We start from the raw sequence: 87,478 nt of genomic DNA, 5'->3' as shown, positions 1-87,478 counted from the left end.
TCCCCGAGCCGCCACCCCAACAATCGATGGATCCGGGCTCAACCAGCTCATCGGTGACGATCAACCGTCCGACTGCACGTCGAAGACGAAGCGCTCGGGGTCGAAGCGGAGGCGGCCTCGGTCGAAGGCGGCGGAGACCGCGCCGGACGCTGCGACCTCGAGCGGGCTTCCCGTGGTGAGGGCTCCGTCGGGCGACAGCAGCCAGATCGCGTCCGACAGCCGCATCGCGAGCTCCAGCTCGTGCGACGACACCAGGACGGTGAGTGCGTTCTCGCGGGCAAGCGTGCTCAGCAGGTCGAGGAACTCGACCCGCGACGGCGCGTCCAGGTGCGACGTCGGTTCGTCCAGGACCAGCAGCTCCGGCTCCTGGGTCAGGGCGCGCGCCGCGAGGACGCGCTGCGCCTCGCCGTCGGAGAGGTCGTGGAACGGCCGGTCGGCCAGCGACTGCGCGCGGACGGCTTCCAGCGCCCAGTCGGCCCGCGCGCGATCGTCCGCACTCAGTCGTCCGGTCGCGCCGAGATAGGGCGTCCGGCCCAGCTCGGCGACTTCGCGGGCAGTGAGCCGACCGGGATCGATGATCTGGGTGCCGACCGTCGCGATCCGACGTGCGAGCCGCGCCGGCCGCATCCGGGTGGTGTCCGAGCAGTCAGCCAGGCGAACAGCACCGGAGAGCGGCTTCTGCAGTCCGCAGACCGTCCGCAGCAGCGTCGACTTGCCCGCGCCGTTCGGTCCGATCAGCGTGGTCAGCCTGCCGACCTGGGCGACCGCGTGCAGCCCGGACGCGATGGTGGTCGGCCGCCGTCCCCGGTATCCGATGGTGAGTTCGTCGAGAGTCAGTCCCGCGGTCATACGGCACCTCCGTTGCCTCGCCCGCGCAGCAGTACGGTGATGACCACGGGTGCGCCGATCAGCGCGGTGACGGCGTTGAGGGGGAGCGCGGTGTCCCGGCCCGGCAGTTCGGCGACGATTCCGCACCAGACGGCGAGGAGGGCGCCGACCACGACGCAGGCGGGCAGCAGGATCCGGTGATTCGAGGTTCGGAAGACCCCGCGCGCCAGATGTGGGATCACCAGACCGAGGAAGCCGATCGGACCGCAGTACGCGGTGACGACGCCGGTCAGGACGGCGGCGGACATCAGAATGACCGTCCTCGCCAGCCGGAGGTCCACGCCCATCGACCGCGCGTAGTCCTCACCGAGCAGCAGCGCATTCAACGACCGCACCGAGGCCAGCGACAGCAGGATGGCGCCCAGGATCACCGGTCCGGCGACGGCGAGGTCCGACCACGACGTCGCCGAGAACGTCCCGAGGCCCCAGATCATGTACTTCTGCACCGAGTTCGGGTCGGCGTACACGATGAGCACGGCCACCAGCGATCCGGTGACCGCGCCGATCATCACGCCGATCAGCAGCAGCGTGACCGCGTTGCGCACCCAGACCGCGAACAGCAGGATCAGCCCGAGGACGGCGGCGGCGCCGAGCGCGGCGGCGACCACGCTGCCCGCCCGCCCCCAGCCCGCGAGGCCGCCGGCGAAGGTCGCCGCGCCCGCCGTTCCGCCACCGAGCGCCACCAGCGCGACGCCCAGGCTGGCACCCGAATTCGCGCCGAGCACGTACGGATCGGCGAGCGGATTGCGGAACAGCGTCTGCATCTGCAGGCCGGCCACGCCGAGTGCGGCGCCGACGAGCGCCGCGGTCGCGATCCGGGGGAGCCGGACCTCGCGGAGGATGAAGTCGCTGCCCGCGTCGAGCGCGTGACCGCCGGTGAGGACGCGAAGAGTCTCGCCGGGCGGGATCGGCACCGATCCGACCGCCGCGGCGATCAGCAGCGAGGCCAGCCCGGCGACGATCAGCGTCACCCACGTCAGCGTCCTCGTCATTGCGGCGGCAGGTGGAGATAGAACTCGAAGGAGTGATCGGGGAACAGATCGGGATGCAGGATCGCCGCCAGGTCTGACAGCACGAGGTCGGGACGCAGGACGCCCTTCTCCCAGTAGTCGTTGCCGCCCGCGGCGTTGACGGCCTTCGTGCTGTTCCAGGCCTGCTGGGCGGGCGTCGTGAAGGCGCGGTAGCGCGGGTCCTGCTTGTACAGATCGGCGACGGTGCTCACCGTCGGATCGCTGAGCAGCCACGCCGAGGCGTTCCGCGATCGGGCGATCACCGCCTCGATCGACAGTTGCAGGCTGCCCGCGGCCGGATCGTCGATCCACGGGTAGGTGCCGCCGGCGTCGGCGACGAGCCGTCCGAAGTAGCTGCCGCCGGAGGCCATCGTCCACGAACCGTTCGAGATCTCGCCGAGCAGGACGTCGGTCTTCGGCACGTCGACCAGCTTGTCGGCGACCGCACGGTACTGCTTCTGGACCTGCCCGAAGACGGTCGCCGCCTTCTTCTCTGTTCCGGTGAGGGCGGCGAAGAACTTGATCCACTCGGCCCGGCCGAGGGGATTCTCCTCGAGCCAGTCCGCATTCGCGATCACCGGGACGCCCGCGGCGGTGATCTTGCCGAACGCGGGGCTGTCGTTGCCGTCGGTCACCAGGACGTCCGGGTGGCCGGCGATCACCTTCTCGGCGTTCACCTCACCCGCGTCGGTGAACTCGCGGACCTTGCCTTCGTCGATCCGCTTGACGATCTCCGGGGTGGAGACGAACCCGGCGGTCGCGACGCCGGTGACGGCGTCGCTCTCCCCGAGGGCGGCGAGCGCGGGCAGGTGCGTGGTGGAACCGGCGTAGATGCTCCGGACCGGCACCTGGACCTGCGGTGCGGACGCGAGGTCGCCGGTGAGCTTCGGCGCGGGTGCGCCGCAGCGGACCAGGACGTACGACGCCGGGGGTGCTCCCTGCGCCGGGTGCTCGACCGTCACCACCTGGTACGAGTTGTGGTACTCGATCCTCAGTCCGGTCGCGTCCTCGATCGTCGACTTGTCAGGGAAGTAGTCCTTGGCCGGATCGAAGTCGGTGATGCACTCGCGGCTCGCACCGGCGTCGTCGGACTGCGGGGTCGAGCATCCGGCCGCGACGAGAGGGACGATAACCGCGGCCCCTGCGAGCAGTGCGCTGATGCGGGGTGATCGCATGATGGTGGAACCTCCCTCGGGGAGCTCCGCCCCGGGATCGCGAGTCCGCGATGGACGAGTGTCTGGCTGCTGCCCGCGGAGGTGCGCTCCGGGGACAGTTCACAGTGGCGGTACCGCGCCGGAATCGGACCGGGCTTCCTCGTCTGTCATCGCATCGGCTGACTGCGGAGATATTACCCCGGGCATTTCACCTTCCCACTGGTGCACGGTTCACCGCGGACCTACCGTTAGACGGTGAACAGCAGTCAGAGCCGGTGGCGGCGCGGTTTCGCCGTCGTGGTGGCGTGGATCCGCAGTGCTCCGGTCACCTATTCGTGGCTGGTGGTCCTGCTCGCGACCACCATCGTTCAGCACAATGTGTCGGCGGATCGGCTCGATCAGATCCTCGGCAAGCGATCGACCAACATCGACAACCTGCTGCACGATCCGCTGCGCGCCTTCTTCGGCAGTCTGTTCTGGCTCGACGGCGCGTACTGGGTGCCGTACTTCATCGGGTTCACCATCTTCCTGGCGACGGCAGAGCGCTGGATCGGCAGCCGGCGGTACGTGGTCGTCGGCCTGACCGGGCACGTCCTGGCCACACTGATCAGTCAGGGCCTGGTCGGCGCGGCGATCGCCCACGGGGACGCCGACTCGTCGCTCACCTATGCGACGGACGTCGGGGTCAGCTATTTCATGGCGTCGGTGATCGCTGTGCTCGCCTATTACCTGCCGAGGCCGTGGCGCTGGGTGTACATCGTCGGTGCCATGGGCTTCTTCTACTTGCCGTTGGTTCTGGAGCCGGTCACGTTCACCGCCGTCGGGCACGCGAGCGCGCTGACGATCGGCTTCGCCTTCTATCCGATGACCCGGGGCCGGCCGATGCTCGACGTCGACCGGATTCTGCGCAGTGCCCGTCAGTGGCTGCGTTCCGCGACTCCGACTGTGCGCCACAGGAATTCGTAGGCCAACGCGGATTTGAAGGCGGCCTGCCGGTTGTCGGCGGCTCCGCCGTGCCCGCCTTCGATGTTCTCGTAGTACCGCACCGAGCGGCCCTGTTCCTCCATCCGGGCGACGAACTTCCGGGCGTGCCCGGGGTGGACGCGGTCGTCGCGGGTGGAGGTCGTCACGAGCATCTCCGGCACGGGTGTCTCGGGGTGCAGCCGCTGATAGGGGGAGTACTTCGAGATGAACTCCCACTCCGCCGGATCGTCGGGATCGCCGTACTCGGCCATCCACGACGCGCCGGCCAGCAGCAGGTGGTATCTGCGCATGTCGAGCAGCGGCACCTGGCAGACCAGTGCGCCGAACAGCTCGGGGTAGGTCGTCGCCATCACGCCCATCAGCAGTCCGCCGTTGGATCCGCCCTGCGCGGCGAGTTGGGCAGGAGTGGTGAGGCCTCGGTCCACCAGGTCGCGGGCGACGGCGGCGAAGTCCTCGTGGACGAGGTGCCTGCCGGCCTTCTGCGCCTGCGTGTGCCAGGAGGGTCCGTACTCGCCGCCGCCTCGGATGTTCGCGATCACGTAGGTTCCGCCGCGGGAGATCCAGCTCCGACCCGCGACGCCCAGGTATCCGGGCGTCTGGGAGTTCTCGAAGCCGCCGTACCCGTAGAGCAGAGTCGGCCCGGACTCGACGTCGTCGCGTCTGACGACGAAGTACGGAACGGCGGTGCCGTCGTCGGAGGTCGCGAAGAACTGCTGCGCCGAGACCTGCGAGGCGTCGAAGAACTCGGGGGAGGACTTGATGACCGCGACACCGTCGGTGGTCGTGCCCTGCAGCAGGCTGGGCGCGCGGGTGAAGCTGCTCGCCGACAGCCAGATCTCGTCGGAGTGGTCCGGGTCGGTGTCCAGGACGCCGACGGTGGCCAACTCGGGGAGCCCGGTCACCGGATCCGGCTCCCAGGTGCCCAGGCGCCGGAACTCGACGCGGGTGGCGACGTCGTGAAGGGTCACCAGGACCAGATGCGATCGCGTGTAGGTGTAGTCCTGCAGGCTGGTGTGCTCGTCGGGGGCGAACAGCACGTGGTGCGTCCGGTCGCCGTCGAGGTACGCCGGGTAGTCGAACACCAGCAGGGTTCCGGCCGGGTAGTCGCGGCCGTCGACGGACCACGGCGACCGCGCGAGCACGGTGAGCCAGTCGTGACGGACGGTGAAGTGCGCGTCCGTCGGCACGTCGATCCGGATTAGCTCACCGTCGGGGCGGAGTTCGTAGTCGAGGGCGTTGAAGAAATCCGTCGACCGCGAGACGAAGTGCCGCACGTAGCCCGGTGTGCTGTCGCAGACCGCGCCGGCGGCGACGTCGGCGACCTCGCCCGCGAACACCGTCGGGGCGTCGGCCAGATCGGTTCCGCGCGACCAGCGGCGCACGGTCCGCGGATAGCCCGACGAGGTCATGGCGGGCAGGCCGTCGGGGGTGTCGGCGAAGTCGGTGCCGACGTAGACGGTGTCGCGATCGATCCAGCCGACCGAAGACTTGGCTTCCGGCAGGGTGAAGCCGTCGGCCGCCCAACTGCGCGATTCGACGTCGAACTCGCGAACCACCGCGGCGTCGGCGCCGCCGCGGGACAGCGAGATGAGCGCGCGGTCGTAGGCGGGGCGATTCATGGTGGCCCCGGCCCACACCCAGTTCTCGCCCTCCTCCGCGGCGAGGGCGTCGACGTCGATCAGGACGTCCCACTCGGGTGCGGGCCCGCGATAGCTCTCGAGCGCGGTCCGGCGCCACAACCCCTTCGGATGCGCGGCGTCACGCCAGAAGTTGTAGAGGAACTCGCCCCGTCGTCGGACGTAGGGGATGCGCTCGTCGGTGTCGAGGACCTCCAGCGCGCCGGTCTCGAGGTCGGCGAACCGCTCCGATCCGGTGAGCTCGTCGACCGTCGGCGCGTTGTGCGCGCGCACCCAGTCCAGAGCGTCGTCGCCGGTCACGTTCTCGAGCCACAGGTACGGGTCGTCGTTGGTCACGACGTCCAAGGTACCGACCCGTCAGTTCCGCACGGTGGTGGACGAGAAGTCCACGTCCTCCTCCGGAATCTCGGTTCCGGGGGTCTTGGTGCCTGCGATCGAGACGCCCGCGGTCTCGCGCAGGAAGCTCAGCGCGATGCCGCCGATGACGCACGCGGCCATCATGTAGACGGCGGGGAACAGAGTCCAGCCGGTCTTGTCGACCACGGCGTCGTTGACGAGCGGGGCGGTGCCGCCGAAGGCGGCGGTCGAGAGGTTGTACGAGATCGCGAAACCCGCGTAGCGGACGTGCGTCGGGAACATCGCCGGGAACGTGGCGGAGATGGTCGCCAGCTGCGGGATGTAGAGCACGCCGAGGACCACGAAGCCGACGATCGCCCAGGCGAAACCCTGCCCCATCAGCCAGTACATCGGCAACGCGAAGACGAAAACAGCCCCCCCGGGGAGCCCCGCCACATCGGCTTGCGACCGGTCCGATCCGACCACATGCCGAAGATCGGGATCAGGAGCATCATCACCACCTGCCCGATCAGGACCACGACCGAGCCGGCGTCCTCGCTGAGACCGATCGTGCCCTTGAGGTACTGGGGCTGATAGGCGAGCAGCGTGTAATTGGCGACGTTCAGCGCGACGACCATGCCGAACATGATGAGGATCGGTTTCCAGTAGTGCACCAGGGTCTGACGCAGCTGTCCGGTGATGCCGCCGGGGTCGGCGACTTTCTTCTCGACCTCGGTGAACAGCGGCGGATCGTCGAGCTGGGAGCGCATGTACAGACCGGCGATGCCGAGCGGCAGGGCGACCAGGAACGGGATGCGCCAGCCCCACTCCTGCATCTGGGTCTCCGACAGCCCGAGGTTCATGAACAGCACGATCGCCGTGCCGGAGGCGAACCCGGCCATGGTGCCGAACTCGAGGAAACTGCCGAAGCGCCCGCGCTTCCGGTCCGGCGCGTACTCGGCCATGAAGGTGGCCGCGCCACCGTACTCGCCGCCGGTGGAGAAGCCCTGGATCACCCGGAGGGCGATCAGCAGGATCGGCGCCCACACGCCGATCGACGCGTGCGTCGGCAGAACGCCGATCAGCGCGGTGGCCAGGGAGATCAGCAGGATCGTCAGGGCGAGGACGTGCTTGCGGCCGAGGCGGTCGCCGATCGGTCCCCAGACGAATCCGCCGAGCGGCCGCAGCACGAAGGAGACGGCGAAGCCGAGCATGGTGCCGATGGTGCCGAGATCTCCGGGGAAGAAGGCCTGGGTGAGATACGTGGTGGTGGCGGCGTAGACGCCGTAGTCGTACCACTCCGTCGCGTTGCCGATCGCCGAGGCGGCGATGGCCTTCCGGAGGGTGGTCGACGAGGGAGCGGCGGGGGAGACTGTGGAGTCAGTCATCGGACCTCCGAGGTGTCGATAGGCGTTTCGCGGTCGGGTGAGGTGGTTGTCCAACGACGACGGCGATCGCTCGCCGCCGGTCTGAGTACCACTTCCCCTGGCCGAATCGGCCTATCGACAATCGGAGGAGGAGTCCCCCGAACTGACTACACCTTGCTATCACGTTCGGGGGACGGAGGCGAAACCGCTCTATCCGGCGACCGCCAGCGGATCGGGCACCTCACCGGTGCGGATCGGGCACCGCGTCTTCGAGTAGATCGTCGGCATGCAGAGGTTGCAGTGGACGCACTTGCTCTCGGTCGACGGGTCGTTCTGGATCAGCAGCGGCAGGTCCGGCTCGCGGAGCAGTGCGCGGCCCATCGCGACGAAGTCGAAGCCCTCGTCCATCGCGAGCTGCATCGAGGCGCGGTCGGTGATGCCGCCGAGCAGGATCAGCGGCAGTGAGACCGACTTCCGCAGCTCGCGGGCCAGCGGAAGGAGATAGGCATCGGTGTACGGGTAGTGCTTGAGGAACATCTTCCCGCCCATCTTCATGCCGGTCTTCATCGCGCCGACCATCGCATCGGCGAACGACTCCAGCGGGGGCTCGCCGTGGAAGAGGTACATCGGGTTGAGCAGTGAGCTGCCCGCGGTCGGCTCGATGGCGTCGATGTGACCGTCGCCCTCGAAGAGCTCGGCGTACTTGATGGCGTCGTCGAGATTGGTTCCGCTCCAAGCCTTTCCGCCACGGCCGCGGCCCGGCTTGCCGACGCCGTCGAACATGTTGAGCTTGGCCCAGACGGCGGCTTCGTCACCGACCTCGTTCCGCACCGCCTCGAGGACCTCGCGGGCGAAACGCGCGCGATTGACGGCATTGCCGCCGTACGCGTCGCGCCGGTGGTTCAGCATCGGCGACATGAACGAGCTGAGCAGGTAGTTGTGTCCGAGGTGGATCTCCAGCCCGTTGAATCCGCTGTCGACGGCGAGCCGTGCGGCGGTGGCGAACTTCCGGACCAGGACGGGGATGTCCTCGAGCTGCACCTTGTCGGTGAGGGACATGCCCATCGGGGCGGGAATGCGGCCCGGGCCGAGCGCGGGCAGCCCGTTGGAGACGGAGTTGGCGACGGGGCCGGCGTGGCCGAGCTGGGCGGCGGCGAGGGCGCCCTCGGCGTGGATCGCCGACGTCAGTTCCGTCAGCCCGGGCACGGCCTCGGGTCGCATCCAGATCTGGTGCCGGTCGGTGCGACCTTCGGGGGCGATGGCGCAGTAGGCCACCGTCGACATCGCGGCACCGCCCGCGGCGACCTCGCGATGGAAGTCGATCAGATCGTCGGTCACCAGAGCGTCCGGGGTCATGCCCTCGAACGTGGCGCACTTGATGATGCGGTTGCGCAGTGTGAGCGGACCCAGTTTCGCGGGAGCGAACGGATCCACCGGGGACGTGTCGGAATCGGTCATCGGATGCCTTTCGGTAGGCCGGCGAGGCCGGCGATCAGGAAGTCGGACAGGGCTGAGAGGTTGTCCGGCGAGATCTCTTGGGGCGCGGCGAGTTCGGTCATGAGCACCACGAATGCGAAGCGCCACCGTCGTCGTGCGACGTCGGGATCGAGACCCGGCACGGTCGAAGTGAGCAGGTCCGTCCAGACGTCGAGCTGGAACCAGCGGCTGTTCCACTCGGCTTCCGGATGCGCGAGGACGAACTGGGCCAGGACCCGGATGGTCGGCGCGGTGTGCGGTGCCGCCTGTAGGGCGATGAGCGGTTCGAGGATCGCGTCGATGATGTCGGAGATGGTGCGGGGGCCGGACTCCAGCCGATCGAGCTGGTCGGACCACTCGGGCTCCAGCCGGTCTTGGAGGAGGGCCGCGACGAGGGATTCCTTGGAGCCGAAGTGGTAGTGCACCGCAGCGGGATTCGCGCCCGCCTCGGCGCAGACGGCGCGGACCGACAGATCGTCGTACGGCACCGTGGCGAGCAGTCGTTCCGCCGCGTCGAGGAGTCGTGCCCGCGTTGTGTTCGTACTCTCGCTAGTCTCCATTCGTCGATCAGATCACACTTCCAACGGCGATTCAATCGCTGATTGAAATGTGACGAACGACTGAGCGGGACGGGACACCTGCGTGGCGCACACGCGGGAAGTACCCTGAACGACGTGGCTGAACATTTTCAAACAGTTGTCCTGGGAGCCGGTCCCGGTGGGTACGTGGCCGCGATCCGGTCCGCCCAGCTGGGCATGAAGACCGCCGTCATCGAAGAGAAGTGGTGGGGAGGCGTCTGCCTCAACGTCGGGTGCATCCCGTCGAAGGCGTTGCTGCGCAACGCCGAACTCGCCCACGTCTTCAATCACGAGGCCAAGACCTTCGGCATGAGCGGTGAGGTGAGCTTCGACTTCGGAGCGGCCTTCGACCGCAGCCGCAAGGTCTCCGACGGCATCGTGAAGGGCGTTCACTTCTTGATGAAGAAGAACGGCATCACCGAGATCGACGGGTACGGCGTCTTCCGTGACGCGAAGACGATCGTCGTCGGGGATCGGGAGATCACCTTCGACAACGTCATCGTCGACACCGGTTCCACCGTCCGGCTGCTGCCGGGCGTCGCGTTGAGCGAGAACGTGGTGACCTACGAGACCCAGATCCTCACCCGCGATCTGCCGGGCTCGATCGTCATCGTCGGCGCGGGCGCCATCGGCATGGAGTTCGGCTACGTGCTCGCCAACTACGGCGTCGACGTCACCATCGTCGAGTTCATGCCGCGCGTGCTGCCGAACGAGGACGCCGACGTCTCCAAGGAGATCGCCAAGGCCTACAAGAAGCTGGGCGTCAAGATCCTCACCGGCACCGCCGTCCAGACGGTCGACGACAACGGCGACAGCGTCGTCGTCACCTACAAGGACGCCAAGGGCGCCGAGGCCAGCCTCACCGTCGACAAGGTGCTCATGTCGGTCGGCTTCGCTCCGCGGGTGGAGGGCTTCGGCCTGGAGAACACCGGTGTCGCGCTCACCGACCGCGGTGCCATCGCCATCGACGATCACATGCGCACCAACGTGCCCGGCATCTACGCCATCGGCGACGTGACCGCGAAGCTGCAGCTGGCGCACGTGGCCGAAGCTCAGGGCGTCGTCGCCGCCGAGACCATGGCCGGTGCCGAGACCATGACGCTGGGCGACTACCGGATGATGCCGCGCGCGACGTTCTGTCAGCCGCAGGTCGCGTCGTTCGGTCTCACCGAGGAGCAGGCGAAGGCCGAGGGCTACGAGATCACCGTCTCCAAGTTCCCGTTCAGCGCCAACGGCAAGGCACAGGGCCTGGCCGCCCCGGCCGGCTTCGTCAAGCTGATCACCAACGCCGAGACCGAGGAACTCCTCGGCGGTCACCTCGTCGGTGACAACGTCTCGGAGATGCTGCCCGAGCTGACGCTGGCGCAGAAGTGGGATCTGACCGCCCGTGAGCTGGCGCGCAACGTCCACACCCATCCGACGATGAGCGAGGCGCTGCAGGAGACCTTCCACGGCGCGATCGGTCACATGATCAACTTGTAGCGGACTCGCTGCTCACCACTGCGGCCCGGACTCTCGGATGAGAGTCCGGGCCGCAGTCGGTCGGTGCCTCGGAGAACTACGCGTGCGCCTCGGCGGCGATGAACTCGGTGAGCTTCGCCTCGGCGCGCTTCTGGATCTCCTGAGCCCGGACCTCCGCCGCGCGCACACCGTGCAGCGACTTTCCGGCCTCGGCCACGAGTTCCCCGATGACCTCGGCCTGCTCGATCGAGGCGAAGTGCAGCTTGTGATGCTTCTTGAAGTGCTTGTGCACCTCACCGGCGATGCCGCCTTCCAGCGCCAGATCGCTGAGGAGATCCAGTTTGGCGTCGCCGGAGCCCTCGGAGAAGTCCAGATTCCGCAGATCGACCCAGACCAGATTCGGTTGGGTGGTCGACTCGAACGCGTACCGCAGATTCGTCAGATCGATGACGACCTGCCACAGCGTCTGCGAGGCATCGGGCTTTCCGGGCTCGGCCTGCCGGAAGGGCTGCGCGCAGTTCCGGATGATGCTGAGCATCGCAGCCATCGCCTGCAACTGTGAAGTCGGTGTCTGCTGGCTCTGCACGTAGTACAGGGCCCGGGCGAAGCGATCGGACGCGCGGCAGGTGCCCGGCAGCGGATCGTCGCCCCCGAGGCCCTGGTACTGCTTGACCAGCTCGAGCTGCTTGTCGTAGGTCGGCGAGTTCGTCATCACCAGGTAGTCGCGGCTGTGGAAGATCTTCAGTTCACCGTCGATGTACTCGAAGATCACCGAGTCGCCGCCGGCGTCTTCGAGAGCCAGGTGGATGGCGGGCCGGCTGCCGCCGGTCGGATCCACCATCGGAACGACCTGGGGATCGTTCTTCTCCGACCACGCGACTGCCTCGCCGACCGTCGCGAAGTTGTCCAGGTAGAACTGCAGCCACACCGACATCGCGAGCTGCGGACGGGAACTGTCGGCGTCGCCGTACTCCGACTCGGCGAGCCACAGGACGTGGCCTGCCAGCCCCCGCTCGTTGACTCCGTCGGTGGAGAGGAGGTCGTACACGCCCGCGACCACACTGCCGTACTTCGACGTCCAGGTGAGCTCGCCGTGCACACGGTCGTCGCGTTCGACGCCGCGCGGCAGCTTCCAGAGATTCGTGTGCAGGTCCTGGTGGAAGTCCATGTTGCGGCCGACGATCACCGATCCGTCGGCGTCGGGCCACATAACGCGAGTGCACATGTCTTTCGCCTTTCTTGTCAGAGGGCGTAGCCGCCGCGGTTGCCGACCGTCCTGCCCTCCTTGAGGACCAGCAGGATGTTCTCGTGGTCGGCGAGCGAGTCGATGTCGGCGAGGGGGTCGCCCTTGACGACCACCACGTCGGCCAGCTTGCCCGACTCCAGGGTGCCCAGCTTGTCGTCGACCTCGCACAACTCGGCAGACGTGCGGGTGCCTGCGACGATGGCCTGCATCGGAGTCATCCCGCCGAATTTCACCAGGCAGCCCAACTCGCCCAGGGTGTCGCCGTGGTCGGGGACCAGACCGGCGTCGGTGCCGACCGCGATCTTGATGCCGGACTCGACCGACGCCTGGATGGACTCGTGAGCCAGCGCGTGCCACTTGGTGCTCTTGGCGACGGCCTGCGGGGTCGCGGTGTCGGGCTTCAGAGTCTCGATGAGCGTCGGGACCAGGAACTGGCCGCGCTGAACCATCTCGGTGCGCAACTCGTCGGTGAGCGCGTAGCCGTGCTCGATGCTGTGGGCGCCGCCCTGGATGGCGGCCTGAATGCCGAGGAAGCCGATCGCGTGCGCGGCGACCTTGCGGCCGCCGTAATTGTGGGCCTCCTCGACCAACGCGGCCACGATGTCGGTTCGGGCGCCGAGCCAGTCGGGATCGTCGCTCACCGACGTGACGCCGCCGCTGGAGGCGACCTTCAGGACGTCGACGCCTTCGCGCAGCAGCTTGCGTGCCTCGACTCGGGCCTCGTCGACGGTGTCGATCAGGGTGCCGCCGACCAGCCCGGTGCCGTCGAGCCCCGACGGGATGTGGAAGTCGGCGTGACCGCCGGTCTGGCTGAACATCTTGTCGGCCACAAGCATCCGCGGTCCCTCGATCAGCCCGTGGGCGACCGCGTCGCGCACGCCCACGTCGACGCCCATCAGGTCGCGCACCGTGGTGACGCCCGCCTCGACGGTGGTCTTGAGGCGGTCGAGCAGCTGAAAGTAGCGGTACGACGGCGGCACCATCGCGGACATGATCGGCGAGCCCTTGGTGCCGGGCAGCGACAGGTGGACGTGGCAGTCGAAGAAACCGGGGGTGACGGTGTTCCCACCGACATCGACGCGGGTGGCCGAGTCGTCGATCTGCGGCGCGGCGGAAGCGGGACCGGCGTAGGTGATCTTGCCGTCGTCGATCACCACGACGGCGTCGGTGACCGGGTCGGCGCCCGTGCCGTCGATGAGACGGGCGTTCTGCAGAGTGATTGTCGCCATGAGGTCTGCCTACCTGCCCGGGTTCCGGTTGGGGAGGTTCGACACCGACTTGGCCGCGATATGTCCGAGTGCGGCACAAGTCGGAGCGGCGGAGGTCTGCGCGGGGAGTCAGCGCAGCGGATCGAATCCGCGCAATTCGGCGGGTACCGATCCGGTGACGACGGCTCGTGCGAGGAGCCTGCCGGTGGCCGGCCCGAGGGTCATACCCTCCATCGCGTGCCCGCCCGCGACGAACACCCGCGGCGACTCGGTAGCGCCGACGAGCGGAAGTCCGTCCTCGGTGCACGGTCGGGACCCGACCCACTCGTCGTGACGGTCGTCGAGGTCGACGCCCTGCAGCAGTGGCCGGACCGACTTCACGATCGCCTCGATCCGCCGCTCGTCCAGCGGTGCATCGTGCGGCCGGAACTCCATCATCCCGGCGATGCGCATGCGATCGGCCAGCGGTGTGCACACCACGGACGACCCCGGGAAGTAGACCGGCCCCAGCGGCATCTGATCGACGTCGACCGCGAAGCTGTAGCCGCGTCCAGCCCGCATCCGCGTGCGGACCCCGAACGGAGCGGCGAGCTCCGTGAGGGTGACGCCGCTGGCGATGACGACGGCGTCGAAGCGTTCGTCGACCCCGGGTCCGCGGACCCGGACCCGGTTGCCTCGGTCCTCGACCCGCGCGACCTCCGCCTTCATGAGGGCGCCGGCTCGGGACATCACCGACTCGGCGAGGGCGGCGACGAAGGCCGGCGGATCGATGAAGCGCTGACCGTGGAGTCTCAGCGCGCCGCGGATGTCGTCGGACAGTATCGGGGCGCCGGCCCGGGCCTCCTCGACGGAGATGACCTCCAGGTCCACCGGCTGACCGAGCGACGAGATCCGCCGCCCCTCCTCGACCATGGCTTGCGGGCCCGCCGGGTCGGTGTAGCCGAAGACGAATTCGTCGGCGTCGCTGATCGGACCGTCGACGCCGCCGCGGGCGAGGTCGTCGAAGGCGTCGAGTGCCTGGCGATTCAGCGCGGCCAGTTTGCGAACTCCCGACCGCCACCGTCGCGGAGTGCTGTTGCGGGCCATGCGTGCGAGGAAGCCGTACAGCGGGAGGTCGCGGGTCGGGGGGACGTACAGCGGCGACGTCGGCTTGGTCAGCTGCCGCAGGCCGTAGGTCAGCATCGACGGATCCGTCAGCGGAGTGCTGAGTGTCGGCGTGATCCATCCGGCGTTCCCCCACGAAGCGCCGGCGGCCGGGCCGACTGCGTCGATCACGGTCACCTCGGCGCCGCGCTCCTGCAGGAACCACGCGGTCGACAGGCCGACCATTCCCGCGCCGATCACGCCGATGGACTGCGGTGCGGTCACGGCGCCTCCACGCCGGTGAGTGCGCGGGCCGCGCGCGGGCCGATGACCCAGTGGTATGCGGCGTAGCAGACGGGCACGCACGCGAGGCCGAGGAGCAGCGAGAGGCGCTGTGTGGAGTCGAACGCCATCGCGACGAATACGGCGAGGTTCAGCACGATCACGGCGATCGGCGTGAACGGATACATCGGTGCCTTGTACGGGAGGTCGGCGAGATCGCCGCCGTTCGCGACGTACTGCTTGCGGAACCGGTACTGGGAGAAGGCGATGGTCATCCAGCACAGGGCGCCGCCGACGCCGCTGACGGAGATCAGGAAGACGAACAGGGTGTCGGCGGCGACGACGCTGGTCAGCAGCGACAGCAGACCGAACGCCAGAGTGAAGATCAGTGCGGCGAGCGGGATGCCCCGCTTGGTGGTGCGACCGAACGCCTTCGGCGCCGCGTGCTCCTGGGCCAGCGACCACAGGATGCGGGTGCACATGTACAGACCGGTGTTGCCCACGGAGAGGATGGCTACCAGGATGACGAAGTTCATGATGCCCGCGGCGTACGGGATGCCGATCGCGTCGAGCACGGTGACGAACGGACTCTGATCCAGGCCCAGCTGATCCCAGGGAATCAGTGCGATGAGGATGAGGATCGCGCCGAGGTAGAGGAACACGAGTCGGAAGACGATGGTGCGGACCGCGCGGGGGATCGCCTTCTGCGGATTCTCCGTCTCGCCGGCCGCGACGCCCATCACCTCCGAGCCCATGAACGTGTAGACGACGGTCATCATGGCGGCGAACACCGCGCCGAGTCCGACCGGGAAGAAGCCGCCGTGCGACGTGAAGTTCGACAGCCCGGGTGCCGGCTGCCCGTCCATGTGGACGACGCCGAAGACGGCGAGCAGTCCGAGACCGATGAACAGTCCGACGGCCAGCACCTTGACAGCGGCGAGGGCGTACTCGGTCTCCGCGAACGAGCGCACGGTGAAGCAGTTGATCGCGAACAGCACGACGATGAAGAAGGCCGACCAGAACCAGGTCGGGGTGTCGGGGAACCAGTACTTCATCACGATTCCGGCCGAGAGGAACTCGAGGCCGATGAACGAGGCCCAACTGATCCAGTAGACCCAGCCGATGGTGAAGCCGGTGCCCGGCCCGATGAACTTCGTCGCGTGGGCCTGGAAGGACCCGCTGACGGGCATCACCGCGGACATCTCGCCGAGGCAGACCATCGTCAGGTACAGCAGCACGCCGCCGACCAGGTAGGCGAGGATGGTGCCGCCCGGGCCCGCCTGACTGATGACGTCGCCGGTGCCGAGGAAGAGTCCGGTACCGATGACGCCGGCGAGAGTGATCATGAAGAGATGCCTGCTCTTCATACCGCGCTTCAGGCTGACGCGCGGCTGGTCGCTCTGGTCCGGGACCGAAGCCTGTGGAATGTCCATCGTCGACGGGTTCGTGGTTGAGGCGGTGTCCGGGTCGCTGGACCCGGCGGTCGGAACTGACACGTTCGATGCTCCTCGTGTGCGGGCCGGCGGAGCGGTGCATTCCCCAGATGCGACCGAAGCCGCCGGCAAGACTGACTATGTACTCAGTCAGCACATCTAGAATGCGGCGTCCATCACAGTGATGTCAAGAGCGTGTCTGTGATCACTCCGATTGTCTGATTCGATCGGGGAAGTAGCATGACGGTCGTGACCCGCAATACGAAGGACGCCGCAGGTCGGCGCGAGGCGATCCTCAACGCCACTCTCGAGATCATCGAGAAGAGCGGCATCGATCGGGTCCGCGGCGCGGATGTGGCGAAGCGGGTCGGGGTCAGCGTCGGCCTGATCTTCTATCACTTCGACAACCTGGAGACGCTCATCGCGTCCGCCGTCGAGTACGCCGCGAATCGGGACGTCAAGGGTCGCGATGAGATGCTCGCGCGGCAGAACTCCGATCCGCAGGCGAGGCTGCGTGAGGTCCTGCGGGAGTACGGGCCGACCGGATCCGCGTTCGGCTGGCGGCTGTGGGTGGAGTCGTGGTCGGCGAGCCTGCGCGACGACCAGCTGCGCAAGCTGGTCGCCGCGCTCGATTCGGGCTGGCGAGAGGCGATCATCTCGATCATCGAAGACGGCGTCGACCGGGGCGTGTTCGACTGTCCCGACCCCGCGGGGGCGGCGTGGCGCCTGACCTCGATGCTCGATGGTCTCGCGGTGCAGCACGTGGTCTTCGACGGTGCCGTCTCGATCGAGCAGATCGACGACTGGATCGGCCTCGCGGCTTCTCGCGAACTGGGACTCTGACGGAGTCCGCTGAACTCAACGGCACAAGTGCTCCCCGGTTGCTTTGCCGTGTGATCGGTGCCATACTGACTAAGTACTCAGTCAAGCTTTCAATCAATCATTGCCTCGACCCTTCCGGTCGGGCCGTGTTCCTGTGAGGAGCTTCCCATGTCTTTGACCCTTCCCAACGCGATCGACGCCGCCGCAGACAGCCGCGACGACAACGCCTTCTTCGAGGTCGTCTGGCGCGACACCGAGAGCGATGCGACCGGCTACGTCGTGATCGACCGGTTGGTTCGCGGCGTCTCGTCGGGCGGTCTGCGAATGCGCGCGGGCTGCACCATCGACGAAGTGCGCGGTCTGGCCCGCGGCATGACTCTGAAGGAGGGCGTCCACTACGAGCCGGGCGCCGCGTACGTGCCGCTCGGTGGAGCGAAGGGCGGCATCGACTTCGATCCGTACCATCCCGACGCCGACGGCGTCCTCCGCCGCTTCCTGCAGGCGACCGCCCCGATCATCGCCACGCGCTGGACCATGGGTGAGGATTTCGGCGTGCAGCAGACCACGATCGACGGTCTGCTTCCCGAGGTCGGACTGACCAGCTCCATCCAGGCCGCCGAGCAGGTCGTCGACGATCCGGCCGCGGCGCAGAAGAGGATGGCCGCCGCCTTCGCGAGCGTCGTCGACGGCGTCAGCCTCGACGAGCTCGTCGGCGGTTTCGGCGTCGCGAAGGCGGCGCTCGCGGCGATGGCCCGCCGCAATATGGCACGGGCCGCGACCACCGCCGTGATCCAGGGCTTCGGCTCCATGGGCGGTGCGACCGCGCGCTACCTCGCCGAGGCAGGCGTGCGCGTGGTCGGCATCGTCGACGTCGAGGGCGTCGTCTACAACCCCGCCGGCCTGGACGTCGAGGCGCTGCTGCTCAGCCGCAGCGCGAAGGGCAATGTCGACCGCAGCCGGCTGCGTCCGGAAGATCAGCAGCTCGACTCGGCGGACTGGCTCTCGATCGAGGCCGACGTGCTGGTCCCGGCGGCGATCTCGTACTGCATCAACGACGGAAACCAGGCGCAGGTGCGGGCCCGACTCATCGTCGAGGCGGCGAACATGCCCGTGACGCCCGAAGCCGAGCAGCTGATGGCGGCGCGCGGCATCGAGGTCTCGCCCGACTTCGTGGCGAACTCGGCCACCAATGCCTGGTGGTGGTGGGTGTTCTTCGGCGACGTCGACGGCACGCCCGAGCAGTCGTTCCGCAAGATCGAGGACCGGATGACCGCACTGTCCGACGAGATGTTCGATATCGCGGAGGCGGACGGCATCTCACTGCGCGCCGCGGCATTCGAGATGGCATCGCGGCGCCTGGCCGTCATCTCCGCCGACCTCCCGATCTACTGAGCCGCACCCTCGAGCGTCAAGAAAGACCAGATTCCCATGTCAGCTGTCCTCAGCACCGGTGGTCGTGCCGTCGTCGACGCCCTCGTCGCACACGGCGTCGACACCGTCTTCGGTATCCCCGGCACCCACAACCTCGCGATCTACGCCGCGATGCAGGCGTCGCCGATCAACCACGTCACGCCCCGCCACGAGCAGGGCGCCGGGTACGCGGCCGACGGCTACGCACGGCTGTCCGGACGCCCCGGCGTCGTCGTGACCACGACCGGACCGGCGATTCTCAATGCCGCGGCGTCAGCCGCGCAGGCGTACTCCGACTCGGTGCCGGTGCTGTTCATCGCGCCGGGCATGCCGTCGGATCACCCGAGCGGCTACAACGGTCTGCTGCACGAGGTGCGCAGTCAGATCGACGCGATGTCGGCTGTCGTCGCTCATGCGCAACGGGTCACCAGCGTCGCGGAGATCCCGCACGCGGTGGCGCAGTGCTTCGCGGCGATGACCACCGGCCGGCCCCGACCGGCCTACCTGGAGATCCCACTCGATCTCCTGGAGGCAGAGGCATCCGTGGTGCCCGAAGCTCCCGTCGTGGCCCCGTCGATCGTGCCCGCCGAGTCGGTGGTCGCCGCGGCCGCCGAGCTGATCGGCACCGCGCAGCGGCCGCTGATCGTCGCGGGTGGTGGCGCCAGCCGCGCATCGGCCGAGGTGCTGGCGTTCGCCGAGAAGATCGACGCGCCGGTCGTCACCACTGCGAACGGCAAGGCCGTGGTGCGTGAGGATCATCCGCTGGCACTGGGCGCGGGTGTCCAGCTGTCGTCGACCCTCGACCTGGTCCGCGACTGCGACGTGGTGGTCGCGGTCGGCACCGAGCTCGCGCCCGCCGACTGGTGGTGGGGTCCGATGCCGGAGACTCGCCTCGTCCGGATCGACATCGACCCGCTGGCCGTCGCGACGAATGCGATCCCGGAGGTCGCGGTGGTCGGAGACGCGGCGTCGGTGCTCGCCGACCTCACCGCCCGGATCGCCGCTGCGGCGGGTCGCGCCGAGTCCGGCGCCGACCGCGCCGCTGCTTGGCGGGCGACGCTGACCGCCGACGCCCGGCGACTCGGCGCGGCGTACGTGGGACTCGCAGAATCGCTCGCGGAGGTCCTCGACGACGAGGCGGTGATCGTCGCCGACCAGTCGATGTCCTGCTACTACGGTCTGATGGGCAATCTGCCCCGCTATGCGCCGCGGTCGTTCATGTACCCGGCGGGCCTCGGCACGCTCGGCTACTCGCTGCCCGCCGGAATCGGCGCCATGCTGGCCGAGCCCGGACGGCAGGTCGTCGCGGTGCTCGGCGACGGCGGCGTGATGTTCTCGCTCGCCGAGCTCGCGACCGCCGCTCATGCCGGCGTCGCGCTGCCGGTCGTCGTGGTCGACAACGGCGGCTACGGCGAGATCCGCAACGAGATGCTCGAGCGCGACGAGACGCCGCTGTCGGTGGATCTGCCGACCCCCGACTTCGTCGGCGTGGCCCGTGCTCTCGGCTGCGAGGGCGTCGACGCCGCGTCGTACGCCGAGGTCGGTCCCGCCGTCCGCAAGGCGTTCTCTGCGGACCGTCCCACTCTGATCTACGTCCGCGAACCCGCGGTCTGATCCAGTCAGGCAGATAAGAAGCCTTCTGCGTGAGCCGAGCTCGCCAGATTCATTTGTGCCGTTGATCGTGACCACCAGGTGGTCACGATCAACGGCACAGGCGCTCCACGGTGTCCGCGCGGCCAGACCTCAAGTCGTCAGGTTCGTCGAGGCGCATCGAGACACCCGACGCAAGAGTCTCGACCCACTCCTGCGCTTACTCGACAGCTCGTAAATGAATCCCCTCAGCGCCGAAGTCTTGGCCGGATCGGCCGAGAACGACGAAATCGGGGATTCAAATACGGTGAGGGCTATGCCGCGGAGATCGAGTCGAGGTAGCCGTCCACGCGGGCGTGCATCGTCTCGAGCGGCATCGCGGGCGAGTTCATCAGGTGCTGGATGCTCATGCCGTCGATCAGAGCGACCGCCACATCGGCGAAGCCGCCGGCGTCGCCGTCGATGATCGTTCCGGCATGTTGACCCGCGACGATGAGGTCGCGGACCAGGTTGCGCCACTGTCCGTAGAGCCGGGCGTTGAGCTCCTGCAGACCGTCGTCGCGCATGCCCTCCGACCACAGCTCGGCCCAGACCCGCCAGGCCCGGGTGGCGGCCTCGCCGACGGGGAGGTAGCTGCTGACGAGGGTGCGCAGCGTGGTCCGGGGATCGGTCTGCGACGACGCGAGCATGTCATGACGGCTCTGCAACGACCGCTCGTAGTTGAGCTGGAACGCCGCATTGACCACGTCGCGCTTGGTGTCGAAATAGTAGTGGATGGTGCCGGACGAGACGCCCGCGCGCTGCGCGACGTCCGACAGTCGCAGCGACTGCAGTCCCCGATCGCCGATCACCTCGCAGGCTGCCGTCAGAATCTGTTCGCGGCGGCGTTCCGCCGCGTCTGCGCGTGACATGTCATTGCTCCTTCGGGGGATACGCGTAGACGAGCGACCCCGCGACGCGGTGTGGCATCGCGGGGTCGCTCGAGGGGGTGGTTCGGTCCGGCTCAGTCCAGGTTGCGGGAGATGACGAGCTTCATGATGTCGGACGTGCCCTCCTCGATCTCCTCGAGCTTCACGTCGCGCATCCACTGCTCGACGGGGAACTCGCGCGAGTAGCCCCAGCCGCCGAGCGTCTGGACGGCAGCGTGGGTCACGAACATCGCGGTCTCAGACGCCTGCAGCTTGCACATGGCCGCGATTCCGGTGGCGCGCTGGCCGCTGTCGATGACGCGGGCGGCGTGGTGGACCAGCAGCCGAGCCGACTCGATGCGGGTCGCCATCTCGGCGAGGCGGAAGGCGACCGCCTGGTGTTCGATGATCGGCACGCCGAACTGCTTGCGTTCGCGGGCGTAGTTCAGGGCGTACTCGTACGCGGCGCGGGCGGCGCCGACGGCGGCTGCGCCGAGCACCACTCGGGAGATGTCGAACGTGCCCATCAGGCCGTAGAAGCCCTGGCCCTCCTCGCCGAGGCGGTCCTCGTCCGGCACGAACATGTCGTCGAAGAAGACCTCGCGGCAGACGATGGCGCGCTGGCCCATCTTCTTCATGGGCTCACCGAAGCTGACACCGGGGGTGTCCTTGGTGAACATGAACGCGGTGACACCGCCCGAGCGCTTCGTCTTGTCGGTCTTGGCGAAGACGACGTACTGCTGGGCCGCACCGGCGTTCGAGATCCAGGCCTTCTGGCCGTTGATCCGGTAGCCGCCGTCGACCTTGGTGGCGCTGGTGATGATCGACGCCGCGTCCGAGCCGGAGCCGGGCTCGGTGGTCGCGAGCGCGGTCATCACCGCGTCCTTGCCGGTGGTCGGCGGCAGCCACTTGCGCTTCTGCTCCTCGGTGCCGAGCACCAGCAGGGGATCGGAGAAGAAGCCGTTGGAGCAGACCAGGTTGCCGATGCCGGGGTCGCCCCAGCAGAGCTCCTCCTGCACCAGGCACTGGGTGAACACGTCGGTCATGCCGCCGCCGCCGTACTCGGTGGGGATCATGAAGTCGGCGATCCCGACCTCGGCGGCCTTGCGGAAGATGTCGACCGGGGTGACCGTGTCGGCCTCGTCGACCTCACGGCCGCGAGGACGGATCTCCTTCTCGGCGAAGTCGTGGCAGAGCTCGATGATCTGCTTCTGCTCATCGGTCAGTGGGAACGCGGGGATGTTGACGGTGCTCATGGTGATTGCCTTTCGAGTGTTGCTGAAGTCGTTTTGGGGAGGGGCGGGTCTACAACTGGATACTGGTGATCTCGGTGAACTCCTCGAGTCCGACGGGGCCGAGTTCACGACCGAGACCCGAGGCCTTCCAGCCGCCGAACGGGGCGCGCGGATTGAACGCGGCGCCGTTGACGTCCATCTGACCGGTGTCGATGCGGGACGCGACGTCGACCGCTCGGTCGACGTCGGCCGACCACACCGCGCCGGCGAGGCCGTACTCGCTGTGATTGGCGAGCTCGATCGCGTGCTCGTCGCCGTCGTGAGGAAGGACGACGATGACGGGGCCGAAGATCTCGTCGAGCACGGCGGGATCGTCGGCGGGCAGATCCGCGAGGATCGTCGGCGCCACGAAGTGTCCTCGCGACAGCCCCGGCGGTGTCTCCGGACCGCCGCGCACGACGCGGGCGCCACGCTCGATCGCACCTTCGATCATCGAGATGATCGACGACTTCTGGTCGGCCGAGATCACCGGTCCGAGGTCGGTGGCCGCCTCGCGCGGATCTCCGACGGTCATCGCGTCGACTGCATCGGCGGCCAGTCGCAGCGACTCCTTGTACTTCGCCTGGGGCACCAGGAGTCGTGACCACGCGCTGCAGGTCTGGCCGGAGTTCAGCAGACCAGCGGCGACGCTCGCCGGGATCGCCTCGCTGAGATCGGCGTCGTCGAGCACGATGCTCGCCGATTTGCCGCCGAGCTCCAGACAGGCCCGCTTGATGTTCTCCGCGGCGGCGACGGCGATCGTCCTGCCGACGCCGGTCGACCCGGTGAAGGAGACGACGTCGACTCCCGGATGCGAGGCCAGCGCGGCGCCGACGACCCGCCCGCGACCGGGGACCAGCGAGAACACGCCCGCGGGAAGTCCCGCGGCGATGGTGGCGTCGGCGAACAGGTACGTCGACAGCGGGGTCAGCTCGGCCGGTTTCACGACGATCGGGCAGCCCGCGGCCAGCGCCGCGCCGACCTTCGCGACCAGCTGATAGAACGGGTAGTTCCACGGCGTGATGGCCCCGACGACGCCTGCCGCGCGCCGGATGAGCACCGAGTTCCCGATACGGGACTGCCACTCGTACGTCCGCGCCAGATCCGCGAAGTCGGACAGGATGGTGATGCCGAGGTCGATGTGCGCCTCCGAGGCCACCCTGATCGGTGCCCCGACCTCCGCGACAGTGGCGGCGACCAGCTCGTCTCGCCGGAGGCGCACCTGCTCGACGAGAGCGTCGAGCAGCGCGGCGCGGCCCTCGGACGACGTCCGGCTCCAGCGAGGCAGTGCGGCGCGTGCGCCCGCCACTGCGGCGTCGACGTCTGCGGCGGCGGCTGAAGCCGCAGTGCCGATCGGCTGCTCGGTGGCCGGGTCGTGCACGGTCGACAGTTCGGTGCAGCGCTGCCAGCGGCCGGCGATGAGCGCGGAGTCGCGCTGCCAGGTCGCGACGGTGTCTATCACTGCGGTCATGTCAGCCCACCGTGTAGATCGACTTGCCGAGCCACTGGCCGCCGTCGGTGACGAGCAGATCGCCGGTGACGTAGCCGGAGCGGTCCGACATCAGGAACGCGGCCGACTCGGCGACCTCGTCGGGCGTGGTGAACCGGGCCATCGGGACCGACGCCATCACCCGCGCGCGGGCCTCGTCGGTGGGCCACAGGGCGGCGCCCGCACCCTCGGTCTCGGTGGGGCCGGGAACGATGCAGTTGATGCGGATGCCGCGCTCGGCCCACTCGACGGCCAGGGTGCGGGTCATCGCCACGATGCCGCCCTTGGCCGCCGCGCTGTGGACGGTGCCGGGGTGGCCGTGCCAGGCGTAGCCGGCGATGACGTTCACGATGTTGCCGCGCTCGGCGGGCAGCATGTGGCGCGCGGCGGCGCGGGTGCAGTGGAAGGTGCCGTTGAGGACGATGTCGATGACGGCCTTCCAGCCGTTCGGCGACATGTTCTCGGCCGGTGCCACGAAGTTGCCCGCCGCATTGTTGACGAGTGCGTCGATGCGGCCGAAGCGCTCGGCGACGCCGTCGATCGCTTCGTCGACGGCAGCCGCGTCGCGGACGTCGCACGACACGGCGATGGCTTTGCCGCCCGCGGCCTCGGCCAGGGCGACGGTCTCGGCGAGCGGTTCCGGCCTGCGGCCCATGACGGCGACGGTGCCGCCGGCCTGCGCCCATCGGACGGCGACGGACCGGCCGATGCCGGAGCCGCCGCCGGTCACCACGGCGACACGGTCGGTGAACTCGGTGTTCAGATCGAGGAGGGGAAGGGACATCGGAGTGCCTTTCGTTGGTGGTGACGGTCAGAGCCGGGTGACGATGAGGGCGTCGAGTGCGACGACGCCGTCGGGGGCCACCCGGACGGGATTCAGTTCGATCTCGGCGATATCGGGGTTCTCCGCGGCGAGCCGGGCGACGGCGGAGACGGTCTCGGCGAGTGCGCGGACGTCGGTGGCGGGCTTGCCACGCCAGCCGGCGAGGAGCTTGTGCGCCTTCAGGCGGGAGATCATCGCGGCGGCGGTGTCGACGTCGACGGGCGCGGACTCCATGACGACGTCGGCGTACACCTCGGTGGCCACCCCGCCGGTGCCGACGGTCACGGTGACGCCCAGATCGGGGTGACGCTGGCAGCCGATGAGCATTTCGACGCCGTCGGGCCGGACGTCCATCTCTTCGAGGACGTAGTCGCCGTCGCCGAGGCGACCGTGCATCTCATCGAACGCCGCTCCGACCGTGTCGCTGCCGACCAGTCCGACGACCACACCGCCGTGTTCGCTCTTGTGCTCGAGCCACGCGGCCTTGAGCACGAGCGGTCCGGTCAGTGCGTCGGCGGCGGCGACGGCCTGATCGCGGTCGGTGACCACGGCCCCGTCGGGGAAGACCACGCCGGCCGCCGACAGCGTGGTGCGTGCGCTCCAGTAGCCGGTACCGGTGAACTGTGCCGAGATCTCCGCGGCGGTCAGGTCGCGGGACGGTGCGGCGAACACTGAGGCGCCGGACAGCGCGCGGAGCAGCGGCTCCACGGTGCCGAAGGTGGGTACGCCCGAGGCCCACAGCTGGTCGGCGACCGGCCCGGTCGCGACCATCGAGTGGACGTAGAGCGGCTTGCCCGCCGCGTCGGCGGCGGCGGCCAGTCGGTGGGCGAGTCCGAGTTCGGTGTCCATCAGCTCGGGGTTGTCGGCGCCGTAGCAGCCGAAGTAGCCGGTGAGAACGGCGGCGTCGACGCCGGGATCGGCGATCGCCGAGGCGACGGCGCGGACGTAGTTGTCGAGATCGGCTTCGCCGGCTCCGGCCAGGTCGACGGGATTGCTGATCGCCGCACCGGCGGGCAGGAGGGCCTCGAGGTCCTTCGACGCCGCTGCGCTCAGGGCGGGGACCGCGAGCCCGTAGTCCCCGGCGCGGTCGGCGGCGATGCCGCATTGGCCGCCGCTGTCGCCCACGACCACCACGTTCCGCCCGGCCGGGATCGCGCCGGCGATGACCGTGCGGGCCACATCGATGACCTCGGCGGGAGAATGCGCACGCAGTACGCCCGTCGCACGGCAGACCGCGTCGACGACGTCGACCGGTGCGGTGAGCGAGCCGGTGTGCGACCGCGCGAGGCGGCTGCCTGCGGCGCTGGAGCCGACGGTCAGCAGGATGGTCTGCTTGCCCGCCTCGCGGAGCGCCCGCAGCGCATCGAACACGGCCTCGCCGCCGTCGAAGGACTCGAGATACAACGCGACCACCCGCGTGTCGTCGTGTCCGGCCAGATCGAGGAGCAGTTCGGCTGCGGTCACATCGTTCTGGTTGCCGATCGAGACGAAGCGGGAGACGCCGATGCCGTTCTGCTCGCCGAGCCGCGCGAGTTCGCTGCCGAGCTGTCCGCTCTGCGAGACGATCGCCATGGAGCCCGGCGTGAAGGTGCCCCAGCTGAGATCGAGCTCGCCTGCGGCGTCGAAGATTCCGAGACTGTTGCCGCCGACCAGGCGGGCTCCCGCCGCGCGGATCCGGGCCGCGATCGCCGGCTCGTCCTCGATCCCGGCGGTGATGCCGAGGAAGCCTTTGACGCCCAGTGCCAGGGCCTCGTCGACCACGGCGCCGACCATCGGGCCCGGGACGCAGAGCGCGACGAGCTCGGGTGCCTCGTCGATCGCGGTGAGTGAGGTGACGCAGGCGTGTCCCAGGATGTCGCCGCCGCGGGCGTTCACCAGGTGGACGTCCCGGCGGTGGGCGCCGGCGAGTGCGCCCGCTGCCAGCCAGTAGCCCCACTTGGCGCGGTTGGCGGAGGCGCCGATGACGGCGACCGAGCGGGGATCGCTGAACACGGACAGCCCGGTTCGGGCGGGGGAGAGGACTGGGCTGTTCACTGTTCACCTTCCAACTGACTGATTGCTCAGTTAAGAATGCCGAGAGATCCGTGGTGTGTCAAGTCACACTCGGCGGGAGATATCGGATCAGGTCACCGGGTGCTGCATGCGGCGCCGAGCGCGCGGGCAGGATGGAGGAGTGATGCAGCAGCGCCGATGGATGCCGACCTCCCCGGTCTCGGTTCGAACGGTGCTCTCGGTCCATCAGCGGGGAGGACGGGATCCTGCGTTCCGGCTGGCGCCGGACGGGTCGATGTGGCGTGCGGTGCATACGCCCGACGGGCCGGGAACGCTGGCCGTCGCGCAGAGCGGTGCGGGTGAGGTCTGGGTTCGCGCCTGGGGCGCCGGGGCCGGGTGGCTGATCGACTCGGCGCCCGCACTCGTCGGTGCGGACGACGACCGCGAGGCGCTGGTGCCGCGCGACGATGTGGTGGCGCGGCTCGTGCGGCGGTCGCCGGGCCTCGCGATCGGACGGTCCGGCCGGGTGTGGGAGGCGCTCGTGGCGTCGGTGATGGAGCAGAAGGTGGTCGGATCGGAGGCCTACCGCGCGTGGCGGTACCTGCTGACGAGATACGGAGACCGCGCGCCGGGGCCGGTTCCGGCCGACATGCGTGTTCCGCCGCCGCGATCGCGCTGGCGGGAGATCACCGAGGCGGACTGGCACCGCAGCGGTTTGGAGCCGGTGCGGGCGCGGACGATCCGGGCGGCCGCGGCGGTCGACGTCGAATCGAAATGCGACCGCCTCACCGCGCTCCGGGGGATCGGGCCGTGGACTGCGGCGCACACCAGGATTCGTGCGCTCGGCGACCCCGACGCGGTGCCGGTCGGCGACTACCACACGCCCTCGGTGGTCGGCACCGCGCTGATCGGTGAGCGCGTCGACGACGAGCGCATGCTGGAACTGCTGGAACCGTATGCGGGCCAGCGGTATCGCGTGATCAGGCTGTGCGAGGTGGGAGCGGGAATGCCAGAACGCCGGGGACCGCGAATGTCGATTCGCGACTACCGGTCGTTCTGACGTTCCCGCCGGTGATCAGCCCGCGAGGTCGACCTCGGTCTCGGCGGCGGCATTCACGTCGGCATCGGTCTGGCGGTCGGTCTCGCCGACGCGTCGGATGATCTCGGGCCGGCGGGCTTTCAGGTAGGCGTAGCCGCCCACGATCGCGACGATCGACACGAAGAAGATGATCGCCACCCAGAACTTCGCGCCCTGCGGGAACGGGTTGAACGAGTTCCAGTAGATGACTGCCGAACCGAAGGCGGCGAGCACGGTGGCCGCGGCGATGCCGAGCCCGATCGTGCGGGTCTTCATCGCGTACCAACCGGCCGCCAGCACGGTGGCGCCGTATGTCGCCACGAGCATGTAGCCCGCGAACGTGCCGAGCAGACCGTAGGTGGTGGTGGCGCGGGCCAGCAGTGCACCGAGAACGGCGACGACCACGTACAGGGCGCCGATGCCCAGGACCGCGTTGCGCGGAGTCTTGTGCACCGGGTCGACGCCGGAGAGCACCTTGGGAAGCATGCCATCGCGCGACATCGTGTACACGGTGCGGCTGGTGCCCGCCATGATGCCGAGCGTGGAGCCGAAGAAGCTGATCGCGACGCCGGGGTCGATGAGATGGGCGAGCCACCCGACGCCGTAGTGGTCGGCGAGGGCGTCCAGCGGAGCGTTGAGCGCTTCATCGAGCGGCATGTCGCGGAAGCCGAGGACGATCACGTACGTCCCGACGAGGTAGAGCAGACCGCATGCCGAGACCGAGCCGATCACCGCCAGGCTGATCGCCTTCTTGGGATTGCGAGCTTCGCGCCCGAGTGTGACGGCGTGGTCGAAGCCGGCCATGGAGAACACCGAGAAGCCCGCGACGGCGAGGACTGCGGTGATCGAGAAGCCGCTGAAGTCGAACTGCCTGCTGTCGATCGGACCGCCGGGGACGCGGAACAGGATGACGATCATCAGGGCGACGATCACCAGCACGGTGCAGAACTCGATGAGCAGCAGGAGTTTGGCCGACAGCTTCACCTCGCGGAGCGAGAGAGCGGTCACGGCGACGGCGATCGCCGCGGAGCAGCCGGCGAGGATCCACGGGTTGTAGGGCACGCCGAGCTTCCGGAGCCACGCGTCGAGATAGATCGCGGCGCCGAGGACGCACGCGGGGCCAGACACCAATGACGACGCGAGATGGGCGAACATCACGAAGAAGCCGGGTCCGCGGCCGGCGGCCCGCGTGGTCAGGCCGTAGACGCCGCCGGTCGTGGTGAATCGCTTCGCTAGCCAGGAGATGCCGCCGGCGAAGCCCAGCACGAGGACCGAGGTGACCGCCCAGGTGACCCAGCTCAGTGCGCCGACCTGCGCCATGATGACGCCGATCGCGAGGGCCAGAGTGGAGGCGGGCGCGAGGATGCCGAGCGATACGCCGAAGACCGCCCACAGTGGCAGGACGCCCTGCGGCAGGGATCGGTCGTCGCTGTTGGCGTCGGGCGCGGTGTCCGGAAGCGGTGTCGTCCCGGTCGCGTCGAGAGATTGGACCATCGAGGCTCCTTCAATGCTGAGTGAGTGTTCAGTCAGTATTGAATGGTGAGCCGTGCCACTGTGAATGTCAATACATGCCGTGAATCACATCGGCATGGGGCCGCCCAACCGCTGATTGAGCCGAACCGAGGCGCTAGCCGAGGTCGTGTCGAAATCACCGTGAGATCCGCTGGTAGTCAAGAACTTCCAGCCCGAGTGACGGGGGTTTCGACACGCCACTCGCTACGCTCGCGTCGGCTCAACCGACGGGTGACGACGGCCCCGGATCAGCCCCCGTGCACGACGATCAGGGTCACCGCTCCGTCGGTGACGGCACGGAGGGCGTGAGGCACACGAGCGTCGACACGGATCGCGCTGCCTGGTTCGAGGCGGAAGGTCTCGCCCTGGACGGTGAAGTCGATCGCTCCCGCCTGGCCGAGCACGACGATCGGGTGGGCGGCCAGATGCTCGGCCATCTCCTGACCTGCGCGGAACGACAGTCGGACCACGGTCTCGGAGTCGCTCTTGTGAATGCGCTTGATCGCCGGCTTCGCGCCCTCGCCGTCGGGGTTCGGCGCATCGAGGTCCGTCAGAAGGGCGTATGCGGGCGCGTGCTCCGGCTCAGACATCGGTCCTCTCCTCGTGCGGTCGTCGGGCGTGCACGTACTGCCCCACCCCGGTGATCGTCTGCTCGACATGCTCCATGCCCAGTGCCTCGAGTCGTGCGACGATCTCGCGGCGGCCGAAGATGCGCAGGCCGGACAACCCGACGACGGACTCGGCTCCGGGGAGCGCGGCGATCGACGCCTTCACCGAGGTGAAGACGATCAGCTCGCCGCCCGGTTTCACCACGCGCGCCATCTCGTCGAGGACCGGCAGCGGATCGGGGATCAGATAGAGGGCCGCGAGGCAGAGGACGGTGTCGACGGTCGAGTCGGGCACCGGCAGTCGATGGGCGTCGCCGCGCACATAGGCGATGCGCGGCAGACGATGGGCGCGCTGCGCTTCGGCGAGCATGCTGGCCGAGAAGTCCAGGCCGACGTAGCGGCCGTCGCCGGTGAGGCCGCGCGCGGCATCCTCGCTGTAATTGCCCGGGCCGCAGGCGATGTCGAGAACGAGACGATCGCCCGGCCGAGCCAGGTAGGCGCGCAGGGCGCGGTCGTAATCCGCGGTCTCCGAGCCGCCGAGACTGAAGCCCCGGGTGAACGCGGGTCGCCACAGCCGCTCGTAGATCTGTGAGAACGCCGGGTTGCCCATCAGACGCTGCGCGATGGAGGACATGGCGGTCGACTCAGAACTCGTCGCGCTGAACGCGCAGCGCGGTGATCGTGGTGGCGAGGCTGTCGTACTGTCCGACGAGCAGGGTGAACGCGATCGCCTTCCGTTCGGTGAGATGCCGCCGCAGCGCGTCCCACGTGAGGTCGGACAGATCCCGCGTCGCTACCAGCTCGTCGACCGCGAGCAGCAGACTGCGCTCGCGGTCGCCCCAGCCCGCGTCCGGTCCGTCGAGGATCTGCTGGAACGACTCGGCGTCGATGCCCGCCCGCGCTCCGAGGCGCCGGTGATGGTCGAGCTCGTAGTCGCAGCCGCGAAGGTGGGCGACGCGGATGATGATCATCTCGGTCTCGCGCCGCGACAGTTCGCCGAGCGGCATCATGCGCGACGAGAAGTGCAACCAGCCGCGGAACAGGCCGCGGCTGCGCCCGAGCGTGGCGAAGATGTGCGGGTCGTCGGTGCCCGTGGCGAGTCCCATGGCCTTGACCACGAGCCAGTTGACCGGCCCCAGATCGCCGAACGTTCCGGGGGAGACGCGAGGAGTGCCCATGTGGCCCAAGGTAGTCGACCGTTCGATCAGCCCGGCATGTACGGGGAAACGGTGCTGCGATGCTCGTCGATGGCGAGGTTCGCGCCGAGCTGTGGAAAGGCGCGCTGGGGGCAGTTGAGCCGGTCGCAGACCCGGCAGCCCGCACCGATCGGCGTCACCTTGGCCGTCGGTCCGATCTCGGTGCCGTCGGAGTAGATCACCCGGTCGGCGTGCCGCAGTTCGCAGCCCATCCCGATGGCGAACGACTTGCCGGGCTGGCCGTACCGGGCGGCCCGGCGCTCCACGGTGCGCGACACCCAGAAGTACTCGCGCCCGTCGGGCATCTCGGTGATCTGCGTCAGGATCTTGCCCGGCGAGACGAACGCCTCGTAGACGTTCCACAGCGGGCAGGTGCCGCCGCTGGAGGAGAAGTTGAATCCGGTCGCCGACTGCCGCTTCGACATGTTGCCGGCGCGGTCGACGCGGACGAAGGTCCACGGAACTCCGCGGAGGCTCGGCCGCTGCAGGGTGGAGAGCCGATGGCAGATCGTCTCGTACGACACCGCGTAGAACGCCGAGAGCCGCTCGATGTCGTAGCGGAAGTCCTCGGCGGCGCCGTGGAACTGGCTGTAGGGGAGCACCGCGGCCGCGGCGAAGTAATTGGCCAGGCCCTGGCGACCCAGGGCCGCCGCGTCGTCGGTGGTGAAGCCGCCTTCGTCGACCAGGCCGTCGATGAGGTCGCCGAACTCGAGATAGGCGAGCTCGGCGGCGATCTTGAAGGTTCGCTGTCCGGCTGACAGGGCGGCGGAGAACTCCAGCTGCCTGCGTTCGGGGTCGAATCGATGCAGCACGTCGTCGCCCAGATCGACGCGTCGCACGATCCGCACTCCGTGACGGTCTTCGAGCCGGGCGGCCAGCCCGGTGCGGACGTCGGCCGAGTGCATGCGCATCCGGGTCGTGAGGTCCTCGGCGGCCTCGTCCAACTCGTGGATGTAGTTGCGCCGCTGATAGAAGAAGTTGCGTACCTCTTCGTGCGGTGCGCTGATGGTGCCCCGGGTGCTCGCATCGCCGCGCCCGGCGGTCGCCGCCGCGAGTTGCTCGGACACCACTCGGTACCGCTGATACATGCCGACCAGGGCCTCGGCGATCGCCCGGTGACTGCCGACCATCGAGGCGACCTCGCCTGCGTCGCTCGCCGCGGGGTCGAAGTCGAGGTCCTCGTCGAGCAGCGCCTCGCGCAGTTCGGCGACCAGCCGGACGTCGTCCTGCGGATCGAAGAAGTCGATGTCGAGGCCGAACATCTCGGTGATCTTCGCCAGCACCGGGCCGGTCAGCGGACGGTTGTCGTGTTCGATCTGGTTGAGGTACGACGCCGAGATGCCGAGCATGGCGGCCAGCGCCTGTTGCGACAGCGCGCGATCGGCCCGCAGACCGCGGATCCGGCCGCCGACGAACATCTTCTGCGCGCCGTTCTGACTGGTGCTCACCTCGTGCGCTTCCTCTCCGGCAGGTACCGTGCCCGTGTGCTGCGCTCCATTCTGTCCCGTTTCGCCCGCCGACGTGCCAGGGTGTCCCGCGCCGTCCTGGTCGCGGCCGTCGGAGCGACGGTGCTCGGTGCCGCGGCATGCGGTGGGTCCGACGACCCGGAGCCGTCGCTGCCGAGTGCGCTCTTGACTGCGGACCGGCTCCCCGCCGATTTCACCGTGGTTCCGATGATGGTCAACGACCTGATCGTGTCGAATCGGAACACGCTGGAGCAGTCCAAGACCGTCGCGTTCACCCCCGCGGAGTGCGCACCGACGGCCGACGCCGAGTTCAATCCGCAGCTGACCGAGGACAACTCGGCGCTGCTGGTGGCGCAGTCCGACAACGGAACGTTCAGCGAACTGTTGTCGTCGGTGCGTCGCGACGTGGACGCCGACCGACGTTCGACCACCGGGCCGTGCGCCGTGGTGACCGCGGTTCCGAGCAGGGGGACGCTCGCCGGCGCCCGGATCGTCACGACCACCGTCGAACTGCCTGCGCTGCGCGACCCCGCCGTCGAACAGGCGTTTCTGATCCGGAACGATTCCGTGACCACGCTCTCCGGGGGCGAGGTGCGGGCGCGCACCGGGCTGATGGCGAACGTGCTGGTCCGTCGCGCCGACGGTGAGGTGGTGACGCTGCAGGTCGGCCTGTCGACCGCCGAGCGTCCGGTCACCGAGGAGGAGCGCGCGGCGGTCGTGCCCGGCTCGCCGCTGGTGGCTGCGCCGGTGTCCGACGACGACTTCGTTCGGCTCGTCCGCGACGCGGTCGCGCGCGTCGCCGACTGACCGGAGGTCCCCGTCGACGGCCCTTCTCTGTGAGGTGCCGCACTTTCCGGGTCGAGGTCGCCCGATCCGTTCTGTCCGGGGCCGGGTCGACGGGCTCCGGGCGCCGTTCGGAGTTTTCCCAGTACGCGCGTACTTTTTAGTCGACTGTCCCGCTGAGTGCGCACATCGATCTTTGCAAGATTTACACAACTCGTCAGTAACGTGCCCGTTATTAACACCTGTCGTGGTCTGGACCTGCACGTTTGTCTTATGGCAACCTGGTGTCAGGCATCGCCTCAAGGTGCCAACCGGTTCGCAAGAATCGAGTGGGGCCTTAAACCCTCAAAGCACTGCGATCGAGCAGTACTAACGAAAGCGAAGGCTATGAGCAACGTCGGAAAGCCGCGTACCGCCGCCGAGATCCAGCAGGATTGGGACACCAACCCCCGCTGGAAGGGCATCAAGCGCGATTACACCGCAGAGCAGGTCGCAGAGCTCCAGGGCAGCGTCGTCGAGGAGAACACCCTCGCCCGCCGCGGTGCCGAGATCCTGTGGGACGGCGTCACCAAGGGTGACGGCAGCTACATCAACGCCCTGGGCGCACTGACCGGCAACATGGCCGTTCAGCAGGTCCGCGCGGGCCTCAAGGCCATCTACCTGTCCGGTTGGCAGGTCGCCGGTGACGCGAACCTCTCGGGTCACACCTACCCGGACCAGTCGCTGTACCCGGCCAACTCGGTCCCGTCCGTCGTCCGCCGCATCAACAACGCGATGCTCCGCGCCGACGAGATCGCCCGCGTCGAGGGTGACGACGCCGTCGACAACTGGGTCGTGCCGATCGTCGCCGACGGTGAGGCCGGCTTCGGTGGCGCCCTCAACGTGTACGAGCTGCAGAAGGCCATGATCACCGCGGGTGCCGCAGGCACCCACTGGGAGGATCAGCTGGCTTCGGAGAAGAAGTGCGGCCACCTCGGTGGCAAGGTGCTGATCCCGACGCAGCAGCACATCCGCACCCTGACCTCGGCTCGCCTGGCCGCCGACGTCGCAAACACCCCGACGGTCGTCATCGCCCGCACCGACGCCGAGGCCGCTACGCTGCTGACCTCGGACGTCGACGAGCGCGACCGCCCGTTCCTCGACGGCACCCGCACCTCCGAGGGCTTCTACGGCATCAAGAACGGTGTCGAGCCCTGCATCGCCCGCGCCAAGGCATACGCCCCGTACGCGGACCTGATCTGGATGGAGACGGGCAAGCCCGACCTGGAGCTGGCCAAGAAGTTCGCCGAGTCGGTCAAGGCTGAGTTCCCGGACCAGCTCCTGGCCTACAACTGCTCGCCGTCCTTCAACTGGAAGCAGCACCTGGACGACGACACCATCGCCAAGTTCCAGAACGAGCTGGGCGCCATGGGCTTCACCTTCCAGTTCATCACCCTGGCCGGCTTCCACGCCCTCAACCACTCGATGTTCGATCTGGCCTACGGCTACGCCCGTGAGCAGATGACCGCATACGTCGAGCTGCAGGAGCGCGAGTTCGCGTCGGAGGCTCGTGGCTACACCGCCACCAAGCACCAGCGCGAGGTCGGTGCGGGCTACTTCGACCGCATCGCCACCACGGTCGACCCGAACACCTCGACCGCAGCTCTGAAGGGCTCGACCGAAGAGGGTCAGTTCCACTAGGAACCGACGCGACCTTCGTTCGAGAGGTTGACGATCTCGTGATGATCCCGGGGCCGGTGGGGGTTTGACCCTCACCTGTCCCGGGATCATTGCTAAACAGGTACCACTCCGCCGCCACGCCGGCGCGACACGTCATACGAGCATTCCGGGAGCCTTCACATGGCAAGTGAGAAGATTTCGCGCGTCGGTATCATCGGCGCAGGTCAGATGGGCGCAGGCATCGCCGAGGTGTGTGCTCGCGCAGGCTCCGACGTGCTCGTCTACGAGTCGACCCGGGAACTGACCGCGGCCGGTCGTGCTCGCATCCTCCGGTCGCTCGACCGCGGCGTCAGCAGCGGCAAGCTCACCGAGCGCGAGCGCGAGCAGGCGACGTGGCGGCTGCGCTTCACCTCCGATCTCGGCGACTTCGCCGACCGCCAGTTGGTGGTCGAGGCGATCATCGAGGATGAAGCCGTCAAGACGGAGATCTTCGCCGAACTCGATCGGGTGGTCACCGATCCGAACGCGGTCCTGGCGTCGAACACCTCGTCGATCCCGATCATGAAGCTCGGCATGGCGACCGAGAAGGCCGAACGCGTGATCGGCATGCACTTCTTCAATCCGGTTCCGGTGCTCCCGCTCGTCGAACTGGTCACCACTCTGATGACCTCGACCGAGGTCAGCGAGCGCGCCGAGGCCTTCGCGCACGACGTGCTCGGCAAGCAGGTGGTCCGCTCGGCGGATCGCTCGGGATTCGTGGTGAACGCACTGCTGGTGCCGTACCTCCTGTCCGCGGTCCGGATGGTCGAGAGCGGTTTCGCGACGGTCGAGGACATCGACAAGGCCATGGTGCTCGGCTGCGCGCACCCGATGGGTCCGCTCAAGCTGACCGATCTCGTCGGCCTCGACACCGTGAAAGCCATCGCCGACAGCATGTACGAGGAGTTCAAGGAGCCGCTCTACTCGCCGCCGCCGCTGCTGCTGCGGATGGTCGAGGCGGGCAGGCTCGGCAAGAAGTCGGGACGCGGCTTCTACCAGTACGGCGACGTCGCCGCCAGGTAGATCTGCGCCATGACTTCCGCGGACGGCATCGAGTACGGCTCCTCGATCCTCGGGTACCCCCGGATCGGGGCGCGCCGCGAACTGAAGTTCGCGCTGGAGGAGTACTGGCACGGGTCGATGACCCGCGACGAGCTCCTCGAGACCGGCCGTGACCTCGCTGAGTCGACGTGGCGGGAACTCGCCGCGACCGGCCTCGAGCAGGTGCCGGGCAACACCTTCTCCTTCTACGACCATGTGCTCGACAACGCGCTGATGTTCGGGGCGATCCCGCGTCGTTTCGCTTCGCTCGCCGCCGATCTGGAGCCGATCGACCTGTACTTCGCGATGGCGCGCGGCAGGCCGGACGTCGCGCCACTGGAACTCGTCAAATACTTCGACACCAACTATTACTACCGCCGGCCCGAGATCGATCCGGACACTCCGTTCTCCCTCGACGCGGCCGCGTGGCTCAGCGAGAACGTGCTCGTCGAGCACGCGCGGGCCGCGGCGGCGGGCATCGAGCTGCGGCCGATCATGCTCGGCCCGGTCAGCCTGCTGTTGATGAGTGGACCTGCGATCGACGCTCCCGACGGCTTCGTCCCGCTCGACCGCCTCGACGACCTCGTCGAGAAGTACATCGAGCTGTTCGAGCGAATGGCCAAGCAGAACACGAAGTGCGTGCAGCTCGACGAGCCGGCGTTCACCTCCGACCGGACCGAAGCCGAACTGGCCGCCCTGGAACGCGCATACGACCGTCTCGGTCGAGCGGGTCTCCGCCCGGGAATCCTGGTCACCGGCGAGTACGGCGACCTCGGACCGGCCCTGCCGATCCTCGCGGCGAGCGAGGTGGACGCCATCGGCCTCGACCTCGTGACCGCCCCGATGACGCCGAGCCGGCTCATGGAGGTGGCAGGCCTGCGCCGCAAGCGGCTGTACGCGGGGGTGATCGACGGACGCAACGTCTGGAAGGCGGCCAAGGGCGCCAAGCTCGACTACCTGCGGGACCTGCGGAAGGTGGTCCCCGACATCGTGGTCTCCACCTCGTGCACGCTGATGCACGTGCCGGTCGACAAGCTGATCGAGCCCGACATCCCCGGGGACGTCGCGGACCGGCTGTCGTTCGCCAAGCAGAAGGTCGCGGAGGTGATCGCGCTCGCGAAGGCGATGACCGAGGGCGCTCCGGAGCACTGGTACACCCGCCCGACGACCGTTCAGTTCAAACTCAAGCACGACGTCCGGCAGCGCGTCGCCGGCATCCGGCCAGAGGATCGCGAGCGGGCCTCGTACGCGGAGCGGCGGAAGGCACAGGCGAAGGTGCTCGACCTGCCGCCGGTCCCGACGTGCACTCTGGGCTCCTTCCCGCAGACCGCTGAGATCCGGCGGGCCCGGTACTACTTCGGCCAGGGACGGCTGAGCTGGGACGAGTACGCCGAACGGCTCCGCGACGAGATCAAGCGCGTGATCGAGCTCCAGGAGGACATCGGCCTCGACGTCCTCGTCCACGGCGAGGCCGAGCGCAATGACATGGTCCAGTACTTCGCGGAGCTGCTGGACGGCTATGCGTTCACCCACATGGGCTGGGTCCAGTCGTACGGTTCCCGCTACGTCCGGCCGCCGATTCTGTACGGCGACGTGAAGCGTCGCCATCCGATGACGGTCGAGTGGATCACCTACGCACAGTCGTTGACGGACAAGCCGGTCAAGGGCATCCTCACCGGACCCGTCACGATGCTGGCCCGCTCGTTCGTGCGGCAGGACCAGCCGCTGTACGAGACCGCCGAACAGCTCGCGCTGGCCGTTCGCGACGAGGTCGCCGATCTGGAGAAGGCTGGAATCAAGATCATCCAGGTCGACGAGCCGTCGATCCGGGAACTCCTGCCGCTGCGGGAGCGGGGGCGGGAGGGCTACCTCGACTGGGCCGTCGGTGCCTTCAAGCTCGCGGTCGGCGGAGCGAAGCCGCAGACCCAGATCCACACACATCTGGGCTACTCGTCGATCGCGAGGGTGGTCGAGGCGTTCAATGCGCTGGATGCCGACGTCACGTCGATCGTCGCGACCCGCTCGATCGACTGGGTGCTCTCCGAATTGACCGAGCACGGCACATCGATCGAGCGCGGCGTCGGGCCGGGTCTGTATGAGAGCCGCAGCGCCGTGATCCCCGACATCGACACGATCGACGATCGGCTCCGACGTGCGGCCGAGGCGATCGATCCGTCCCGACTGTGGGCGAATCCGGACGGCGGATTGAAGACCCGGCACTTCTGGCAGCTCGAACCGGCACTGCGCAATATGGTTGCTGCAGCACGCAGACAGCGACGTCGAATGGCCGCCGGCGCGGACGGCACAAGCTAGTTTTGCTAGCAGTGAGCTAATCCATTGCGGGTGGACTCGGATGCGTGGACCAGGGAAAGTCCAGGTTAACCTTACGTTCCTTGCATTTGGAAGTACCTCTTGTCAAGTGACTTCGACCACTTATGCGAACTTTTCGCTAGCTTTTGCTAGCACTGTGCAGCACACTGGTAGTGCAAGTTAAAGCAAGCAAGGAGTTGCCATGAGCACCGCCGAACGTACTTTCCCCACCCCGGTCTACGCCGTCGTCGGCGCCGGCGACGTCGCCGTCCAGGAAGTCAAGGACGCCCTCGCCGAGCTGAAGACTCGCGCACAGGCTTCCCGTGAGCGTACCCAGACCCGTCTGGACGAGACCCGCGCTCGCCTGACTGAGCTGCCCACCGAGTTCCCCTCGGTCGAGGAGCTGCGCGCCAAGCTGACCGCTGACGAACTGCGCAAGGTCGCCGAGCCGTACATCGAGGCCACCACCGGCCTGTACAACTCGCTCGCCGAGCGTGGCGAGGGCGCCGTGGAGCGTCTCCGCCAGACCCCGTATGTCGAGGAGAACCTCGCCCGCGTGGAGAAGGCGTACAACGACGCCGTCGATCTGACCGAGGACGCACTGGGCGCAGTGTCGACCCAGACCCGCGCCGTCGGCGAGCGCGCCGCCGCACTCGCGGGCCGTGCTGCCGACCGCGTCGAGGATGCGGCTGTCGCCGCCGACGAGGTCTCGGAGAAGCTGCAGGACAAGGCCGCCGACATCGAGAAGGCCGGCGCCAAGGCCAAGGCCGACGCCGACGCCGCCGCTGCGAAGGTGAGCACCGCCGCCGCTCGCAAGCCCGCTGCCGCTGCCAAGAAGGCCGCTCCGGCTAAGAAGGCTGCACCCGCCAAGAAGGCTGCGCCGACCCAGAAGTAGTTCTGGGTCGCCGATTCGGCCCCGACACTCGCGAGAGTGCCGGGGCCGTTCTGCGTTCTGTGCACCCATGGCTGTCGAATATCGAGACGGCGTGCGGGGTCTCGATACGCTCGTCACTCCGTTCCTCGCTACTCGACCAGCTTGGGGGCGCGACCTCAGGTTGGTCGAGTAAGTCGAGGAGCGGAGCGACGAGACGCATCGAGACCCCCGACCGCCGGAAGTGGAACAGGCCCGGCCGACGAGGGGACGTCGTCGACCGGGCCTGGGTCTGGGGTTCGCTCAGCGGGGGAGCGAGGCCAGGCGGGCATGCGCCTGGGTCATGATCGTCTGGATCAGCTCGTCGCACGAGGGCAGGCTGTCGATCATGCCGACCACCTGGCCGGACGCCAGGACGCCGGCTTCGGTGTTGCCGTCGACCAGACCGGCCTTGAGCAGCATGGGGGTGTTGCCCGCCATGATGATCTGCTGCCAAGTGCGTTCGCCGGACTTCTTCATCGACGCGCCGTCGCGGAGCATGGTGGTCCACTTCATGCCGGTGAGCTGCTTGAACTCATTGGCGTTGCGGGCCGCGGCGATGAGTGCCTTGGCGCGCGAACCGCTCTCCAGTGCGTTGACGAGCTCGGTGCGGAGAACACGGTGAGGCATGCCGTCGACCTTCAGCGAGACCACGGTGTCGGCCAGACCACGCTTGAGGTACTCCTGCTTGACGCTGTCGGGCACCGCGGAGTCCGACGTGAGCAGGAACCGCGTGCCCATCGCGACGCCGTCGGCGCCGTAGGCGAGCGCGGCGACCAGGCCGCGGCCGTCGAAGAAGCCGCCCGCCGCGATCACGGGGATCGAGGTCGGACCGTCGTTGCCGCCGAGCGCGTCGACGACCGACGGCAGCAGCAGCGTGGTGGCCACGCCACCGGTGTGACCGCCGCCCTCGCCGCCCTGCACGATGACGGCGTCGGCGCCCCACGAGGCGACCTTGACCGCGTGCTTGGCCGCACCGATCGACGGGACCACCACGAGACCGTGGTCCTTGAGCTTGTCGATCAGCTCCTTCTTCGGGGCCAGCGCGAACGAGGCGACCTTGACGCCCTCGCGGATCATCAGGTCCACGCGCTCGTTCGCGTCGGTCGCGTCGGCTCGCAGGTTGACGCCGAACGGCTTGTCCGTGAGCGACTTGGTCTTCTTGATCGCGAACTCGAGCTCGTCGTAGGTCATCGTCGCCGAGGCGAGGATGCCCAGGCCGCCGGCATTCGCGGTCGCGGCCGTCAGCGACGGACCGGACACCCAGCCCATACCGGTCTGCACGATCGGGTACTTGATCCCGACCATCTCGGTGAAGCGGGTGGCGATCGTCGCGGCGGACGACGACTCCGCGGCGCCGGTCACGATCGGACCTCGCGGTCGCGCAGGCTCTTGGGGTCGAGGACCTCGCGGATGATCTGCAATTGCTCCGCGGTCGGGGCCGCGGTCTCCGGGGCCGACTCGAGATCGGCGACGGGGAAACCGGTGTTCTCGGCGACCTGCTCGGCGGTCACGCCCGGATGCAGAGAGAGCGCGCGCATGGTGTGGCCGGGACCGCTGAAGTCGAACACGCCGAGATTGGTGACCACGCGGTGGATGTTCAGGTCGTCGAATGCCGGGTTGCGCTCATCGACCTTGTCGAATCCGACGCCCGAGACGATGTCCACCTGCGTCGGGAAGACGCGTGCCGTGTGGTTGCCGACCCAGTAACTGGTCGGGTGATTGATGGTGTTGCCGGGAGCGCCCCGGACACCGAACATCTGGCGGGTCGGCTGCTGCAGCGGGCCGAACGCGGACAGGTTCTGGTTGCCGTATCGGTCGATCTGGTTGGCGCCCATCACCACGTGGCGGCGGCCCGACGCGACGACATCGAAGACCCTGCGGAACGGCATCCAGCCCTCGACCGGGCCGGACTTGCCGACGGCCGGCGTGTCGGCCAGGATCAGTGCCTCACCGTCGGTGATCAGCAGGTCGGGCTCGGTCGTGAGCCGGGCCAGACGCGCGCCGATCAGCGGCGTGGTCGCCATCGGCGACGCCATGATCTCGCCCGCCCCGGTGAAGATGTCGGCGCATGCGGTGACGCAGTACTCGGCGCGAGTGATGTCGGCGCTGGTGGTTTCTGCGGTGCTCACTTGGCTTCCTCCTGCTCGGCCTGCCACTTGCTGACTTCGGTCTGGTAGGTCGCCTCGTCGACGTCGAGGAACCGGGTGCGGAACGCCGACCAGGAGGCGTCGTCGGCCGCGGAGGCCGCGTAGTGCTTCATGAATGCGCCGTCGCGGCCGTAGCCGCCCGCGAAGGTGAAGTGCGCGCCGTTCGGGGTGTGCACCACGCGGTCGACGTTCATGCGGTTGATCAGCAGTCGTTCGCGCGCAACGGAGTTCACGAGTTCCTCGGTGGAGACCACCTGGTCGGCCTCGAGGTAGCGACGGTCTGCGGCGGCCAGGAAGAGGTCGTCGAAGTACGGGTCGACGCCGGTGTAGGCGGCGTTGCCGTGTGCGTCGGCGATGTCCAAGTGGACGAACGCGGCGTCGAGCTTCAGTGCGGGCATCGCGATCAGCGTCTGCGTGCGGCCGTCGGCATCGGCGTACGGCGACTCGACGGTCTTGAGTTCGCCCTCCCAGAAGTCGAGCACGGCCGAGCCGAGTCCGGCGCGGATCGGGAGGAACGGCAGGCGGGCCGCAGCGGCCTCCAGGCCGCACTTGACCATGCCCTCGTCCATCTCGCGCGCCTCGATGGCGCCGGAGGTGCGGGCCTTGGCGAACCAGGGGTCGTAGAACGGTGCCGCGTCCAGGGACACGAAGCCGTAGTACGCGCGCTTGACCTTGCCCGCCGCGCACAGCAGGCCGATGTCGGCGCCGCCGTAGGCGACGACGGTGAGATCCTTGACGTTCGAGCGGGCGATCGCGCGGACGAGGGCCATCGGCTTGCGCCGGGTGCCCCAGCCGCCGATGCCGATCGTCATGCCGTCGCGGAGTTCGGCGACGACGTCGTCGAGGCTCGACGTCTTGTCAGTCTTGGTGGCCATGCGGTGTCAGTTCCCCTTCAGTGTCTTGCCGGTCTCGACGAAGGCATCGCGATGCTCGTCGGCCACGCCGGCCAGGTTGAGTTCGTAGGTGTAGCGCTGCTCGAGCAGGTAGCTGGTCTTCACGTCGACCGGGTCGATGCCGTTGATCGCGGCCTTGGCGGCCCGGATCACCCGGGTGTCCTTGGCGTCGATCATGCGCGCGACCTCGAGTGCGGTCTCGAGCAGTTCCTCGCGCGGGACGGCCTTGTAGACCGACCCGAAGTGGACGAGCTGCTCGGCGGTCACGTTCTGTGCCGTGTAGTACAGCGTGCGCATCATGTGCTGCGGGACGAGCCGGGCGAGATGGGTGGCCGCGCCGAGGGCGCCGCGGTCGACCTCGGGGAGGCCGAACACGGCGTCGTCGGAGGCGACGATGACGTCGGCGTTGCCGACCAGGCCGATGCCGCCGCCGACGCAGAAGCCGTTGACGGCGACGATCACCGGGACTGCGCAGTCGTAGACCGCGGAGAACGCGGCGGCGCATCCCTTGTTGGCGTCGACGAGGGCGGTGAAGCCGGTGGTGTTCTGCATCTCCTTGATGTCGACGCCCGCGTTGAATCCGCGGCCCTCGGCTCGAAGGATCACCACGGAGGTCTCCGGGTCGGCGCCTGCGGCGAGAATCGCCTCGGCGAGTTCGAACCAGGCGGCGCTGGGAAGCGCGTTGACCGGGGGAAAGTCGACCGTGACGGTGACGATGCCCGCCTCGGCGCGGGCGGTGGTGATCGGCACACCGACTCCTTTGTCATAGGGCTGGGTGGGGCTCCGGGGAGCTACCCAAGCAAATGCTTGGTTGTTTGTTACAGTAGCACCATGACCGAAGCAGTGCACAGCCCGGTGAATCTGGGGCTGACTGGGAGAACGATCCTGATCACCGGCGGCGTCCGCGGTGTCGGCGCAGGCATCGCGCAGGTGCTCGAAGATCTGGGAGCCACTCCGGTGGTCTGCGCGCGCCGCCCCGGAGACGACGGCCGGGAGTTCTATCCGTGCGATGTCCGCGACAGCGACGCGGTGGCCGAGATGATCGCGGCGATCGTCGCGAAGCACGGACGGCTCGACGGCGTCGTCAACAACGCGGGCGGCTCGCCGTTCGCCCTCGCGGCCGAGGCCTCCGACAACTTCGCGCGCAAGATCATCGAGCTGAACCTGGTGGCGCCGTTGATCGTCGCGCGCGCCGCGCACAAGGTGATGACGGAGCAGGACGGCGGCGGCGCGATCGTCAACATCTCGAGCGTCAGCGGACACCGCCCGTCGCCCGGCACCTCCGCGTACGGCGCGGCCAAGGCCGGCCTCGACAACTTCACCGCGTCACTCGCCGTCGAGTGGGCACCCGACGTCCGAATGAACTCCGTGATCTGCGGTCCGATCGAGACCGAGCTGTCGCACCTGCACTACGGCGACGACGACGGCGTCGCGGCCGTCGGCGCGACCATCCCGATGGGCCGCTTGGCGCAGCCCGCCGACATCGGCAACGCGGTGGCGTTCCTGCTGTCGCCGCTGTCCCAGTTCATCACCGGCTCGACCCTCACCGTCCACGGCGGCGGCGAGAAGCCTGCCTTCCTGGCCGCGGCCAACGCGGGCAACTAGGCGAGAAGCGCATCACCTCATCAGAGAAAGTGAAAACCATTGAGTAACAAGCTGAACGACGGCCGCGTCGTCATCATCACCGGTGCCGGTCAGGGAATCGGTCGTGCCCACGCCCACGCTTTCGCCGCCGACGGCGCGAAGGTGGTCGTCAACGACTACGCAGCGGACTCGGCCGCGAAGGTCGTCGAGGAGATCAAGGCCGCGGGTGGCGAGGCCGTGGTCGCCGCGGGCGACGTCGCCGACTGGGACACCGGCGCGGCGATCGTCCAGACCGCGATCGACGCCTTCGGCCGTCTCGACGTGCTGGTCAACAACGCGGGCTTCCTGCGCGACCGGATGCTGCTCTCGTTGAGCGAGGAGGAGTGGGACTCGGTGACCCGTGTCCATCTGAAGGGACACTTCGTGATGCTGCGTCACGCAGGCGCCCACTGGCGGGCTCAGGCCAAGGCGGGCGAGCAGGTGCAGGCGCGAATCATCAACACCAGCTCCGGCGCAGGCATCTTCGGATCGGTGGGCCAGGGCAACTACGCCGCGGCCAAGGCGGCGATCGCCGAGCTGACGATCCAGGCCGCCGCCGAGCTGGGCGGCTACGGCGTCACCGTGAACGGCATCGCCCCGGCGGCGCGCACGCAGATGACCATGGGTGCGGGCGACGCGATGGCCGCACAGATGGCCGCTCCGGCCGACGGTTCGTTCGACGCGATGGACCCCGCGAACATCTCGCCGCTGGTTGTCTGGCTGGGTTCGCCCGAGTCGGGCGACGTGACCGGGCGCCTCTTCGAGGTCGAGGGCGGCACCGTCACGGTGCTCGACGGCTGGCAGCGCGCGGCGTCGATCGACAAGGGCGCCCGCTGGGAGGTCGCCGAGCTGACGCCTGTCGTCGCCGAGCTCATCGAGGCCTCGCCGAAGCCGGTCAAGGCCTACGGCGCGCGCTGAGTCGCCGGTCCGCCCCAGCCACTCCCCGGGGGTGGTCGAGTAGCCCCGGCGCGCAAGCGCCGCGGCGTCATCGCCACCCGCGTTCGGCGAGTCTGCGGCGGACCGTCGCATACGCTCGTCGAGCGCAACTCGATCACACCGGAGAAGGAGCCCGATCGCATGTCTGAGAGCACCGCATCACCCGTCCTCTACGAGGTCCGCGACGGCGTCGCCGTCGTCACCCTGAACCGCCCGGAGGCGATGAACGCGGTGAACGCCGCGCTCGCGACCGGACTCGGGGAGGCGATCGAACGGGCGTCAGCCGATCGAGACGTCCGCGTGGTGGTCCTCACCGGAACCGGCCGGGCGTTCTGCGCGGGCGCCGATCTGAAGGCGATCGCGCGCGGCGAATCGATCTTCGACGACGCCCATCCGGACTGGGGCTTCGCGGGTCTGGTCCAGCACTGGACGGATAAGCCGGTGATCGCCGCGGTCAACGGCTTCGCGATGGGCGGCGGCACCGAGCTGACCCTGGCCTGCGACCTCGTCGTCGCCGCCGACACTGCCGTGTTCGGGCTGCCCGAGGTCAAGCGCGGCCTCATCGCGGGCGGCGGCGGGGTGGTCCGGCTGGCGCAGCAGGTGCCGGTGAAGCGAGCTCTCGAGATGGTGCTGACCGGGGACGGCATCGAGGCATCGCTCGCCCTCGAGTGGGGCCTCGTCAACCGCGTCGTGCCCGCCGACGAGGTGCTCACGACGGCGTTGGAGCTCGCGCGGAAGATCGCCGCCAACGCGCCGCTGTCGGTCCAGTACAGCAAGCGTGCGCTGTACCGGACGCGGCAGGCGGCGTCGGACTGGAACCCGGAGTGGGTCGCCGAGGATCCGTGGGCGGTCAACGGCGAGCTCATGGTCGCCGTGATGACCTCCGCCGACGCGATGGAGGGGCCGCGCGCCTTCGCCGAGAAGCGCGAGCCGAACTGGCGCGGCGAGTAGCAGTCAGTGCTGCACCGGGCAGCCTGCGGTTGCGAAGGTGCCCATCGACTCCACGTCGAAGCCGTTCGGGTAGGTCTTGATCCGCGGCATGGAGTGGACGTGCTGGGGGCGGGTCCGCGGCGGCAGCAGTGATACGACCTTGCCGCGCAGCACCAGCCCGGCCCTCGACGCGAATCGCAAGAGGCCGGCGGGACGCCGGTATCCGAAGGCGTCGAGCAGCGCGTCGTCCATCACAGATCGGCTGAAGACGCCGATCGCCGGACGCAGCGGTCGCGGATAGAACGTCTTCATCAGCTCGACCGTCGCGTCTCCGGTCCGCCGGACGCCCGGGGTGCCGCCGGGACGGTAGTGCGCCGTTTCGTAGTCGTCCATCAGGGTCGCGAAGTCGTCGTAGGTCTCGGGGATGTCCTTGATCGCCATGTGCCTGCCGAGTCGCCGGTAGTAGAGGACGGTCGCGCGGATCTCGTCGGCGGTGAGGTCGCGCCAGCCGTAGTCGGCGATCCAGCGGACCGGGACGACGACGAACGTCGCGAGGACGTAGCGCATGTCGTCATTGCTGATGTCGTACATCTTGTGCATCTGGTTGATGCGGCGCATCGCGCTCTTGCCGTCCTTGCTGTCGAAGCCCTTGAGGAGCGGGACCTCGAGGAGGATGGCGGTGTCGTCGTAACGCTTCTGTGCGCGATCGCGGAACTCCCCGGTCTCGTCCAGGAGGTCGCCGATGCTCGGGACCGCGTAGGTGCGGAACAGCGCGAAGCTGAGTGCCTGATTGATGTCCCACGGGAATTCGTAGGTCGCGAGCGTCCGGTACATCTCGTGGAAGTGCGTCTCCGGATCCATGCCCGCGGTCAGTGACGTGGTGTTGACCAGTGCCTTCTTCATCGTCGTGCTCCCTGCGTGTCGATGCAGTGAACTGTAAGTCTAGTTATAGTTTTGTGCAAGGGGTCACCCTGGGCGATGTGGAAAGCTGGTCGAATGGTGAAGAAGCTGTCGGCGCCGTCCGAGCGCGCGCGTCGGCGGTTCCTCGACGCGGGTCTCGCCGTGCTCGGCGAGCGCGGGCACGCCGGACTGAAGCTCGCCCAGGTGTGCAAGGCCGCCGGCGCGACCACCGGCAGTTTCTATCACGCGTTCGGGAGCTGGGCGGAGTTCAAGGTCGACCTGATCGCGTACTGGCGGGACGAGCGAAGTCGCCGGCTCATCCGCGAGGCCCTGGCGGTCGAGGACCCGCGTGCACGATTGGACGTGCTGGTCGGCATCGGTCTGGCCCTCGACCGCGACTCCGAGGCGGCGATCCGCGTGTGGTCGACGCACGACCGCGAGGTGCTGGTCCATCTGACCGAGGTCGACCGCGAGCGGACCGAGGTCATCCGTGACACCTCACTGCAGGTCACCGGGGACGCCGACGCCGCAGAGCGGTTCGCACAGGTCGCGATGTACCTGTTGATCGGCTACCAGATGGGCACGATCGAGTCGCTCGACGCACTGCGCTTCGGATTCGATGCGATGCTGGCGCGGGCGCTGGGGGAGTGAAGACGACGAAGGTGCATCGAGGCGGACCTCGATGCACCTTCGTCGTGCACGTGGTTCAGGCGCTGGGCGCGCGGACCACCATCGGGACGCCGGGGAACAGTGCGGCCATCTCCGACCGCGACTTCCGAAGTGCGGCAGTGCCGTAGCCCTGCTTGCGGGCGGTCGGGCGGATCCAGATCCGGACGTCCACTTCGCCGCCGGTGAGCTCGCCGAAGACGATGCCGATCTTCTGGTCGCCCTCGAGGGCGACCAGCCAGACCGCGTCCTCAGCATCGACCCGGTCGACGCCCTTGGCGATCTCGCTGGCGACGTCGCCTGCGGGTGCGCCGGAGCCGTCGCCGGCGACGCCCTGCTCGGCGGTGCGCTCGGCGAACAGGTCGGCGTCCTGGTCCGCGGAGAACGGGCGGAGATCGAGTGTGTCGCCCGAGCTCGCGGGGCGCTCGGCGAGGGTGAACGTGATCGCTTCGTTGAGGTTGTCGAGTTCGGCCTGGTTGTTCCGGCGCTCGGCCTTGGTGAGCTGGTAGAACGACATGTTCAGGATGGTCTCGGCGCCGAGCTTCGACTTGCCCAGCAGGTCGGCGATCGCGTTCGCCGCAGCATCGCGGTCCTCGGCGTCGACGATCGCGTCGAGGACCTCGTGCCGTCGTTCCATCGCGGTCAACAGCGCATCGGTGATGTCTCGTCGGGTTGCCGTCTGATCCAGATCCGTCATACCTCGATAGTAGGTCCGATCCGATCTCGACGCCGGAACATTCTCCCGGCGATCGGGATCTTCACACACTGTCAACACGGCTGTATCGTGCCGCTCGCTCGCTGAATCATCGTGGCGCACAGATGGATTCGAGCGGATCCTTTCGAAATACTAGAACACGTTCTAGTATTTGCGGATATGGGATCCGATATGACTGCGGCCGATGCGCTGCGCAACCCCGTCCACCTCGGCGATCTGATGGTCGCGGCACTTCACCGACATCGGGACGCGCCGGTCCTGCGGCTGGGGGAGGCGCAGCTGACCGGCGGGCAGATGTCCGAGCAGATCAGCCGATACATCCAGGCTTTCGAAGCGGCGGGCGCGGGCACCGGAACGGCCGTCGGCCTGCTGGCCCTCAATCGCCCCGAGGTCCTGTTCGTCATCGGTGCGGGCCAGACGCAGGGCTGGCGTCGGACCGCGCTGCATCCGCTCGGCTCGCTCGACGACCACGCGTACGTCCTCGCGGACGCCGGGGTCTCGACACTCGTGATCGATCCGAACCCGATGTTCGTCGAGCGCGCGGTGGCACTGGTCGACCGCGTCGACAGCCTGACCCAGGTGCTGACGCTGGGGCCGGTGCCGCCGGAACTGTCCGAGGTGGGCACCGACATCATCGCTGCGGCAGCGGGATTCGGCGCTCGGGAGCTCGAAGCGGCGATCCTCGATCCGGAGCACGTCGTCTCGATCACCTACACGGGCGGAACCACCGGAAAGCCCAAGGGAGTCATCGGCACGGCGCGCGCGATGGCGACGATGACCCAGATCCAGCTCGCGGAGTGGGAGTGGCCGGAGCGACCCAAGTTCCTGATGTGCACTCCGCTCTCGCATGCGGGCGCAGCCTTCTTCGTGCCGACGCTGATCAAGGGCGGCACGATGCTGGTGCTGGCCAAGTTCGACCCGGCGGAGGTGCTGGCGACGATCGAACGCGAGCGGATCACCGCCACCATGCTGGTGCCGTCGATGCTCTACGCACTCATGGACCATCCGGATTCGCGCACCCGTGACCTCTCATCCCTCGAGACCGTGTACTACGGGGCCTCGCCGATGAACCCGGTGCGACTGGCCGAGGCCATCGAACGGTTCGGCCCGATCTTCGCGCAGTACTACGGGCAGTCGGAGGCGCCGATGGTCATCAGCTACCTGCGCAAGGACGAGCACGACAAGGCCCGGCTGGGCAGCTGCGGCCGGCCGTCCGCGTTCCTGCGCACCGCGCTGCTGGATTCCGACGGCAATCGGGTGCCGAAGGGGGAGCCCGGTGAGATCTGCGTGTCGGGGCCGCTGCTCGCCGGCGGCTACCTCGGCCTGCCGGAGCAGACCGCGGAGACGTTCGTCGACGGGTGGCTGCACACCGGCGACGTCGCACGCGAAGACGACGACGGCTTCTGGTTCATCGTCGACCGGACCAAGGACATGATCGTCTCCGGCGGCTTCAACGTCTTCCCGCGCGAGGTTGAGGACGTGGTCGCCGAGCATCCGGCGGTCGCTCAGGTCGGTGTCATCGGCGTGCCCGACGAGAAGTGGGGTGAGGCGGTCACGGCGGTCGTGGTGCTGCGGCCCGATGCCGATACCGGTGATGACGCCCAGGCGCAGATCGTCGCAGACATCCAGACCGCGGTGAAGGATCGCAAGGGTGCGGTGCAGTCGCCCAAGCAGGTGGTGTTCGTTGAGTCGCTGCCGCTGACTGCGCTCGGCAAGCCCGACAAGAAGGCGCTGCGCGCGCAGTTCTGGGAGGGTGCGGGCCGAGCGGTCGGCTGAGTCGAGGTCGCTGCGAGACGAGTCGGAACGAAGAAGGCTGTCGTTCGGTGTCACCAGGTGACACCGAACGACAGCCTTCTTAGTCAGCGGATCACCGCGTCATCGGACTACGCGGGCTCGCAGACGACCACCGGTATGGCGCGGTCGGTCCACGCGGCATACGTGTCGAAGTCCGCGTACAGGTCCACCAGGCGCGGCCACAGTTCGGCGCGCTCGGCGTCGCCCGCGATCCGTGCGACGTACGCTCGGTCGTCGCCGCCGATCTGGATGCTGACGGCGGGCTCGTCGCGCACGTTGTAGTACCAGGACGGGTTCTTCGGGAGTCCGCCCTGAGACGCAACGAGCACGATCGCCTGACCGTCCCGCAGGTACAGCAGTGGCACCGTGCGCTTCTGGCCCGACTTGCGTCCGACAGTGGTCAGGAGGCACACCGGGGTGGGTTTGCGCAGTGCCGCGCCGACGCGCCAGGTGCCGCCGAGCTTGCCCCGGGTGAGCCGGTACAGCCGGGTGTTGAGCCGCGAACCGATCTTGATGAACCGCGCGACGACCGGCGAATCGAGCTGTGCCGGACGGGTGCCCGCGTCCAACTCAGATCCGCTCGATGATGGTGGCGGTGGCCAGGGCGCCGCCTGCGCACATGGTGATGAGCGCGGTCTGCTGATCGGAGCGCTCCAGTTCGTGCAGCGCGGTGGTGATCAGCCGCGATCCGGTGCTGCCGACCGGATGACCGAGGGCGATCGCGCCGCCGTTGACGTTCACCTTGTCCATGTCGGCGTTGTGCACCTGGGCCCAGCTGAGCACCACGGAGGCGAAGGCCTCGTTGATCTCGACGAGGTCGATGTCGTTCAGGCTCATGCCCGACCGCGCCAGCACGCGCTCGGTGGCCTGCACCGGACCGTCGAGGTGGTAGTACGGCTCGGCGCCGACCAGCGCCTGGCTCACCAGGCGTGCGCGGGGGCGCAGGCCGAGGGCCTTGGCCTTGTCCTCATCCATGAGCAGCACGGCGGCGGCGCCGTCGGAGATCTGCGACGAGTTGCCCGCGGTGTGGATGCCGCCGTCCATGACGGCCTTGAGCCCGCTGAGCGATTCGATCGTGGTGTCGCGCAGGCCCTGGTCGCGGCTGACCTCGAGGATCTGTCCGGTCGGCTCACCCTCCTTGGTGCGCTCGGGCGCCTTGACCGTGAGGACCTCGCGGTCGAAGCGGCCCTCGTCCCAGGCGCGCTTGGCGTTCGCCTGCGAGCGGAGCCCGAGGGCGTCGACGTCGGCCCGGGTGATGCCGCGGCGCTTGGCGATCCGCTCGGCCGCCTCGAACTGATTCGGCATGTCGATGCTCCACGACTCGGGACGACGCGGTCCCGCGTCCGTGCCGACGTTCGCACCGAGTGGCACGTGCGACATGCATTCGACGCCGCACGCGACGCCCACGTCGATGGTGCCGGTGGCGATCAGGCCGGCCACCATGTGATTGGCCTGCTGTGCAGATCCGCACTGGCAGTCGATGGTGGTGGCGCCGGTCTGCCACGGCAGGCCCGAGTGCAGCCAGGCGGTGCGGGTGACATTGTTGCCCTGCTCGCCGACCTGCATCACCGCGCCGCCGACCACCTGCTCCACCAGTTCGGGATCGATTCCAGCGCGCTCGACCACTCCGCGCTGTGCCGCGCCGAGGATCTCCGCAGCGTGCAGGCCCGACAGCCAGCCGTTGCGCTTGCCGATCGGAGTACGGACCGCTTCGACGATCACCGGTACACCCATGCCAACTCCTAGTTCGAGGAACGTTTCTACGTCAAAACTAGAACAAGTTCTTGTTCACGTCTATCCACTGTGGCAGAGTGTGGGTTACGCAAATTGTAACGGGTTCTCGTTCTGTTCGGGGCCCTAGAACATGGCCACAGAATTGAGGTGATGACGTGACTCAGGCGCAGAGCGTTGAAGCGTCCGGCACGTGTCCGTTCATGCATCAGGAGGGCTGGGACTTCACGAGCCCGGACCTGCTGGTCGAAGGTATCCCGGTCAAGGAGTTCGCTGAGCTCCGCAAGACCGCACCCGTGTGGTGGAACGCGCAGCTCCCCGGCAAGGGCGGCGGCTTCCACGACGGCGGCTACTGGGTCGTGTCGAAGCTCGAGGACATTCGCGAGATCTCGAAGAACGCCGAGGACTGGTCGGCGAACGAGAACGGCGTCATCATGCGTTTCGACGACGAGATGCCCGCCGAGCAGATCGAGGTCACCAAGTCCCTGCTGATCAACCACGATCCGCCGGAGCACACCCGCCTCCGCAAGATCGTCTCGCGCGCGTTCACCCCGAAGGCCGTTCACGCGCTCGAGGAGAAGCTCGACGAGGCGGCTCGACGCATCGTCGAGCAGGCGGCGGCATCAGGCAAGGGCGACTTCGTCGAACAGGTCGCCGTCGACCTGCCGCTGCTGGCGATCGCCGATCTGCTGGGCGTCCCGGAAGAGGACCGGACCAAGCTGTTCGACTGGTCGAACGCCATGATGAACGGCGACGATCCCGACTTCGAGATCGATCCGCTGACCGCGAACATGGAGATCCTCGGGTACGGCTACAACATGGCCGAGGAGCGCCGGAAGTGCCCGGCCGACGACATCGTCACGCAGCTGGTCGAGGCCGACATCGACGGCCACGGCCTCACCGAGGCGGAGTTCGGGTTCTTCTTCATTCTGCTGACCGTCGCGGGCAACGAGACCACGCGTAACGCGATCACGCACGGTATGAACGCGTTCCTCGACAACCCCGACCAGTGGGAGCTGTTCAAGAAGGAGCGTCCGGCGACTGCTGTCGACGAGATCGTCCGCTGGGCGACGCCCGTCAACTGCTTCCAGCGCACCGCGAAGAATGACACCACCGTCGGCGGCGTCGAGATCAAGGCGGGCCAGCGCGTCGGTCTGTTCTACGGCTCGGCGAACTACGACGAGGACATCTTCGACGATCCGTACACGTTCAACATCCTGCGTGACCCGAACCCGCACGTCGGCTTCGGCGGCAACGGCACGCACTTCTGCATCGGCGCCAACCTGGCCCGCATGGAGATCAACCTGATGTTCAACGCCCTCGCGGATCTGGTGCCCGACATCACCAAGCTGGCGGAGCCCAACCGGCTGCGCCACGGCTGGATCAACGGGATCAAGGAACTGCAGGTCGACTACGGAACCCAGTCGTGAGCGGGAATCGCGAATGACGGCGACCGAGAACGCACCCGCGTACCTGAACATCGATCGGGAGAACCATCCGGCAGTGCTCGCCGGTCGTCGTTCCCGCGATGCGGTGGAGGTCCGCGACAAGCAGGCCTGGCTCGACAACTTCTCGGCCACCGGTTCCGTGGAGGATCCGGTGGGGCCGTCGATGTTCGACGAGGAGGGCAGGGGTCACCGGGGCGCCGAGGGGCTGTCGGCGTTCTGGGACAAGGCCATCGCACCGACCGAGAAGATCGACTTCCAGTTCGAGAAGGAGATCATCTGCGGGAACGAGGTGGCGTACATCGGGAAGATCGTCACGCACATCGCGGGTCACATCTCCGAGGCTGAAGGTGTGTTCACGTATCGCGCCGACGCCGACGGCAAGATGGAAGCGCTGCGTGCCTACTGGGAAGTCGAGGCGACCATCGCTTCGACCCGGAAGGCCTGACGCCGACGTCGAATGCCAGAAGTCCCGGCGACCTGAGGGTCGCCGGGACTTCTCGCGTCTCTGGGGTGGGGCTCAGCTGTCGGCGCCGGCCTTCTCGACGGTGGCCGGCGTGACCTGCGCGGTCTTGCCCGCGGTCGCGGCCTTGACGATGTAGGTGTCGACGGCGAGGAAGCCCTGCTTGGCGAAGCCGACCGCCAGGAGTCCGGCGATCAGGGCGAGGACCAGTTCGTAGCCGCCGTCGTTGACCCAGAATCCCGCGTCGATGTGGGCGATGAAGATCGCGCCGATCATGTCGAGGATCAGGATCACGGAGACCACCGGTACGGCGAGGCCGACGATCAGCAGGCCGCCGCCGATGAACTCGGCGAGCGCGGCGAACCAGGCGCTGACGCCCGGCACGGGTGCGCCCATCGTCTCGAAGTTGGCCTTCACGCCGTCCATGCCGAAGGTGAACAGCTTCTGCCAGCCGTGGGCGAAGAAGATGATGCCGAGGATGATGCGGGCGATGCTGACGGCCAGTCCCTGGCCCTGCTTGATGATGGTCATGGCTGGGAATTCAAACACTTACTTTTCGTAAGTGCAACAGGTGAGCGTTAGTATCGAGACATGATCCCGTTCGACGTGTTCGCGAAGCAGTGCCCCTCGCGGGAGGTGTTCACGCACGTCACAGGGCGATGGGGTGCCCTGGTGCTCGGCAAGCTGACCACCGTGCCGCAACGCTTCTGTGAGTTGCGTCAAAGCGTGGAGGGCATCAGCGACCGCATGCTCACGCAGACGTTGAAGACGCTGACGAACGACGGCCTCGTCGTGCGGACGATGTCCGACGAGAGGCCGTCGCATCCGGAGTACTCGCTGACAGCCTCCGGAGTAGAGGTGGCGCGCGCCGTGCGCGCGCTGGTGGACGCGGTTCAGAACAACATGCCCGCGCAGGCCTTCGCCTGAGATCCGGCTAGGGCTTGTCGACTCCCAGCAGCCACATCGAGAAGTACTGCGAGCCGCCGCCGTAGGCGTGGCCGAAGGCCTTGCGGACGTCGGGCACCTGGTGGTCGCCGCCCTTGCCCATCACCTGGATCGCGGCTTCGGCGCAGCGGATCATGCCCGAGGCCCCGATCGGATTCGACGACAGCACGCCACCCGAGGCGTTGACCGGCAGCTTGCCGCCGATCTCGGTCTCGCCGGCCTCGGTGAGCTTCCAGCCCTCGTACTCCGGCATGAATCCGAGGTTCTCCAGCCACATCGGCTCGAACCACGAGAACGGGACGTAGATCTCCGCCGCGTCGACCTCTTCGAGCGGGTTCGTGATCCCGGCGGCCTTCCACAGTGCGGCGGACGCGTCACGACCGGCCTGCGGGCTCACGACGTTCCGGTGGGAGTACGACAGCGGCTCGGTCCGCATCGCGGTCGCGTGCACCCACGCGACCTTCCGGCCTTCGGCGATGGCGTCGTCGGCGGTCTGCTCGTCACCGAGGACCACCGCGCAGGCGCCGTCGGACGACGGGCAGGTCTCGTCGAACCGGATCGGATCCCACAGCATCTGCGAGGCCATCACGCTCTCGACGGTGATGTCGGGCTGGTGGAGGTGAGCGAGCGGGTTCTTGGCGCCGTTGCGGCGGTCCTTGGCCGCGACCATCGCGCCGATGTGCGACGGCGCCTTCGAGTTGTTGATGTAGGCGCGGACGTGCGGCGCGAAGAAGCCGCCCGCTCCCGCACCGACCGGCATGGTGAACGGCACCGGAATCGAGAGCGCCCACATGGCGTTCGACTCCGACTGCTTCTCCCACGACACGGCGAGAACGCGACTGTGCACGCCACTGCTGACCAGCGACGACCCGACGATCGCCGTCGAGGCGCCGACCGAGCCCGCGGTGTGCACGCGGATCATCCGCTTTCCGACGGCGCCGATGGCCTCGGCCATCGCCAGTTCGGGCATCATCGAGCCCTCGAACAAGTCGGGGGCCTTGCCGATCGCAATGGCGTCGATGTCGTCCATCGTCAGGTGTGCATCGGCGAGGGCGCTGTCGATCGCCTCGCGGACCATGCCCGCCATCGTGACGTCGTTGCGCTTGGCGACGTACTTCGTCTGACCCGTTCCGATGACGGCGACGCGATTGCGGCCCATCAGTTCTCTCCTCCTGCGAGTGCCGCTTCTCCAGCGAGCGTGACGACCATGTTCTGCTGCAGCAGCGGGCCGCTCGTCGCGTGTGCGACGGCGGTGTTCGCGTTGCCTGCCAGGATCTCGTTCGCGGCGTATCCGATGCGTTGCAAGCCCACCGAGAACAGTGCGTTGCCGGTCAGCGCTCCACCCGACGGATTGATTCGGGTGCGGTCGCCGATGCCCAGTTCGCGGGCGATGATCAGTTCCTGGTGCGTGTACGCGGCGTGGATCTCGGCCACGTCGACGTCGCGCGAGCGGTCGCCGAAGGCGGTGTCGGCCGCGAGTTCGGTCGACGGCGAGCGAGTCAGGTCGCGCGCCCCGAAGTTGGGCGTGTCGATGCGGTGATCCCAGCCGGTGATCCACGCCGGGTTCGCGACGAGCTCCCGGGCACGTGCCTCGGATGCGAGGATCACCGCGGCGCCAGCGTCGGCGTACGGCGCGATGTCGTGGGCGCGGAGCGGATCGGCGACGTAGTCGGCGGCCAGCAGGTCGTCGACCGACGTGCCGGACGTGCGTGCGGCGACGGCGGCCATGTCGGCCTCGGTCCATGCGCCGGATTCGAGACCGGCGCGAGCCTGCAAACCGGCGAGCGAGCGGGCGTCCGGCCACAGCGGCGCCACCGTGTACGGATCGGTCTGCATCGCGAGCGTGCGGTCGGAGTCGCCCGCGGACGCCTTGCCGAAGCCGTACGCGAGGGCGACGTCGACCTCGCCGGTCGCGATCTTGACCCAGGCCTCGTACAGCGCCCAGGCCCCGTCCATCTCGACATGCGACTCGTTGATCGGTGGAACGGCGCCGATCGCGTCGATCGCGGAGATGAACGAGAACGCGCGTCCGGCCAGGTAGTCCGACGATCCGCTGCACCAGAAGTCGATGTCCGTCCGGCTGATGCCGAGGTCGGCGTACAGCTTCTGGAAGCAGGGGACCAGCATCTCGACACCGTTGGTGGTGCCGGTGGACGCGGTGACGTTGGCGCTGTGCGCGAAGCCGACGACGGCGATCCGGGGGAAGCTGGAGTCGGGGAGGTTCGAGTTACTCATGTGATGTCTCCTTCCAGCTCAGAGGTGATTCCGGTACGACTCGAAGTCGGCGTCCGGCTCGCCGCTCGGGGCGAAGTGGCTGATGTTCCGCATGGTGTGGTCCCACTCGGACTCGGGACGCCACACGGCCTTGACGCGCATGCCCATCCGGACCTCCTCGGCGGGAGTGTCGAGGATGAGGTGCAGGAACGGGATGTCGGCGCCGTCGAGCAGGACGTAGGCCGCGACGTACGGCGGCTTGATCTGCTGGCCCAGGAACGGGACGTTGACGATGCAGAACGTGGTGACCGTGCCGGAGTCGGCGAGTTCGACTCGTTCGACGGTCGGGCTGCCGTCGGCCGGACTGACGTACCGCGGCGGGAAGTAGACCTCGCCGGTCTGGACGCGGCCGCCGATGAGCTTGCCCGCCTTCAGTCCTTCGAGGTACCAGCTCTCCGACTCGGCTGCCGAATGCATGATGTCGGTGGTGATCGGGGTGGTGATGATGACGTGCCCGGCGTCGTCGACGTTCATCTCACCGGTCGCGGCGGGCGCATCGGACGGGGCCTCGCCGAGGCTGAAGTGCGCGATGTCGGTGATGACACCGCTGCGGGCCGCGCGCCACACGGCGTGAACGCGCGCGCCGACGCTGAGCTGCGACGGATCGGCGGCATCGACCACGTGCACCAGCGACGTGTCGGAGCCGTCGAGCTTGATGAGCGCGAAAGCGAACGGCCGGTCGAGGGCCTGGCCGTCGAGCGGCCGCGGCTGCCACGACCAGCTCTCGACGGTTCCGACCGAGGCGACGTCGACCAGCCCGGTGGTCGGGGCGCCGCTGACGGGATCGAACTCGGCGGGCGGCGTGGTGACGCGGCCGTCGGAGCCGCGGCTGCCGACGATGCGGCCGTCGCGCAGGGCGAGGGCGAACTGCGACAGGACCGGTCCGAGCGAGCGCGTGTAGGCGAAGGTGTTGGTCAGCTTCGCGGACAGGATTCGTGACTCGGGTGCGGGTACCTGCACCTCTGGAGTCGGGTGGGTTGCACTATTGGACACCAACGAAGTAGAACACGTTCTAGTATTGGCCGCAAGGCTTTGACGGAAGGGTATGCAGTGAAACTTGGCCTACAGCTGGGCTATTGGAGTGCTCAGCCGCCCGTGGGCGTCCCGGAACTGTTGCGCGCGGCGGAGGAGTCCGGCTTCGACTCGGTGTTCACCGCGGAGTCGTGGGGGTCGGACACCTACACGCCGCTGGCCTGGTGGGGAGCCTCCACGACCACCCTGCGGCTCGGTACTGCGGTCTCGCAGTTGTCGGCGCGTCCGCCCACCACGCTCGCGATGGCCGCGTTGACGCTCGACCATCTCTCGGGCGGCAGGCACATCATCGGTCTCGGTGTTTCTGGACCGCAGGTGGTGGAGGGCTGGTACGGGCAGTCGTTCGCGAAGCCGCTGGCGCGCACCCGCGAGTACGTCCAGGTGGTGCGCGACGTGCTCGCCCGTGAGAGCGCCGTGGTCAACGACGGGCCGCACTATCCGCTGCCGCTCCGTGACGGACCGGGCGTCGTCGGCCTGGGCAAGCCGCTGAAGCCGATCGTGCATCCGCTCCGCGCGGACATGCCGATCTGGCTCGGCGCCGAGGGGCCGAAGAACGTGGCGCAGACCGCCGAGATCGCCGACGGCTGGCTCGCGATCTTCTACACACCGCGGCTGGCCGGCATGTACGACGAGTGGCTCGACGAGGGATTCGCCCGGCCGGGCGCGCGGCGGTCGAGGGCGGACTTCGAGATCTCGGCGACCGTGCAGTGTGTGATCACCGACGACGTCGACGCGGCGATCGACCGCTACCGTCCGTCGACCGCCCTGTACGTCGGCGGCATGGGCGCCGAGGAGAAGAACTTCCACGCCGACCTGTATCGCCGGATGGGGTACGGCCAGGTGGTCGACGACATCGGCAGGCTGTTCCGCGCAGGCCGCAAGGACGAGGCGCTGGCCGCGGTTCCCGACGAGATGGTCCGCGAGACGATGCTCGTCGGCACCGCGGACGAGGTGCGCGGGCAGATCAAGGTCTGGGAGGACGCGGGTGTCACGACCCTGATGGTGACCGCGCGGGACGTCGAGACGGTGCGTGCGATGGGGGAGCTGGTGTAGCGGGGGTCTAGATCTAAGGCGCGACCACCACTCCGCCGCAGCTGCGCGCGGGAATCGCCCAGAGCGCGTTGCGGTTCACGGTGCTCAGGGTCAGCTTCACCTTGCCCGGTCCGAAGTCGCGGCTCGGCAGCGTGAAGTTATGGACGCCCGTGTTCGGCGGGCGCACCCAACTCTTGTCGATCAAGGTGCCCTTCCTGTTGGTGGTCAGGTTGGTCCAGTCGAGCCGGGCGACGGAGTCGTAGCCGACGCCGATCCAGTAGCTGCCGTACGTGATCTGCATGTACGTGGTCCCGGCGTAGTCGGAGACGAACACGCGGGTCGGCATGTAGGGCAGGTCGACGATGTTCGGGCTGATGTTGATGCAGTCGTGAAGCGGGTACTCCTTGGTGACGGCGTCGGCATGGCCGATGCCTGCGACGACCGAGGCTGCGACGGCGCCGACGGCGACGGCGGCTGCGGTCAGGCGACTGCGAAGGGTGCGGTGGCGTGCGGTTCGGACGGGCATGGGAACTCCTCGGCGAGGTCGGTCGGCGTCTGCCTTACCTGGTATGTCGTCCGATCGGGCTATGACGTTAGTCACCGTCACGGATTCGTCAGAACTCGACGAGCTGCATCTCGGGTGAACGTCCGCAGCCAGGGTCGCGGGCGCCCGTCGGGGAGATGGCGCCGAACCGCGGTGTAGGGGAGGTCGACGAGGGCGTAGATCGTCCGGTCGATGTGCTCGCGATGCGTGTCGCCGAAGTGGCGTCGCGTGAACTCGGTCAACGCCGTACGCACGCGGTCGTTGGCTGCGCGGAGTTCGACGGCGAGGGTGTCGTGCCATGCGCCGACGATGTCGTTCTCGCTGTAGGTGAGCATCAGTCGGGCGAGATCCGGGTTCGCGTCGGTCCATGTGAAGACGTGTCCCAGGCAGGCGTCGATCACGGCGTCGGACCCGTCGAGTGAGAGGGCCTCGAGCAGGCCGGCCTGAAAGCTCTGGATCGTCCGCAGCCAGAGTCGGGCCATGAGTTCGTCACGGCTCGCGAACCGGTGGTACATCGATCCCGAAGGCGCCCCCGTCGCGGTGGCGACGGCGGTCATCGTGACGGCGCCGATACCCTTCGCGAGAGCGATGTCCAACGCCGCGTCGAGTAGTTCGTCTGTCGAGTAGCGCGGCTGCCGGCCCATTTCAGGCGGCTGTCGACAGTGCCGTGCCCATCGCGACGGCGCACAGCTCGGCGTTGCCGTCGGCGTCGACGATCTCGATCTCGCATCTCGCGGAGGCCTTCCGTCTTCCTCCGTGGACCAGTGTCGCGGTCGCGCGGACGGCCACGCCGTCCCGGGCCGCGGCCAGGTAGTCGATGCTGAATCCGCTGGTCAGGACGCTCTCGCCGAGCTTGAGGGCGGCGGCGTAGGTGAGTGAGTTGTCGGCGAGGTAGGCGAGGACTCCGCCGTGGATCAGGCCGTACTGCTGGCGGAACCGGTCGTCGACTGGGACCTCGAGGACCACGTGCTCGGTGCCGATGTCGGCGATTCGGGCGTCGAGGAGCTTGCTGAACGGTTGTGCGTCGAGGACTGCTTGGGCGAGTGGGAGATCCATGTATTAGAGAGTTCTCGCTAATTGATCTCAGCGCAAGGGCTCTGTCAAGACGGCCCGGCATCTGCGCAGGTCATGCCCTTGGGGTCGTCGAATGGAAATCGCGGCGACCGAGCTGGTGACCTGCGCGTCCCCGTGAGGACTGTTGGTGGACCATGCGTCCATGAGAAGTGATGGCGGGGACGCGGAGGACATCGTTGTCCATGGAGCCGCCTGCCGGTGCAACGCCGCGAATGATTCTGCGAGTCCGGTGGCGCGCTGTTCCTTCTCGGCCACGCATTCGGTGACGCAGCGGCGCGCCAGGGCTGCAAGTGCGTCCGCACCCTCGTTCAGCGGGACTCCCCGGTGGCCCGGGACCCATCGGAAGTCGAGCCGGTCGCGTTCGGTGAACGTTCGGGCCTGCAGTTCCCTGATGCGCGAGGACCGCATGAGGGCGGTCATGAACGCTGTGGGTCGATCGGGTCCGCCGCGCTGCCACCGCTGCATGATGCCGATCGCGGCCGTGCTGTCGACGAGCACGGTCAGACGTCGATGGGGTATCGCGGCGATCGCCGACCCGATCGCGCAGAGTTCGGCCTTGACGACGCGATTGCCGTGGGTGTGCCGGCTGCCGTCGAGTTCGCCGGCAAAACCGTGCTGCCCGGTCTCCGACAGCCAGGCGTATCCCATCGAAGCCTCGCGAACCGAGCCGTCCGTCGCGACCAGCAGGGGCGGCCGATCGCGCGCAGCCGCGCGAAGCCAGGTCTGGAGGTCGTGTTCGAGTCGGTCGAGAATCGGACGATCGGTGGAGCGCTCGACGTCGAGACGCACGCCGGGGAAGTGCGCCTCGATCTCGACGGCGTGCGCGGGCGTGGGCACGGGCCGCGGGACACGGACGACCATCCGGAGGACGACATCACGACTGATCACGTTGCGGACGGCCGCGGCAGCGTCGAGGACAGCCGCCCGCGGGTGACCGGTGCGCACGGTGGCCGACCAGGTGCCGAAGTCCGACACCGCGAGGTAGCGGCACCGTCCGGGCTCGCAGGGTGCGATCACGACGTGCACGTCGTGCACGACTACCGAACGCGGCATGATGATGCCGGGCGCGGCGGGGCGTGCGACGGGGATCGGTGACATGAAAAACCTCCTGCCATCGTCGAATCGGAACGGATCCGAACGTGGCAGGAGGCTATCGGTCGCCTACGACAATTCCGGCGTATCGCTACTCGCCGGTGAACTCGGGCTTCTCGCGATTAGCGAACGCACGCGGGCCGATCTTGGCGTCCTTGGACTGGAACACCTTGGCGCCCAGCTCGGCGTCGATCTTGAACGCCTCCTCCTCGTGCAGGCCCTCGCTGTCGCGGATGGTCTTGAGAATCGCCTGAACGGCGAGGGGGCCGTTGGCCGCGATCTGGTCGGCGATCTCCAGCGCCTTGTCGAGCGCGGAGCCGTCGGGCACCACGTGTCCGACGAGTCCGTACTCCTTGGCCTCCGCGGCGGTGATGTGGCGGCCGGTCAGGAGGATGTCGGCGGCGACGGTGTACGGGATCTGCCGAACCAGTCGGACGGCGCTGCCGCCGAGCGGGAACAGGCCCCACTTGGCTTCGGACACACCGAACTTCGCGCTCTCGGCGGCGACGCGGATGTCGGTGCCCTGCAGGATCTCGGTGCCGCCTGCGATGGCCGGGCCCTCGACGGCCGCGATGAGCGGCTTCGACAGCCGGCGTCCCTTGAGGAGGGCCGGGAGCCGGGTGAGATCCCAGCCGCCCTTGGCGAACGAGTCGCCCGGTGCGGACTGGTTCATGGCCTTGAGGTCGGCGCCCGCGCAGAAGTAACCGCCGGCCCCGGTCAGGATCGCCACGCGGATGTCGGGGTCGGCGTCGACCTGATCCCAGGCCTCCTCCATGATTCGCATCATCGGACCCGACAGCGCGTTGCGAGCCTCGGGGCGATTCATCGTCACGATCAGCACGTGTCCGCGCTTCTCGACCAGGCACTCCGGCGCGGCCGTGGTGTTCGCGTCCGCAACGGCACTTTCTGGGGACATTCTTCCTCCTGGGGAGATCTTTTCCTTGCCGCGAACAGTAACACGTTCTAGTTTTGACGCATGGCCTTCACAATCGCGGACCTTTTCGAGCACGCCGTCGACCTCATGCCCGACCGCGTCGCGCTCGAATCGGGGGATCGTTCGCTGACTTATGCCGAGCTCGACGGGCGGGCCAACGCGCTCGCCCACACGCTTCGGTCGCTCGGGGTGCAGCCGGGCGATTCGGTGGGTCTGTACAGCAGAAACACCATCGAGTCGGTGGAGGCGATGATCGCGATCTTCAAGGCTCGCGCGGTCATGGTGAACGTCAACTACCGGTACGTCGAGAGCGAACTGGAACACATCTTCAGCGACTCGCAGATGCGGGTGCTGATTCATGAGCGGCAGTACACGCCGAAGGTGTGCAACGTGTTATCGAATTCGACGACGGACGTCGCGCATCGCATCGTCATCGAGGACGGCTCGGGCACTCCACTCGCCTGTTCTGACGCCGACGCCGTCGTGGAGTACGAGCGGGCCGTCGCGGACTCGTCGCCCGATCGCGACTTCGAGGAACGTTCGGGTGACGACCTCTACATGCTGTACACCGGCGGCACCACCGGGCGTCCGAAGGGAGTGGTGTGGCGCCAGGAGGACGTGTGGCGCGTTCTCGGCGGCGGCATCGACTGGTATACCGGTCGCCCGATCGAGGACGAGTGGGAGCACGCGCGGACGGGTGCCGAAGGCGGTCAGCTGGTTCGCTTTCCGATCCCGCCCTTCATTCACGGCGGCAGCCAATGGGCGGTGTTCCAGTCGCTGTTCGCGGGCGGCAAGGCGGTGGTCTACCCAGACTTCGACGCGGCCTCTGTGTGGCAGGCGGTGCAGCGGCACGGGGTGAACGTCGTCTTCATCACCGGAGATGCGATGGGGCGGCCGATGATCGAGGAACTGGAGGCGGGTGACTACGACACGTCGACCGTGGTGTCGGTGGCGTCGTCGGCGGCGCTGTTCTCGCCGTCGGTCAAGGACCGCTACCTGGATCGTCTGCCCAATGCGGTGATCGTGGACGCGATCGGCTCGTCGGAGACCGGTTTCGGCGGCATGGGCATGGCGGTGAAGGGGCAGAGCCGTGTCGGTGCGCCGACCGTCAAAGCCGATCCGAGCACGCACGTCCTCGCCGACGACGGCCGACTCCTCGAGGCCGGTTCCGGCGAGGTCGGGCGCCTGGCGAGGTCGGGCCACATTCCTCTGCGCTATCACAACGATCCGGCCAAGTCGGCGGAGACGTTCGTCGTGTACGACGGCGTGCGCTATTCGATGCCCGGAGACTTCGCGACCATCGAAGCCGACGGCACCATCACCATGCTCGGCCGCGGATCGATGTCGATCAACACCGGCGGCGAGAAGGTCTTCCCCGAAGAGGTGGAGGCCGCGCTCAAGGCGCATCCGGACGTGTTCGACGCGGTCGTGGTCGGGGTGGCCGACGACCGCTTCGGTCAGCGCGTCGCGGCCGTGGTTCAGCCCCGCAACGGGCATCGACCGGCCCTGGAAGCCTTGAACACCGTCGTGCGCGCGGAACTCGCGGGTTACAAGTGCCCGCGAAGCGTGTGGTTCGTCGACGAGCTGAAGCGGTCACCGGCGGGCAAGCCGGATTACCGCTGGGCTCGCGAGGTCACCGACGCCCGGACTGCCGATCAGGCGCTCTGACTTTCGAGATCTGTTTGAACACCCTTCTACGACAAGGACATTGATGAAGACCCCATTGTGTGAGCGGTTCGGGATCGACTACCCGATCTTCGGCTTCACCCCCAGCGAGGAAGTCGCCGCGGCCATCAGTCGCGCGGGAGGCCTCGGCGTGCTCGGCTGCGTGCGGTTCAACGAGCCGGAGGAACTCGACGCGGTCCTGGAGTGGATGCATGAGAACACCGACGGCAAGCCCTTCGGTGTCGATGTGGTGATGCCGGCGAAGATTCCCACCGAGGGATCGAAGGTCGACCTCGACGCGATGATTCCGCCGGAGCACCGGGCGTTCGTCGAACGCACGCTGGACGATCTCGGCGTTCCGCCGCTGCCGGACGGCGGCGATCGCGTGAACACCGGTGTGCTCGGCTGGCTCCACTCGGTGGCGCGGTCGCACGTCGACATCGCGATGGAGCACACCCGCAAGTACGGCCAGATCAAGCTGATCGCGAACGCCCTCGGCTCGCCGCCGGAGGACGTGATCGGAATCGCGCACGACAACGGTGTCGCGGTTGCGGCGCTGGCCGGTGCCAAGGAGCACGCTCTGCATCATCTCGAGGCGGGCGTCGACATCGTCATCGCGCAGGGCTACGAGGGCGGCGGGCACACCGGTGAGGTGACCTCGATGATCCTGTGGCCCGAACTGGTCGACGCGGTCGGCGATGCTCCCGTCCTCGCTGCGGGCGGCGTCGGCAGCGGCAGGCAGATCGCCGCGGCCGTCGCCCTCGGTGCGCAGGGCGTGTGGATGGGTACCTACTGGCTCACCGCCGCCGAATACAACCTCGGCGCGCACAAGCCCGGCGAGCCGTCGACTGTTCAGCAGGCGCTGCTCGCCGCGACCTCGCGGGACACCGTGCGGCGACGTATCTACTCGGGTAAGCCCGCGCGTCTGCTCAAGACGGCGTGGACCGACGCCTGGGACGCCCCGGGCGCTCCCGATCCGCTGCCGATGCCGCTGCAGAACCTGCTGGTCGGCGAGGCTCACGCCCGCATCTCGGCCTCCGACGATCCGAAGGTCGTGGCCATGCCCGCCGGTCAGATCGTCGGCCGCTGCAACGAGATCACGCCGGTCGAGAAGCTGATCGACGGGCTGGTGACGGAGTACAAGGACGCCGTCGCGCGAATGAACGCGACGCTGGAATAGACGCCTAGCTCGACGGCTCCCGGCCGTATCGCCGGTTGAATCGCTCGACTCGGCCCTCGGTGTCGACCAGTCGTCGTGTGCCGGTCCAGAACGGATGCGAATCGCTGGTCACGTCGACGGTGATGAGCGGGTACGTGTTCCCGTCGGTCCACTCGATCGTGGGGTGCGCCGGGTCGAGCGCGGCGGCCGCAGTCGACCGGGTGAGGAATGCGGCGCCGGTCGCCGCGTCTCGGAACACCAGGGGCCGGTAGTCGGGATGGATGCCGGGTTTCATCTGTCTTCTCCTTCAGTCTGATCCACCTGGACGGAGCGGTCGGTGGACTCGAAGTCGTCGCACGGGTCTCGATGCTCGGTGCCGAACGGCGACGGCAGATTCGCGAGGAAGTCCGGGCCCAGCGCCAGTTCCGCATCGGTCACCAGCGCGTCGTCGAAGGCCGCGCGGATCTGGTCGGGCGCCGCCCGATGGCACAGCACGGTGACGCTGGAGTGGCGATCGCCGTAGACGTCGTCCCAGTGCAGGGCGGCCATCGCGCGGTGCTCCGGATCGGCGGTTCCCTCCGGGGACGCGGCGAGCCAGCGGCCCACTCGGCGGATGCCGAGTGCGCCGCCCGCGGATTCGAGCCACAGGACATCGTCGGGGTTCGCCGCGATCCACAGGCGTCCCTGCGCGGTGACGACGCCGTCGAGCAGTGCGTCGAGCGCAAGGTGCAGACGCTCCGGATGGAAGGGCCGAGCGGCCTCGACGGTGATCAGTTCGACACCGCAGTCGCCGTCGAGGTCGGGTCGGCCCGCGAGCAGCGGGTCGAACGGTCTGCGCGGCACGCCGTGCGGGGAATGCCTCGTCCCGGAGCCGAGCGCGCCCGCCATCAATGCCGTGTCGAGTCGCTGGAGGCTGTTCAGGGTTCGCATGCCCGCGCCGGGGGCCAGGCGGACCAGCACGGCGTGCAGTCGCGCGAGATTCCATGCGCCACCGGTGGAGTCGGCACGTTCGACGATGACTGTGTCGGCGAATCTCACCTGTCCGACGGCGACCTGCGCGACTGTCCGCTCGTCTTCGTCAACGGAAAGGCCCGCCTCGGCGAGAGTGATGTCGCCGGTGGCCTCATCGAGCCATCGACCGGCGTCGACGCCGCACACCGTGTGGGTGAGGCTGACGTCGTCGCCCGCGGCCGCCGGTGCCAGTCCGGGCACATCGACCACCGTCTGCCGGACTTCCAGGGCCACGTTCTCCGGTTCGACCACCGGGTCGAGCGCCACCACGATCCGGGCCACGCCGGGTTCCCGGTGGAGTACCCGGAGGAGCGGCAGCAGATCCAGGCGCAGAGTGCACGACACGCAGCCGTGCTCGAGTTCGACGTCGTCGAGGCTGAAGCGATCGTGCCCGTCGAGGTCGATCCGGTGAACCGACCGGGTGACGCGGCCGCGTCCGACGTCGCGGAGATCGTGGCTGACGATCGCGGTTCCCGGAGCGGCGAGGGCGTGGGCGATCCGGGCGGAGACGGTGCGATCCAACCCGGTGACCAGGGTCAGCGGAGTGCGATCGAGGTGTGCCGGAGTCATCGCGAATCATTCCTTACTTGTAATGGTTTTCATTAATTCCGAATCTCACTGTAGCGTGACATCCGGAATTGTTGCGAATCATTACCGATAAGGAGTTGTCGTGGCAGCACGATGTCAGGTGACCGGCAGGGTCCCGGGATTCGGGAGGCAGGTCTCGCATTCACATCGGCGGACGTCCCGCCAGTGGCGGCCGAACCTGTTCCGGAAGACGTACTGGGTGCCGTCGCTCTCGCGGAACGTCACCCTGCGGGTGAGCGCCAAGGGGATCAAGGTGATCGACCGCGACGGCATCGACGCCGCGGTCGCCCGAATCCAGCGACGAGGGGAGCGGATCTGATGGCGAAGAGCACCGACATCCGGCCGGTGATCAAGCTCCGCTCGACCGCGGGGACCGGCTACACGTACGTGACGCGGAAGAACCGGCGCAACGATCCGGACCGGATGGTGCTGCGCAAGTACGACCCGATCGTCCGTCGGCACGTCGAGTTCAAGGAGGACCGCTGATGGCGAAGAAGTCGAAAGTGATGCGGAACGAGCAGCGTCGGGCGGTCGTCGAGCGATACGCCGAGCGTCGGAGTGAGCTGAAGCGGATCATCGCCGATTCGACCGCCGAGCCCGCCGTACGCCGCGCGGCGCAGGTGGAGCTGTCGAATCAGCCCCGGGATGCGAGTGCCACCCGCCTTCGGAACCGGGACGTCGTCGACGGCCGCCCGCGCGGCCACCTTCGAAAGGCGGGCGTGTCCCGTATCCGTTTCCGGGAGATGGCCCACCGCGGCGAACTGCCCGGCATCGCGAAGGCGAGCTGGTGATGCGGGACGAGCGGCGGCACCGAGTCGATCCGCATCTCACCTTCGACTACAAGGACACCGAGACGCTGCGCCGGTTCCTCACCGACCGCGGTCGTATCCGCAAGCGGTCGGTGACCGGACTGTCCGTTCAGCAGCAGCGCCGTCTCGCGACCGCGATTCGCAATGCGCGCGAGATGGCACTGCTGCCGTGACGGTGACGGGAGTGCTACCGCCGCTTCGGATGCCAGGTCGGCTCGCCGAGTGAAGCGGCCAGCGCGGCGCGGGCGGTCTTGAAGGTCGCCGTCTCGGGCTGGGTGTCGGCGAGCCAGACCGTCGTCGGCCACTGCTTCGGTCCGAGGTCCGACTGGGCTTCGAGGAACTCCACGAGCGAGTCCTCGGAGAGTCCGGGCGCCACCAGCACCGCGCCCACGGTGTCGCCGATCTCGTCGGGGATCCCGAGAACCGTCGCCTCCGACACCAGCGGATGCCGGAGCAGGATCTGCTCGATGGGGCGGGTTCCCAGGTTCTCGCCGTCGACTCGGAGCCAGTCCCCGATGCGGCCCGCGAAGTGGACGTATCCGCCGTCGTCGACCCATCCGAGGTCGCCGGTCCGGTACATGCCGCCGCGCAGTCGTTCGGCGGTGGCCGCCTCGTCTCCGTAGTAGCCGTCGAAGAGGCCGCCGCCGGAGGTGTTGACGATCTCGCCGATCTCGCCGACCGCGACCGGTTCGAGGGTGTCGGGGTCGACGACGGCGTTGGGGGCCGTCAGCGGTCCCAGCGCGTCGTCCGGCGTGTCCGGCGTCCGGGTGATCGAGACGCCGCCTTCGGTGGATCCGAAGCCGTCGACCACACGGGCGCCGAAGCGGCGATGGAACTCGGCGCGGTCCGCGGCGCCGGCCTCGTTGCCGTAGACCAGGCGCAGCGTGCTCTGCGCGTCGTCGTCCCGCTCGGGGGTCGCGAGCACGTAGTGCAGCGGTTTGCCGACGTAGTTCGCGTAGGTGATCCCGTAGCGGCGGACGTCGTCGCAGAAGCCGCTCGCCGAGAACTTCTTGCGCAGCACGATCGACGCGCCCGCGGCGACGGCGACCGACCAGCCGGCGATCAGTGAATTGGAGTGGAACATCGGCATCGACAGGTAGGCGACGTCGCTGCGGTCCAGGCCGAATCGCCCGGCGAGCATCACGCCGGGCGCCGCGAACTTCCGCTGACTGCACCGGACCGCCTTCGGGTCGCCGGTGGTGCCCGAGGTGAAGATCAGCATCAGCAGATCGTCGGGGTGCACCTCACCCGGGACGAAGTCGTCCGGCGACGCCGCTTCGAGCAGTGCGGTCCACTCCGGACCGTCGACATTGAGAGTCGGCACAGAATTGTCGTTCGGGAGCAGATCGGCGGTCTCGTCGGAGACGATCACGAGCTGGCAGTCGGATCGGACGACGTCGGCGGCCAGAGCGGCACCTCGGCGGGTGCTGTTCAGTCCGACGATCACGAACCCGCCCAGCGCGGCCGCGCCGAACAGGTAACTGAACTCGGGGGTGTTCGGCAGCAGCACGCCCACGTGGGCGGGCCGCGCCGGATCGAGACGCCCGCGCAGGGCCGCGCCGCGCCGTCTGCTGGCGGCGAGGTGATCGCGCCAGGAGACGAAATCGCCTTCGAAGTGCATCCCGCGGTCGGTGACCTCGTTCAGCGGGGTGAGCAGTTCGGCGAGGCTGCGGGCGTCGGTCACTGCGCCCAGGGTCGGTGCGGTCATCCGCTCAGGCCTTCACGGTCAGCAGGTCGCCGAGCTCGTCGAGCACCACGGGCGCGCTGCCCAGGGTGAACTCGTTCTGCTTGGCGCGCAGGAAGTAGCGGTGCACCGGATGGCTGGTGTCGAGTCCGACGCCGCCGTGCACGTGAACGGTGGTGTGCGCGACGCGATGCCCCGCTTCGGCGGCCCAGAACTTGGCGGTTTCGACCGCGGCGGTGGTCTCGCCGTCCTCCGTCTCGGCGAGCCCGGAGAGCAGCCAGGCAGCCTGAGTGACGGTCAGCGACAGCGCCTGGACGTCGATGTATCCATCCGCCAGACGCTGGGCGACCGCCTGGAACGAGCCGATCGGGCGATTGAACTGCTCGCGTTCGCGGGCGTACTCGGCGGTGGCGTCGAGCGCCGCGGCGACGGTACCGGCCTGGTCGGCGCTGACCGCGAGGCGCAGCAGATCCAACGCCTGTGCGACCGTCGCCGCCCCGCCGTCGAGGATCTCGGTCGGTGCGACGTCGACGCCGTCGAACTCGACGAGGTAGACCGGCGTGAGTCCGGTCGCCACGGATTCGGTGATCGTCACCCCGGGTCGGTCGGCCGGCACCGCGGCCAGCACCGGACCGGCGGAGCCTGCCGCGACGACCAGGAGCACGTCGGCGGCGGCCGCGAACGGCACGTTGACCTTGACGCCGGTGAGCCCGGCGTCGTCGAGCACGGTGCGCGGTGCTGCCGCGTCGAAGTTGCCGTCCTCCTCGACGGCTGCGGTGAGCACCTTCTCGCCGGCGACCGCGGCGGCGAGAAGCGCCGAGCGCAGGTCGTCGGACGCATGTGCGGCGAGCAGTGGAACGCCGGCCAGCGCGTGCGGACCGAACGGCACTCGGGCGAGGCCGCGGCCGAGTTCGGTTGCGACGGCGACCGTCTCGAGCGTCGTCAGGTCGGCGCCGTCGGCCGATTCGGGTGCGGCGAGGCCGAGCAGCCCGGCTCCGGCGAGCTCGCTCCAGAGCCGCTGGTCGATCGGTGCGCGATCGGATTCGAGTTCGGCGACCCGTTCGGCGGGGCTGATGCGGTCGACGATGTCGGCGGTCAGCTTCTGCAGGTCGGTGGCCGCTTCGGTGGGGGTGAAGTCCATGTGTCTGGTCCTTGTCTGGGCGGCGGGTCAGCGCCGGGCCGGCGGAAGCTTGAGTGCGAGCATGCCGATGATGTCGCGCTGAATCTCGTTGGTGCCGCCGCCGAAGGTGAGGATCAGCGACGTGCGCGAGAAGCGCTCCAGGCGGCCGAGCAGGTGGGCACCGGGGCTGCCGTGGCGCAGCGTCGCGGTGGGGCCGACCACCTCCATCAGCAGTCGGTAGGCCTCGGTCGCGAACTCGGTGCCGAAGACCTTGGTGGCCGAGGCGTCCGCGGGCGACGGCGATCCGCCGGAGGCGGCGATCGATGCGATCTTCCAGTTGACCAGCTTCAGGAACTCGACCTTGGCGTGGACGCGGGCCAGATTCGCACGCACCCACGGCTGATCGATCAGCTTGCGGCCGTCGACCTCGGTGGTGGCGAACGCGATCGTCTCCCGCAGTGCGGTCTGGATCGGTGCGGCGCTGCAGAGTGCGACGCGCTCGTGGTTCAGCTGGTTCGTCACCAGCGACCATCCGCCGCCCTCCTCGCCGACCCGGTTGGTCACCGGGATGCGCACGTCCTGGTAGTAGGTGGCAGAGGTGTCGACGCCGGCCATGGTGTGCACCGGCGTGTACGAGAAGCCCTCGGCGGTGGTCGGCATGATCAGCATCGAGATGCCCTTGTGCTTGGACGCCTCGGGATCGGTGCGGCACGCCAGCCAGACATAGTCGGCGTAGGGGATCAGCGAGGTCCACATCTTCTGGCCGTTGACGACATACTCGTCGCCCTCCTTGACCGCGGTGGTGCGCAGGGCCGCGAGGTCGGTGCCCGCGCCCGGTTCGGAGTAGCCGATGGAGAAGTGGAGGTCGCCCGCGGCGATCTTCGGCAGGAAGAACTTCTTCTGCTCGTCGCTCCCGTAGTGCATGATCGTCGGCGCCACCGAGTTGATCGTCAAGAACGGGACGGGTGCGCCCGCGATTGCCGCCTCGTCGGTGAAGATCAGCTGATCCATCATCGAGCGGTTCGCGCCGCCGTACTCGGTGGGCCAGCCCAGGGCGAGCCAGCCGTCTTGACCCATCTGGCGCACGACGTCGCGGTACGCGTCGCCTTCGCCGAGTTCTCCGTCACCGCCGGTGAGCGCCGCTCGCCGCTCGGGCGTCATCAGTCCGTCGAAGTACGCGCGAAGTTCGCGCCGGAGCTGCTCTTGTTCCTGCGTGTAGGCGATCTGCATGGCTCTCCCGCCGTTGCCGTTTCCCAATCGGGGCGCAATACTGCTTCCCTAGTATTGAAACACGTTCTAACGTGTAGGACGCGAGCCCGTCAACTGTCCGGGTCGCCAGCGGAGGAGGAATTTATGCACATCAAATGCGATTTCGATCTGTGCGAGTCGAATGCCGTCTGTGTCGGCATGGCTCCCGACGTCTTCGAGCTCGATGACAACGACTACCTGGTGATTCTCGCCGACGACGTCGCCGAGGCCCGTCGCGAGGAGATGCGGCAGGTGGTGGCCAGCTGCCCTCGTTCGGCATTGTCTATCGTCGACGACTGACAACACTGATTTCCCGATCGGCTGGATGGTCCGACGGATGTGTGTTAGAACATGTTCTAGTTTTGTTGCGTTGAAGGGATCGAAGTGAGTCAGTCGTTGGACGGTCGGGTAGCAGTCGTCACCGGTGCCGGTGCGGGTCTGGGTCGCGCAGAGGCCATCGGCCTCGCGCGTGACGGGGCCACGGTCATCGTGAACGACCTTCAGCAGGCACTCGACTCCAGCGATGTCTTCGCGGAGATCGCGGCACTCGGCGGCAAGGCCGTCCCGGTGGCGGGCGACATCGCGGACTCGGCCACGGCGACCGAGATCATGCGCGTGGCCACCGAGGACCTCGGCGGACTGCACGTCGTGATGAGCAACGCAGGGATCACCCGCGACGCGATGCTCTTCAATATGACCGACGATCAGTGGGATCTGGTCCAGCGCGTTCATCTGCGCGGCCACTTCCTGCTGAACCGCAACGCCGCCGCACACTGGCGTGCCGAGTCCAAGGCCGCCGGGGCGCCGGTCTACGGTCGCCTCATCAACACCTCGTCGGAGGCGGCACTGCTCGGCGGCGCCGGCCAGGCCAACTACTCGGCGGCCAAGGCCGGCATCTCGATGCTGACGGTCTCCGCCAGCCGCGCGCTGGCCCGCTACGGCGCCACCGCCAACGCGATCTGCCCCCGAGCGCGCACCGCGATGACCGCGGACGTGTTCGGCGACGCTCCCGAGGGCAGCGTCGATCCGCTGTCGCCCGAGCATGTGGTGACCCTGGTCCGCTACCTTGCGAGCCCCGCGGCGCAGAATGTCTCAGGACAGGTGTTCGTCGTGTACGGGCCGAAGGTCAGTCTCATGGCCGCGCCGAGGGTCCAAGAGGTCTTCGCGGCCGACGGCGACCAGTGGTCGACCGAGGCCCTGGGCGACGCCATGTCGGGGTACTTCGCCGAGCCGGAGAAGGTCGGCACGTTCTCGGCGTCGGATTTGATGGATTAGCACGTATCTCTTTACAGTGTGTCGGCTCGGCTTGTAACGCTGAGCACAATTTTTGCGGCGTGATAGGTTGCCAGCATTGGAGCGGGAGGAGGGGCCTTGTCGAGTAAGCTCGCTGCCCCGATGAACGGAGTGGGGGAGTTCGTCTCCCTGGCGGTGGAGTCCGCACGGGAACTCTTCCGTCGCCCGTTTCAGTGGCGTGAAACCGTCGAACAGTCGTGGGCGATCGCCCGAGTGTCATTGGTCCCGACCCTGCTGGTCGCGATCCCCTTCACCGTCCTCGTCAGTTTCACGCTGAACATCCTTCTTCGCGAGATCGGTGCGCAGGACCTCTCCGGCGCCGGCGCGGCGCTCGGCACGATCACTCAGATCGGTCCGATCGTCACGGTGCTGATCGTCGCGGGAGCGGGGGCGACCGCGATCTGCGCCGATCTCGGCGCCCGGACCATCCGCGAAGAGATCGACGCGCTCGAGGTCCTCGGGATCAATCCGGTCCACCGGTTGGTGGTGCCGCGAGTCATCGCCTCGACCGGCGTGGCGCTGCTGCTCAACAGCCTCGTCTGCACGATCGGCATCGCGGGCGGCTTCATCTTCTCGGTTTACCTGCAGGACGTGAATCCCGGTGCGTTCATCGCCAACCTCACGCTGCTCACCGGACTCGGAGAACTGGTGATCTCCATGATCAAGGCCGCGCTCTTCGGCCTCTTCGCCGGACTCGTGGGCTGCTACCGCGGCCTCAACGTCAAGGGTGGAGCGAAGGGCGTCGGTGACGCCGTCAATGAGACCGTCGTCTACTCGTTCATGGCGCTGTTCGTCGTGAACGTGGTGGTCACGGCAGTCGGTCTCAAGGCGACGATGGGATAATCGATGGTTCTGCCAGGTACTACACGACTGCTCACTGCGCGCGTCGCTCTCAAACGCGCGGGTGAGGACTGGAACAAGATCGGCGATCAGGCTCTCTTCTACTGGGATGCCATCGCCTCGATCCCGCGCGCGATCCGTCTGTACAAGAAGGAGACGCTGCGCCTGATCGCGGAGATCTCGATGGGCACCGGCGCGCTCGCCATGATCGGCGGCACCGTCGTCGTGGTCGGCTTCCTGACGCTGTTCACGGGCGGCACCATCGCCGTCCAGGGCTACAGTTCGCTGGCCAACATCGGCGTCGAGGCGCTCACCGGCTTCTTCTCGGCGTTCATCAACGTCCGCATCGCGGTTCCGGTTATCGCCGGCATCGCCCTCGCCGCGACCATCGGCGCGGGTGCGACGGCGCAGCTCGGCGCCATGCGGGTGTCGGAGGAGATCGACGCGCTCGAGGTCATGGCGATCTCGTCGGTGCCGTACCTGGTGAGTACCCGCATCGTCGCCGGACTGGTCGCGATCATCCCGCTGTACTCGCTCGCGGCGCTCGCGTCGTTCCTCGCCAGCCGGTTCGCGACGGTCGTCCTGTACGGGCAGTCGTCCGGCGTGTACGACCACTACTTCTCGACGTTCCTGATCCCGTCGGACATCCTGTGGTCGTTCGTGCAGGCGATCTGCATGGCCGTGGCGGTCATGCTCATTCACACCTACTACGGCTTCAACGCCTCCGGCGGTCCGGTCGGCGTCGGCGTGGCCGTCGGCAACGCAGTTCGCGCGTCGCTGGTCGTCGTCGTGGTCATCACCCTTCTCACGTCGCTCGCGATCTACGGCGCCGACGGCAAGTTCAATCTGGCGGGCTGAACGGATGGCGAAGAAGAACAGCAGGGGCTACAGCAACCGGACCCGGAAGCTCGCAGCCCTCATCATGGTCGGTGCGCTCGTCGGCATCGTCGCGCTCGCCTCGGGTCAGTTCCTGGGCTGGTTCTCCAGCACCAAGACCGTGACCCTGTTCGCGCCGCGCGCGGGTCTGGTGATGAATCCCGACGCGAAGGTCAAGCTGCGCGGCGTGGAGGTCGGTCGCGTCGCATCGGTGACGAGTGTCGGTGATCGCGCCGAACTGAAGCTCGACATGGCGGCGGACCAGATCGACCTGGTGCCCGCGAACGTCTACGCCGACATCAAGTCCAACACCATCTTCGGCGCCAAGGCGGTGAACCTGGTGGTCCCCGCGAGCGGACCGCAGGGGCAGCTCTCGGCGGGCTCGGTGATTCGTGCGGACCACGTGGTGGTCGAACTGAACACCGTGTACCAGCAGCTGGTGAACGTGCTCGCGGAGCTGCAGCCGGACAAGCTGAACGTCACGATCGGCGCGGTCGACGAGGCGCTGTCCGGACGCGGCAAGGCGATCGGCGACTCCCTGGTCCAGCTGACCGACATCCTCGGCAAGACCAACCCGCACCTGCCCGAGCTGAACCGGCTGCTTCGCGAGGGGGCCGGAGCGACGAACGTGTACGCCGACGCCATGCCCGACCTGATGCGCGTGGTCGACAATGCGACCGTCGTCGGCAATACGCTCGTCGACAATGCGTCCAACCTCGACGCACTGCTGATCAACGTGACCGGCATGACGAACACCGTCAACGGCGTGCTCACCGCGTCGAAGAAGAACCTGATCTCGACACTGACCGACCTGAACCCGGTCACCCGGCTGCTCGGTCGTCAGGCTCCCGGTCTGCGGTGCTTCATCACCGCCGCGTCCGATGCCACCGACATCGCGACGCCGCTGCTCGGCGGCCGCAACGGCATGCTGCTGCTGGACGCCGGCCTGATCCCCGGACAGGACCCGTACCGCTACCCGCAGGACCTTCCGGAGGTCCGCGGCGACGGTCCGCCGACTTGCCAGGCGGGTCTGACGGACGTCCAGTCCAAGGAGCACGTCCCGTTCTACGTCGTCGACAACGCGGCGACGCCGTACCAGCCGCGCACCACCCCGAAGGTGGAGTCGCGCAAGCTCTTCCAGTTGTTGTTCGGAGGTACACCTCGTGGATAGTCGCGCACGCGCATTCCGTGCGACGGTCATCAAACTCGGGGCCTTCGCCCTCGCCATGATTCTGGTCCTCGTCGGCCTGGTACTGGTGTTCAGCCGCTACCAGGGCGGCAGCAGCGACAAGTACTCAGCGCTCTTCACCAGCGCGTCGGCGATGAAGTCGGGCAGCGTCGTGAAGATCGCCGGCGTCGACGTCGGCGCGGTCAGCTCGGTGGAGCTGAACCAGGACAACATCGCGAAGGTGACGTTCACCGTCAACGACGACTACCGGCTCCCGAAGTCGGTGCAGGCGCTCATCCGCTACCAGAACCTGACCGGCGACCGGTACCTGGAACTGCAGCCCGGCACGGGCGACCTGAACCAGACATTGTCGTCCGGCGATCAGATCCCGCTCAAGCAGACCGAGCCGGCCCTGGACCTCGACAACCTGCTCGGCGGTTTCAAGCCGCTGTTCCGGACGCTCGACCCGAACGAGGTCAACCAGTTGACGTCGTCGCTGATCGCGATCTTCCAGGGACAGGGTGCCGGGCTCAACAAGCTGCTCGCCAGCACCTCGGAGTTCACCAACACGATCGCCGATCGCGACCAGCTGATCGGCAGCGTCATCGACAACCTGAACAAGACGCTCGGCACCCTCGAGGCGGACCACAAGGGTCTCGACCAGAGCGTCGACCGGATGCAGAAGCTGATCTCCGGACTGGCCGACGATCGCGAGATCTACGGTGAGGCGATCACCCAGGCAGGGCAGGCGACCACCGGCCTCGCCAGCCTGATGAGTGCCACCCGTCCGGACATCAAGGAGACGATCTCGGCCCTCGGCAAGACCAGCGAACAGGCGCTGAAGGCGGAGCCCTTCGTGCGCAACCTGCTCGGTCGGCTGCCCGGCGACTTCAAGATGCTGTCGAACCTCGGCAGCTACGGCGCCTGGCTGCAGATCTACTTCTGCCGCATCCGGCTGTTGCTGCCGGGACCGGGCAACACCCAGTACTACTTCACAGCCATCGATGCGATGGGTGACACGACCAAGGCCGGCGGGAGGTGTGCGAGTTGAGTGAGAGCGTGAACCCGGAGCCCGAGACTCCGGAAGCGGAGCCTGAGCCGAAGCCGTTCGCTCGCGCGGGCCGCCCCAAGTACCAGGTCGGCATCATCGGCGTGCTGATCACGGCGATGGTCGTGATCATGGCGATGCAGATGGATCGCCTGCCGTACCTGTCCCAGATCAGCACGTACGGCGTCTACTTCGACGACGCGGGCGGTCTGGTCACCGGCGATGTCGTGCTCGTCGCAGGCGTCAACGTCGGCACCGTCGAGGGCATCTCGCTGGAGGACACGGACGAGGGGCTGAAGGCCAGGGTCGACTTCCGGCTGAACGACACCGTCGTGATGGGCGACCGCACGCGGGCCGCGATCAAGACCGAGACCGTGCTCGGCCGTCGGAACCTCACCATCACACCGATCGGCACCGGTCGGATCAAGCCGGGCGAATCGATTCCGGTGGACGCGACGGTCTCGCCGTACTCGCTGTCGGACGCACTCGAGGATGCGACCACGACGCTCGCGACCACGGACACCGACCAGCTGAACAAGGCGTTGGAGACGCTCACCGAGACCTTCTCGAAGACGCCGGCCAACGTGAGCGGCGCCGTCGAGGGCGTGAGCCGGCTGTCGAAGGCCATCGCCGACCGCGACAACGCGCTGAGCGAACTGCTGCGGCGGGCCCGAGGCGTCACCGAGGTCGTCGGTCAGCGGAGCAACCAGATCCGCGACATGCTGGTGGATGCGAACGCGCTGCTCGGCGAGCTGAACATCCGTCGCGAGGCGCTGCGTCAGGTGATCAAGGGGACCAAGGACGTCACCGCGGAGATCACCGGTTTCATCGAGGACAACAACGAGCAGCTCAAGCCGGTGTTGGACAAGTTCAACCGGGTGCTCGACATCCTGAACGACAACGAGGACAACTTCGGCAAGGCGATCGACAATCTCGGTCCCTATGCCAACATCCTCGGCGAGGCGGTCAGCTCGGGTCCGTACTTCTCCTCGCTCGTCGGTCTGCCGACTTTCGGCGCCTACATGGGCACCTTCATGAAGGTCCTCGAGCGGAAGTACCCGGAAGCGGCGAAGTACTTCTACGAGTACTCGGGTAACCCGATCTTCCCGAAGAACTGGCAGCAGGGACCAGATGCGGGGGCACCCGACGTGGGTCGCCCGTCGCCGAAGCGTCAGTACCCGACGGTGATTCCGCAGCAACCGCAGAACAATGAGCAGCTGAATCCGAGCCAGCGACACGGAACGGGGGGCTGACGTGGGTATCTCGAAACGCGTATGGGCGATCATCGCCGGAGTGGTCGTGATCGCACTGCTCGCCGTCGGAGTGTTCTTCGGGGTGCAGAAGGCCACCACCCGGACCATCACGGCCTACTTCCCGTCGGCCAGCGGCTTGTACAGCGGCGACCCGGTCCGTGTGATCGGCGTCAACATCGGCAAGGTCTCGGACATCGAGACCCGCCGCGGCGACGTCAAGATCACGATGCGCATCGACAAGAACACGCCGATCCCGTCCGACGCACGCGCGGTGATCGTCGCGCAGTCGCTGGTCTCCGGACGGTTCATCCAGCTGACGCCCGTGTACAGCAAGGGCGATCAGCTGCAGGACGGCGATTCGATTCCGATGGAGCGGACCGCCGTTCCGATGGAATGGGACGACGTGAAGAAGCAGCTCGACGAGCTGACCAAGGCGGTCGGACCGAAGGGCGCCGAGCCGGGCACCGCGGCGGACGCCATCGACGTGATGGACCAGAACCTCTCCGGCAACGGCAAGGCGATCGCCGACTCGATCAAGCAGATGTCGACGGTGATGGGCACGCTCTCGGACAATCGGGACGACGTCTTCGGCACCATCAAGAGCCTGCAGAAGCTGACCGAGGCGCTGTCGACGAGTCACGAGCAGCTCGTTCAGTTCAACGGCCGGATGGCCAGCGTCAGCGATGTGCTGGCGGGAAGCAGCGACGACCTCGGCGACGCGATGACCAACCTCAATGAGGCGGTCAGCGAGCTCGAAGGCTTCCTCGGCACCAACAGCGGTGTGGTGACGTCGACGATGGGCAAGCTGGCGCAGTTGACCGGCACGCTCAAGAAGAAGGACGAGCAGCTCCGCGGCCTGCTGCACTCGGCGCCGAACCAGCTGGCGAACTTCTTCAACATCTACAACCCGCTGACCGGTTCGCTGGACGGCGTGTTCGGTCTCGGCATGGGCAACAACCTGATCTCGCTGCTGTGCGGTTCCATGGAGGCCACCGCGCGGCCGGGCGACACCGAGAAGGACATCGAGAAGTGCGTCGACCTGTTGGCGCCGGTGATGAAGGACATCGTGGTGAACTATCCGCCGTTCCTGGCGAATCCGGTGATCGGCCGGACCGCGACGCCGGATCAGATCACCTACCAGAACAACGACGTGAAGCAGCGTGCCCGGGAGGGCGTGGTGGAGCGTGACTCGGCCAGCCGCAAGGCGGCGCCGGACGGGTTGGGCAAGCTGCTGGTGCCGTTCGGAGGTGAGGGGTGATGGCGTCGAAGAAGACGGTGGCCGTGTTCGCGGCCGCGTGCCTGATCGCCGTGCCGGTCACCGCGGGCTGTAGCTCCAACACCATCTCGACGGTCTCCGCCGTCGGCGCGGCCGGAACGAGCTCGGACGCCTACCGGATCACCGCGATGATCCCGTCTGCCGCCGGCCTGGTCCGGAACGCGCCGGTCATGATGCACGACGCGACCGTCGGCAGCGTCGGTGACATCACCATCGACGACTGGAGCGCGAAGGTGACGCTCCGGCTGAACGGCGACGTGAAGGTGCCGGTCGGCTCACATGCGATGATCGGTATGACGAGTGTCCTGGGCTCGTCGCACATCGCGATCGTGCCGCCCGAGCACCCGACCGGTCAGTACCTGGCCCCCGGCGGATCGCTGGCCCTGCCGAACTGCCCGGAACAGCAGAATCTCGCGCAGACCGACGCCAAGAAGGTTCCGGACATCACCTCGGCGCAGACCGTCGATCCGTGCATGTACCCGACCACCGAGCAGGTGCTGAGTTCGCTGTCGGTGGTGCTCAACGGTGGCGGGCTGTCGCAGATGGGCGACGTGGTCCACGAACTGGATCAGATCGTCGGCGGCAACGAGGGCACCCTCAAGAGCCTCATCCCGCGGTTGAACGTCCTGGTGTCGGACCTGAACTCGCAGACCGAGAACATCATCAGCGCGATGGAGGGCCTCGACCGGCTGTCGGCGACGATCAATCGGCAGACGCCGACCGTGCAGCGCGCGCTGGAGAGCGGTCCGAAGATCCTGCAGTTGCTCGTCGATCAGCGAAAGAATCTGACCAGCGCGATGGACGGTGTCGGCAAGCTGTCGAAGACCGCCAACGACGTGCTGAAGGCGAACAGCGACGACATCAAGACGATCGTCCCGAACATGCGTGAGCTGCTCGACCAGCTGTCGATGACGGGTCCGGCGCTGACCAACTCGCTGCGTATCCTGCTGACCTTCCCGTTCGTCGAGGAACAGATCCCGACCATCGTCAAGGGCGACTACGTCAACTCCGACCTGGTGCTCGACCTGACGTGGAACCGGCTCGGCAAGACCATGCTGGCGTCGGTCACCGCGACAGGACCGGAGACCATCGTCGGCAAGCCCGCCGGCGGTTCCAAGAAGGGTGCAGACCCGTTCTCGGCACCGCTGAAGAAGGGCCCGACAGAGCGTAAGCAGTCGAACCCGGCGAATCCGTCGCCGCTCGATCTGCTTCCGAAGATTCAGGGCGGGAACTGATGAAGATCACGCATTTCGTTCGTGTGCAGCTGATCATCTTCAGCATCGTCACGGTCATCTCTATGGTCGCGATGGCGGTGTTCTACATCCGGCTGCCGCAGATGTTCGGGATCGGCACCTACAACGTGACGCTCGAGATGCCGGTGACCGGCGGCCTGTACGAGAACGCCAACGTCAGCTATCGCGGCGTGGACGTCGGCAAGGTGACCGGGGTGCAGCTGACCCCGACGGGCGTCTCCGCGAGCCTGACGATCGACTCGGGCACGGACATCCCGGCGAACTCCGCCGCGTCGGTGCGCAGCGTCTCGGCCGTCGGCGAGCAGTTCGTCGAGTTCACCCCGCCCAAGGACCCTTCGAGCGACAACATCGGCGACGGCGCGACGGTGCAGACCGACGACGTCCCCGTCGAGATCTCGTCGATGCTCGATCAGGCGGACGCACTGCTGAACCAGGTGAGCGACACCAAGCTGCGGTCGGTGATGGACGAGGCGTTCACCGCCTTCAACGGGACCGGCGAGGAACTGCAGCGGCTGATGGACTCGATGGTGCTGTTCGTCGGTGAGCTGAACAAGAACGTCGACACCACCATCGCCCTGGTCGATCAGGCCGGTCCGATCCTGGCGACCCAGAACCGGACCGCCGACCAGATCCGGTCGTGGACCAAGGACCTGACGACGGTGACCGATCAGCTTCGGGCCAGCCGCCCGGACATCACCGACGTGCTGGCGAAGGGGCCGGGCGTGGCCTCGCAGGCGCAGAAGCTGTTCGAGGACATGAACGAGTCGTTCCCGCTCGCCATCTCGAACCTCTCGGTGGCGGCGCGGACTCAGGCGGTGTATCTGCCGAATCTGCAGCAGACCATCGTGCTGTACCCGCGTGTGTTGTCGGCGCTGATCACCGCGATCAACTCCGGCTCCAACCGGCACGGTCCCAACGTGAACTTCACGCTCGGCTTCCAGGACCCGCCGACCTGTACTGTCGGGTTCATGCCGAGCGACCAGTGGCGCTTCCCGTCAGCACAGGATGCGCGGGACCTGCCTTCGGGTCTGCTCTGCCGACTCCCGCAGGATGCGCAGTCCTCGGTTCGCGGCGCACGCAACTTCCCGTGCGTCGAGTACCCTGGCCGCCGCGCTCCCACCCCTGCGGAATGCAAGACCGGCTTCGTCCCGTCCGACAAGGACAACGTCGCCTTCCCGAACGGTCTGCCCGGCACGAATCTGCCGAAGCAGCCCGCGGGACGGGTGGTCCCCGGCACCCCGACGGATTACGATTCGTCGCCCGCCGTCTACGCGACCACCTACGACCCCGAGACGGGGCAGTTCATCGGACCCGACGGAAAGACCTACGTGACTGACGCGAGTCAGAAGACACAGGGCCAGAAGAAGCAATGGTACGACCTGATCACGAAGACGGTGGAGTCCTGAACTCCCCCGAAGACAGCAAGCCCGACGACGGCCGGCCGGAGTCCGACCGCCCCGAGGCCGGCCGGCCCGAGGCGGTGGTCCGCCGATCGAGCCCGCTGAGCGGACGCCGGAAGAAGGCCCCGCAGCCGGCCGCCGAGCCGGAGACGGCCGAGGTCCCGGACGAGGACGCTGAGCCTGCTGAGGCCGAGCAGCCTGAGGCGGAGTCGGCACCCACCGAGGTGGAGCCCACCGAGGTGGAGCCCACCGAGGTGGAGCCCGACGCGGACGAGGTGGCACGGAACGCCGCGTATCGCGAGCGTCGTCGCAACAAGTCGGTGGTGCGCAAGTCCGCGCGCGACGACGTTCGGTCCGGCTCGCGGCTGACGATCATCGCGGTGGCGCTGACCGCACTCGTGGTCGTCGTCGGCGTCGTGCTGTCTGCGGTGTTCGGCTACCAGTACTACAAGATCGAACAGCAGCGGGAGTGGCGGGCCGAATACTCGACGTTCGCTCAACAGATGGTCGTGTCGATGAGCACGCTGGATCCCGACAACGCCGATCAGATGTACAAGAACGCGATGGAAAAGACCAGCGGTCGTGCCAAGCAGATGTTCCAGGAGAACATGAAGCAGGTCGCCGACATGGTCCGCAAGGGCGACATGGTCACCAAGACCACGATCGTCGCCGACGCGGTCTCGAAGGCCGACGAGGACGAGGGCTCGGTGCTGGTCGTCTACGCGTGGGAAGGCCATCCGAAGAACGACAAGAAGAACGTCGAGTCGACGACCTTCCGCGCGCGGGTGGACATGACGCGGATCAACGGTGAGTTGAAGATGACGTACTTCGATTGGGTGGCGTGATGAGTCGAGTGCAGCGATGGCTGCTGCCGGTGCTGGCGTTGGTCGTGGTGTTCGTCGTCGGTGCGACGATCGCCCTCGGCGTCATCTATGCGAATGCGGCAGCCGAAGAACGGGCCAGGGACTCGGCGCAGTCCGCCGCCCAGACCTACGTTGTCGACATGTTCTCGTGGAATCCGAAGAACGTCGACCAGCACATCAACACGACGATGGGTCGTCTCACCGGCGGTGCGCAGAAGGACTACCAGTCGCACATCGTCGAGCAGAAGGTGGCCGAGGGCGTCAAGCAGCAGGGCGTCTCGACGGCCGTGACGGTGCAGGGTGCGGGCGTCATGGAGAACACCCGCACCACCGCCAAGGTGCTGCTCTTCATCAACCAGTCGTCGACGCGGAACGACGTGTCGGAGGTGCAGGTCGACAAGAGCCGACTGATCTTCGGCATGGAGAAGCAGGGCGACGACTGGAAGATCAACCAGATCGACATCCTCGACGACGACAACCTCGCTCAGCACATGCAGTCGGGCGACGGCACGCCGCCGTCGAACGCGGTGCCGATCCCCGGTGCACCCGCCCCGTCCCAGGCGCCGGAGTCGACTCCGGCAGGTTAGTTCTTCGATAGACCGGAAGCATCCGCTCCCTCGACCTGCATCCGCGGCAGTCCCGACTGCCGCGGATGCGAGTCGGGGGAGCGTTTGTCGTGGTCAGGAGCGGCCACGGAGGAAAAGGCGCCCGCCTCCGGGGTGATTCGGAGGCGGGCGCCGGCTCATGGGAGGGGTTTACGAGGTGTAACCCATCGGCATCAGGATGGCCTTGTGCTCGAGATAGCTCTCGAGGCCCTCACGGCCGTTCTCGCGGCCGATGCCCGACTTCTTGTAGCCGCCGAACGGCGACGACGGGTCGATGGCGTACCAGTTGATGCCCATGGTTCCGGTGCGGATCTGCTTGGCGACCTCGACGCCCTTGTCGACGTCCGCGGTCCACACGGAGCCGGCGAGGCCGTAGTCGGAGTCGTTGGCGATGGCGATGGCCTCGTCGAGGTCGTCGTAGGCGATCACGCTGATGACCGGGCCGAAGATCTCTTCGCGGGCGATCGTCATGTCGTTGGTGACGCCGGTGAAGATGGTCGGTCCGACGAAGTTGCCGGTGCCGATCTCGGGTGCGGGCACCTCGAGGACGGCGGTCGCACCTTCGGCCTTGCCCTTGGCGATGTAGCCGGTGACCTTCTCGTGCTGTCGGTCGTTGATGATCGGACCGACCTTGGTCTCCGGATCGTCGGGCAGGCCGGGGGTGAAGGTGGAGGCGACGGCGACCATCGCATCGACGACCTCGTCGTGCTTGCTGCGCGGGACCAGGACCCGGGTCTGGGCGACGCAGGCCTGGCCGGAGTTGAGGATGCCGGAGAACACCAGCATCGGAGCGCTGGCGGCGATGTCGGCGTCGTCGAGCACGATCGCCGCAGACTTGCCGCCGAGTTCCAGCGAGCAGCGCTTGAGCTGATCGCCGCAGCGCGCGGCGATGGCACGACCGGCCGCGGTGGAGCCGGTGAAGGTGATCTTGTCGACGCCGGGGTGCTCGACGAGCGCCTGGCCGGTCTCGACGCCGCCGGGGACGATGGAGATGACGCCCTCGGGAACGCCCGCGTCGGTGAAGATCTCGGCGAGCAGGTTCGCGTTGAGCGGAGTCTCCGGTGCGGGCTTGAGGACGATCGAGCAACCGGCGGCGAGTGCCGGGCCGAACTTGTTGCAGAAAAGGAACAGGGGGACGTTCCAGGCGATGATCGCACCGACCACTCCGACCGGCTCGCGGACCACGAGTGACTCACCGAACAGACCGGTACGCTTCTCTTCCCACTCATACGCGTCGGCGGCGTCGGCGTAGCCGTTCAGGACGCCGGTTCCGGCCAGTTGCTGGAGGGTTGCGACGTCGCCGGGGGTGGCGCCCATCTCGGCCGACACCAACGCCCCGATCTCGGCGCCGCGTTCGTTGATGAGCTCGGCCGCGCGACGGATCACCGCAGCTCGCTGGGCCGGCGGGGTGTTGCGCCAGACTCCGGAGTCGAACGACTCGCGCGCGGCGCGCACCGCGTTGTCGACGTCCACGTCGTCGGCCAGCGGGACCGAGCCCACCTTCTCGCCGGTGGCGGGGGAGAACACCTCGAGCACCTTCGACGAGTGGGGTGCGACCCACTTTCCGCCGATGTAGAGCTGAGTGGTCTCGATGGGCTCGGTCATGCGTGCTCCTAGTATCGGGGGACCGTTTCCTCGATACTAGAACACGTTCTAAAACGCTGCCAGGGCTTGCTGTGAAATCCGGCGCTCGATTCCGGCGTCAGGCTTTCGGTGCGACGTCCAGGACGACCTCGAACTCGAGGAGATTCGCACCGGACGCGACCGGCTTGCGGTCGCTCTTGTGTGCGGCGCGCGCGTCGCCGCCCGCCCACGCCTCGTAGCTGGCGTCGTCCTCCCACTGGGTGACGACGAAATAGCGGTCCTCACCCTTGACCGGGCGGAGGAGCTGGAAGCCGAGGAAGCCCGCGGCCCCTTCCACCACGCCCGCGCGCGCGGCGAAGCGCTTCTCGAGTTCGGGCCCCGCGCCCTCCGGGATCTGGATCGCGTTGATCTTCACAATTGCCATGCGATCCAGCGTACTGACGCGCGACCCACGCGATTAGGGTCGATAGTCGTGATCGGACTTCTCGACTACGGCGGCCGCGACCGCGAGGACGGCGGCTTCGGCGCCATCGTGCTGCTGCACGGGCTGATGGGCCGCGGTCGGACCTGGCGCAGGCAGATCCCGTGGCTGCGCCGATACGGCAGGGTGTTCACCTTCGACGCCGCTTATCACCAGGGGGCGTTCGACCACGGAATCGTGCCGGCCGCGGAGGAGATCGCCACCGAACGATTCGTCGCCGACGTCGGGGAGTTGATCACCTGGATAGACCGCGGGCCGGCGGTGCTCGTCGGTCACTCGATGGGCGGCCTGCACGCCTGGTGTACCGCGGCGCAGTTCCCCGAACTGGTCAGTGCGCTCGTCGTCGAGGATATGGCGCCCGACTTCCGCGGGCGAACCACCGGCGATTGGACGCCGTGGTTCGCGAGCTGGCCCGACCGCTTCGACGGGCTCGACGAGGCGGTGGCGATGTTCGGTGAGGTGGCCGGCCGCTACTTCTACGAGGCCTTCGACGACGGACGGCTCCACGGCAGTATTCCGGTGTGGGGAGCGATCGCCGAGGAGTGGGGCACTCGCGACTTCTGGGCGCAGTGGGATTCGGTCCGGGTTCCGTCGCTGCTCGTCGAGGCGGAGTTCACGGTGACCCCGCCGGGGCAGATGGCGGCGATGGCCGCGCGCGGCGGGCAGGCACGACACCCGCAGTCGGCCTACCTGAAGGTCCCGGGTGCCGGCCACCTCGTGCACGACGATCGCCCCGAGGTCTATCGCGGCGCGGTGGAGGCGTTCCTGTCAGGCCTCGCCCGCTAGACAGAAGAGCCCGTCGGAGGTGATCTCGATCAGACCGTCGACGAGCAGCGAGTCCAATGCTCGATCGCGCTGCGCGGTGTCGCGGGTCCACGCCAGGTCGAGGCGAGCCCGTTCGACGGGTCCGGTGCGGCCCCGCAGCACGTCGAGAAGCAGTCCGCGCACCTGTCGGTCCGTCCCGTCGTACTTCTGGGTCCGGCGCGGCGGCCCGTCGTGTGCGGGCTTGCCGAGTGCCACCCAACGGCAGGTGTCCACCAGCGGGCAGGCGTCGCAGAGCGGTGACCGGGCGGTGCACACCAGTGCGCCCAGCTCCATCAGCGCGGCGGAGAACTCGGGCGCGGTCTCGTCGTCGGGCAGCAACTGCCGGGCGTCGACGAGATCGCGTTTCGACGGATTGCCCGGCTGCTGCGTGCCGTGCACCGCGCGGGCGATCACCCGGCGGACGTTGGTGTCGACGACCGGCACCGACTGGCCGTAGGCGAAACAGGCGACGGCGCGAGCGGTGTAGTCGCCGATTCCAGGCAGTCCGAGCAGGGTGTCGACGTCGTCGGGCACCGCGTCGTCGTGCTCGGCAGCGAGGACACGCGCGCATTCGTGCAGCCGCATCGCACGGCGCGGATAGCCGAGCTTCCCCCAGGCGCGGACCACTTCGCCGGTCGTCTCGGCGGCCATCGCCGACGGCACCGGCCACCGCTCGACCCATGTCTGCCAGGGACCGACGACCCGGGCGACCGGCGTCTGCTGCAGCATGATCTCGCTGATCAGGATCTGCCAGCCGGAGATGCCGGGTTCGCGCCACGGAAGCGGTCGCCGGGCGCGGGCGAACCAATCCAGCAGAATCTGCGGTGGCATACTTGTGTTCATGGAGAACTTAACCCCGGCGCAAGCATGGCAGGTCATCAAAGAGGGAAACGAGCGATTCGTCGCAGGGGAGTCCATTCATCCGAACCAGAGTAGCGACCAGCGTGCCGCCCTCGTCTCGGGCCAGAAGCCGCACGTCGTGCTGTTCGGCTGCGGCGACTCGCGACTCGCCGCCGAGATCATCTTCGATCAGGGGCTGGGCGACATGTTCGTCGTCCGTACCGCCGGTCACGTGCTCGACGAGGCGGTGCTCGGAACGATCGAGTTCGGTCCGGACGTGCTCAACGTCCCGCTGATCGTCGTCCTCGGCCACAGCAGTTGCGGCGCCGTCGGCTCGACTCTCGACGCACTGGACAACAACACCCTCCCGAACGGCTACGTGCG

85 protein-coding genes and 1 pseudogene (1 of these 86 cut by a window edge) are annotated in these 87,478 nt (G+C 67.9%); 40 read left to right on the top strand and 46 right to left on the bottom strand.

The window, feature by feature from the left end; translation table 11 throughout:
• Nucleotides 1-60: 60 nt before the first annotated feature.
• From SCNU_RS09440 to SCNU_RS09430, 3 genes are read right to left on the bottom strand one after another with little or no spacing between them, the layout of a single operon-like run.
• Nucleotides 61-849 carry an ABC transporter ATP-binding protein gene (locus SCNU_RS09440; protein ID WP_009679139.1) on the bottom strand — a complete coding sequence of 263 codons (789 nt, stop codon included), beginning with the start codon at nt 847-849 and terminating at the stop codon, nt 61-63.
• Complete coding sequence (locus SCNU_RS09435) at nt 846-1,880, bottom strand: FecCD family ABC transporter permease (RefSeq protein ID WP_040518102.1); 1,035 nt, start codon at nt 1,878-1,880, stop codon at nt 846-848. Before SCNU_RS09435 ends, SCNU_RS09440 begins: the two co-directional genes overlap by 4 nt.
• Entirely contained in the window at nt 1,877-3,073 is a 1,197-nt protein-coding gene (locus tag SCNU_RS09430) for an ABC transporter substrate-binding protein (RefSeq protein WP_009679137.1), read from the bottom strand. Before SCNU_RS09430 ends, SCNU_RS09435 begins: the two co-directional genes overlap by 4 nt.
• A 234-nt stretch (nt 3,074-3,307) precedes the next feature.
• Here SCNU_RS09430 and SCNU_RS09425 point away from each other — a divergent pair, with 234 nt between their 5' ends.
• A complete protein-coding gene (locus SCNU_RS09425) occupies nt 3,308-4,018 on the top strand; it encodes a rhomboid-like protein (protein ID WP_009679136.1) in 711 nt (236 codons plus the stop codon).
• Here SCNU_RS09425 and SCNU_RS09420 read toward each other — a convergent pair.
• The 4 genes and pseudogenes from SCNU_RS09420 to SCNU_RS09405 form a co-directional block, all read right to left on the bottom strand.
• A complete protein-coding gene (locus SCNU_RS09420) occupies nt 3,970-6,009 on the bottom strand; it encodes a prolyl oligopeptidase family serine peptidase (RefSeq protein ID WP_009679135.1) in 2,040 nt (679 codons plus the stop codon). The two genes, SCNU_RS09425 and SCNU_RS09420, sit on opposite strands and share 49 nt — an antisense overlap.
• A 21-nt stretch (nt 6,010-6,030) precedes the next feature.
• Nucleotides 6,031-7,397 (bottom strand): annotated as a pseudogene (locus SCNU_RS09415) (MFS transporter).
• Nucleotides 7,398-7,586: 189 nt separating this feature from the next.
• Nucleotides 7,587-8,834, bottom strand: coding sequence for an NADH:flavin oxidoreductase (locus tag SCNU_RS09410; RefSeq protein ID WP_009679134.1), 1,248 nt, complete (start codon nt 8,832-8,834; stop codon nt 7,587-7,589).
• Nucleotides 8,831-9,412, bottom strand: a complete 582-nt coding sequence (locus tag SCNU_RS09405) for a TetR/AcrR family transcriptional regulator (protein ID WP_009679133.1) — start codon at nt 9,410-9,412, stop codon at nt 8,831-8,833. The genes SCNU_RS09410 and SCNU_RS09405 overlap by 4 nt, the downstream gene beginning before the upstream one ends.
• 114 nt (nt 9,413-9,526) lie before the next feature.
• Between SCNU_RS09405 and lpdA the strand changes: the two genes are divergently transcribed.
• A complete protein-coding gene (gene lpdA / locus SCNU_RS09400; protein ID WP_009679132.1) occupies nt 9,527-10,912 on the top strand; it encodes a dihydrolipoyl dehydrogenase in 1,386 nt (461 codons plus the stop codon).
• A gap of 76 nt (nt 10,913-10,988) precedes the next feature.
• On the opposite strand, the gene SCNU_RS09395 is transcribed toward lpdA, so the two are convergent.
• The 4 genes from SCNU_RS09395 to SCNU_RS09380 all read right to left on the bottom strand — a co-directional run bounded on the left by SCNU_RS09395 (nt 10,989) and on the right by SCNU_RS09380 (nt 16,206).
• Nucleotides 10,989-12,116: a linear amide C-N hydrolase gene (locus tag SCNU_RS09395; RefSeq protein WP_040518098.1), complete on the bottom strand. Its 1,128-nt coding sequence runs from the start codon at nt 12,114-12,116 to the stop codon at nt 10,989-10,991.
• Nucleotides 12,117-12,133: 17 nt separating this feature from the next.
• A complete protein-coding gene (locus SCNU_RS09390) occupies nt 12,134-13,366 on the bottom strand; it encodes an amidohydrolase family protein (protein ID WP_009679130.1) in 1,233 nt (410 codons plus the stop codon).
• Nucleotides 13,367-13,474: 108 nt separating this feature from the next.
• The gene (locus SCNU_RS09385; RefSeq protein WP_009679129.1) at nt 13,475-14,713 is read right to left on the bottom strand and encodes an NAD(P)/FAD-dependent oxidoreductase; all 1,239 of its coding nucleotides are present in this window, start codon (nt 14,711-14,713) and stop codon (nt 13,475-13,477) included.
• Entirely contained in the window at nt 14,710-16,206 is a 1,497-nt protein-coding gene (locus SCNU_RS09380) for an amino acid permease (protein WP_139025913.1), read from the bottom strand. Before SCNU_RS09380 ends, SCNU_RS09385 begins: the two co-directional genes overlap by 4 nt.
• A 177-nt stretch (nt 16,207-16,383) precedes the next feature.
• On the opposite strand from SCNU_RS09380, the gene SCNU_RS09375 reads away from it, so the two are divergent.
• The 3 genes from SCNU_RS09375 (at nt 16,384) to SCNU_RS09365 (ending at nt 19,989) form a co-directional block, all read left to right on the top strand.
• Nucleotides 16,384-16,986, top strand: a complete 603-nt coding sequence (locus SCNU_RS09375; protein ID WP_009679126.1) for a TetR/AcrR family transcriptional regulator — start codon at nt 16,384-16,386, stop codon at nt 16,984-16,986.
• Nucleotides 16,987-17,133: 147 nt separating this feature from the next.
• Nucleotides 17,134-18,357, top strand: a complete 1,224-nt coding sequence (locus SCNU_RS09370) for a Glu/Leu/Phe/Val dehydrogenase dimerization domain-containing protein (protein ID WP_009679125.1) — start codon at nt 17,134-17,136, stop codon at nt 18,355-18,357.
• Between the two features lie 36 nt (nt 18,358-18,393).
• Entirely contained in the window at nt 18,394-19,989 is a 1,596-nt protein-coding gene (locus tag SCNU_RS09365; protein WP_009679124.1) for a thiamine pyrophosphate-binding protein, read from the top strand.
• Nucleotides 19,990-20,279: 290 nt separating this feature from the next.
• Here SCNU_RS09365 and SCNU_RS09360 read toward each other — a convergent pair whose 3' ends face one another.
• The 5 genes from SCNU_RS09360 to SCNU_RS09340 form a co-directional block, all read right to left on the bottom strand.
• Nucleotides 20,280-20,876: a TetR/AcrR family transcriptional regulator gene (locus SCNU_RS09360; protein WP_009679123.1), complete on the bottom strand. Its 597-nt coding sequence runs from the start codon at nt 20,874-20,876 to the stop codon at nt 20,280-20,282.
• A gap of 92 nt (nt 20,877-20,968) precedes the next feature.
• Nucleotides 20,969-22,129, bottom strand: coding sequence for an acyl-CoA dehydrogenase family protein (locus tag SCNU_RS09355; protein ID WP_009679122.1), 1,161 nt, complete (start codon nt 22,127-22,129; stop codon nt 20,969-20,971).
• A 49-nt stretch (nt 22,130-22,178) separates the two neighbouring features.
• On the bottom strand, nt 22,179-23,618 hold the full coding sequence (locus SCNU_RS09350) for an aldehyde dehydrogenase family protein (protein ID WP_009679121.1): 1,440 nt from the start codon (nt 23,616-23,618) through the stop codon (nt 22,179-22,181).
• A gap of 1 nt (nt 23,619) precedes the next feature.
• Entirely contained in the window at nt 23,620-24,420 is an 801-nt protein-coding gene (locus SCNU_RS09345) for an SDR family oxidoreductase (protein ID WP_009679120.1), read from the bottom strand.
• 27 nt (nt 24,421-24,447) lie between these two features.
• Complete coding sequence (locus tag SCNU_RS09340; RefSeq protein ID WP_040518095.1) at nt 24,448-26,493, bottom strand: acetate--CoA ligase family protein; 2,046 nt, start codon at nt 26,491-26,493, stop codon at nt 24,448-24,450.
• Nucleotides 26,494-26,635: 142 nt separating this feature from the next.
• Here SCNU_RS09340 and SCNU_RS09335 point away from each other — a divergent pair, with 142 nt between their 5' ends.
• Entirely contained in the window at nt 26,636-27,511 is an 876-nt protein-coding gene (locus SCNU_RS09335) for a DNA-3-methyladenine glycosylase family protein (protein ID WP_009679118.1), read from the top strand.
• 15 nt (nt 27,512-27,526) lie between these two features.
• Here SCNU_RS09335 and SCNU_RS09330 read toward each other — a convergent pair whose 3' ends face one another.
• The 5 genes from SCNU_RS09330 to ramB form a co-directional block, all read right to left on the bottom strand.
• On the bottom strand, nt 27,527-29,023 hold the full coding sequence (locus SCNU_RS09330) for an APC family permease (RefSeq protein ID WP_009679117.1): 1,497 nt from the start codon (nt 29,021-29,023) through the stop codon (nt 27,527-27,529).
• Nucleotides 29,024-29,289: 266 nt separating this feature from the next.
• Nucleotides 29,290-29,631, bottom strand: a complete 342-nt coding sequence (locus SCNU_RS09325) for a cupin domain-containing protein (protein ID WP_009679116.1) — start codon at nt 29,629-29,631, stop codon at nt 29,290-29,292.
• Nucleotides 29,624-30,283: a class I SAM-dependent methyltransferase gene (locus SCNU_RS09320; RefSeq protein WP_009679115.1), complete on the bottom strand. Its 660-nt coding sequence runs from the start codon at nt 30,281-30,283 to the stop codon at nt 29,624-29,626. Before SCNU_RS09320 ends, SCNU_RS09325 begins: the two co-directional genes overlap by 8 nt.
• A gap of 10 nt (nt 30,284-30,293) precedes the next feature.
• The gene (locus SCNU_RS09315) at nt 30,294-30,827 is read right to left on the bottom strand and encodes a carboxymuconolactone decarboxylase family protein (protein ID WP_009679114.1); all 534 of its coding nucleotides are present in this window, start codon (nt 30,825-30,827) and stop codon (nt 30,294-30,296) included.
• 26 nt (nt 30,828-30,853) lie between these two features.
• On the bottom strand, nt 30,854-32,263 hold the full coding sequence (ramB, locus tag SCNU_RS09310; RefSeq protein ID WP_009679113.1) for an acetate metabolism transcriptional regulator RamB: 1,410 nt from the start codon (nt 32,261-32,263) through the stop codon (nt 30,854-30,856).
• A gap of 66 nt (nt 32,264-32,329) precedes the next feature.
• On the opposite strand from ramB, the gene SCNU_RS20005 reads away from it, so the two are divergent.
• The 5 genes from SCNU_RS20005 (at nt 32,330) to SCNU_RS09285 (ending at nt 39,038) form a co-directional block, all read left to right on the top strand.
• The gene (locus tag SCNU_RS20005) at nt 32,330-33,118 is read left to right on the top strand and encodes a hypothetical protein (RefSeq protein WP_139025911.1); all 789 of its coding nucleotides are present in this window, start codon (nt 32,330-32,332) and stop codon (nt 33,116-33,118) included.
• A gap of 363 nt (nt 33,119-33,481) precedes the next feature.
• Nucleotides 33,482-34,774, top strand: coding sequence for an isocitrate lyase (gene aceA, locus SCNU_RS09300; RefSeq protein ID WP_009679111.1), 1,293 nt, complete (start codon nt 33,482-33,484; stop codon nt 34,772-34,774).
• Between the two features lie 159 nt (nt 34,775-34,933).
• Nucleotides 34,934-35,815, top strand: a complete 882-nt coding sequence (locus tag SCNU_RS09295; RefSeq protein WP_009679110.1) for a 3-hydroxybutyryl-CoA dehydrogenase — start codon at nt 34,934-34,936, stop codon at nt 35,813-35,815.
• Nucleotides 35,816-35,824: 9 nt separating this feature from the next.
• Nucleotides 35,825-38,146, top strand: coding sequence for a 5-methyltetrahydropteroyltriglutamate--homocysteine S-methyltransferase (metE, locus tag SCNU_RS09290; RefSeq protein WP_009679109.1), 2,322 nt, complete (start codon nt 35,825-35,827; stop codon nt 38,144-38,146).
• A gap of 199 nt (nt 38,147-38,345) precedes the next feature.
• Nucleotides 38,346-39,038: a heparin-binding hemagglutinin gene (locus SCNU_RS09285; protein ID WP_009679108.1), complete on the top strand. Its 693-nt coding sequence runs from the start codon at nt 38,346-38,348 to the stop codon at nt 39,036-39,038.
• 279 nt (nt 39,039-39,317) lie between these two features.
• On the opposite strand, the gene SCNU_RS09280 is transcribed toward SCNU_RS09285, so the two are convergent.
• The 4 genes from SCNU_RS09280 to echA20 are packed head-to-tail and all read right to left on the bottom strand — an operon-like array spanning nt 39,318 to nt 42,846.
• Entirely contained in the window at nt 39,318-40,418 is a 1,101-nt protein-coding gene (locus SCNU_RS09280) for an NAD(P)H-dependent flavin oxidoreductase (protein ID WP_009679107.1), read from the bottom strand.
• Nucleotides 40,415-41,185 carry a CoA-transferase subunit beta gene (locus tag SCNU_RS09275; protein ID WP_009679106.1) on the bottom strand — a complete coding sequence of 257 codons (771 nt, stop codon included), beginning with the start codon at nt 41,183-41,185 and terminating at the stop codon, nt 40,415-40,417. Before SCNU_RS09275 ends, SCNU_RS09280 begins: the two co-directional genes overlap by 4 nt.
• A complete protein-coding gene (locus SCNU_RS09270; RefSeq protein WP_009679105.1) occupies nt 41,182-42,078 on the bottom strand; it encodes a CoA transferase subunit A in 897 nt (298 codons plus the stop codon). Before SCNU_RS09270 ends, SCNU_RS09275 begins: the two co-directional genes overlap by 4 nt.
• Before the next feature lie 6 nt (nt 42,079-42,084).
• A complete protein-coding gene (gene echA20, locus SCNU_RS09265; RefSeq protein ID WP_009679104.1) occupies nt 42,085-42,846 on the bottom strand; it encodes a (7aS)-7a-methyl-1,5-dioxo-2,3,5,6,7,7a-hexahydro-1H-indene-carboxyl-CoA hydrolase in 762 nt (253 codons plus the stop codon).
• Between the two features lie 81 nt (nt 42,847-42,927).
• Here echA20 and SCNU_RS09260 point away from each other — a divergent pair, with 81 nt between their 5' ends.
• The 3 genes from SCNU_RS09260 (at nt 42,928) to SCNU_RS09250 (ending at nt 45,606) form a co-directional block, all read left to right on the top strand.
• Nucleotides 42,928-43,701, top strand: coding sequence for an SDR family oxidoreductase (locus SCNU_RS09260; protein ID WP_009679103.1), 774 nt, complete (start codon nt 42,928-42,930; stop codon nt 43,699-43,701).
• A 39-nt stretch (nt 43,702-43,740) separates the two neighbouring features.
• Nucleotides 43,741-44,637 carry an SDR family oxidoreductase gene (locus tag SCNU_RS09255; RefSeq protein ID WP_009679102.1) on the top strand — a complete coding sequence of 299 codons (897 nt, stop codon included), beginning with the start codon at nt 43,741-43,743 and terminating at the stop codon, nt 44,635-44,637.
• A 159-nt stretch (nt 44,638-44,796) separates the two neighbouring features.
• Nucleotides 44,797-45,606, top strand: a complete 810-nt coding sequence (locus tag SCNU_RS09250; protein ID WP_009679101.1) for a crotonase/enoyl-CoA hydratase family protein — start codon at nt 44,797-44,799, stop codon at nt 45,604-45,606.
• A gap of 3 nt (nt 45,607-45,609) precedes the next feature.
• On the opposite strand, the gene SCNU_RS09245 is transcribed toward SCNU_RS09250, so the two are convergent.
• Nucleotides 45,610-46,488 carry an oxygenase MpaB family protein gene (locus SCNU_RS09245; protein ID WP_009679100.1) on the bottom strand — a complete coding sequence of 293 codons (879 nt, stop codon included), beginning with the start codon at nt 46,486-46,488 and terminating at the stop codon, nt 45,610-45,612.
• 93 nt (nt 46,489-46,581) lie between these two features.
• On the opposite strand from SCNU_RS09245, the gene SCNU_RS09240 reads away from it, so the two are divergent.
• The gene (locus tag SCNU_RS09240; protein ID WP_009679099.1) at nt 46,582-47,136 is read left to right on the top strand and encodes a TetR/AcrR family transcriptional regulator; all 555 of its coding nucleotides are present in this window, start codon (nt 46,582-46,584) and stop codon (nt 47,134-47,136) included.
• A 55-nt stretch (nt 47,137-47,191) separates the two neighbouring features.
• Here the strand turns inward: SCNU_RS09240 and SCNU_RS09235 are convergent, their stop codons facing one another.
• Nucleotides 47,192-47,848, bottom strand: a complete 657-nt coding sequence (locus SCNU_RS09235; protein WP_009679098.1) for a GNAT family N-acetyltransferase — start codon at nt 47,846-47,848, stop codon at nt 47,192-47,194.
• Nucleotides 47,849-48,037: 189 nt separating this feature from the next.
• Here SCNU_RS09235 and fadD8 point away from each other — a divergent pair, with 189 nt between their 5' ends.
• The gene (gene fadD8, locus SCNU_RS09230) at nt 48,038-49,642 is read left to right on the top strand and encodes a fatty-acid--CoA ligase FadD8 (RefSeq protein ID WP_009679097.1); all 1,605 of its coding nucleotides are present in this window, start codon (nt 48,038-48,040) and stop codon (nt 49,640-49,642) included.
• A gap of 107 nt (nt 49,643-49,749) precedes the next feature.
• On the opposite strand, the gene SCNU_RS09225 is transcribed toward fadD8, so the two are convergent.
• Nucleotides 49,750-50,229, bottom strand: a complete 480-nt coding sequence (locus SCNU_RS09225) for a nitroreductase family deazaflavin-dependent oxidoreductase (RefSeq protein WP_009679096.1) — start codon at nt 50,227-50,229, stop codon at nt 49,750-49,752.
• A 1-nt stretch (nt 50,230) separates the two neighbouring features.
• Nucleotides 50,231-51,394, bottom strand: coding sequence for a steroid 3-ketoacyl-CoA thiolase (locus SCNU_RS09220; protein ID WP_009679095.1), 1,164 nt, complete (start codon nt 51,392-51,394; stop codon nt 50,231-50,233).
• Between the two features lie 200 nt (nt 51,395-51,594).
• Here SCNU_RS09220 and SCNU_RS09215 point away from each other — a divergent pair, with 200 nt between their 5' ends.
• Nucleotides 51,595-52,821, top strand: coding sequence for a cytochrome P450 (locus SCNU_RS09215; RefSeq protein ID WP_009679094.1), 1,227 nt, complete (start codon nt 51,595-51,597; stop codon nt 52,819-52,821).
• Between the two features lie 13 nt (nt 52,822-52,834).
• Complete coding sequence (locus tag SCNU_RS09210) at nt 52,835-53,284, top strand: nuclear transport factor 2 family protein (RefSeq protein ID WP_009679093.1); 450 nt, start codon at nt 52,835-52,837, stop codon at nt 53,282-53,284.
• A gap of 72 nt (nt 53,285-53,356) precedes the next feature.
• Here the strand turns inward: SCNU_RS09210 and SCNU_RS09205 are convergent, their stop codons facing one another.
• Nucleotides 53,357-53,830 carry a DoxX family protein gene (locus SCNU_RS09205; protein ID WP_009679092.1) on the bottom strand — a complete coding sequence of 158 codons (474 nt, stop codon included), beginning with the start codon at nt 53,828-53,830 and terminating at the stop codon, nt 53,357-53,359.
• Nucleotides 53,831-53,890: 60 nt separating this feature from the next.
• On the opposite strand from SCNU_RS09205, the gene SCNU_RS09200 reads away from it, so the two are divergent.
• A complete protein-coding gene (locus SCNU_RS09200; RefSeq protein WP_009679091.1) occupies nt 53,891-54,226 on the top strand; it encodes a winged helix-turn-helix transcriptional regulator in 336 nt (111 codons plus the stop codon).
• Nucleotides 54,227-54,233: 7 nt separating this feature from the next.
• Here SCNU_RS09200 and SCNU_RS09195 read toward each other — a convergent pair whose 3' ends face one another.
• From SCNU_RS09195 to SCNU_RS09185, 3 genes are read right to left on the bottom strand one after another with little or no spacing between them, the layout of a single operon-like run.
• The gene (locus tag SCNU_RS09195; RefSeq protein ID WP_009679090.1) at nt 54,234-55,403 is read right to left on the bottom strand and encodes a thiolase domain-containing protein; all 1,170 of its coding nucleotides are present in this window, start codon (nt 55,401-55,403) and stop codon (nt 54,234-54,236) included.
• A complete protein-coding gene (locus SCNU_RS09190) occupies nt 55,403-56,479 on the bottom strand; it encodes a thiolase domain-containing protein (protein ID WP_009679089.1) in 1,077 nt (358 codons plus the stop codon). The genes SCNU_RS09195 and SCNU_RS09190 overlap by 1 nt, the downstream gene beginning before the upstream one ends.
• A gap of 18 nt (nt 56,480-56,497) precedes the next feature.
• On the bottom strand, nt 56,498-57,514 hold the full coding sequence (locus tag SCNU_RS09185) for a Zn-ribbon domain-containing OB-fold protein (RefSeq protein ID WP_040518089.1): 1,017 nt from the start codon (nt 57,512-57,514) through the stop codon (nt 56,498-56,500).
• 54 nt (nt 57,515-57,568) lie between these two features.
• On the opposite strand from SCNU_RS09185, the gene SCNU_RS09180 reads away from it, so the two are divergent.
• Nucleotides 57,569-58,603, top strand: coding sequence for an LLM class F420-dependent oxidoreductase (locus SCNU_RS09180; RefSeq protein WP_040518087.1), 1,035 nt, complete (start codon nt 57,569-57,571; stop codon nt 58,601-58,603).
• A 13-nt stretch (nt 58,604-58,616) separates the two neighbouring features.
• Here SCNU_RS09180 and SCNU_RS09175 read toward each other — a convergent pair whose 3' ends face one another.
• The 5 genes from SCNU_RS09175 to SCNU_RS09155 all read right to left on the bottom strand — a co-directional run bounded on the left by SCNU_RS09175 (nt 58,617) and on the right by SCNU_RS09155 (nt 62,208).
• Nucleotides 58,617-59,108 carry a hypothetical protein gene (locus SCNU_RS09175; RefSeq protein WP_009679086.1) on the bottom strand — a complete coding sequence of 164 codons (492 nt, stop codon included), beginning with the start codon at nt 59,106-59,108 and terminating at the stop codon, nt 58,617-58,619.
• A 77-nt stretch (nt 59,109-59,185) separates the two neighbouring features.
• Entirely contained in the window at nt 59,186-59,770 is a 585-nt protein-coding gene (locus SCNU_RS09170) for a TetR/AcrR family transcriptional regulator (RefSeq protein ID WP_009679085.1), read from the bottom strand.
• A gap of 1 nt (nt 59,771) precedes the next feature.
• Nucleotides 59,772-60,182, bottom strand: coding sequence for a PaaI family thioesterase (locus SCNU_RS09165; protein WP_009679084.1), 411 nt, complete (start codon nt 60,180-60,182; stop codon nt 59,772-59,774).
• 27 nt (nt 60,183-60,209) lie between these two features.
• Nucleotides 60,210-61,298, bottom strand: a complete 1,089-nt coding sequence (locus SCNU_RS20000) for an RNase H family protein (protein WP_009679083.1) — start codon at nt 61,296-61,298, stop codon at nt 60,210-60,212.
• Between the two features lie 85 nt (nt 61,299-61,383).
• Nucleotides 61,384-62,208 carry a crotonase/enoyl-CoA hydratase family protein gene (locus tag SCNU_RS09155; RefSeq protein WP_009679082.1) on the bottom strand — a complete coding sequence of 275 codons (825 nt, stop codon included), beginning with the start codon at nt 62,206-62,208 and terminating at the stop codon, nt 61,384-61,386.
• Nucleotides 62,209-62,268: 60 nt separating this feature from the next.
• Here SCNU_RS09155 and SCNU_RS09150 point away from each other — a divergent pair, with 60 nt between their 5' ends.
• Complete coding sequence (locus SCNU_RS09150; protein ID WP_009679081.1) at nt 62,269-63,894, top strand: acyl-CoA synthetase; 1,626 nt, start codon at nt 62,269-62,271, stop codon at nt 63,892-63,894.
• Nucleotides 63,895-63,937: 43 nt separating this feature from the next.
• On the top strand, nt 63,938-65,071 hold the full coding sequence (locus SCNU_RS09145) for an NAD(P)H-dependent flavin oxidoreductase (RefSeq protein WP_009679080.1): 1,134 nt from the start codon (nt 63,938-63,940) through the stop codon (nt 65,069-65,071).
• A gap of 4 nt (nt 65,072-65,075) precedes the next feature.
• On the opposite strand, the gene SCNU_RS09140 is transcribed toward SCNU_RS09145, so the two are convergent.
• Both SCNU_RS09140 and mrf read right to left on the bottom strand, forming a co-directional pair.
• Nucleotides 65,076-65,345 (bottom strand): type B 50S ribosomal protein L31, encoded by a 270-nt coding sequence (locus tag SCNU_RS09140; RefSeq protein ID WP_009679079.1) that lies wholly within the window; start codon nt 65,343-65,345, stop codon nt 65,076-65,078.
• Complete coding sequence (gene mrf / locus SCNU_RS09135) at nt 65,342-66,631, bottom strand: ribosome hibernation factor-recruiting GTPase MRF (protein WP_009679078.1); 1,290 nt, start codon at nt 66,629-66,631, stop codon at nt 65,342-65,344. Before mrf ends, SCNU_RS09140 begins: the two co-directional genes overlap by 4 nt.
• 100 nt (nt 66,632-66,731) lie before the next feature.
• Here mrf and rpmB point away from each other — a divergent pair, with 100 nt between their 5' ends.
• Genes rpmB through rpsR form a run of 4 tightly spaced genes read left to right on the top strand, consistent with a single transcriptional unit; the run spans nt 66,732 to nt 67,631 of the window.
• Complete coding sequence (rpmB, locus tag SCNU_RS09130) at nt 66,732-66,968, top strand: 50S ribosomal protein L28 (RefSeq protein ID WP_009679077.1); 237 nt, start codon at nt 66,732-66,734, stop codon at nt 66,966-66,968.
• Complete coding sequence (gene rpmG, locus SCNU_RS09125) at nt 66,965-67,135, top strand: 50S ribosomal protein L33 (RefSeq protein ID WP_202945096.1); 171 nt, start codon at nt 66,965-66,967, stop codon at nt 67,133-67,135. Before rpmB ends, rpmG begins: the two co-directional genes overlap by 4 nt.
• Nucleotides 67,135-67,440, top strand: coding sequence for a 30S ribosomal protein S14 (rpsN, locus tag SCNU_RS09120; RefSeq protein WP_009679075.1), 306 nt, complete (start codon nt 67,135-67,137; stop codon nt 67,438-67,440). The genes rpmG and rpsN overlap by 1 nt, the downstream gene beginning before the upstream one ends.
• Entirely contained in the window at nt 67,440-67,631 is a 192-nt protein-coding gene (rpsR, locus tag SCNU_RS09115; protein WP_009679074.1) for a 30S ribosomal protein S18, read from the top strand. The genes rpsN and rpsR overlap by 1 nt, the downstream gene beginning before the upstream one ends.
• Before the next feature lie 14 nt (nt 67,632-67,645).
• Here the strand turns inward: rpsR and SCNU_RS09110 are convergent, their stop codons facing one another.
• From SCNU_RS09110 to SCNU_RS09100, 3 genes are read right to left on the bottom strand one after another with little or no spacing between them, the layout of a single operon-like run.
• The gene (locus tag SCNU_RS09110) at nt 67,646-69,166 is read right to left on the bottom strand and encodes an AMP-binding protein (RefSeq protein ID WP_009679073.1); all 1,521 of its coding nucleotides are present in this window, start codon (nt 69,164-69,166) and stop codon (nt 67,646-67,648) included.
• 4 nt (nt 69,167-69,170) lie between these two features.
• Nucleotides 69,171-70,283, bottom strand: a complete 1,113-nt coding sequence (locus tag SCNU_RS09105; RefSeq protein ID WP_009679072.1) for an acyl-CoA dehydrogenase family protein — start codon at nt 70,281-70,283, stop codon at nt 69,171-69,173.
• Between the two features lie 27 nt (nt 70,284-70,310).
• Entirely contained in the window at nt 70,311-71,492 is a 1,182-nt protein-coding gene (locus SCNU_RS09100; RefSeq protein WP_009679071.1) for an acyl-CoA dehydrogenase family protein, read from the bottom strand.
• A 123-nt stretch (nt 71,493-71,615) separates the two neighbouring features.
• On the opposite strand from SCNU_RS09100, the gene SCNU_RS09095 reads away from it, so the two are divergent.
• From SCNU_RS09095 to SCNU_RS09040, 12 genes are all read left to right on the top strand, one after another.
• Nucleotides 71,616-71,810, top strand: coding sequence for a ferredoxin (locus SCNU_RS09095; protein WP_009679070.1), 195 nt, complete (start codon nt 71,616-71,618; stop codon nt 71,808-71,810).
• An 84-nt stretch (nt 71,811-71,894) separates the two neighbouring features.
• Nucleotides 71,895-72,785, top strand: a complete 891-nt coding sequence (locus tag SCNU_RS09090; RefSeq protein ID WP_009679069.1) for a 3-oxoacyl-ACP reductase — start codon at nt 71,895-71,897, stop codon at nt 72,783-72,785.
• 96 nt (nt 72,786-72,881) lie between these two features.
• The gene (locus SCNU_RS09085; protein WP_040518083.1) at nt 72,882-73,646 is read left to right on the top strand and encodes an MlaE family ABC transporter permease; all 765 of its coding nucleotides are present in this window, start codon (nt 72,882-72,884) and stop codon (nt 73,644-73,646) included.
• A gap of 3 nt (nt 73,647-73,649) precedes the next feature.
• Nucleotides 73,650-74,501 (top strand): MlaE family ABC transporter permease, encoded by an 852-nt coding sequence (locus tag SCNU_RS09080; RefSeq protein ID WP_009679067.1) that lies wholly within the window; start codon nt 73,650-73,652, stop codon nt 74,499-74,501.
• A 4-nt stretch (nt 74,502-74,505) separates the two neighbouring features.
• Nucleotides 74,506-75,690, top strand: coding sequence for an MCE family protein (locus SCNU_RS09075; protein WP_009679066.1), 1,185 nt, complete (start codon nt 74,506-74,508; stop codon nt 75,688-75,690).
• On the top strand, nt 75,683-76,738 hold the full coding sequence (locus SCNU_RS09070) for an MCE family protein (protein WP_009679065.1): 1,056 nt from the start codon (nt 75,683-75,685) through the stop codon (nt 76,736-76,738). The genes SCNU_RS09075 and SCNU_RS09070 overlap by 8 nt, the downstream gene beginning before the upstream one ends.
• 8 nt (nt 76,739-76,746) lie before the next feature.
• Nucleotides 76,747-77,988, top strand: a complete 1,242-nt coding sequence (locus tag SCNU_RS09065; RefSeq protein ID WP_009679064.1) for an MCE family protein — start codon at nt 76,747-76,749, stop codon at nt 77,986-77,988.
• 1 nt (nt 77,989) lies between these two features.
• Nucleotides 77,990-79,246, top strand: a complete 1,257-nt coding sequence (locus SCNU_RS09060; protein WP_009679063.1) for an MCE family protein — start codon at nt 77,990-77,992, stop codon at nt 79,244-79,246.
• Complete coding sequence (locus tag SCNU_RS09055) at nt 79,246-80,499, top strand: MlaD family protein (RefSeq protein ID WP_009679062.1); 1,254 nt, start codon at nt 79,246-79,248, stop codon at nt 80,497-80,499. Before SCNU_RS09060 ends, SCNU_RS09055 begins: the two co-directional genes overlap by 1 nt.
• Entirely contained in the window at nt 80,499-81,923 is a 1,425-nt protein-coding gene (locus SCNU_RS09050) for an MCE family protein (protein WP_009679061.1), read from the top strand. Before SCNU_RS09055 ends, SCNU_RS09050 begins: the two co-directional genes overlap by 1 nt.
• The gene (locus SCNU_RS09045) at nt 81,887-82,762 is read left to right on the top strand and encodes a prolipoprotein diacylglyceryl transferase (protein WP_009679060.1); all 876 of its coding nucleotides are present in this window, start codon (nt 81,887-81,889) and stop codon (nt 82,760-82,762) included. The genes SCNU_RS09050 and SCNU_RS09045 overlap by 37 nt, the downstream gene beginning before the upstream one ends.
• Complete coding sequence (locus SCNU_RS09040; protein WP_009679059.1) at nt 82,762-83,367, top strand: hypothetical protein; 606 nt, start codon at nt 82,762-82,764, stop codon at nt 83,365-83,367. Before SCNU_RS09045 ends, SCNU_RS09040 begins: the two co-directional genes overlap by 1 nt.
• Nucleotides 83,368-83,535: 168 nt before the next feature.
• On the opposite strand, the gene SCNU_RS09035 is transcribed toward SCNU_RS09040, so the two are convergent.
• Nucleotides 83,536-84,990 carry an aldehyde dehydrogenase gene (locus SCNU_RS09035; RefSeq protein WP_009679058.1) on the bottom strand — a complete coding sequence of 485 codons (1,455 nt, stop codon included), beginning with the start codon at nt 84,988-84,990 and terminating at the stop codon, nt 83,536-83,538.
• A 97-nt stretch (nt 84,991-85,087) separates the two neighbouring features.
• Nucleotides 85,088-85,393, bottom strand: coding sequence for an antibiotic biosynthesis monooxygenase family protein (locus SCNU_RS09030; RefSeq protein WP_040518080.1), 306 nt, complete (start codon nt 85,391-85,393; stop codon nt 85,088-85,090).
• Between the two features lie 48 nt (nt 85,394-85,441).
• Here SCNU_RS09030 and SCNU_RS09025 point away from each other — a divergent pair, with 48 nt between their 5' ends.
• Nucleotides 85,442-86,236, top strand: a complete 795-nt coding sequence (locus SCNU_RS09025; RefSeq protein ID WP_009679056.1) for an alpha/beta fold hydrolase — start codon at nt 85,442-85,444, stop codon at nt 86,234-86,236.
• Here SCNU_RS09025 and SCNU_RS09020 read toward each other — a convergent pair.
• The gene (locus SCNU_RS09020) at nt 86,219-87,097 is read right to left on the bottom strand and encodes an HhH-GPD family protein (RefSeq protein ID WP_175284093.1); all 879 of its coding nucleotides are present in this window, start codon (nt 87,095-87,097) and stop codon (nt 86,219-86,221) included. The genes SCNU_RS09025 and SCNU_RS09020 overlap by 18 nt on opposite strands.
• On the opposite strand from SCNU_RS09020, the gene SCNU_RS09015 reads away from it, so the two are divergent.
• Nucleotides 87,096-87,478: the 5' portion of a carbonic anhydrase gene (locus SCNU_RS09015; protein ID WP_009679054.1), read on the top strand. 235 nt of this gene lie beyond the right edge of the window; only the first 383 of its 618 coding nucleotides appear in the window; it begins with the start codon at nt 87,096-87,098; its stop codon lies off the right edge, out of view. The genes SCNU_RS09020 and SCNU_RS09015 overlap by 2 nt on opposite strands.

This window comes from Gordonia neofelifaecis NRRL B-59395 (assembly GCF_000192435.1).
GTDB lineage: Bacteria > Actinomycetota > Actinomycetes > Mycobacteriales > Mycobacteriaceae > Gordonia > Gordonia neofelifaecis.
The sequence above is the reverse complement of the archived record's forward strand: the minus strand, read 5'-3'. Positions and strand labels throughout refer to the sequence as shown.

Excerpts from the sequence above, each read along its gene's own strand:
- SCNU_RS09350 (WP_009679121.1), bottom strand. The coding sequence starts at position 23,618 with ATGACCGCAGTGATAGACACCGTCGCGACCTGGCAGCGCGACTCCGCG.
- SCNU_RS09150 (WP_009679081.1), top strand. The coding sequence starts at position 62,269 with ATGGCCTTCACAATCGCGGACCTTTTCGAGCACGCCGTCGACCTCATG.
- SCNU_RS09435 (WP_040518102.1), bottom strand. The coding sequence starts at position 1,880 with ATGACGAGGACGCTGACGTGGGTGACGCTGATCGTCGCCGGGCTGGCC.
- SCNU_RS09220 (WP_009679095.1), bottom strand. The coding sequence starts at position 51,394 with ATGGGTGTACCGGTGATCGTCGAAGCGGTCCGTACTCCGATCGGCAAG.
- SCNU_RS09235 (WP_009679098.1), bottom strand. The coding sequence starts at position 47,848 with ATGACGGATCTGGATCAGACGGCAACCCGACGAGACATCACCGATGCG.
- SCNU_RS09050 (WP_009679061.1), top strand. The coding sequence starts at position 80,499 with ATGAAGATCACGCATTTCGTTCGTGTGCAGCTGATCATCTTCAGCATC.
- SCNU_RS09370 (WP_009679125.1), top strand. The coding sequence starts at position 17,134 with ATGTCTTTGACCCTTCCCAACGCGATCGACGCCGCCGCAGACAGCCGC.
- SCNU_RS09270 (WP_009679105.1), bottom strand. The coding sequence starts at position 42,078 with ATGGCCACCAAGACTGACAAGACGTCGAGCCTCGACGACGTCGTCGCC.
- SCNU_RS09240 (WP_009679099.1), top strand. The coding sequence starts at position 46,582 with ATGGTGAAGAAGCTGTCGGCGCCGTCCGAGCGCGCGCGTCGGCGGTTC.
- SCNU_RS09045 (WP_009679060.1), top strand. The coding sequence starts at position 81,887 with ATGGTACGACCTGATCACGAAGACGGTGGAGTCCTGAACTCCCCCGAA.
- metE (WP_009679109.1), top strand. The coding sequence starts at position 35,825 with ATGACTTCCGCGGACGGCATCGAGTACGGCTCCTCGATCCTCGGGTAC.
- SCNU_RS09145 (WP_009679080.1), top strand. The coding sequence starts at position 63,938 with ATGAAGACCCCATTGTGTGAGCGGTTCGGGATCGACTACCCGATCTTC.
- fadD8 (WP_009679097.1), top strand. The coding sequence starts at position 48,038 with ATGACTGCGGCCGATGCGCTGCGCAACCCCGTCCACCTCGGCGATCTG.
- SCNU_RS09285 (WP_009679108.1), top strand. The coding sequence starts at position 38,346 with ATGAGCACCGCCGAACGTACTTTCCCCACCCCGGTCTACGCCGTCGTC.
- SCNU_RS09170 (WP_009679085.1), bottom strand. The coding sequence starts at position 59,770 with ATGGGCCGGCAGCCGCGCTACTCGACAGACGAACTACTCGACGCGGCG.
- SCNU_RS09110 (WP_009679073.1), bottom strand. The coding sequence starts at position 69,166 with ATGACCGCACCGACCCTGGGCGCAGTGACCGACGCCCGCAGCCTCGCC.
- aceA (WP_009679111.1), top strand. The coding sequence starts at position 33,482 with ATGAGCAACGTCGGAAAGCCGCGTACCGCCGCCGAGATCCAGCAGGAT.
- rpsN (WP_009679075.1), top strand. The coding sequence starts at position 67,135 with ATGGCGAAGAAGTCGAAAGTGATGCGGAACGAGCAGCGTCGGGCGGTC.
- SCNU_RS09365 (WP_009679124.1), top strand. The coding sequence starts at position 18,394 with ATGTCAGCTGTCCTCAGCACCGGTGGTCGTGCCGTCGTCGACGCCCTC.
- SCNU_RS09355 (WP_009679122.1), bottom strand. The coding sequence starts at position 22,129 with ATGAGCACCGTCAACATCCCCGCGTTCCCACTGACCGATGAGCAGAAG.
- SCNU_RS09250 (WP_009679101.1), top strand. The coding sequence starts at position 44,797 with ATGTCTGAGAGCACCGCATCACCCGTCCTCTACGAGGTCCGCGACGGC.
- SCNU_RS09410 (WP_009679134.1), bottom strand. The coding sequence starts at position 8,834 with ATGACCGATTCCGACACGTCCCCGGTGGATCCGTTCGCTCCCGCGAAA.
- SCNU_RS09205 (WP_009679092.1), bottom strand. The coding sequence starts at position 53,830 with ATGACCATCATCAAGCAGGGCCAGGGACTGGCCGTCAGCATCGCCCGC.
- SCNU_RS09075 (WP_009679066.1), top strand. The coding sequence starts at position 74,506 with ATGGCGAAGAAGAACAGCAGGGGCTACAGCAACCGGACCCGGAAGCTC.
- SCNU_RS09175 (WP_009679086.1), bottom strand. The coding sequence starts at position 59,108 with ATGCCCGTCCGAACCGCACGCCACCGCACCCTTCGCAGTCGCCTGACC.
- SCNU_RS09245 (WP_009679100.1), bottom strand. The coding sequence starts at position 46,488 with ATGAAGAAGGCACTGGTCAACACCACGTCACTGACCGCGGGCATGGAT.
- SCNU_RS09360 (WP_009679123.1), bottom strand. The coding sequence starts at position 20,876 with ATGTCACGCGCAGACGCGGCGGAACGCCGCCGCGAACAGATTCTGACG.
- SCNU_RS09440 (WP_009679139.1), bottom strand. The coding sequence starts at position 849 with ATGACCGCGGGACTGACTCTCGACGAACTCACCATCGGATACCGGGGA.
- SCNU_RS09195 (WP_009679090.1), bottom strand. The coding sequence starts at position 55,403 with ATGGGCCGCAATCGCGTCGCCGTCATCGGAACGGGTCAGACGAAGTAC.
- SCNU_RS09260 (WP_009679103.1), top strand. The coding sequence starts at position 42,928 with ATGACCGAAGCAGTGCACAGCCCGGTGAATCTGGGGCTGACTGGGAGA.
- SCNU_RS09040 (WP_009679059.1), top strand. The coding sequence starts at position 82,762 with ATGAGTCGAGTGCAGCGATGGCTGCTGCCGGTGCTGGCGTTGGTCGTG.
- SCNU_RS09330 (WP_009679117.1), bottom strand. The coding sequence starts at position 29,023 with ATGGTCCAATCTCTCGACGCGACCGGGACGACACCGCTTCCGGACACC.
- SCNU_RS09325 (WP_009679116.1), bottom strand. The coding sequence starts at position 29,631 with ATGTCTGAGCCGGAGCACGCGCCCGCATACGCCCTTCTGACGGACCTC.
- SCNU_RS09080 (WP_009679067.1), top strand. The coding sequence starts at position 73,650 with ATGGTTCTGCCAGGTACTACACGACTGCTCACTGCGCGCGTCGCTCTC.
- SCNU_RS09105 (WP_009679072.1), bottom strand. The coding sequence starts at position 70,283 with ATGGACTTCACCCCCACCGAAGCGGCCACCGACCTGCAGAAGCTGACC.
- SCNU_RS09035 (WP_009679058.1), bottom strand. The coding sequence starts at position 84,990 with ATGACCGAGCCCATCGAGACCACTCAGCTCTACATCGGCGGAAAGTGG.
- SCNU_RS09020 (WP_175284093.1), bottom strand. The coding sequence starts at position 87,097 with ATGAACACAAGTATGCCACCGCAGATTCTGCTGGATTGGTTCGCCCGC.
- SCNU_RS09320 (WP_009679115.1), bottom strand. The coding sequence starts at position 30,283 with ATGTCCTCCATCGCGCAGCGTCTGATGGGCAACCCGGCGTTCTCACAG.
- SCNU_RS09405 (WP_009679133.1), bottom strand. The coding sequence starts at position 9,412 with ATGGAGACTAGCGAGAGTACGAACACAACGCGGGCACGACTCCTCGAC.
- SCNU_RS09315 (WP_009679114.1), bottom strand. The coding sequence starts at position 30,827 with ATGGGCACTCCTCGCGTCTCCCCCGGAACGTTCGGCGATCTGGGGCCG.
- SCNU_RS09140 (WP_009679079.1), bottom strand. The coding sequence starts at position 65,345 with ATGAAACCCGGCATCCATCCCGACTACCGGCCCCTGGTGTTCCGAGAC.
- SCNU_RS09055 (WP_009679062.1), top strand. The coding sequence starts at position 79,246 with ATGGCGTCGAAGAAGACGGTGGCCGTGTTCGCGGCCGCGTGCCTGATC.
- SCNU_RS09030 (WP_040518080.1), bottom strand. The coding sequence starts at position 85,393 with ATGGCAATTGTGAAGATCAACGCGATCCAGATCCCGGAGGGCGCGGGG.
- SCNU_RS09215 (WP_009679094.1), top strand. The coding sequence starts at position 51,595 with ATGCATCAGGAGGGCTGGGACTTCACGAGCCCGGACCTGCTGGTCGAA.
- SCNU_RS09295 (WP_009679110.1), top strand. The coding sequence starts at position 34,934 with ATGGCAAGTGAGAAGATTTCGCGCGTCGGTATCATCGGCGCAGGTCAG.
- SCNU_RS09430 (WP_009679137.1), bottom strand. The coding sequence starts at position 3,073 with ATGCGATCACCCCGCATCAGCGCACTGCTCGCAGGGGCCGCGGTTATC.
- SCNU_RS09375 (WP_009679126.1), top strand. The coding sequence starts at position 16,384 with ATGACGGTCGTGACCCGCAATACGAAGGACGCCGCAGGTCGGCGCGAG.
- SCNU_RS09100 (WP_009679071.1), bottom strand. The coding sequence starts at position 71,492 with ATGCAGATCGCCTACACGCAGGAACAAGAGCAGCTCCGGCGCGAACTT.
- SCNU_RS09345 (WP_009679120.1), bottom strand. The coding sequence starts at position 24,420 with ATGTCCCTTCCCCTCCTCGATCTGAACACCGAGTTCACCGACCGTGTC.
- mrf (WP_009679078.1), bottom strand. The coding sequence starts at position 66,631 with ATGACTCCGGCACACCTCGATCGCACTCCGCTGACCCTGGTCACCGGG.
- SCNU_RS09210 (WP_009679093.1), top strand. The coding sequence starts at position 52,835 with ATGACGGCGACCGAGAACGCACCCGCGTACCTGAACATCGATCGGGAG.
- ramB (WP_009679113.1), bottom strand. The coding sequence starts at position 32,263 with ATGTTCGTCGGCGGCCGGATCCGCGGTCTGCGGGCCGATCGCGCGCTG.
- SCNU_RS09335 (WP_009679118.1), top strand. The coding sequence starts at position 26,636 with ATGCAGCAGCGCCGATGGATGCCGACCTCCCCGGTCTCGGTTCGAACG.
- SCNU_RS09200 (WP_009679091.1), top strand. The coding sequence starts at position 53,891 with ATGATCCCGTTCGACGTGTTCGCGAAGCAGTGCCCCTCGCGGGAGGTG.
- SCNU_RS09390 (WP_009679130.1), bottom strand. The coding sequence starts at position 13,366 with ATGGCGACAATCACTCTGCAGAACGCCCGTCTCATCGACGGCACGGGC.
- SCNU_RS09165 (WP_009679084.1), bottom strand. The coding sequence starts at position 60,182 with ATGGATCTCCCACTCGCCCAAGCAGTCCTCGACGCACAACCGTTCAGC.
- SCNU_RS09095 (WP_009679070.1), top strand. The coding sequence starts at position 71,616 with ATGCACATCAAATGCGATTTCGATCTGTGCGAGTCGAATGCCGTCTGT.
- rpsR (WP_009679074.1), top strand. The coding sequence starts at position 67,440 with ATGCGGGACGAGCGGCGGCACCGAGTCGATCCGCATCTCACCTTCGAC.
- SCNU_RS09395 (WP_040518098.1), bottom strand. The coding sequence starts at position 12,116 with ATGTGCACTCGCGTTATGTGGCCCGACGCCGACGGATCGGTGATCGTC.
- SCNU_RS09155 (WP_009679082.1), bottom strand. The coding sequence starts at position 62,208 with ATGTCCCCAGAAAGTGCCGTTGCGGACGCGAACACCACGGCCGCGCCG.
- SCNU_RS20000 (WP_009679083.1), bottom strand. The coding sequence starts at position 61,298 with ATGTCACCGATCCCCGTCGCACGCCCCGCCGCGCCCGGCATCATCATG.
- SCNU_RS09190 (WP_009679089.1), bottom strand. The coding sequence starts at position 56,479 with ATGAGTAACTCGAACCTCCCCGACTCCAGCTTCCCCCGGATCGCCGTC.